Annotated in this window: 93 protein-coding genes, 1 tRNA gene and 1 pseudogene; 59 read left to right on the plus strand and 36 right to left on the minus strand. The window is 45.7% G+C overall.

What is annotated here, in order from left to right; translation table 11 throughout:
• The first annotated feature begins 45 nt into the window (after positions 1–45).
• A complete protein-coding gene (locus H6F56_RS12360) occupies positions 46–1,689 on the plus strand; it encodes an adenylate/guanylate cyclase domain-containing protein (protein WP_190668460.1) in 1,644 nt (547 codons plus the stop codon).
• Positions 1,690–1,915: 226 nt separating this feature from the next.
• Here the strand turns inward: H6F56_RS12360 and H6F56_RS12365 are convergent, their stop codons facing one another.
• Together H6F56_RS12365 and H6F56_RS12370 are read right to left on the minus strand one after the other, a co-directional pair.
• The gene (locus H6F56_RS12365) at positions 1,916–3,829 is read right to left on the minus strand and encodes an EAL domain-containing response regulator (RefSeq protein ID WP_190668463.1); all 1,914 of its coding nucleotides are present in this window, start codon (positions 3,827–3,829) and stop codon (positions 1,916–1,918) included.
• The gene (locus tag H6F56_RS12370; protein WP_190668465.1) at positions 3,822–6,626 is read right to left on the minus strand and encodes a hybrid sensor histidine kinase/response regulator; all 2,805 of its coding nucleotides are present in this window, start codon (positions 6,624–6,626) and stop codon (positions 3,822–3,824) included. Before H6F56_RS12370 ends, H6F56_RS12365 begins: the two co-directional genes overlap by 8 nt.
• Positions 6,627–7,151: 525 nt before the next feature.
• On the opposite strand from H6F56_RS12370, the gene H6F56_RS12375 reads away from it, so the two are divergent.
• Entirely contained in the window at positions 7,152–8,249 is a 1,098-nt protein-coding gene (locus H6F56_RS12375) for a sensor histidine kinase (protein ID WP_190668469.1), read from the plus strand.
• A 151-nt stretch (positions 8,250–8,400) separates the two neighbouring features.
• On the opposite strand, the gene H6F56_RS12380 is transcribed toward H6F56_RS12375, so the two are convergent.
• From H6F56_RS12380 to H6F56_RS12400, 5 genes are all read right to left on the minus strand, one after another.
• Positions 8,401–9,663, minus strand: a complete 1,263-nt coding sequence (locus tag H6F56_RS12380) for a SufS family cysteine desulfurase (protein ID WP_190668471.1) — start codon at positions 9,661–9,663, stop codon at positions 8,401–8,403.
• Between the two features lie 294 nt (positions 9,664–9,957).
• On the minus strand, positions 9,958–11,331 hold the full coding sequence (sufD, locus tag H6F56_RS12385; protein ID WP_190668474.1) for a Fe-S cluster assembly protein SufD: 1,374 nt from the start codon (positions 11,329–11,331) through the stop codon (positions 9,958–9,960).
• Complete coding sequence (gene sufC / locus H6F56_RS12390) at positions 11,328–12,119, minus strand: Fe-S cluster assembly ATPase SufC (protein WP_190668477.1); 792 nt, start codon at positions 12,117–12,119, stop codon at positions 11,328–11,330. The genes sufD and sufC overlap by 4 nt, the downstream gene beginning before the upstream one ends.
• Before the next feature lie 163 nt (positions 12,120–12,282).
• Positions 12,283–13,722, minus strand: coding sequence for a Fe-S cluster assembly protein SufB (gene sufB, locus H6F56_RS12395; RefSeq protein ID WP_190668480.1), 1,440 nt, complete (start codon positions 13,720–13,722; stop codon positions 12,283–12,285).
• Positions 13,723–13,840: 118 nt separating this feature from the next.
• The gene (locus H6F56_RS12400; RefSeq protein ID WP_190668483.1) at positions 13,841–14,203 is read right to left on the minus strand and encodes a ferredoxin thioredoxin reductase catalytic beta subunit; all 363 of its coding nucleotides are present in this window, start codon (positions 14,201–14,203) and stop codon (positions 13,841–13,843) included.
• Positions 14,204–14,365: 162 nt separating this feature from the next.
• Between H6F56_RS12400 and sufR the strand changes: the two genes are divergently transcribed.
• Positions 14,366–15,022 carry an iron-sulfur cluster biosynthesis transcriptional regulator SufR gene (gene sufR, locus H6F56_RS12405; protein ID WP_190668486.1) on the plus strand — a complete coding sequence of 219 codons (657 nt, stop codon included), beginning with the start codon at positions 14,366–14,368 and terminating at the stop codon, positions 15,020–15,022.
• Positions 15,023–15,234: 212 nt separating this feature from the next.
• The gene (locus tag H6F56_RS12410; RefSeq protein WP_190668488.1) at positions 15,235–15,636 is read left to right on the plus strand and encodes a hypothetical protein; all 402 of its coding nucleotides are present in this window, start codon (positions 15,235–15,237) and stop codon (positions 15,634–15,636) included.
• Between the two features lie 156 nt (positions 15,637–15,792).
• Here the strand turns inward: H6F56_RS12410 and H6F56_RS12415 are convergent.
• The 9 genes from H6F56_RS12415 to H6F56_RS12455 form a co-directional block, all read right to left on the minus strand.
• A tRNA-Glu gene (locus tag H6F56_RS12415) sits at positions 15,793–15,865 on the minus strand.
• An 86-nt stretch (positions 15,866–15,951) separates the two neighbouring features.
• Positions 15,952–17,004 carry a M42 family metallopeptidase gene (locus tag H6F56_RS12420; protein ID WP_190668491.1) on the minus strand — a complete coding sequence of 351 codons (1,053 nt, stop codon included), beginning with the start codon at positions 17,002–17,004 and terminating at the stop codon, positions 15,952–15,954.
• 38 nt (positions 17,005–17,042) lie between these two features.
• Complete coding sequence (locus H6F56_RS12425) at positions 17,043–17,567, minus strand: YdcF family protein (protein WP_242031971.1); 525 nt, start codon at positions 17,565–17,567, stop codon at positions 17,043–17,045.
• Between the two features lie 284 nt (positions 17,568–17,851).
• Entirely contained in the window at positions 17,852–18,679 is an 828-nt protein-coding gene (locus H6F56_RS12430; protein WP_206753400.1) for a M23 family metallopeptidase, read from the minus strand.
• Positions 18,680–18,757: 78 nt separating this feature from the next.
• Positions 18,758–19,447 carry an IS1 family transposase gene (locus H6F56_RS12435; protein WP_190668499.1) on the minus strand — a complete coding sequence of 230 codons (690 nt, stop codon included), beginning with the start codon at positions 19,445–19,447 and terminating at the stop codon, positions 18,758–18,760.
• A 90-nt stretch (positions 19,448–19,537) separates the two neighbouring features.
• Positions 19,538–20,704, minus strand: coding sequence for an urea transporter (locus tag H6F56_RS12440; RefSeq protein WP_190668503.1), 1,167 nt, complete (start codon positions 20,702–20,704; stop codon positions 19,538–19,540).
• A 4-nt stretch (positions 20,705–20,708) separates the two neighbouring features.
• Positions 20,709–22,097: an alanine racemase gene (locus H6F56_RS12445; protein ID WP_190668506.1), complete on the minus strand. Its 1,389-nt coding sequence runs from the start codon at positions 22,095–22,097 to the stop codon at positions 20,709–20,711.
• 1 nt (position 22,098) lies between these two features.
• Positions 22,099–23,217: a hypothetical protein gene (locus H6F56_RS12450; RefSeq protein ID WP_199312787.1), complete on the minus strand. Its 1,119-nt coding sequence runs from the start codon at positions 23,215–23,217 to the stop codon at positions 22,099–22,101.
• Positions 23,217–23,462, minus strand: a complete 246-nt coding sequence (locus tag H6F56_RS12455) for a PqqD family peptide modification chaperone (RefSeq protein WP_190668509.1) — start codon at positions 23,460–23,462, stop codon at positions 23,217–23,219. Before H6F56_RS12455 ends, H6F56_RS12450 begins: the two co-directional genes overlap by 1 nt.
• A gap of 123 nt (positions 23,463–23,585) precedes the next feature.
• Between H6F56_RS12455 and H6F56_RS12460 the strand changes: the two genes are divergently transcribed.
• Complete coding sequence (locus tag H6F56_RS12460) at positions 23,586–24,269, plus strand: response regulator transcription factor (RefSeq protein ID WP_190668512.1); 684 nt, start codon at positions 23,586–23,588, stop codon at positions 24,267–24,269.
• Positions 24,266–25,810, plus strand: coding sequence for an ATP-binding protein (locus H6F56_RS12465; protein ID WP_190668515.1), 1,545 nt, complete (start codon positions 24,266–24,268; stop codon positions 25,808–25,810). The genes H6F56_RS12460 and H6F56_RS12465 overlap by 4 nt, the downstream gene beginning before the upstream one ends.
• Positions 25,811–26,152: 342 nt before the next feature.
• Here H6F56_RS12465 and H6F56_RS12470 read toward each other — a convergent pair whose 3' ends face one another.
• The gene (locus H6F56_RS12470; protein WP_190668518.1) at positions 26,153–26,782 is read right to left on the minus strand and encodes a WD40 repeat domain-containing protein; all 630 of its coding nucleotides are present in this window, start codon (positions 26,780–26,782) and stop codon (positions 26,153–26,155) included.
• Positions 26,783–27,670: 888 nt separating this feature from the next.
• Between H6F56_RS12470 and H6F56_RS12475 the strand changes: the two genes are divergently transcribed.
• From H6F56_RS12475 to H6F56_RS12505, 7 genes are all read left to right on the plus strand, one after another.
• Complete coding sequence (locus H6F56_RS12475) at positions 27,671–28,546, plus strand: DUF4347 domain-containing protein (RefSeq protein ID WP_190668521.1); 876 nt, start codon at positions 27,671–27,673, stop codon at positions 28,544–28,546.
• Between the two features lie 181 nt (positions 28,547–28,727).
• Positions 28,728–29,078, plus strand: a complete 351-nt coding sequence (locus H6F56_RS12480) for a hypothetical protein (RefSeq protein ID WP_190668523.1) — start codon at positions 28,728–28,730, stop codon at positions 29,076–29,078.
• Positions 29,075–29,689, plus strand: coding sequence for a calcium-binding protein (locus H6F56_RS27040; protein ID WP_190668526.1), 615 nt, complete (start codon positions 29,075–29,077; stop codon positions 29,687–29,689). Before H6F56_RS12480 ends, H6F56_RS27040 begins: the two co-directional genes overlap by 4 nt.
• Positions 29,690–30,027: 338 nt before the next feature.
• Positions 30,028–30,288 carry a MoaD/ThiS family protein gene (locus H6F56_RS12490; RefSeq protein ID WP_190668528.1) on the plus strand — a complete coding sequence of 87 codons (261 nt, stop codon included), beginning with the start codon at positions 30,028–30,030 and terminating at the stop codon, positions 30,286–30,288.
• 186 nt (positions 30,289–30,474) lie between these two features.
• On the plus strand, positions 30,475–31,779 hold the full coding sequence (gene thrC / locus H6F56_RS12495; RefSeq protein WP_190668530.1) for a threonine synthase: 1,305 nt from the start codon (positions 30,475–30,477) through the stop codon (positions 31,777–31,779).
• An 87-nt stretch (positions 31,780–31,866) separates the two neighbouring features.
• Positions 31,867–32,142 (plus strand): MoaD/ThiS family protein, encoded by a 276-nt coding sequence (locus H6F56_RS12500; protein ID WP_190668533.1) that lies wholly within the window; start codon positions 31,867–31,869, stop codon positions 32,140–32,142.
• Between the two features lie 47 nt (positions 32,143–32,189).
• The gene (locus tag H6F56_RS12505) at positions 32,190–32,903 is read left to right on the plus strand and encodes a DUF2996 domain-containing protein (protein ID WP_190668536.1); all 714 of its coding nucleotides are present in this window, start codon (positions 32,190–32,192) and stop codon (positions 32,901–32,903) included.
• Positions 32,904–33,047: 144 nt separating this feature from the next.
• Here the strand turns inward: H6F56_RS12505 and H6F56_RS27100 are convergent, their stop codons facing one another.
• On the minus strand, positions 33,048–34,493 hold the full coding sequence (locus H6F56_RS27100) for a protein kinase domain-containing protein (RefSeq protein ID WP_190668539.1): 1,446 nt from the start codon (positions 34,491–34,493) through the stop codon (positions 33,048–33,050).
• A gap of 418 nt (positions 34,494–34,911) precedes the next feature.
• On the opposite strand from H6F56_RS27100, the gene acsF reads away from it, so the two are divergent.
• On the plus strand, positions 34,912–35,988 hold the full coding sequence (gene acsF, locus H6F56_RS12515) for a magnesium-protoporphyrin IX monomethyl ester (oxidative) cyclase (protein ID WP_190668543.1): 1,077 nt from the start codon (positions 34,912–34,914) through the stop codon (positions 35,986–35,988).
• Between the two features lie 267 nt (positions 35,989–36,255).
• Positions 36,256–37,014 (plus strand): hypothetical protein, encoded by a 759-nt coding sequence (locus H6F56_RS12520; RefSeq protein WP_309236512.1) that lies wholly within the window; start codon positions 36,256–36,258, stop codon positions 37,012–37,014.
• Positions 37,015–37,118: 104 nt separating this feature from the next.
• Here the strand turns inward: H6F56_RS12520 and H6F56_RS12525 are convergent, their stop codons facing one another.
• Positions 37,119–40,112 (minus strand): PAS domain-containing protein, encoded by a 2,994-nt coding sequence (locus H6F56_RS12525; RefSeq protein WP_190668548.1) that lies wholly within the window; start codon positions 40,110–40,112, stop codon positions 37,119–37,121.
• Between the two features lie 232 nt (positions 40,113–40,344).
• Here H6F56_RS12525 and H6F56_RS12530 point away from each other — a divergent pair, with 232 nt between their 5' ends.
• Together H6F56_RS12530 and H6F56_RS12535 are read left to right on the plus strand one after the other, a co-directional pair.
• Positions 40,345–41,067 carry a response regulator gene (locus tag H6F56_RS12530; protein WP_190668550.1) on the plus strand — a complete coding sequence of 241 codons (723 nt, stop codon included), beginning with the start codon at positions 40,345–40,347 and terminating at the stop codon, positions 41,065–41,067.
• Between the two features lie 447 nt (positions 41,068–41,514).
• On the plus strand, positions 41,515–43,167 hold the full coding sequence (locus H6F56_RS12535; protein WP_190668553.1) for an alpha-amylase family glycosyl hydrolase: 1,653 nt from the start codon (positions 41,515–41,517) through the stop codon (positions 43,165–43,167).
• 108 nt (positions 43,168–43,275) lie between these two features.
• Here the strand turns inward: H6F56_RS12535 and H6F56_RS12540 are convergent, their stop codons facing one another.
• Positions 43,276–45,186 (minus strand): cyanophycin synthetase, encoded by a 1,911-nt coding sequence (locus tag H6F56_RS12540; protein WP_190668556.1) that lies wholly within the window; start codon positions 45,184–45,186, stop codon positions 43,276–43,278.
• Positions 45,187–45,751: 565 nt separating this feature from the next.
• Here H6F56_RS12540 and H6F56_RS12545 point away from each other — a divergent pair.
• From H6F56_RS12545 to H6F56_RS12555, 3 genes are all read left to right on the plus strand, one after another.
• Positions 45,752–45,952 carry a hypothetical protein gene (locus H6F56_RS12545; protein ID WP_190668558.1) on the plus strand — a complete coding sequence of 67 codons (201 nt, stop codon included), beginning with the start codon at positions 45,752–45,754 and terminating at the stop codon, positions 45,950–45,952.
• Between the two features lie 509 nt (positions 45,953–46,461).
• Positions 46,462–46,680: a hypothetical protein gene (locus tag H6F56_RS12550; protein WP_190668561.1), complete on the plus strand. Its 219-nt coding sequence runs from the start codon at positions 46,462–46,464 to the stop codon at positions 46,678–46,680.
• Positions 46,681–47,960: 1,280 nt separating this feature from the next.
• Positions 47,961–48,788: a cyanophycinase gene (locus H6F56_RS12555; RefSeq protein ID WP_190668563.1), complete on the plus strand. Its 828-nt coding sequence runs from the start codon at positions 47,961–47,963 to the stop codon at positions 48,786–48,788.
• A gap of 177 nt (positions 48,789–48,965) precedes the next feature.
• Here H6F56_RS12555 and H6F56_RS12560 read toward each other — a convergent pair whose 3' ends face one another.
• On the minus strand, positions 48,966–49,217 hold the full coding sequence (locus H6F56_RS12560; protein ID WP_190668569.1) for a hypothetical protein: 252 nt from the start codon (positions 49,215–49,217) through the stop codon (positions 48,966–48,968).
• Between the two features lie 441 nt (positions 49,218–49,658).
• Here H6F56_RS12560 and H6F56_RS12565 point away from each other — a divergent pair, with 441 nt between their 5' ends.
• Positions 49,659–49,784: a glycogen-binding domain-containing protein gene (locus H6F56_RS12565; protein WP_199312789.1), complete on the plus strand. Its 126-nt coding sequence runs from the start codon at positions 49,659–49,661 to the stop codon at positions 49,782–49,784.
• Positions 49,785–50,152: 368 nt separating this feature from the next.
• On the opposite strand, the gene H6F56_RS12570 is transcribed toward H6F56_RS12565, so the two are convergent.
• On the minus strand, positions 50,153–50,935 hold the full coding sequence (locus H6F56_RS12570; RefSeq protein ID WP_190668573.1) for an SDR family oxidoreductase: 783 nt from the start codon (positions 50,933–50,935) through the stop codon (positions 50,153–50,155).
• Positions 50,936–51,014: 79 nt separating this feature from the next.
• On the opposite strand from H6F56_RS12570, the gene H6F56_RS12575 reads away from it, so the two are divergent.
• Positions 51,015–52,148 (plus strand): YihY/virulence factor BrkB family protein, encoded by a 1,134-nt coding sequence (locus H6F56_RS12575; protein ID WP_190668576.1) that lies wholly within the window; start codon positions 51,015–51,017, stop codon positions 52,146–52,148.
• A gap of 34 nt (positions 52,149–52,182) precedes the next feature.
• Here the strand turns inward: H6F56_RS12575 and H6F56_RS12580 are convergent, their stop codons facing one another.
• Complete coding sequence (locus H6F56_RS12580) at positions 52,183–56,316, minus strand: non-ribosomal peptide synthetase (protein ID WP_190668579.1); 4,134 nt, start codon at positions 56,314–56,316, stop codon at positions 52,183–52,185.
• Between the two features lie 734 nt (positions 56,317–57,050).
• On the opposite strand from H6F56_RS12580, the gene H6F56_RS12585 reads away from it, so the two are divergent.
• Together H6F56_RS12585 and H6F56_RS12590 are read left to right on the plus strand one after the other, a co-directional pair.
• Entirely contained in the window at positions 57,051–58,583 is a 1,533-nt protein-coding gene (locus H6F56_RS12585) for a hypothetical protein (RefSeq protein ID WP_190668582.1), read from the plus strand.
• A gap of 470 nt (positions 58,584–59,053) precedes the next feature.
• Positions 59,054–59,545, plus strand: coding sequence for a DUF4258 domain-containing protein (locus tag H6F56_RS12590; RefSeq protein ID WP_190668585.1), 492 nt, complete (start codon positions 59,054–59,056; stop codon positions 59,543–59,545).
• A gap of 482 nt (positions 59,546–60,027) precedes the next feature.
• Here H6F56_RS12590 and cax read toward each other — a convergent pair whose 3' ends face one another.
• Together cax and H6F56_RS12600 are read right to left on the minus strand one after the other, a co-directional pair.
• Positions 60,028–61,125: a calcium/proton exchanger gene (gene cax / locus H6F56_RS12595; protein WP_190668588.1), complete on the minus strand. Its 1,098-nt coding sequence runs from the start codon at positions 61,123–61,125 to the stop codon at positions 60,028–60,030.
• 83 nt (positions 61,126–61,208) lie between these two features.
• A complete protein-coding gene (locus H6F56_RS12600; protein ID WP_190668591.1) occupies positions 61,209–61,400 on the minus strand; it encodes a hypothetical protein in 192 nt (63 codons plus the stop codon).
• A 920-nt stretch (positions 61,401–62,320) separates the two neighbouring features.
• Between H6F56_RS12600 and H6F56_RS12605 the strand changes: the two genes are divergently transcribed.
• Positions 62,321–65,446, plus strand: a complete 3,126-nt coding sequence (locus H6F56_RS12605) for an MFS transporter (protein WP_190668593.1) — start codon at positions 62,321–62,323, stop codon at positions 65,444–65,446.
• Between the two features lie 213 nt (positions 65,447–65,659).
• Entirely contained in the window at positions 65,660–66,106 is a 447-nt protein-coding gene (locus H6F56_RS12610) for a DUF2294 domain-containing protein (protein ID WP_309236514.1), read from the plus strand.
• On the opposite strand, the gene H6F56_RS12615 is transcribed toward H6F56_RS12610, so the two are convergent.
• Complete coding sequence (locus tag H6F56_RS12615) at positions 66,103–66,528, minus strand: response regulator (RefSeq protein WP_190668596.1); 426 nt, start codon at positions 66,526–66,528, stop codon at positions 66,103–66,105. The two genes, H6F56_RS12610 and H6F56_RS12615, sit on opposite strands and share 4 nt — an antisense overlap.
• An 867-nt stretch (positions 66,529–67,395) precedes the next feature.
• On the opposite strand from H6F56_RS12615, the gene H6F56_RS12620 reads away from it, so the two are divergent.
• From H6F56_RS12620 to H6F56_RS12685, 14 genes are all read left to right on the plus strand, one after another.
• Positions 67,396–67,638, plus strand: coding sequence for a GlsB/YeaQ/YmgE family stress response membrane protein (locus tag H6F56_RS12620; protein WP_190668599.1), 243 nt, complete (start codon positions 67,396–67,398; stop codon positions 67,636–67,638).
• Positions 67,639–67,861: 223 nt separating this feature from the next.
• Positions 67,862–68,368, plus strand: coding sequence for a Dps family protein (locus H6F56_RS12625; RefSeq protein WP_190668602.1), 507 nt, complete (start codon positions 67,862–67,864; stop codon positions 68,366–68,368).
• A gap of 63 nt (positions 68,369–68,431) precedes the next feature.
• Positions 68,432–68,566 carry a YqaE/Pmp3 family membrane protein gene (locus H6F56_RS27320; RefSeq protein ID WP_309236516.1) on the plus strand — a complete coding sequence of 45 codons (135 nt, stop codon included), beginning with the start codon at positions 68,432–68,434 and terminating at the stop codon, positions 68,564–68,566.
• Between the two features lie 325 nt (positions 68,567–68,891).
• A complete protein-coding gene (locus H6F56_RS12635; protein WP_199312791.1) occupies positions 68,892–69,401 on the plus strand; it encodes a DUF2267 domain-containing protein in 510 nt (169 codons plus the stop codon).
• A 94-nt stretch (positions 69,402–69,495) separates the two neighbouring features.
• Positions 69,496–69,762, plus strand: a complete 267-nt coding sequence (locus tag H6F56_RS12640) for a hypothetical protein (protein WP_190668608.1) — start codon at positions 69,496–69,498, stop codon at positions 69,760–69,762.
• Positions 69,763–69,958: 196 nt separating this feature from the next.
• On the plus strand, positions 69,959–70,501 hold the full coding sequence (locus H6F56_RS12645; protein ID WP_190668612.1) for a DUF2231 domain-containing protein: 543 nt from the start codon (positions 69,959–69,961) through the stop codon (positions 70,499–70,501).
• Between the two features lie 502 nt (positions 70,502–71,003).
• Positions 71,004–71,732 carry a DUF3891 family protein gene (locus H6F56_RS12650; protein WP_190668614.1) on the plus strand — a complete coding sequence of 243 codons (729 nt, stop codon included), beginning with the start codon at positions 71,004–71,006 and terminating at the stop codon, positions 71,730–71,732.
• 90 nt (positions 71,733–71,822) lie between these two features.
• Complete coding sequence (locus H6F56_RS12655; RefSeq protein ID WP_190668618.1) at positions 71,823–72,935, plus strand: S-(hydroxymethyl)glutathione dehydrogenase/class III alcohol dehydrogenase; 1,113 nt, start codon at positions 71,823–71,825, stop codon at positions 72,933–72,935.
• 18 nt (positions 72,936–72,953) lie between these two features.
• Positions 72,954–73,820 carry an S-formylglutathione hydrolase gene (fghA, locus tag H6F56_RS12660; RefSeq protein WP_323798427.1) on the plus strand — a complete coding sequence of 289 codons (867 nt, stop codon included), beginning with the start codon at positions 72,954–72,956 and terminating at the stop codon, positions 73,818–73,820.
• A 101-nt stretch (positions 73,821–73,921) separates the two neighbouring features.
• Complete coding sequence (locus H6F56_RS12665; protein WP_190668621.1) at positions 73,922–74,341, plus strand: hypothetical protein; 420 nt, start codon at positions 73,922–73,924, stop codon at positions 74,339–74,341.
• 82 nt (positions 74,342–74,423) lie between these two features.
• Positions 74,424–74,804 carry a hypothetical protein gene (locus tag H6F56_RS12670; RefSeq protein ID WP_190668624.1) on the plus strand — a complete coding sequence of 127 codons (381 nt, stop codon included), beginning with the start codon at positions 74,424–74,426 and terminating at the stop codon, positions 74,802–74,804.
• Positions 74,805–74,906: 102 nt separating this feature from the next.
• Positions 74,907–75,968, plus strand: a complete 1,062-nt coding sequence (locus H6F56_RS12675; protein ID WP_190668627.1) for a saccharopine dehydrogenase family protein — start codon at positions 74,907–74,909, stop codon at positions 75,966–75,968.
• Between the two features lie 85 nt (positions 75,969–76,053).
• The gene (locus tag H6F56_RS12680; RefSeq protein ID WP_190668630.1) at positions 76,054–76,896 is read left to right on the plus strand and encodes a prohibitin family protein; all 843 of its coding nucleotides are present in this window, start codon (positions 76,054–76,056) and stop codon (positions 76,894–76,896) included.
• Between the two features lie 103 nt (positions 76,897–76,999).
• Positions 77,000–77,659 carry a 2OG-Fe(II) oxygenase gene (locus H6F56_RS12685; RefSeq protein ID WP_199312793.1) on the plus strand — a complete coding sequence of 220 codons (660 nt, stop codon included), beginning with the start codon at positions 77,000–77,002 and terminating at the stop codon, positions 77,657–77,659.
• Positions 77,660–77,691: 32 nt separating this feature from the next.
• Here H6F56_RS12685 and H6F56_RS12690 read toward each other — a convergent pair whose 3' ends face one another.
• Positions 77,692–77,862: a PCP reductase family protein gene (locus tag H6F56_RS12690; protein ID WP_190668633.1), complete on the minus strand. Its 171-nt coding sequence runs from the start codon at positions 77,860–77,862 to the stop codon at positions 77,692–77,694.
• 87 nt (positions 77,863–77,949) lie between these two features.
• On the opposite strand from H6F56_RS12690, the gene H6F56_RS26855 reads away from it, so the two are divergent.
• The 3 genes from H6F56_RS26855 (at position 77,950) to H6F56_RS12700 (ending at position 80,701) form a co-directional block, all read left to right on the plus strand.
• On the plus strand, positions 77,950–78,081 hold the full coding sequence (locus tag H6F56_RS26855) for a hypothetical protein (protein WP_255513713.1): 132 nt from the start codon (positions 77,950–77,952) through the stop codon (positions 78,079–78,081).
• 74 nt (positions 78,082–78,155) lie between these two features.
• Positions 78,156–80,087: an ABC-F family ATP-binding cassette domain-containing protein gene (locus H6F56_RS12695; protein WP_190668636.1), complete on the plus strand. Its 1,932-nt coding sequence runs from the start codon at positions 78,156–78,158 to the stop codon at positions 80,085–80,087.
• A 29-nt stretch (positions 80,088–80,116) separates the two neighbouring features.
• Positions 80,117–80,701, plus strand: a complete 585-nt coding sequence (locus tag H6F56_RS12700) for a Uma2 family endonuclease (RefSeq protein ID WP_190668640.1) — start codon at positions 80,117–80,119, stop codon at positions 80,699–80,701.
• 75 nt (positions 80,702–80,776) lie between these two features.
• Here the strand turns inward: H6F56_RS12700 and H6F56_RS12705 are convergent, their stop codons facing one another.
• Positions 80,777–81,901 carry a THUMP domain-containing class I SAM-dependent RNA methyltransferase gene (locus H6F56_RS12705; protein ID WP_190668643.1) on the minus strand — a complete coding sequence of 375 codons (1,125 nt, stop codon included), beginning with the start codon at positions 81,899–81,901 and terminating at the stop codon, positions 80,777–80,779.
• Positions 81,902–82,145: 244 nt separating this feature from the next.
• On the opposite strand from H6F56_RS12705, the gene H6F56_RS12710 reads away from it, so the two are divergent.
• The 3 genes from H6F56_RS12710 to H6F56_RS12720 all read left to right on the plus strand — a co-directional run bounded on the left by H6F56_RS12710 (position 82,146) and on the right by H6F56_RS12720 (position 84,088).
• Entirely contained in the window at positions 82,146–82,565 is a 420-nt protein-coding gene (locus H6F56_RS12710; protein ID WP_190668646.1) for a peptidylprolyl isomerase, read from the plus strand.
• 129 nt (positions 82,566–82,694) lie between these two features.
• Entirely contained in the window at positions 82,695–83,180 is a 486-nt protein-coding gene (locus tag H6F56_RS12715; protein ID WP_190668649.1) for a pentapeptide repeat-containing protein, read from the plus strand.
• Positions 83,181–83,206: 26 nt separating this feature from the next.
• Positions 83,207–84,088, plus strand: coding sequence for an ion channel (locus H6F56_RS12720; protein WP_190668652.1), 882 nt, complete (start codon positions 83,207–83,209; stop codon positions 84,086–84,088).
• An 18-nt stretch (positions 84,089–84,106) separates the two neighbouring features.
• Here the strand turns inward: H6F56_RS12720 and H6F56_RS12725 are convergent, their stop codons facing one another.
• Positions 84,107–84,760: a DUF6629 family protein gene (locus H6F56_RS12725; protein WP_190668655.1), complete on the minus strand. Its 654-nt coding sequence runs from the start codon at positions 84,758–84,760 to the stop codon at positions 84,107–84,109.
• Positions 84,761–84,906: 146 nt separating this feature from the next.
• Between H6F56_RS12725 and H6F56_RS12730 the strand changes: the two genes are divergently transcribed.
• The 3 genes from H6F56_RS12730 to H6F56_RS12740 all read left to right on the plus strand — a co-directional run bounded on the left by H6F56_RS12730 (position 84,907) and on the right by H6F56_RS12740 (position 88,089).
• Positions 84,907–85,566 carry a Uma2 family endonuclease gene (locus tag H6F56_RS12730; RefSeq protein WP_190668658.1) on the plus strand — a complete coding sequence of 220 codons (660 nt, stop codon included), beginning with the start codon at positions 84,907–84,909 and terminating at the stop codon, positions 85,564–85,566.
• Positions 85,567–85,838: 272 nt separating this feature from the next.
• Complete coding sequence (locus H6F56_RS12735; protein WP_190668661.1) at positions 85,839–87,632, plus strand: ABC transporter ATP-binding protein; 1,794 nt, start codon at positions 85,839–85,841, stop codon at positions 87,630–87,632.
• A 25-nt stretch (positions 87,633–87,657) separates the two neighbouring features.
• Positions 87,658–88,089 carry a hypothetical protein gene (locus H6F56_RS12740; protein ID WP_190668663.1) on the plus strand — a complete coding sequence of 144 codons (432 nt, stop codon included), beginning with the start codon at positions 87,658–87,660 and terminating at the stop codon, positions 88,087–88,089.
• A gap of 65 nt (positions 88,090–88,154) precedes the next feature.
• Here H6F56_RS12740 and H6F56_RS12745 read toward each other — a convergent pair whose 3' ends face one another.
• From H6F56_RS12745 to panB, 3 genes are all read right to left on the minus strand, one after another.
• Complete coding sequence (locus H6F56_RS12745; protein ID WP_190668666.1) at positions 88,155–89,045, minus strand: alpha/beta hydrolase; 891 nt, start codon at positions 89,043–89,045, stop codon at positions 88,155–88,157.
• A 54-nt stretch (positions 89,046–89,099) separates the two neighbouring features.
• Positions 89,100–90,626 (minus strand): hypothetical protein, encoded by a 1,527-nt coding sequence (locus H6F56_RS12750; RefSeq protein ID WP_190668670.1) that lies wholly within the window; start codon positions 90,624–90,626, stop codon positions 89,100–89,102.
• A 153-nt stretch (positions 90,627–90,779) separates the two neighbouring features.
• Positions 90,780–91,565, minus strand: a complete 786-nt coding sequence (panB, locus tag H6F56_RS12755) for a 3-methyl-2-oxobutanoate hydroxymethyltransferase (protein WP_190668673.1) — start codon at positions 91,563–91,565, stop codon at positions 90,780–90,782.
• Between the two features lie 65 nt (positions 91,566–91,630).
• Between panB and H6F56_RS12760 the strand changes: the two genes are divergently transcribed.
• The 4 genes from H6F56_RS12760 (at position 91,631) to H6F56_RS12775 (ending at position 95,533) form a co-directional block, all read left to right on the plus strand.
• Positions 91,631–92,362, plus strand: a complete 732-nt coding sequence (locus H6F56_RS12760) for a class I SAM-dependent methyltransferase (RefSeq protein WP_190668676.1) — start codon at positions 91,631–91,633, stop codon at positions 92,360–92,362.
• A gap of 107 nt (positions 92,363–92,469) precedes the next feature.
• Complete coding sequence (locus tag H6F56_RS12765) at positions 92,470–92,793, plus strand: XisI protein (RefSeq protein WP_190668679.1); 324 nt, start codon at positions 92,470–92,472, stop codon at positions 92,791–92,793.
• Positions 92,794–92,814: 21 nt separating this feature from the next.
• Complete coding sequence (locus H6F56_RS12770; protein WP_190668684.1) at positions 92,815–94,404, plus strand: AAA family ATPase; 1,590 nt, start codon at positions 92,815–92,817, stop codon at positions 94,402–94,404.
• A 10-nt stretch (positions 94,405–94,414) separates the two neighbouring features.
• The gene (locus tag H6F56_RS12775) at positions 94,415–95,533 is read left to right on the plus strand and encodes a hypothetical protein (RefSeq protein WP_190668689.1); all 1,119 of its coding nucleotides are present in this window, start codon (positions 94,415–94,417) and stop codon (positions 95,531–95,533) included.
• A gap of 211 nt (positions 95,534–95,744) precedes the next feature.
• On the opposite strand, the gene H6F56_RS12780 is transcribed toward H6F56_RS12775, so the two are convergent.
• Positions 95,745–96,365 carry a DNA-3-methyladenine glycosylase family protein gene (locus H6F56_RS12780; RefSeq protein ID WP_190668691.1) on the minus strand — a complete coding sequence of 207 codons (621 nt, stop codon included), beginning with the start codon at positions 96,363–96,365 and terminating at the stop codon, positions 95,745–95,747.
• A 44-nt stretch (positions 96,366–96,409) separates the two neighbouring features.
• Between H6F56_RS12780 and H6F56_RS26335 the strand changes: the two genes are divergently transcribed.
• Positions 96,410–96,763, plus strand: coding sequence for a hypothetical protein (locus tag H6F56_RS26335; protein ID WP_242031973.1), 354 nt, complete (start codon positions 96,410–96,412; stop codon positions 96,761–96,763).
• A 2-nt stretch (positions 96,764–96,765) separates the two neighbouring features.
• Positions 96,766–97,032 carry a type II toxin-antitoxin system RelE family toxin gene (locus H6F56_RS12790; protein ID WP_190668693.1) on the plus strand — a complete coding sequence of 89 codons (267 nt, stop codon included), beginning with the start codon at positions 96,766–96,768 and terminating at the stop codon, positions 97,030–97,032.
• Positions 97,033–97,072: 40 nt separating this feature from the next.
• Here H6F56_RS12790 and H6F56_RS12795 read toward each other — a convergent pair whose 3' ends face one another.
• From H6F56_RS12795 to H6F56_RS12805, 3 genes are all read right to left on the minus strand, one after another.
• The gene (locus H6F56_RS12795) at positions 97,073–97,723 is read right to left on the minus strand and encodes a Uma2 family endonuclease (protein WP_190668695.1); all 651 of its coding nucleotides are present in this window, start codon (positions 97,721–97,723) and stop codon (positions 97,073–97,075) included.
• A 92-nt stretch (positions 97,724–97,815) separates the two neighbouring features.
• Positions 97,816–98,865 carry a histidinol-phosphate transaminase gene (gene hisC / locus H6F56_RS12800; RefSeq protein ID WP_190668697.1) on the minus strand — a complete coding sequence of 350 codons (1,050 nt, stop codon included), beginning with the start codon at positions 98,863–98,865 and terminating at the stop codon, positions 97,816–97,818.
• A gap of 249 nt (positions 98,866–99,114) precedes the next feature.
• Positions 99,115–100,890, minus strand: coding sequence for a serine/threonine-protein kinase (locus tag H6F56_RS12805; protein WP_309236515.1), 1,776 nt, complete (start codon positions 100,888–100,890; stop codon positions 99,115–99,117).
• Between the two features lie 471 nt (positions 100,891–101,361).
• Between H6F56_RS12805 and H6F56_RS12810 the strand changes: the two genes are divergently transcribed.
• From H6F56_RS12810 to H6F56_RS12825, 4 genes and pseudogenes are all read left to right on the plus strand, one after another.
• Positions 101,362–102,792: a form I ribulose bisphosphate carboxylase large subunit gene (locus H6F56_RS12810; RefSeq protein WP_190668698.1), complete on the plus strand. Its 1,431-nt coding sequence runs from the start codon at positions 101,362–101,364 to the stop codon at positions 102,790–102,792.
• Positions 102,793–103,063: 271 nt separating this feature from the next.
• Entirely contained in the window at positions 103,064–103,474 is a 411-nt protein-coding gene (gene rcbX, locus H6F56_RS12815) for a RuBisCO chaperone RbcX (RefSeq protein ID WP_190668700.1), read from the plus strand.
• Between the two features lie 65 nt (positions 103,475–103,539).
• Positions 103,540–103,875 (plus strand): ribulose bisphosphate carboxylase small subunit, encoded by a 336-nt coding sequence (locus tag H6F56_RS12820; protein ID WP_190668731.1) that lies wholly within the window; start codon positions 103,540–103,542, stop codon positions 103,873–103,875.
• Positions 103,876–104,258: 383 nt separating this feature from the next.
• Positions 104,259–104,442: pseudogene (locus H6F56_RS12825) on the plus strand (IS630 family transposase); the annotation flags it as partial.

Below are 104,442 nucleotides of genomic sequence, written 5' to 3' on the forward strand. Positions count from 1 at the left end.
TTCTTGCACGCCTTATTCGCCAGCGTTTAATGAGGTTTGGAAGTCATGGCTGAGTTTAAGCTGCGCGTACAAATTGAGGGAAATCTTGAACAAACCATTACGGTGAATCAAGATGAATTTACAATGGGCCGCGCTCCAGAATGCAATTTACATTTACCTTCTAGCGCTATTTCTAGGTGCCACGCTCGCTTTATAAAAGCAGGTGAAGGTGTGTGGAAAATTGAAGATTTAGGGAGCAAAAACGGAACGCGCTTAAACGACAATTTGGTGATAGCTCCCGTCAAGGTTAAACACGGTGATACTGTACAGATCGGCCATGTTTGTCTGACACTACTTTTTAATGAGCCGGTTTTATCTCAACCGGCTGTGACCGCAAGCGTTCCCCCCAAAGTAAGCGTACCAAAAAATCCCATAACACAGGGGATGACTATTTTGCGTAACGTCACAGAGCTGCAACAACAATGGATACAAGTTGATAACCAAGGAGACGACAATACTAACAAAGAAAAAGCAATTGCTCGTTTAAAAGATTTAGTGGATATCGCTAAATGTCTGAATTATGCTGAATCTATAGAAGCAATTTTTTCACAGGTGCAGCGTGTTGTTTTTCGCGAACTTAGCAGTATTGACCGCTTAGCTTTATTGATAGATGTTAGTGGATTGGGAAAACTTGAATTATTAAATGCTGCCACTAGAAATGTTTCTCAACAGCAAAATCTAGCCTCAGATGGAAGTTGGATTAGCCGCAGTATTTGTCAAAGGGTGTTTGCTGATAAAGTTGCCATTCAAACGGCAGACGCCCAGATGGATGAACGGTTTGAGGATGAGTTCAGTATTATTGCTAACGATATTCGTAGCGCAATGGCTGTGCCTTTATGGGATGAAAATAAAGTGGTTGGGGTTCTTTATGCCGACGCTAATCTTTCCTTCAGTCATTGGACGAAGGGAGGAGAAGAAGACCTCAGCTTTTTTTCCACATTAGCCAATCTTGTTGCTTCCAGTGTGCAACGCTGGCTGCTGGCACGCAAATTGCGAAGTGAAGAAAAAATTCGGCACAGATTAGAACGCTATCATTCGCCGGCAGTGGTGCAACAAATGATGGTTGAAGGAGCATTAGAGGTTGGTCGTCTGATGCCGAAAGAGGACGATATTAGCATTCTTTTTGCCGATATTGTTGGCTTTACTGCACTTTCAGAACGGTTAAGTCCTGCACAAATTGCAGAATTGCTCAATGCATTTTTTGAGGAAATGTTGCAAGAAGTTTTTGCCGTTGGTGGAACTCTCGATAAATTTATCGGAGATTGCATTATGGCATTTTTTGGCGCTCCAGAAGTTCAGCCAGATCATGCCGAAAGAGCAGTAACGGCAGCGCAGGGGATGCTGGCTCGGCTGGAACGTTTGAATGCTAATCAAGCATTACGCGAACCTCTACAATTACGAATTGCGATTAACAGTGGCAAAGCGGTTGTTGGAGATGTGGGCAGTTCTCAAAGAGTGGATTATACAGTATTAGGCGCAACGATTAATTTAGCGTCTCGGATGGAAGGCATTTGTCCCCCTGGTGAATGCGTGATCAGTGAAGCAACCTATCAGTTACTGAAAGACCCGCAAGGTTTTAAGGTGATGGAAGAATTTCGGTTTAAGGGAATTGACCGGCCTGTGCAAGTTTACCAAACAAAACGGCATTAATGATGTCTTCTCAAGAGAAGCCGGTTTATAAGCCGGCTCCCCTGCGGATATATCTTGATTCCAGTAATTTCTTATTTAATTGAGTGCCGGTTTTAACTTTTACGATTGGGGAAATTTATGATGAAACTCGCTATCATTGGGTAAACTGATAAGAATCAGACATTTTTTCTAAAAATAGAAACGCACTAAATTTGATAATTTAAAAAAACGTGCGGACTTTATGTTTTTAGTTGGAATCTGGAGTCTGATTCCCAACCATTAACCCAATAAGTTCGGTTGCCTTATCGGTATTTACCGGCTTAGAAAATAAATACCCTTGCCCCAACTCGCACCCCAATTCTCGGAGTTTATCTAGCTGTGCCGGTGTTTCGATGCCTTCTGCAACAATATCCATGCTTCGGCTACGAGCTAGCGTTACAATCGTCTGAACAATTTCTACGCCGCTATTATCAGGCCCGATACGGCTGACAAAAGAGCGATCAATCTTTAAGGTATCAATTGGAAACTCGTGTAAGCGGCTTAAAGAAGAGTAGCCGGTGCCAAAGTCATCAATACACAACTGAACGCCTAGGGTTTTTAGCTGCTTTAACATCCTTTCTTCCCAAGATAGTGTTTCTAAAATGCAACTTTCAGTAATCTCTAGCTTGAGTGAATCTCTGGGAATACCAGTGTCCTGCAAGATTTCCTCGATTCGACTGAGCAAGTTTGGTTGTTTGAGCTGCACGGCTGAAAGATTGACACTAATTGTTAAGGGAAAAATTTGGGGAAACTGTTGCTGCCACAGACTTATTTGGTGACAAGCTTCCTGCAAAACCCACCACCCCAGATCGTTGATTAATCCAGTTTCTTCAGCCACAGGAATAAACTCAGCAGGCGGGTAGGTAACACCGGAAGAGTGATGCCAGCGCACCAAAGCTTCAAAGCCGCTCAATTTCCCCGTAGCAAGGGCAACAATTGGCTGGTAATCAAGGCAAAATTCTTGCAGGACAATTGCCCTTCTCAAGTCATTTTCCATCTGCAATCGTGCCATCGCCACCGTTTGCATGGCTGGATCAAAAACTTCGTAACGCCCTCTGCCTTGAGCTTTAGCATAATACATTGCCAGATCCGCATCCCTGAGGACATCTTCTGGGCGATCATAACCGATTGTGCCCTGGATAATGCCAATGCTGATCTCAGTAAACACTTCATAATTGCTCAAATTGAAGGGCAATCTTAATTGCTTTTGAATGCGTTCAGCAACCTTAATAGCCTCTTCTAAATCTTTAATGTCTTCCAGCAAAATAACAAATTCATCTCCTCCAAAACGTGCAACTGCATCTTTTTGGCGTAAAGAAGTTTGTAGCTGGGCGGCAACACTTTTTAGTAATTCATCGCCAACCAAGTGTCCGAGGCTATCATTAACCACTTTGAAGCGATCCAAGTCAATAAATAGCACCGCATATAAGTAATTTTGATGTGTATGCGCCTTATTGATCGCCTGTTGTAGCCGGTTCATAAACCAAGCTCGGTTAGGCAACTTGGTTAGGGCGTCATGAAAAGCATCATGTCCTAGCTGTTGTTCTCTCTGCAATAACTGAGTTTGAGTTTGTTGAAGCTCATGCAAAGCTTGTGTGAGTTCAGCCGTTTGAGAAGTTACCCGTTCTTCTAATTCAGTCGTAAGCTTCTGCAACGCCGCTTCTGCCTCTTTTCGCGCTTCAATTTCCTGCTTGAGAAGCACATTTTGGTCTTCTAACATCTTCGTCAAATTTCGCAGTCTCAGGTGTAGTTGCACACGGGCAAGGACTTCCTCTTGCTGAAAGGGTTTGGTAATATAATCCACCGCTCCCATCGAGAGTCCTTTAACCTTATCCACCCGCTCAGTTAGCGCTGTCATAAAAATTACAGGGATATCTTTTGTTGCCGGCGATGCTTTTAAGCGGTAGCAGGTTTCAAAACCATCTATCCCCGGCATCATTACATCCAACAATATGATATCTGGCGAAACTTCTTTTAGCTTCTCAAGAGCGCTTTCCCCATCTTTAGCCACAAGAACTTTGAATCCTGACTCTCTTAAAAAGCTGAACAGAACTTTAAGGTTAATAGAGTTATCGTCAACAATCAAAATGGTTAATTCGTTGGAATTGTGCATATTACTCATCCACAGAATAGGTTTTTAATAGCTTGATTATTTCTTTTTCTGCAAAATCTTCAGCTAACTTTAACAACTTATTTGCAAATGGAAGATAGCGACTGTCTATTTTTTTGAGTCGATTGGCTTCCCGTTCAACACCTTCAATGTCACCGATACGAGCGGCATGAAATAGCGCTACAAGTTCTGTATATGGCGGGATCGTTAGCTCATCACTTCCGACATTTGATATATTACTGAACTCTTCCTGCTGTTCCTTAAAAACTTCATCAGGCTGCTCGTAAATCCATTCTATTTGCAAGTAAATTTTTAAGAGTTCTAGCAACTCATCAATTTGGATAGGTTTTGGCAAAAAGTCGTTACAACCGGCTGCTTGACTATTTTGCCGGTCAAAGTTAAACACGCTGGCACTCGATGCGATTAATGTGACATCTTTAAACTCTGGTAACTGTCGCAAGCGTCGCGACAATTCCAATCCATCCATTACTGGCATCACTAAGTCTGTAATAATTAAATCTGGTTTAAAATCAGCAGCTTGATCCAACCCCTCTTGCCCATTACACGCTTCCATAATTTTAAAACCGAGTGGCTCTAGCATATTTCTAAGAACATTTCGATTTTCACGCCGATCATCTACGATCAAGATTTTATAAGATTTTTCTCTAAAGCCAGTTATATTCTTTGAAAGATTCATTAAATCTGAATCAATATCTTGAGATACTACAGGCAAATCCAAGTCGAAATTAAAAATGCTGCCTTCACCAGAAACACTCTCAACTCTTAATTCACCTCCCATCATCTGAACAATTTTATATGAAATGGCTAATCCTAAGCCGGTGCCTTCTGCCTTTTGCTTTCTATCTCCGACTTGCTCAAAGGGTAAAAATATTTTTCCTAACTCCTCTGGTGCCATGCCAACGCCAGTATCTTCAATTTGAAAACGAATTTTTGCAATTGTTGATTTACCAGAGTCTTCTCTCTGACTGATTACCGCTACCTTAAAAGTAACCCCTCCTTTTTCGGTAAATTTTATAGCATTGCCCAAAAGATTAATCAAAACTTGCCGCAGCCTTTTTTCATCAGCATAGACAGCCAGAGGAAGTTGATTTAATGCTTGATAATTAAACGTAATTTTCTTCTCTTCTGCTCGGTTGCGGCAGATTTCCACAACCCCATTTAAAAAGGAATTCAAATGAAAATTTGAATTTAAAATTTCCATTTTTCGCGCTTCTATTTTAGACAAATCTAAAATATCATTAATTAAAGTCAGTAAATGTGTTCCACATTGATAAATAATTTGAACGGCATCTTTTTGTTTTGAAGTGGCGCTTTTATCGCGTTCCATGATTTGAGCATATCCCAAAATCCCGTTAAGGGGGGTGCGAAGTTCGTGGCTCATATTGGCTAAGAATTCGCTTTTAGCTTGGTTGGCACTATCAGCGGCAACTTTTGCTTCCTTTAGCTCGCTTGTCCGTTCTTCTACTCGAATTTCTAATTCTGAGTTAGTCTTTTCGAGTGCGGCAAAGGATTCACGCAACTGCTGCGCCATTTGGTTAAAAGATTCGGCTAAAGATTCTAGTTCATCTATGCTATTCACCTCTACTTTTTGGTCTAGTTGACCACTGGCAATTGCTCGACTTGCCTGACTCAAACGGAAAATAGGATGGGTAATCCAGTGGGAAGCGAGGATTCCTAATAAGGTCGCTAGCACTAAGGCCAAAAGACACAATAAGATAGTGCTACGAGTGCCGGCATTGATTTGCTCCATGAAGTCGGCTTCGGGAACGACGACGACAATCAGCCAATCAAGACCTCGACCATCTTGAAATGGGGAGACTTGCACGAATTCGCGCTGATTATTCAGCATGAAGTCTAATTGCTGGTTGCTGTCAATTTTGTTGAAATCTCCAAAGCGTTCTATTAAATGCTTCGCTGTTCCTTTTATCAAGGGGACACTGCTTTCAATCGCTTTTAATCTCAGTGTTTCCTTGCCATCCTCACTTTTGATAAATGGGATCTCGGAAGTGGAAGAAGCCACTAGCAGCCCCGACCTTTCTATAATAAAGGTTTTTCCCGATTTTCCTATTTTTAAACTTTGTAGGAAGTCACCAATTTCTGACAAAAATAAATCAGTGCTGACGACTCCCCGGAACGTGCCATTCTTGTCGTAAAATGGCTGGCTAGCGGAGATTCCCAGACTGGGTTGTATATAATATTGATAAATTTTATTCCATTGAGATTGGCCGGCAACTTTTGCGGCCTTATACCAAGGTCGAATACGGGGATCGTAGGCTGGGTGTATTTCTTTAAACTGAGTCGGATTGCCCTTCTTATCTGCCTTGATTATTGTATTAATAAAATTCGTAGATTTATCTGTTATTTCAATAACAACTGTGCCATCATCCTTATAACCGGCACCCGCATATTCTTTACGTTCTCCTCCGAAACTAATGTAGTTCACGGTGGAAAATTGCTGTAGTTGCCAGAAAAAGTAACTTCTCATCGGAATCATGTTATTTGGATTCCATAGATCGAAGCGACGAATGGCATCAACACTGATGGCATTAACCAAATGAGGCGTTTCTAAATAAGTGTGAAGTTGCTGCTTGATGCGGCCAAGTACCTCCATTCGTAACTGGCTGGTGACATTGTTGACAGCAGTTGTTCCGTTTCGTAGTGAAAACCATCCAGTCAGGCCCACAGCAGCAAAAATTTGCAAGACGAAGGGAACGACTAAAACGAGGCGGAGGGGGATTTTTCGGGGGCTTTTTGCTGCAATTTGAGGCTCGGTTGTAATTCGCGTCATGGGGGAGTCGTTTGAGTGTTGGAATGGTTTCGATAACAACTGTGGCGAACTCTTGGCCATGCAAAGCCGGCTCTATCGTAGTGGTCTATGCCCTATATTTTGAGCGTCAATTTTGCTTAATATAATATCTTACTTAAGGAAGCGCTCGAAGGGACTGAGAAATGTCCAAATTAAAATCAATAGATGTGGTTTATTGACAATATTTTGGGAGTGAGCCATGTTGGGAAAATCGGCGCAACATCAAACAGGTGATGCCGGCATCAAAAAGCGATTCACTGACTAGGGGCAAAACCTCGCAATCTTTACTTACAGAACCTGTGACGCTGCTATTTACGGAAGTCGCTATAAAATAGCAGCTCGTGGGGTATCATTTCTCCCTAATAAATTCAGCGCAGTTGGTAAATTATACTATTAACTATTTTTCCAATGAGTGTTTACTTTTCCAACTGATTCAGCAAGCCCTAACTAAACCGTATTGAATTATAATACTCTCTCAACAGCGACTCATCCCGAAACTCAGAAACCATGTCTAACCAAGCGTCTGACCGTCTTAAACAAAATGCTGAAAAAATTATGCGGATGTGGGAGAAGCGGGCGCGTGATGAAGTGAGCGCATCAACGCATCAAAATTCTCTTGTCTTGCAAAATTCCCTACCTCTGTACTTAAACCAACTGGTAGATGAACTCTCAAACAGAATTGTCAGGACACCTGCCCGAATCACAGCCGATGAGCTAGAAAGTACGCGGATTGGCAAGCTGCATGGGCGTGAACGGGCGGGATATGCTGACTACTCTATGAGTGAACTCATTTTCGAGTATCAGCTCCTCCGTCAAGTAATCTTTCAAGTTTTAGAAGAAGAAGCACCTTTAGAAGTGCAGGATAGAGACATTATTATCGGCTCTATTGAGCAAGCCGTTAATGACGCTGCCACTCAATTCTCCGAAACGCTGCGAGATATTCAAGAACTATTTATGGTGACGCTAACTCACGATCTCAGAGGGCCTCTTAATGTTGTAAAAATGGGAACTCAACTAACTCTGCGGCGGCTTGAACGAGGAGACAGCCATGTGGATGTCGCCACGAAGATGATCAGTGCGGTCAATCGACTAGATTCGATGATTCAAAATCTGCTGGATGCGAGTCGGTTGCGGGCAGGACAGAGCTTAAAGATGGAATTTGAAGAATGCGATTTTGAAGGGCTTGTTCAGGATGTAGTGGAGGATTTGAGCTTCGCTTATGGAGAGCGGTTCGTTATCGTCTGTGATGCTAAGATCAGGACTTATTGCAGCCGTAAAGAACTACGGCGGGTGATTGAAAATTTAGCAATTAACGCAGTGAAATATGGTAGTGCTAATACGCCAATTACACTTACGCTTCAGCAAACTGAAACGCAGATCAGCCTCACTATCCATAATGAAGGCAATCCGATCGCCCTAGACGCTCAATCCATCCTATTTCAACAATTTCGTCGAACCACCTCTGCTGAAGAGCAAACCGGCTGGGGATTAGGATTATTTTTAGCAAAGAGTATTACTGAAGCACATCAAGGGACACTGGAAGTTGAAAGTGGAGAGGGCAAGGGGACAAGCTTTATTATCAAGTTACCAAAAGTTCTTCCTTAGTTTGAGACATTAAGACTAAGAAGAGAAATAGGGGATAAAGTAATGAATCCACTGTACCTCACCTGTGTTGGAACCGCTATATCTCCATGCGACGAAATAAAATTAGCTGTATTTAATAACAATTAGGGTGGGCAATTCCCACCCCAGCACCTTAACCAAAAATCCCACCAAAAAACTCAATCGCTTCTTTTAAAGAACCGACGAAAATATCAATTTCCTCACGAGTATTGTAGAAATACAAACTTGCCCGTGCGGTCGATTGAGCCTTTAAATAGCGGTGTAAAGGTTGCGTGCAATGATGGCCGGCACGAATCGCAACCCCAGCCTGATCTAAAATTGTAGAGAGATCGTGGGGGTGAACATCACCGGCAGTAAACGCAGCCAGTGCCGCCCTGCCACTGCCATCTGCTTTCGGCTTGGGGCCATAAAGGGTGAGTTCAGGAATTTGTCGCAATTGCTCAAACAAATAACCTGTCAATTCATGCTCATAAGCTTCAATATTGTGCATTCCTACACTTGTGAGGTAATCTACTGCCGCACCTAATGCAATCGCCTCGGCAATTGCCGGCGTTCCCGCTTCAAATTTTGCCGGCACATCTGCATAAGTCGAGTGATCTAGAAACACATCTGCAATCATTTCACCGCCGCCCAAAAACGGTGGCATCGAGCGCAAAACATCTAATTTCCCATACAGAAAACCAATGCCGGTGGGAGCGCACATTTTATGTCCAGAAGCCACTAACCAATCACAGTCAAGCACCTGAACATCAATCCCCATGTGAGGTGCACTCTGGCAAGCGTCAATTAACACTTTCGCGCCGTATTTGTGGGCAATCTCGGCAATTTCGCGCACCGGATTGATGCAGCCTAAAGTATTAGAAACATGAACCACAGACACTAATTTCGTTTTATCTGAAATCAGCTTTTTAAACTGTTCCATGTCAAACTCTTGGGTTTCAGTTAGCTCAACAAACTTCAGCACCGCGCCGGTTTTTTGAGCAACAATTTGCCAGGGAACTAAATTGCTGTGGTGTTCCATTACCGAGAGAATAATTTCATCTCCTCGCTGCAATGTACTCAAACCCCAAGCGTATGCAACCAAATTAATTGCCTCGCTGGCATTGCGAGTGTAAATAATTTCTTGATGTGATGCCGCATTCACAAACTTAGCGACTTTTTCCCGCGCCGCTTCATAGGCTTCTGTTGCCCTAGCGCTGAGGGTGTGAACGCCTCTATGAACATTAGAATTGTACTGATCGTAGTACATTTTTAAGGTTTCAATCACCTGCAAAGGCTTTTGAGAGGTTGCGGCATTATCCAGATAAACTAAACGATGTCCGTTGACTTCTTGCAGCAAAATAGTGAAGTCTGGGCGAACCCGATTAGCCAGCGTTTTTTCTTGAATGAGTGTCATAGGATTGAAGGGTAAAGAATGAAGTTTGAGATCGTATCTTGTCTGTAATCCAATACTTCTGAGGTTTAAATTTAACCTTAGAAAGGCTAGAAGATTAAAGTGAGAAGGATTGGTATTTAACCCACTCACCCGCCAGAAATTTAAATTCCTGGCTAATACTCAACTCAGATAAATTTAGCTCTGGAAGGGTGAGTGAAGCAGTATTGAATATGAATCTATAAGCTTGTTTTTAACAGTCCATTTTAACGGACTTTTGCGATGAGCCGAGGATTTAAATCCTCGGCTTGAGTGTAGTTAGGATCTACAAGCCACACACTGAGAAAGCATTTTTCGCAAAGAAACTACCGGCAGTTGCTGAATAATTTCGCCGGCAAACGCATCCATCAGCAAATTGCAACTGGCTTCTCTATCCAAGCCGCGACTTTGCAGATAAAACACTTCATCAGCCTCTAACTGGCTAACTGTCGCGCCGTGAGAACACTTGACATTATCAGCCGTAATTTCTAGCTGCGGCTTTGTATCCACACGCGCTTTCGGAGATAGCAGCAAATTACGATTCAACTGCGCTGCATTTGTCAACTGCGCCGGCTTGGGAACAAACACTTTCCCGTTAAACACTGCATGAGCGCGATCATCGACAATACATTTATGCAGTTGATTCGTCGTGCCGTGCGGGTGGTTGAGTGCGATTGTACTGTGAGTGTCGCCCAACTGCTCACCGGCAAGCATGGTTAAACCATAGAGTGAGGTATCCGTCGCCTCGCCGGTTTGGAAAACCTCTAGATTGTGCCGTGATAGCTTGCCACCCAAACTCACCGCATGACAGGCATAGCGACTATTTCGGGCTTGTGAAACCGCTGTTTTGCCAATGTGAAACGCATCAGCCCCATCTCGCTGAATGCGAAGATGGACAACCGAGGCATTTTCCTGTGCCCAAATTTCCGTTACCGCATTCGTAAAATAAGGGTGAGCCGTTGAGACATCGGGACATCCCTGCGCCGCAGTTGCGTAATGCTCAACCAGCGTCAGCGCACTTCCCGCCTCAGCCACCACCAGACAGCGCGGCTGCACAAACACCGGCACCTCACCCGTAACCGTGATAAACAGCAGGTGAACCAGCGTTTCAACGGCTTGATTTTTCGCCACCCACACCACTGCCGCATCTGTCAAACCGGCAGTATTCAGCGCAGTAAACACCTCCTGTGCACCCGGTTGCTTTGCCAGATACTCACCGATGCGTTGGCGCTCATTTGCGGGCAATTGGCCCAAATTTCCCACAAACACGCCTTCTGGCAAGCCAGTAAGGGAAGACAGGTTAGGGGCAAAAACGCCGTTGACAAAAATCAGCCGGCTATCAGAGGCTTCCGGCAACATCAGCAACTCAACGGCGGCATCTGCCGGTTCCGGGGGTTCAGGCAACGCGCCGGCAAAATTCACTTCTAACAGTTTGGAAAGATCCGTAAACCGCCATTCCTCATCCCGTTTTGTGGGAATTGCCAACTCACGCACCCAAGTCGCCGCATTATCCCGAACTTGCTGTAACCAAGCAGCCGTTTGAGCGTCTAGTGCGAACTCCGGAGGAACGATTCGCGAAGCGCTCCCACGCGCCTCATGCAACAACTGATCTAAATAAGTCACTTCTGGCTTAACCGCAACTTGATTGCTCATCGCGCCCCCACCTCAGCTTCCTCGTCTTCTGTCACCCAGTCATAACCGCGACTTTCTAATTCCAAAGCCAATTCTTTGGTGCCGGTGGTGACAATTTTTCCAGCTTCCATGACGTGAACAAAATCGGGCACAATGTAAGTCAGCAACCGCTGATAGTGCGTAATCACCAGCATGGTATTTTGAGCGTTGGCAATTGTATTTACGCCATTAGATACGATCTTCAGCGCATCAATATCTAGCCCTGAATCTGTCTCATCTAAAATGGCTAATTTCGGTTCTAGCAATGCCATTTGCAAAATTTCATTCCGCTTCTTTTCGCCGCCAGAAAAACCTTCATTGACGCTGCGGCTTAAGAAAGCTGGATTCATTTTGACAACTTCCAGTTTTTCTTGGATTAAGTCATCAAAATCAAATACGTCTAATTCTTCTAAACCCTTCTGTTTTTGGTGAGAGTTATAAGCGACGCGCAAAAAGTCAAGATTGCTGACACCAGGAATTTCCAGAGGGTATTGAAACGCTAAGAAAACACCGGCTCTTGCCCGATCTTCGGGTTCTAATTCTAGCAAGTTTTGTCCTAGAAAGATGACTTCGCCGCCTGTTACGGTGTAGTCAGGATGGCCGGCTAATACTTTAGAAAAGGTACTTTTTCCTGAGCCGTTTGGCCCCATGATGGCATGGATTTCTCCTGCCTTCATTTCTAAGTTCAAACCTTTTAAGATTTCGATGCCATCAACTTCAGCTTTTAAATCCCGAACTGATAGCAAAACTTCACTGTTGTCGATAATCATCTGTCTGTTTTTTTGCGTCCTCTACGCCGGCAATCTGATAATTTCTCTAACCGCAGATTCTACAGGTGAAACTTGAATGTGCTGCACTCGTCATTCAAGTTCCACCTGCGTCCACAGATAAACACAGATTTTTTCTACGTTTGTCTGTGGTTATCTGTGGTTTTTAACCAACGGTTCCTTCTAGTTTCAAGCTCAACAGTCTATCCGCTTCGACTGCAAATTCCATTGGCAGTTCATTAAACACTTGTTTGCAGAAACCGCTGATCATCATGGAAATGGCATCTTCAGAGGAAATGCCTCGTTGTGCAAAGAAGAACAGCTGATCTTCTCCAATTTTGGAGGTAGATGCTTCGTGCTCTACTTTGGCGGTGTTGTTTTGGACTTGGATATAGGGGAATGTATTGGCTTGGGCATTGTCGCCAATCAGCATGGAATCGCACTGGGAATAATTCCGTGCGCCGGTTGCTTTAGGCCCCATTTTCACTAAGCCACGATAGCTATTTTTGGAATTGCCGGCAGAAATTCCTTTGGAAATAATCGTGCTGCGGGTGTTTTTGCCGATATGCACCATTTTGGTGCCGGTGTCGGCTTGCTGTTTGTGATTTGTCAGGGCAACTGAGTAAAATTCACCAACAGAATTATCACCAACTAATACACAACTGGGATATTTCCAAGTAATTGCTGAGCCGGTTTCCACTTGTGTCCAAGAAATCTTAGAATTCACCCCTTGGCACAAACCCCGTTTGGTGACAAAGTTGTAAATTCCACCTTTGCCGTTTTCATCGCCGGCATACCAGTTTTGCACCGTGGAATATTTAATTTCTGCGTTATCCATTGTCACCAATTCCACGACGGCAGCGTGTAACTGGTTGGTGTCAAACATGGGGGCGGTGCAGCCTTCCAAATAGGTGACAGAACTGCCTTCTTCCGCAACAATTAAGGTGCGTTCAAACTGACCCGAATCACCGTTGTTAATCCGGAAGTAGGTAGACAGATCCATCGGGCATTTGACGCCTTTGGGTATATACACAAAGGAGCCATCGCTAAACACGGCTGAGTTAAGGGCGGCGAAGAAATTATCGCCCACCGGCACGACGCTGCCTAGGTATTTCTTGATCAATTCCGGATAGTCTTTAACAGCCTCAGAAATTGAGCAGAAAATCACGCCTTCTTTGGCAAGTTTTTCTCTAAATGTTGTGGCGATAGAAACACTGTCAAACACCGCATCGACGGCAACATTAGAAAGTCGCTTTTGTTCAGAAAGCGGAATTCCTAACTTTTCAAATGTTTCTAGCAAAGTCGGATCAACTTCTTCCAAACTATTAAGCTTCTTGGGCTGTTGTTTGGGCGCAGAGTAATAAATAATGTCTTGATAATTAATCTGCGGATAAGTCACATGAGGCCAGGTTGGCTCAGTCATTTTGAGCCACTGCCGGTAAGCTTTTAGGCGGAATTCCAGCATGAATTCCGGCTCGTTTTTCTTGGCCGAAATGAGGCGGACGACATCTTCACTCAACCCACGAGGGATAGTGTCGGATTCAATGTCGGTGACAAACCCGTATTTGTAGGGTTGGTTAACTAAGGTTTTGACTGTAGCACTCATCGTCAGTGTGTTCTCTCTAATCTCTCAGAATCGGAAGTTCGTTCGTCTGCAGGTGAGCGTTGCCCACCTATTCTCTCTCTCTTAGTGGGCGCTGCCCACCCCACTGTGCTGCAATTTTTTAGTATTGATTTGTTGTCGTGCGAATTTCTTCAAATGTTATTTCTTGTTTATCGCCGGCAAAATCATTGTCGGGCGTCAAGAAAAGCATACAGTGGCATTCTTTGCGTTCCCGCATCGGCACGCAGGGGCAGTTCCAGAAAGCTGCAGCGACTTCGGCTTGTTTGTCGTCGTAGTGCCGGCATGGACACAAAGGTGAACCGAGTTCTTCTTTATGCTTGGCTAGTCCTTCGATGACAACCGCTGTTATGCTCAGATCCGAGCAGAAGTAGGTGTCGGTGCGCTTCGCGTAGGTTTCCGAGAAGTGCCGCATAGCTTCGAGGTTTTTATCCGTTGCCTGGTTGGGGTTGTTTGCTGGATTCATTGCGTACCGATATATAGGAGCGAATTAAATTGCGTCTATAATGAATTAAACAACGGAGTTGTTGCTTAATTCTATTTTAGGGTACTTTAGCAACACTCATGTTGTCAAAGTCCACAAAGACTTTTTTCAGTGCGGTTTTAGGCGTAGAGTTCTCGGAAGACGATGGCCACCACTCACGAAACCACCACTAAACAAGACATCCTGCAATATTTACTCAAGCAAGGTCAAGCAACCGCTCATGAATTAGCAGAATCATTAGATATCAGTCCCCAAGCAATTCGCCGCCATCTCAAGGATTTAGAGGCGGAAGGGTTAATTCAATACCAGTCAGTTCACGCAGGAATGGGCCGGCCACAGCATTTATATGAGCTTACCCGTGAGGGGCGACATCGCTTTCCAGATCAATACGATAAATTTGCCATTTCGCTGCTGGATACACTGACGGAAACAGTTGGCCAAGAGCAAGTTAGTTCGATTTTACGCAAACAGTGGCAGCGCAAGGCAATTGTATACCGAAACAGTCTGGGCAAGGGTTCTCTGCAAGAACGGGTTGCTAAATTGGTGGAACTGCGCCGTGCTGAGGGTTACATGGCGGAGTGGCATTCTGTCGAGCCGGCACAGGGAACAGCCCAAACCGAGGGCGGGTTTATGATCAGTGAACATCACTGTGCGATTTCCCACATTGCGGAGTCTTTTCCCAATGTGTGCGATCACGAGTTAGAAATGTTTGCAACGGCGCTGGAAGATTGCACGGTGGAACGGACACACTGGATTATTGATGGTCAGCATCAATGCGGTTATTTAATTAAAAGCCGGTGATCGGGGACAAGGCAGGGGTAAGCCGGCACTCCACTTAATTTTTCTGCCTCTATGGCGAGAAAGAGGAAGGGGAAATTTAGCAGTCTGTCATACAATAACGAATTAAATGCGCTTTAGCTGAACAAGTAACGGATAATAATCAGCTAAGGGTAATTTTTAATTAAATACTATGTTTCCCAGTACATCGATTAGCCTGAAGGTGAGAGTTTGACATGGCTGAACAACAGCAATCTGATCTGCAATTTTTAACCTTAGAAGAGTGCGCTGAGGTAGACACGGCGCTGCTGTCTACGCGGGAGAAATTTTCGGCGCGGTTGGCAATTTATGCGCTGAGAGTGCTTAAGCAAATCGCTGGAGAGACAGCTTTAAAGGTTGAAGAAGTGACGCCTCAACAGGTGAAAAATTGGATAGAACAAGATGAGACAATTCGGCAACAAATTGAAATTGACACCGGCTTTGCCAGCTTCTTTACAAATTTAGTGATTTCTTCTTTGAAGCCATTAAAGCAAATTTATTTGGAAACTGGGGTGCCGGTTGAAGATTTAACCGTTCGCCAAGTGGTTGCTTGGTTTGAAAAGCAAGCAAAGATGCGGCTAGCCACACCTGAGTCCTGAGTTCTGAGGTGCTTATAAAATAAAGACGTTGCGGAAGATTTCTCTTCATGCAACGTCTTTATTAATTGTTTATTTGATGTAGTCAGCCTTCAAGTTTTGACCGCTTCGCCGGCTGCTTCTGTTGCCTAATTGGCTCATTGAGCCTTACATTTGCGATACCCCCAGGGGAATTCGAATCCCCGTCGCCTCCGTGAAAGGGAGGTGTCCTAGGCCTCTAGACGATGGGGGCGTGTTGTTTGCGCCTTTATCGTTCGCACCTTTATTACGATAACCAATCTGCCCCGATCTGTCAACACCTTTTTCAAAAAATTTTTTTCACTCATTTCCGGCCTGTTGGCAGTAGGCTTGCAGGATGCGAATGCAGTTGGCAATTGCCCCCAAATGGGCGATTTCAAAGCCGTGTGTGTTTTGGGTGGGGAATCCCAAACAAGCCGCGCGGGCCACATGGCCAAACTTCATGGCAATGGAGGCGTCGCTGCCAAACCCACTAATCGCGGCCCACTGCACCGGCACGCCGGCAACCTCAGCAGCCTTTCTTATTTCGGTGTTTAAAGCTTCATCGTAGATGCCATAGCCGTCTTGAGAGAGCAAAACCGGCACTTCACCCTCTTCTATCGGATATTCCGGCGCTAAGGGGCAAATTTCCAGGGCTATCAACGCCTCCAATTTCTGGCGCTGGCTGAAGTAAAGCGCCCCAATTGCCCCGACTTCTTCCTTTGCCGAAGCCACCAGGTAGATATCGACTGCCGGCTGCTTCACCATCTCTGCCAGCGCCAGTAAAATCGCCACGGACGCCTTATTATCGAGGGTGTAGCTGCCGATATAATCTTTAAGTCTAATTGGCTTCTTGCGATGCTTGCCCACGACGACTCGCGTTCCCGGACGAATGCCGGCAGCCTCTAGCTCATCCGCTGTGCATTTCGTTTCTACCCAAGCATTTTCCCAGGTTAAAGACTCTTTGTCCTGCTGGGCTTTTTGGGGCGATTCGTGGGAAACGTGGCGCGAACCAAAACTGAGAATGCCGGCAATTGTTTCCCGATCGCCCAACAAATCGACAACGCCTTCGCCATAAACCCAAGGAAAGGAACCCCCTAAGCGCCGGATCTCCACGCGTCCGTGAGATTTGACTGTTTTAACAATCGCACCAATTTCATCTTTATGGCCGGTGATGGCAATGGCGCGGTTAGGATCGCTGCCGGCAATTTTAGCGATCACATTGCCGGCGGCATCTTGCCAAACTTCCACTCCCGCTTCTGCAAATCGAGTTAGCAAAAGCCGGTCAATTTCTCCCTCAACACCACTGGGAGAATGATGCAGTACGAATTCTTCAATTGTTTCAAACAGCCGATCATAATCTAGCAAATCCATAAAATCACTCAATCAACTACTGATAATTCTCCCAGATTTTATGAGTGGAGGTTGGGATGTAAACTCGCGCCGGTGCGGCCAGTCACCAGCCAAAGTAAACAGCGAAAGCAGTCCCGTAAAATTCGCCAGATTGATTCCGGGTGTATATCCGTTGAAGGCACAGAAATGGGTGTCACAACAATCCCACGGCTTCCCAAAACTAGGGTAGCAATGGCACGCGACCGCGTCATGTGATAATCTGAGGTAACTAAATATAAATGCCAGATTTTCCGATCCACAAAATCTTGAACGCTGCCGGTGAAGTTTGTCACCGTATCCGTTGCCGAAGCATAATGAAATTGGTTTTCAGGAACGCCAACTTTTTGAAATATTTTTTTAAAAGGCTCATAATTAGGTCGCACATCAGAAATCCAAATATCTAAATTTGGTTGTGATTTCCAAAGTCGAGCTGAAACCTGTATCCGCTCAAAGGCACCTCCCAAGGCTAAAATAGCTTGAGGCTCTGGAACTTGATTGAGAGTAATCGCCAATCGAACGGGAATAAAACTAATGAGTGCGATCAAAAAACCTATTATTAAAAAGACTATAATCTTCTTAAACCTATTTTCCAAATAAGTTTTAGGCTTTTTTTTGTAACGACTCATTGGCTTCTTTGCTGTGATAAACCATAGATTGCCGGCATCTTACGCGCTGGAACGATGGTAACCAATTTAGACTAGCTAGCGTAAGTCAAGCATTCGTTAATATTTGTAGCACAGTAGGGATTGATCATCGGCACTCACGCTCAGAAATTGCCCATCACTCGTAAAAGAAGTAAGGGTTAATATTTGTTTAGGAGTTCTTGGGATTAAACTCTCAGCCTATCATGAGATTCCCACTGACCTGTATAGCCAGCCGATGCGAGTCGAGAGTAAAACGAACTGCCAAATTGGTACAGGAGCCGGCGCAGTCCTGTTGTTACGAGACTGATTGGCAAGTAGTCATTCCATTGCTGTCCAATTTCAGGAGTTGTCAAGGGAAGTTTAGGCATTGCCATAAATAGTAGTGCCAACGCCGGCTCGTTTCCCTCTAAACGGTGGAACATAAAGCAATCCTCATTCCGGCTAAAAAATAATTTCCCTTTGCCAGAGTCGAGATAAAAGGAACCATCCACAGCCATCCTGACTGTGGCAACAATCTGGCCGATCACTCGATTCTTTTCCATCATCGTAAAATGCAGTTGGGTTTCAAGGGGAAATGTGAACACCTGCACCAAGGAAGCAGCAGAAGCAACAGGTTCAAGTGCGTTTCCTTCCACCGGCACACTTTCAGCCTGAAATTCCCCATCCACATTGAGATTAGCAAAACTGAACGGAACCGTTGCTGCACCCAATTCAGGCGTGAGTTGTACCTGAACGTGAATGTGCGGTTGAGGAGAATAGCTAGAATTACCGCAACGTCCGAGTAAAGCACCGCGCTCGATGCGATCACCCAAATTCACTACAATGCTATTTTGAGCGAAATGGGAAATTTCGACATAAAAACCGCGCTCGTCGTAAAGCACAACGCAGTTGCCCCAGTTATTATCTTGATCGACGCTGCCGGTTGCACAGTCCGCTAAATCTTTCACCACTCGAACAACCCAGCCCCGAACCGGCGACAGAACCGGCTTTTGAAACGCATAATAATCTTTCAATTCCAAGCCACTGCCGCGATACGTGCAACCGTTCTCATCTTGAATTAAAAAATCAGGCGTTGCTGAAAGTGTAAGGAACTAAGCTGGCAGGGGAACCGTTCGGTACTTTAAGTAATGAAGCAGTAACCGAAGTGAACACTTCAGCATCTCGACAGACTTGGAATAGCACAGGGTCTTGCGGTGCAATCGTGCTAAGTAGTGCTGTAGACGGGTGTTCTCGCTTTCCACGCGGGTCATATAGGTTTTGCTGATCATCTGGTCACCCGCATCGAAGAACATTGGGTAAACCTTCCAGCCATCAGTGACATAGAAGAAACACTGCCAGCACTTGACAATCAACCACAACGACTCGAAGGTTGCCGCACTGCGATCACCGATTACCCATGCCAAAATACCTGCTTGAAAGTGATTGACTGCAGTCCAAATCCAAATCTTGTTGCGCTTGTTGCCCACAAAGGTTTGCAGTTCATCCAAGTCGCTTACTTCTGGGATTTCTTCAGCTTCGGGGGCATCACTGAGTTGGTGTCCTGCCTCTCGAATCCAGTGCATGACAGTGGTGTGATGAATCTCGGTGACTCGTTCGATGCCGCGCAACCCCATGCCATTGAGATACATTTTGATGCACAGTTGCTTGACATCGTCGGAGTAAGCCCACCGACGGTAGGACTCAAGGAATTGACGAGAACACTGCTTGCACTTGTAGCATTGTCTGCCACGACGATGCCCGTTTTTAGCGGTTTGAGTGGAGTGACATTGAGGACATTTCATGACTTTATTGTACTCAACCTAGCATTACTCTTTCAGCAACGCCAAAAATCATAGGCGTAGCGCCACAAACCCTGATGTGTCCATTGCCCGTCAAACCCCTGCCATACAGTCCAGCAGCCGGCAAACGTTCTGCCACTGCCCTGATACCGCAATCTTCGCCGTGAGTTCGGAGTCTAGGGTCATTTCTGGCGAAGACTGGGGAAATCTCGCCAACAAGCGATAGCCGGCCAACCCCAACACGTAAAGCAGCAACAAAGTCACCAAATTGTAAGGCAGCGCGTGCACCGGCAGCGCCACCGCCGCCCAGAATACACTCGCGGCTTCCCCCAAAACAGCCGCCAGCGCAACACCAAGGGCAGCTAATGCGTAACTGCTGGGAGAAGGCAGCAAATAAAATCCACCTAGTGCTAATACCACCAAAATAAAATTTAAGGCAGATGGATCGTAGTAAACATAGGCAAAGGTGCCGGTTAGTGTTGCCCGAATAAAGGTTCCTAACGCATAGCCAGAGACCGCCAGCAAAAACTGAATTCGCGAATTTCGTAACAGTAGCAACGCCACCGCCGTCCCCACCCAGACATTCGGCAAGAAAAAAATCAGCCCGAGTGTCCGCAGAAAGCCTTCAAAAGGCAACGGCAAGCCGACAGAATATGCGTAAGCTGGCACAATTGCCGGTTGTAAGCCGGCATAACGAAACGCCGCTAAATGCACAATCCAACTCACGGCAATAAACGGCAAACTTAACACCGGCAAAAACAAAAATGTATGCAAAATGTGTGACAGCGCCCACGTTAAAATAAACGCCATCACGCCGGCAGCCGCCGCCAGAAACAGGGATGCAACTGCCGGTTGAAATAGGTAACCAACGCTCAACCCTGCTAGAAACGGATTAAATAAAAAGGGTGCGCGGTCGAGATAACTTTGCTTTAGTTGCGCCATCTTTGCAAAGGCAACGGCTGCCAGCACCCCCATCAATCCCATCAGCAGCACACCAGGTTGCAGCAGCATCGCCGCTAGCAGCAGCGCCCCTGTTTGAACACCACGTAGGAAGAGGATTTCGGCAGTCGCAGCGCACACAGCAGCCGACAGGTGCCGGAGAAACTGCTGCCACGGGCGCGGCAATACCTGTAGAGGGGAGGTTCGCTGATTTTGGATTTTGGATTTTGAATTTTGGATTTTGCCGGCCTGAGAATTCGGTTGTTTTTGGGCTGGCAACTTTAGCCGGCCTAGAATGGAGCGAGAATGCAAACCTCCCATATTCTTAATCTCCCTGAGTGCTGCTAAAGGACTGCAAACCTGCATTCGGTGCCAGAAAGGGCGGCAAATATTCCCGGCGTTCCAAGTCGCTGAGGTCTTCCGCAGCACGAATCAGTTCAACGTTGCCGGCTTCTGTTACCAAAACCACATTGGGCCGGTATTCTATGAATTGCAGCCATTGCGTGTTGTTGTACGCGCCTACCGTGGAGATGACGAACCGCGTCCCGCGAGACAGAGGTGGCAAAGAAATCGCTTCATCCACCACATCAATGTTCATGCACATTGGCCCGTAAATCACTGATGGTTCGCAAACACCGGCAACATGGCGATCTAGGGCAATATCAAAGCGATACCAAAAGCTGGTAAAGAGCAAGTTGACGCCGGCATCCACCACATAAGCACGAGTGCCGTCAGGAAGCCGCTTCGTGCCGCAAACCGTCGTGATCAGCGTGCCGGCTTCATCAACCACCGCCCGTCCCGACTCGACAATTAATTTTGGAGTAAGTCCGGGTTTCAAGTTCGCCCACAGCGCATCGCACACCGCCTCTGCATATTCGTCAATGTGCGGCAATAACACCTCTGCTGCGTGGTAACTGCCTTTTAATCGGCTGCGGGAAGGCAAGCCGCCACCAATATCGATGTACTCCATTCGCCAGCCGCAAGCGGCTTCAATTTCGTAGCCAAACTTCACCATTTTCTCCACCTGCCGGCCATAAGCTGCCGGTTCGGTGATAAAGGTGCCGATGTGGCTGTGCAGTCCTCTGACGCGCAATTTGCCGCCATTTTGGATGCGCCGAATCACGTCCATTGCTTGACCCGATTCTAAATTAAAGCCAAAACGCGACCACCGGGGTTGAATTCCCACATCTAAATTGAGTCGAAGTCCAACCGAAATCACTTGTCCGAGGCGAGTAGAAATTGCCTCTAAATCTTCAATTTCATCTAAATGATCAATATTAATGATGACGCTATCTTTAACCGCCGCTTCCAGAGTTTCAAAAGGTTTGTGCGGCCCGTTAAAAATAATTTGATTTCCGGGAATTCCTAGGGCTTTGGCTTTGTCATATTCCATTTTTGACACCAGTTCCGCCATCGCGCCTTCCTGGTGCAAAATCGCGCAAATTGCTTTTAAGTAATTGGTTTTGTAAGACCAACCAAACGTGACATCAGGGTAACGGGTGGCAAACGCATTGCGAATGGTGCGGAACTGTCGGCGCAGGGTTCGTTCTGAATAAACAAACAGCGGTGAACCAAATTGGGTAACCAGATCATCGACAGAGATGCCGGCAACGGCTGTTTTTACACGACGCTGGGGAGGAATTGCGCCGGCAAACTTATTCATCAAGCCGCTGTGCAATTTTTGGATCGCCGGTTTTTGGTATTGAATCTGCATTTTATCCCTCTCCTGTTGTGACTAATGTTTGTAAAGGTGTGGTATCTGTAATGATTTCGTAGGTGTAGCGCATGAATAATTTGCCGGCAGCATAAGTAGGGAGTGCCGGCAGAGGTAAGCCCATCGCTGCACGCACCAAACGTGAGGGCAAATTAATTCCCACGCCCGTTGCAAAGTACGCCCATGCTGGAAAACGGGGGTTAATTTCAATCAGATAAATCGTGCCGTCGCGTGAGGCAATACATTCCAATTCAAACGGCCCTTTCCAGTTGGTATGCTGTAAAAATGCCTCGGCTGCTGCCAATAAATCTGGATGATGGATCGTGATCGCGCTCCAAACTTTTCCGAGTTCGGTCACGCTCATCTTTTTAATCGTCACCATGCCGAGATGCTTGCCTTTCCCATCTCCGACTCCCACCAAATTTAGCTCAATTCCGTTAACAATTTGCTGTAAAAGAATCGGATATCCCCATTCCGATGCTAACTGGTGAAACCGCTGCAATGCCTCGCCATTGGTCGCGACTCGATACGCTTTGTAATACGGGCCTTTAATCATCAACGGAAATCCTAATTCCGCTGTTGCTTCATCTAGTTCACGCGCCGAAGTTACTGAGATTGTTTTGGGAGTGCTGAGACCAAAAGCGCTAGCTGCTTCTACAAGATTTACTTTATTTCGTAAAGCAAATTGCACTTTAGTCGGCAAATAAACGCGAATACCCAACGCTTCTAGTTCTTGGGAATAGCGAATGTAAAGTGGCAACTCCACATCAAAATTGGGAATGATACAATCTAGCCCAATTTGCTCTTTAATCTGCCGCAACCGCTCTAAGAAAATCTCTGGTTCGGTGGAGGGATAGGGCATTATATAGCGGCGATCAAATAGCCAATCCATATAAAGCCCCGGTTCCATCGCATCGTAAGCCAGACCAATAATTTTGATCGATAATTCTTGATCTTCTCGCAAGCTTCTGGCAACGCCAGTACCAGGGCCAGGATTGTCTATCGCATTGATGCCGGTGACGGTAACAGTTAAAGTCTTTTGGATTTTGGAAGCTGCTGAAGTTGGGTACTGTTGGGCATCTGAATCGGATATATTTTCCAAGGATGTTAGGTGTGTCATCACTTCCCTCCTTCCAGTCCAAATAAATTGAGTTGCCCAAAAAAGTCTGCTACATCTCGTTGGGCAGCGCTTTGGGGAATTCCAAATTTTTCTGAGAGAAAATCGGCAACTTGGTTTTGGTTTTCACCGAGCTGCAAACGCTGCAACACTAGCCACTCACAAGGATTCAAGGTGTAACTTTCCCCGGTGCGCGGGTCAAAAGCAAATCCGTCTTCGGTAACATCAAGTAATTGAGTGTGCGTCATTTGCAGTTCCTCTGTAGGTGTCAACTGTTTTAATTCAGTTCGCCAAAAATTACAGATTGCCTTGCTTCTGGATTACACTTTTATAATTTTGCTCAAACTAGGGTGGCAGTAAAATAAAAGCCTATGAATATCCTGTATGTCGAAGACGAAGCGAAAATTGGCAACTTTGTCTGCGCCGGCTTGAAGGAACAAGGTTTTGTTGTGGATTATTGCGACTGCGGCAATGAGGGTTATATGCGCGCAATGGACAACGAATATGATGTGGTGGTACTCGACATTATGTTGCCTGGGAAGGATGGATTGGCTATCCTCAAAAGCCTGCGTCGGGCCGGTCGGAATGTACCAGTGATTTTGCTGACGGCTCGTAACGAACTTGATGACCGGCTCGAAGGTCTTAATCTGGGCGCAGACGACTATTTATCCAAACCGTTTTTTGTCCAAGAACTAATTGCCCGTATTCATGCAGTAGTGCGCCGTGTGTCTGGGGAACGCCAGAATGTGCTGCATGTTGGGACTCTGGCGCTGGATCGCATTAGCCGCGAAGTCACCTGCAATAACCAGTTGGTGGAACTGACTGCCCGCGAGTTTAATTTGCTGGAGTACCTCATGCGTTCGCCGGGACGGGTATTTACCCGCACACAAATTCTTGAACACGTCTGGGGTTACGATTTTGACACCAACACGAATTTGGTGGATGTCTGCATTCAGCGGTTGCGGAAAAAGCTGGAACGCGTAGGCGGGGATGACTGGCTCGAAAGCGTGCGCGGAGTTGGTTATCGGTTTCGTAAGCCGGAGTCCGGATCATGAAGTTGCATTCTTTTCGCCTGCGAATTGCGCTGCTATCTGCAATGTTGGCCGGCACTGCTTTGGCCGGTTTTGCAGGGGTATCTTTTATGCTGATTTATCAAGCAAAACTGACTCGCCTCGACAGCGACATTAGAAGCCAGTTGCTACAACAAGCTTTGCGCCGGCCTGAACATACCAACTGGTCGTTCTACGAGAAAGAGTTACCCTCTGTGTTGGGCACAGATTCTCAGACGCCCATCGGTGTGCTAGTGGCTGGCCGGCAAGGGGAAACCATCTATCAATCTAGCAACTGGCCGTCTTCTGTGGATCTCGCTACAACTTGGTTGCCCCCGTCTGGGCAATTACCGCCACAACCTAGACCGTTTCCGCAGCAGCCTGGAAACCACCCGCTTCCGCAACCTAGGCAAGAGGCAGCCAGTGGTTTTGGGGAACCGCCGTCACGTTTCCCAGAGGAACTGCCGGCTCAACTGAATGACCAGATGGCAAGACAGATTAAAGTGATGACGAAATCTAGTCACAATGCGGCTTGGCGTGTGGGTGTGCTGATACCACCGCTGCCTCGAATTGGGACTGCAATCAGTTTGGAGGGAATTGACCGAGAAATGAGTGCGATCCGCAACGGCTTTCTAATTTCAGTGCCGGTGGGGCTTGTGGCAGTGGCGTTTGGGGCGTGGGCGCTTTCAGGGACCGCCTTAAAGCCGCTGCGGGAAGTAAGTGCAAAGATCCAGCAGGTGAGTGCAACAGGGCTAGACCGGCGCATTTCAACCGGCACAGCAGATGTGGAGTTTCGCGAACTGCTACAAGTTTTCAACCAAATGATGGAACGTCTCGAACGTAGTTTCAAGCAGGCTTCTCGCTTTAGTGCTGATGCCGCCCACGAACTCAAAACTCCTCTATCAATTTTACAAGGGCAGTTGGAACGGACGCTGCAACAAGCTGAACCCGGTTCGGAATTACAGGAAAACTTGGGTCATTTGCTGGATGAAGTTTCTCACCTCCGAGAAATCGTTCGCAAACTCTTGTTGCTGTCGCTGGCAGATGCCGGTCAAATGCGTTTGCTCTTAGTTGAGGTAAATTTGTCGAAAATCTTGGCTGATTTAACTGAGGATGTGGAAATGCTCGCGCCTGATTTGCAGGTATTCTCAACGGTTGAGCCGGCATTATTGTTAAAGGGTGATCGTGATTTGCTGCTGCAGGTTTTGCACAATTTAACGAACAATGCGATTAAATACAATTTGCCCAAGGGTTGGCTGCGGATTGAGACACAACGCAAAAAAGGTACGATTTCTGTCAAAGTGAGCAATAGTTCACGAGATATTTCTGCGCGTGACCGGCAGCGACTTTTTGAGCGTTTCTATCGGGGAGATCCGAGTCGCACTCACCAAATTGAAGGACTGGGTTTAGGCTTAAGTTTGTCGAGAGAAATTGCTCGCGCTCACGGTGGCGACTTGAAGCTAGACTCCACGCCTGCCGGTCAAACGGCTTTTACTCTGACATTGCCGGCTATTCAATCAATTAAGTTCAAGCCAGAACACGCGTAAAATTAAATACGAAATCAATCATGGAGAATGTTATTGATTTTGATGCAAATTTCTCACTAAAAATTTTGTTTTTAGCAAAGTCAATATCTCCCATTAAATAACAATAGGAGGAGAATGAGTTTGCCCCCTTTCTAAAATTTAAAAGGATTCCAGCGCGATTATTTCATGTCTGCTGATTCGGGGACAAAGAATTCGGTATGACCAGAATATCTCTTAAAAAACTTCTCTGTACCGGCCTTCACAATCGCTCTTTTTGGTCTGAAGTGGAAAGAAATTTTCGCCGGCTAGAGAAGATTTATGGAAATTCTCTGCTAATTCAATAGCCTCCAGTGCTTTTAAAGTTCATATCACCGGCTCATTTAAATCCCTGAGGTCGGTAATCTGCATAGCCTCATAAGGTTGGGCAATTCTCAGGGTTTTTAAACAGTTGCCGATATTGACATCCCATAACTTGATCGTCTCATCAAAGCTGCCACTCACTAAAGTTTTACCGTCTGAACTGAAAGCAATCGAAGACACCACATCCGTATGACCCTGAAACGTGTTCAGGCAGCAATCTGTATTAACGTCCCAAAGCTTAATCGTTCCGTCTCCACTGCCACAGGCGATTTTCTGACTTTGAGGACACAAAGCAACTGAAGCAATCCGCGTGTGACTGTGATCGCGGATAGATTCTGACCCTGAAATAGATTCCAGAACGGTTTCCAGAACAGGTTTCCTTTGCGTTGTTCTGCCCCGTAAAACTGACTGAACGTTATTTTTAGTAACTTTTTCACCTAATGTTTGACTGAGCAATTGCCACAGCTTAGAGCCAGTATCGCGGATGTAATCAGCATCATAATCAGAAGTTTTTGCCATCTGCTGGTAAGTCAGCCCTTTCCAAGCATGGCGTAAAACTATCTCTTGAACCTTATTTAAGCGTTGGGGCCAGAGTACCTGATCTAAAATTGCTAAAGCTTCTTCAACTTTCATGGCAACAGCGTTTCATAGAAGGGATTATCTTTGTTTGACCAACAAACAAGGGTAGTACCTATTTTGCGGCTGTCCCGCTTGGTAATGCCCTATTAGTCCCCAAGTGAAATGCACCCGTTGTAACAAATTTGGCAGTTTTCGCTAGCTTCGGCTTGTTTTATCTGGATACCCAGTGTCATTCATCCCTGTAAGGCCACTGCCTCTGCGCCCTTACTCACGGATTGACCCCTCGACTTGGTCTAACTCGCTCACCCCAGTTTAAACCGTATTTCTACTGTCAGTACATTAGATATAACTCATCATTTCCTTAAAAACCATGATTTTTTATTATTTTTTCCCACAGACAGCCTGAAAAAGCATCAGCTATCTTTGTTTTAGTTTTGAGCTGAACCTCAACGGATCAGTAAAAACAAACATCTAGAGAAAAGCTTCCGTAAGCTCGTAAGTCTCTATGGGGTGCATTAATCTTCAGATTTTATCCGCTCTGCGTTTCAGCAAGTATGCTCTTGGGCTTTGAGGCTTCCCAAAAGAGCAGCGATAGCAGAATAGTAGGCGGCGATCTCCCGTTCTAAATAGAAAGTTACGGCTAGTGATTCAGCATCTAAGTTCTAAAGCCGAGACTCTTCCCCAAAGTAAATAGCCAATGTAACCGGCAATTGAAAATTTCTACGCAACGCGATGCCTAAGGCTATGCCCGTGGGGTATGTACCTTAACGCAGCTACACAAACCCAGTCTGTCGGCGTGGACTTTGATAACACGCGCCAGCGTGTTGAATCTGTGTCAATGCAAATTTTAGTTGCATTTTTTACAAAATTGAACTGCTCCCCATGAGGCGGGCTTCCACCGGCTACGCGATATCGATTTAATACCTAGAAACAATGACAGCAATGAACAGCACAATCAGTCTTATTTTTGTTGGCTCAACTGTTGAAAACTATCAAGATTTTATTCCCGTAACTGAAGCGGGAGCAGAAGTTTTTACCCTCGACCCCACAAAAGATGTAATCGCCCAAATTACAGAAGTTTTAGCAAATCGCACGAATGTTGCTAACCTTCACATTATTTTGGACGACAGTTTAGGCAGTTTACAGCTCGGTAATACCACTTTAGATGCCGGTGCCCTAGAAAGCCCGCAAGTCATGGCTTATTTGCAAAAGTGGGGCGCATCCCTGAGTGCAGATGCAAATATTCTTTTGTCTGGGCGAAATGTAGCAGTCAATGAGCTGGTTGTGCAAAAGCTAAGTTTATTGACAGGTGCTGATGTTGCTGTTTCCCCCGCCATCACAGGTAACGCGACAGATAACAGCATTGGTGGCTTTGATTTAAATAAGCGTTCTGGCTGGTTAGGAGAAGATCTCCTAGCCTCACAGAATGGGGAAACTCACTTGGCAACGTGTAACTGTGCCGGTTGCAGCTTGTTCATTAATAAAGAACGACTCGCACCGGCACCTGTACTTGGGCCAACCGTCCCTCTAGCCTCCCTGCCGTTACTCAGCAGCAATCCCGGTGCCACAGCAAAGATATTTCTTGACTTCGACGGGCACACCACTTCTGGAACAGCATGGAATACCAACTTCAACGGCAATGCGGATATTATCAGCCCTGCCTACAGTATCGATAGCGATCTGAATACTTTTTCGACCACAGAAGTCGCCAATATTGAAGAAATTTGGAAGCGAGTTGCAGAAGACTACGCACCTTTTGATGTAGATGTAACCACTGTTGACCTCGGAAATTTAAACGGGCCAAATAATATCGCGTAGTGATTGGCGGGGCTTGGGATGACTGGTTTGAAGAATCAGGGGTGCCGGCGGTGTTGCCTATCTGACTTCCTGGCGGTGGAACGGGGACACGCCGGTTTTCGTATTTGAGGAAAATTTAGCAAATGGCGTCGCTAAATACACGGCTGAAGCGACTTCTCACGAAGCGGGACACGCCCTCGGTTTGTACCATCAAAGTACCTACAATGCCGTCGGCACCAAAACCGCTGAATACAATCCAGGATCGGGCACCGGCGTAACCGGCTGGGCACCGATTAGGGGTGTCAGCTATAACAAAAATCTTACGAGTTGGCACAACGGACAAAACAGCCAAGGCTCGACCATTTACCAAGATGATATGGCAGTCGTTGCTTCACCCCTTAATGGCTTCGGCTACCGAACCGACGATCACGGAAATACGAATGCCTTCGCTTTGGTTTCAATGTTGGCAGCAGTGGCGTTTATAGTGTCAGTTCCTGGAATCTTGATGATGTCAAAATTGTTAGCGATACCTCGATTCCAAGTTCTGGTGTGAGCATTGATGATGTTTCACTTGTTGGTACAGATGGAGATAACACGCTGATCGGAAGTGATACCTCGATTCCAAGTTCTGGTGTGAGCATTAATGATGTTTCACTTGTCGGTACAGATCGAGATGACACGCTGATCGCAGGTGCCGGCAATGATCACATTGATGGATTAGCCGGCAATGACAACTTGAATGGGGACGCTGGTGATGATACCCTTGACGGCGGTGCGGGCAACGATATACTCACTGGAAGTGCCGGCCAAGATTGGTTTCTCTACAGCACCGGCAGTGCCTTTACTACAGCATCGGTAGGCGTTGATCAAATTGACGATTTTGCCACAGGCGCTGCCGGTGATCGCATCGTTTTAAGCAAGCAAACATTTGCTGCACTCACAAGTGAGGTGGCATCTGGGTTTAGCGTGATCTCTGAGTTTGCCACTGTTACGACAGATGCCGGCGCGGCAACCAGCGAAGGGTTGATTGTTTATAACAGCAGCAATGGCAAATTGTTCTATAACGAGAACGGCAGTGCAGCTAACTTTGGCACAGGTGAGCAATTTGCCACGCTAGCCGGCACTCCTACCTTAGCCCCAGAAGATTTCATGCTAATCGCTTAAGGATAGCGATCAAAATTCATCAATGCTGGACGTGTCCAGCGGCTAATCACAGTGGAGCCATCTTTTTTAGGTTGCTCCACTTTTTTAGTTTAGCTGTTTGTCTCACTTCCTCTGTTGCCATCCCTAATGCTTCTGCGACTTATTTGAGACTCAATTCCATTGCTAATGTCATAGCCTCAGAACTTTCACTTAACTAGGGCAAGCATGAATTTAACACGCCACTAAACCTTGAGAAATAAGGGGAGATGGGGAGATGAAAGAGGAATTAAGAATTTTTACTCCGTTTTTGGCAGTATAGGAATCTTAAAATGAGCTGAAATCAATACATTTGAGTCCTTATGCCTGAACATTCAATCACTGTCACCGTAAAACTATTTGCTGCCTATCAAGAAGCTTATGGAGTGACAGACTTGGTGCTGGACTTTCCCTCTGGCACCCCCGTCAGCGCCCTTCTTGATCGCGTCATCAGCGAGCAGCCACAACTCCAACAGTGGCGCAACATCACCCGCTTTGGCGTTAACCTGCAATTCGTCGAACCAGACACCATTCTGCAAAGTGGCGACGAAGTTGCACTTATTCCGCCTGTCAGCGGCGGGTAAATCACAGCTTAGTCCTTAAAAAGGCTTAATGCCCTTATCTTCCAATCCGGCTTCCCCTGCTTCCTATACCCGACAAAAATAGTCGGGTATATTTGACGGGTATTTTTCCCTGTGCTAGTATCGAGCGGTCAATCAAAAAAAGACTAACCAGCCCACAGCCGAGCGAGACACAGAGAGGTTTGACCGATGACCCTAGCGACTGAACAGCACACCCAATCAACTTCCGCCACTTTCAAGAACCTTCAATGTAAAGAATGTGGCGCAGAATATGAAGCCAAAGCGACACACGTCTGTGAAGTGTGTTTTGGCCCCTTGGAAGTGAGCTATGACTACGACGCGCTGCGCCGGCAGGTGACTCGCGAAAGTATCGCTGCTGGGCCGAATTCCATTTGGCGCTATCGTCCCTTTCTGCCGGTGATGACGGATAACCCCATCGATGTGGGAACCGGCATGACCCCTCTCGTCAAAGCAAATCGTTTGGCTCGCCGGCTGGGCATCAAAAATCTTTATATTAAAAACGATGCGGTGAATATGCCCACCCTTAGCTTCAAGGATCGGGTGGTTTCAGTCGCACTCACCCGCGCCAAAGAGTTGGGCTTCTCTACGGTGTCCTGCGCTAGCACCGGCAACTTAGCAAACTCTACCGCTGCAATTGCCGCTCATGCCGGTTTAGATTGCTGTGTGTTCATCCCCGCTGATCTCGAAGCCGGGAAAGTCTTGGGCACTTTGATTTACAGCCCAACCGTGATGGCGGTTCAGGGCAACTACGATCAAGTCAACAGGCTCTGCTGCGAAGTTGCAAATACGCATGGCTGGGGATTTGTCAATATTAATTTGCGTCCCTATTATTCCGAAGGCTCAAAAACCCTCGGCTTTGAAGTGGCTGAACAGCTAGGTTGGAAACTGCCCGACCACATCGTTGCCCCCCTGGCCTCTGGCTCACTGTTCACCAAAATTTATAAAGGCTTCCAAGAATTCATCAAAGTTGGACTGGTGGAAGACAAAACAGTCCGCTTCAGTGGGGCACAGGCAGACGGTTGCTCACCAATTGCCCAAGCTTTCCGGGAAGGACGCGACTTTGTGAAGCCGGTGAAGCCCAACACCATTGCCAAGTCAATTGCAATTGGCAACCCGGCTGATGGAATTTACGCAATCGAAGTGGCGAAGAAAACCGGCGGCAATATTGAATCCGTCAGCGACCCCGAAATTATTGAAGGCATCAAACTGCTGGCTGAAACTGAAGGCATTTTCACCGAAACTGCCGGCGGCACCACCGTCGCTGTACTGAAGAAATTGGTAGAAGCAGGCAAGATCGATCCCGATGAAACCACCGTAGTTTACATCACCGGTAACGGACTGAAAACTCAGGAAGCCATGCAGGGTTACATCGGCGAACCCTTCACCATTGAGCCAAAACTCGACAGCTTCGAGCGTGCCCTAGAGCGCTCTCACACTCTTGATCGCCTGGAATGGCAACAAGTGTTGGTTTAATTTTAGATTTTAGATTTTAGATCAGATATATAGGTCTAAAATCTAAAGTCGGCAGATAACAGACAATCAGAGAACAGACCAGAAATTATGTCCGTCAAAGTTTTAATTCCCACCCCGCTACAAAAGTTCACCAACGATAAATCCACCTTGGAATGCACCGGCACGACGGTTGCTGAACTGCTGGAATCTTTAGAGCAAAACTGTCCTGGGATCAAAGCGCGTCTGTGTGACGATAACGGGGAACCGCGTCGGTTTTTGAATTTTTACGTTAATAGTGAAGACATCCGCTTCTTGGAGGGCACGAGTACGCCGCTGCAAGATGGGGATGAAGTGAGCATTGTGCCAGCTGTCGCTGGCGGCTAATCCCTTGTTAGGATCGGCAAGATAGGATAAAAAACTCACTCAGAACAATGGCAGAAGAAACGAATTACAAAGAAGCCGGTGAGCAGCCGCCTAGCACCGTAGAACAGCAAGCTCCCAGCGTTTCTGAAGAACACGCTCCCAGCACTTCTGAAGAGCAGGCAACGGATCTTCCGAGTGCAAATATGCCGGATGCCAAAGCCGTGCAAACAGAGCAAAAACCGGCTGAGGCTGAAGTAGGAACAACTGAGCCGACTCCGAAAGGAGAACCCTCAGCAAAACCCCCCAAAGCCAACGCAGCAGACAAACCGGCAGCCGGAAAAAAAGCCGCTGAAAAAGCGGACGGAGAGGAAGCTCCAGCCAAGGCGGCTAAAAAGGAAAAGGCACCGGGAGTTGAAGACAAGCCCTTTGCTGATTTCATGCATCAAGACTGTTTGCCGGCGCTGAAAACCGCCCTGAACAAACAGGGGATATCAGATGTTGATATCAGTTTAGAAAAGCAAAAATACCCAGGTTCTGGCTTGGGATCAACTGAAGAGTGCTGGCAAGTTATTGGCCGGTGGAAAGGCGGAAAGCGTCAATTTAACGTTTATTTCCCCAAAGCGGATATTCAAGGCCCAAGAGCGTTCTCCTGTGCTGACAGTGGCGCAAAGGCAAGCACAATCGAGCCGTTCTTAATTGATGAGCGCAAGGTCACGCTGGATCTATTAGTGTTTGGCGTTGTCCAGCGCCTTAACGCTCAAAAGTGGCTGGCGCTGAATTAAGGGCATTGGGCATTGGGCATAGGGGATAGGGCATTGGGCATGAAGAGAGTGGGAGATTATTCCCGATTATTTATTAATCATTCTCTATTCTCGTCCCTTTAGGTTGGCGAAGCCTTGACCCATGCCCCATGCCCCATGCCCCTTCTACAGTTCGTCAAAACAATAAGTCACAACCCCTTTATCATTCGCAACCCTAACGTAGCCGTCTTTTGCCATCTCCTTTAAAACGGCTTCCACCTCGACGAAGTCAATGCCAGTGTCCATCACAGCTTGAGTAACGGAAAGTTTACCGCCCCTTGCTTGGGCAGCTTGCAGCAGTTTAACAAGCGTCTGGCTGCGTTTGCTAGAGAACATCATCCGCTCAATGGCGGCAGGTTGAGTCAGCGGCACACCGGCAGCAGAGACACCTAATTTTCCTCTCAGTTTTGCCTCTTGCTCGTCTACCATTCCCCGAATTAAGAATAAATCCAAGACTAGGCCCAGGCCAAATAGGTTGCCGGTGCCAAACCACAATAAACCCGTGACAATCTTGCCGTTGTAGAATCGGTGGAGTCCTCCCAGGCCACAAAACCCGGCTGCCCAAAGTGCATAGCTGATGCCGAGCCGTCTTTGAGTCGGGTCATCTTTGAGGGTTTGTAGCTTTTGAGTCCCCCAATTTTCGATAGATGGGATGGAGGGGGCTGCCGGCATTGATTTCGCATTCAAATCTTTCAACACCTCTGCTGCGGACTGATAGCGCCGGCTAATGGCATTTTCTAGCAGTTTGTCCAGCACTTGCCCTAATTGAGGGCTGACAGGATTATCGACTAAGTAATGCCGCCACACCCAACTACCCTCTCGGCTGTCAAATAAGTCGAAGGAAGGAATTTGAGTTAATAAATGAATACAGGTGACGCCCAAACTATATAAGTCACTGGCAAAAACCGCCCGTCCTAGGGCTTGTTCTGGGGCAGCGTAGCCGGCTGACCCAATCACTGTGCCGGCACGCCCTAGGGAAGTGCTGGTGGCGGATTTGGCTGCCCCAAAATCAACGAGTACCAGATCCCCCTTCGCCCCCTTCTGCTGGGAGGTTTGCCGGCGAATAATATTCTCAGGTTTGATATCGCGGTGAATCACCCGGTGTTCGTGGACAAATTGCAGCACCGGCAACAGATCGTTCAACAGTTGGCGGATCTGAGTTTCATTAAACGCACCTTCCTCGTTTAATTGCTGGGCTAAGTTCGGCCCGTCAATATATTCCTGCACTAAATACTGCCGGCCCTCTTGCTGAAAATCGGCCAGCAGTTCTGGAATTTGAGGGTGTTTGCCCAACTGATCTAGCTGAACTGCTTCTTGACGAAATAGTTCAGCAGCTTTCTCGGCATTGCGAGCGCTTTGATCTTGGGGGCGAAACTGCTTAATCACACAGCGGGGTTTGGACGGCTTGTACTCATCCACCCCTAAGAAAGTTCTGCCAAAGCCGCCGGTGTCAATCGGTTTAATTGCCCGGTAGCGATCTCCCAAAAGTAACTTTGACCCACAACTTTGGCAAAACGTCGCCAGAGCTGGATTCTTCGGCTGCTGGCAGTTGGGATTGAGGCAATAGCTCATACAAGCAAGGCGCGACTCGGATTCTCTCTTTCATAGTTGCACACGAAAGCCTTGAGCGTCGCTCTTGCTGAACCCTCTGAAGAGGACTAATTGCTCAGTTGTCTCGTTTTGAGGCGTGTGTCTGGGAAATCGCACGTCCAGAGTGAAAAAATTAATTTCTAGCTTTTTTTAGCCTTCTTGCTGAGGAAGGTTTTTTTGAAATCTTTTATTTTAGCACCCATTTTTCGAGCGGCCTAGAGCGTAATTTACAAAAGTTGATACGCCGTTGTAACTCTTAACCTGATTGCATTTTTGACCTCGCCATGCGGCTGCTAGACTGGAGTGCGTAGCAAATGCAACGATTATCGTAGAATTATTGGACGCCGCCGAATAGACCACTCCTAAGGCAAAAATCCTTAACAAGAGCGTAAACAGACTTATGGTAGACTCCCTCAAAAAACCAGCCTTTGAAGAACTCCGGCCTGGGGTGAAAGTGCCCTCCAAGGAAACAATCCTGACGCCCCGGTTCTACACCACAGACTTTGAAGAGATGGCCAAGATGGACATCTCACCCAATGAAGATGAACTTCTCGCGATCCTTGAAGAATTTCGCACCGATTACAATCGCCATCATTTTGTGCGGGATGCGGAGTTTGAACAGTCTTGGGATCACATTGATGGTGAGACTCGCCAATTATTTATCGAATTCTTAGAGCGTTCTTGCACGGCTGAATTTTCTGGGTTCCTCCTCTACAAGGAATTGGGACGCCGGTTAAAGGACAAAAACCCACTTTTGGCAGAGTGCTTTAATTTAATGTCGCGAGATGAGGCGCGTCACGCCGGCTTCCTCAACAAAGCGATGTCAGACTTTAACCTGTCGCTAGATTTAGGTTTCCTCACCAAAAATCACGCCTATACCTTCTTCAAACCAAAGTTCATCTTCTACGCCACCTATCTATCTGAGAAAATCGGTTACTGGCGCTACATCACCATTTTCCGTCATTTAGAAGCACATCCAGAACACCGGATTTACCCGATTTTCCGCTTCTTTGAAAACTGGTGCCAAGATGAAAACCGGCACGGAGATTTCTTTGATGCCATCATGCGCTCTCAACCCCATATTTTGAATGATTGGAAAGCCAAGCTATGGTGCCGGTTCTTCCTGCTGTCAGTGTTTGCAACGATGTATCTTAACGACATCCAGCGGAGTGACTTCTACGCTGCACTGGGTTTAGACGCTCGTGAGTATGACATTCTTGTCATCCAAAAGACCAACGAAACCTCAGCACGCGTATTTCCAGTGATTTTGGATGTAGATAATCCAGAATTTTACCAGCGTCTTGATATTTGCATACAGAATAATGCTAAACTGTCAGAAATTGCTAAATCGGACGCGCCTAAGATTGTCAAGTTTTGCCAAAAACTGCCTCACTACCTCTCCAATGCCTGGCAGTTGGTACGGCTTTACTTTATGAAGCCGATTGAGACTGCTCCCATGATGGAGGTAGTTCGTTAGGTTTCCGGTTTCGCTCCTCTGTTAGTTTGGTTAGCGGTTCTGCATTAAGTAGAGCCGTTTTTTTTTGGTGAGTGTTAGGACAATTAAATCAATTACTTTTATCTGTAAATGTCCTGGGTTTTTAACCCAATCGTGCAAAATTTAGCGCCAAGCCGGCTAAACAAGTTTGAAGATTTTTACATCTAGAAATCAAAGTTTTAGGGCTATCTGAGTAACAACTAATTTGACGCGAAAATATAAAATTGTGTGTTTGGGAGCCGGCTGATTGTGAGATTTAAATGGGATGAGTTACAAGAGCTAAAGCCAAGAAAATTAGCCTACTTGCTAGCGGGAGTTAGCGTATTTCTCACACCGGCATTCAGTTGCTTTGCCACGCCTTTAGAAAGCTTAAATCCCCCTGAGCTATCACAAACCCCAACCACTCAAACTAACGAGGTGGATTTAGATCCCCAAGTGATTGAAAACAGTCCTGTGCTGCAGCGTTGGTTGCGTGAGGTGCCTGATGTTTTAGAAGATATTCGGAACGATCCCAGCTTCAAGACACGAGTGCGGCTGGGTTATTCCCATTTTCCCTCTGATCAGGGTGCCGATGGGTGGAATGCCGGCGTGGAAGATGTGTTTATTGGGCGCACCGGCTTCACCGTTAGCGGAGATTATCAGGCGTCTTTCAACGGCGGTCGCACCGCAGCCGGCGTTAACGTGCGTTATTATGCGCTTCCTTTAGGCAGCTATGTCAATATTGCGCCGGTTGTCGGCTACCGGCACTTGGAAACAAAGGCTTACTCCACCAACGGCATCGAACTCGGTGCAAAGCTAATGTTGGCATTGTCACGGGGGGGTGCGGCAGATATCTCATTAACGCAAACTTGGGTTAAACCCGGAACGGGTGAAGATGTGGGTTTAACAACTTTTTCCGTGGGATATGCCGTCACTCGAAATTTACGTCTCTCCACCGACATTCAAAAGCAGAATGCAAGGGAAGATAAAGATAGTCGCGTCGGTGTGGTTTTAGAGTGGATGCCCTAAAAATCAACCTCTGAAATAACCTTCTTCGAGTTACTTAACTCAGCGGAAAAACGAATCTCTTATATTTTCACTCAGCGAATCCATTTCAAATCATGATTTTAAACTTATATTTTGCGAGGCAACTCAACTTGGAAAGTAGAACCCTCTCCTAACCGGCTTGTAACAGTAATCGTGCCGTTCATCAAGCGTACCAGCGAGTCAGTAATTGCTAAACCTAAACCCGTACCTGGATACCTGCGGGCAAGCGTCTGATCCACTTGGCGGAAGGCTTCAAAAATGTGATCAATCTCTGTCTCCGCAATACCGATGCCGGTATCTTCAACTGTAATGACTACCCGATCAGATGGCTGTTCGTATACCTCAACCCGTATACTTCCAGACTCGGTAAACTTAATTGCATTAGAGACAAGATTGATTAAAACCTGCCGTAGACACGCTCGATCAGTGCACAAATTACGATTTTGCACATCAATGTAAACATCCAACGTCAATTTTTTTTCAGCCGCCAGCTTATTAAATTGTTCGACGGTGGGTCTGACTAACTGGACGACATCAAACGTTTCCCGTTTGATACCTCGAAGGCCGGCCTCAATGTGCGAAAGGGCAAGAATATCATCAATCAGCATCAGCAAATTTTTGCCATTGTTGAGAATGCGATCTGCCATCTTTGTTTGGTTAGAAGTCAGCGGATCGGGGCGCTGGCGCAACAGCAGTTGAGCGAAACCGATAATTACATTAAGCGGAGTCCGCAGTTCATGAGACATGGTGGCTAAAAATTGCGATTTCAGCCGCGCTGCTTCAAGAAGCTGCAAGTTTTGCAATTGAATTTGTTCTCGCTGATTTGCGAGTTCCTGGTTTTGACGGGCCAAGATGTGATTTTGAACCGCCACGAGTTCTTCTCGCTCCTCCAAAATATTAATGAGCTGGGCGTTGTTAATTGCAATGGCCGCCTGTTCTCCCACGGCAACTAATAAGTGCTGCCACATTTCCAAATCAAACGCACCGCTATCGTCCCAACTGCCAGTTGCCAGCACACCTAGCCGGCCCGCTTGCGCTGATTCAATCGCCACTGCATAGACAGCAGCCGGTTTCCCGAGTGTTTGGTGGGATTTGGGTTTTTCCCAGCAAATAGCTGGGTGTTCTCGCCCGCCTGTTGGGGAGTGATTTTCTTGCCGGATTAATTGGCATTTGCCGGTGGAAAAGACTTGACTGAGCAAACCGTCCTCTGTCGCTAAGGCTTTTCCCATCGGCAGATTTTCCGTTCCCATGCCGGCTGTCGCAGTTAGTTCCAGTTGGCCGGTGCTAGGGTTATGCAACACAATCAGACAAAACTGTGCGCTGGGAATTGAGTCACAAACCGCATCCACCATGACTTGTAACAAACCTGGCAAATCTGCAAGACGCTGGTTAACTAAATTTGTTAGCCGTTGCAGCGTTCGCAACTGTTGTTGCTGTTCATCGAGAACTAAAACCACCTGAGACAGGTTTTTGCTGGTTTCCTGCGCCTGCCGGTAAAGCTGCGCCTTATCTAAAGCCAAAGCCGCGCGCCGGCCTAAATCTTCAGCTAAAGTCATATCCGCTTGCGTGTAGCGCCGCACCCTGTCGGAGAGAACCAGCAAAATCGAGCCGAAAGTTTGCTTGCCGAACCGGATAGGCAAGCACATATAGGATCTAAAATTCAACGCTTGTAACAGTTCCAAATGCTCCGCATCGTTGGCGATCGCCTCCATCTTGGCGTCACAAATATCAAACCCGACAGAAATTTGCCAAGGCTGATCTGTCTCACCGCAGCGCAACCGCTTGAGGTAGCTGTAAGTCCCATCCGCATCTGCCGGGTAACGGCGCTGCAACTCGCGTACTAGGGGTTCACGAGACGGATCTTTGTGAGCAACTGCCACACAGCGACAAGAGTCGTCGTCAGCATCAATAATATTAATAGCGCACCAGTCGCCCAGGTAAGGCACAACCAGTTCAGCTAAATTTTCTAAAGTTGTTTCATAATCAAGCGATGCCGCCAGCATGGTACTCGCTTCAATCAGGAAATACAGGGCCGATTCTGTCCGCTTTTGCTCAATGGCAAATCGCTCTTGGGCCGCAACCACCTGAGATCGGGCCACTTGTTCGCGACCGATCAGTTCCTCTTTCAATTGTTTGGCGGCATCGAGTTGCACGCTTTGTTTGCGAACCAGTTGATCGAGTTCTCGGTTGAGGGTGTGAATTTCTGCCTCGGCTTGTTTGCACTCGGTGACGTCTCGCGAAACGGATATAATTTCTTCGACGGTCCCCCGCTCTGGATGGCGAACACACCGGCTGCTCGTCTCAAACCAAATATAATTCCCATCCTTGCGACGGATGCGGTAGCATAAGGTGTAAGTAGAAGGCTGATTGAGAGTGTCTGTTTGGGTTCTTTTGAGCGCTGCCTTATCTTCCGGGTGGAAAAACTCATGAACGTCCCGTCCAAGCAGCTCATCCGGCTCATAACCAAGCAAGGTGCGGCTAGCTGGGGATGCGTAGAGGTAAACACCGGCTGGCGTATGCCTGGAGATCAGGTCAGTACAGTTCTCAGCCATTAACTGATAGCGCTTTTCACTTTCGCCCAGAGCCTCTTGTGAAAGCTTGCTACTGTCAATGTCTGTATAAGTGCCCACCCATTCTAAGATTTGGCTATTTTCCCCAAACACCGGCTCTGCTTTGGCGATAAACCAGTGATAGGTGCCATCCGCCCGCAATAGGCGCAGTTCCGTTTCATAAAAGCGGCTAGAGCAGTTGGCAGTTAAATGAGCTTTCGCTAAAACCTGCCGGTGGAATGAGAGGACGCGATCATGGTCTTCTGGATGAATTGCCCTGGTAAATCCCAAGCCCAAGGCCCGTCCTGGTTCCACGCCTGTATATTCCTGCCACCGGCGATTCCAATAGCTAACTAAGCCATCTGCTTTAGACCGCCAAGCAATCTGGGGGATGGCGTCTAAGAGCCGGTGTTGTCGGGATTCGCTACTGATAAGGCGCTGCTGTAAGCTTTCGACTTGAGCTTGAAGTTGTTCTAGGCTTTTAGGATGGCAGCTCGTTTCCGATGGCTGTTGAAGATTAATATTATTCATAGCGTTTTTTCATTTCATCCACTCGTCACTCAGCTAAAACTACTTCCTTGCGGGCCGGCACTAGAGTGAAAAATGGCCTGCTAAAGCGAGAGCGAAAGATTTTATAATCTAAATCTATCCCTTTCGCATAGCTACTCACAGCTACCGCTAGGTGTATTTCTTGCAAAAAAGTTGAGTGGTTGATAAATAATTTTTTTTACAGTAAAACCCTTGTACATTTGGCTAGGTGAATATGAGCGAAATTCGCGTTGTTCTGATTGAAGACCACGACCTGACTCGGATCGGTATCCGGACAGCTTTACAACAGCGTGAGGGTATTAAAGTCGTTGGAGATGCTGCCAATGCCATAGAAGGGCTAAAACTGCTGAAAGCGCATAAACCTGATATTGCAATTGTCGATATCGGCTTGCCAGATATGGACGGCATTGAGCTGACCCAGCGGTTTAAAGAGTCAATGGTAGCAGGGTCAGATCCCCAAACAAAGGTGCTGATCCTGACGTTTCAGGATAGCGAACAGGAAGTTCTGGCCGCTTTTGCTGCCGGTGCGGACTCCTACTGCATGAAGGATATCCGGTTTGAGCAGCTGCTCGAAGCCATCCGCTCAACCTATGAGGGTAACTCCTGGATCGATCCGGCGATTGCCGGCATCGTGCTGCGCCAAGCGCGAACCACGCCGTCGAATGGCGCTGAAGAGGTCAATGCCAATACCACCGTTTCGATTCACGCCGCCGATCCTGAATACAGCCAGCTGATAGAAGCTTATCCTTTGACTGAACGGGAGTTGGAAGTTTTGGAGCTGATCGTGCAGGGTTTCAGCAATGCCGCGATTGCCGAAAAGCTTTACATTACCGTCGGAACAGTTAAAACCCACGTCCGCAATATTTTGAACAAGCTGTCTGCCGATGATCGCACCCAAGCTGCCGTGTTGGCGCTGCGTTCTGGATTGGTGGGATAAACTGCTTTATCCTGAAATGCAGATGATGGAGTAACTGTTTTTTTTGTCAACGTATATTTGGATAGAGCTTGAATATCAGGTGTGGCAATAACTTGCAAACACTTGAGGACAAACAGAGACTCAAGAAATGTTACACACGCTACAAAAATAGCTCAGTAATTGCTCTGAGTTCGGCCGGCTCAGCAAAAAAAATGATTGACAAAAAAAGCCGACGCTCAATCGGACAACGCACAAACTAGATAAAGGTGTAAAAACAAGCTCAAGCTCAAGCGGGACAAAACAAAATACTGTTTAAAGCGGGTTTAGATTTAGTAACGATCTAAACCCGCTTGTTTTATGCCAGGGTTTTCTCAGACAAGTTTAAGCAAACGTTATATCTCCAGAATGATGCCAGAGCTTGGTTACATCTGAAAAACTAAAGATAACAATTTTTACGGGTCAATTTACATGGCAAGCCCCATTGAATTTAATTTATTTGCTCCTTATAACGAAGGAGCGGCCTTAATTGGGTCGTTTTCTAATTGGGAAGAGATCCCCATGAAAAAAGGCGAAGATGGTTATTTTCGCACCCAAGTTGACCTAGAAGATGGGGTTTATCAATATAAATTCCGCGTTCAATCTAAGTCATGGTTTTTTGAAGCGGATCAATGGGTAGAGGTCGTTGATCCTTACGCAACAGATATTGATAATCCCACCCAAAATGGCGTGGTGAGGATTAAAGAGGGTCAGCGAATCATTGATACTTACGTTTGGCAACACGATGACAAACCGTTGCCGGCAGACAGTGAATTAGTCATTTATGAAATGCACGTCGGGGATTTTTCCGGCGGGGAAGATGACCCTTATGCACGCGGGCAATATAAGCACGTTATTGAAAAATTAGATTACCTTTGTGAGCTGGGGATTAATGCGATTGAGCTGATGCCGGTGAAAGAATACCCGGGTGATTATAGCTGGGGTTATAACCCGCGACACTTCTTTGCAACCGAGTCCAGTTATGGCAGCACAGAAGATTTGAAACGCTTAATTGATGAGTGTCATGGGCGGGGTATTCGAGTGATTATGGACGGGATTTATAACCACTCAGAAGCCGAAAGTCCGCTGACACAAATAGACCACGATTACTGGTATCATCACTCGCCACGCGACCCCGATAATAACTGGGGACCAGAGTTTAATTACGAACATTATGACGAAAACTTAGATCTCAAGCCGGCTTGGAAATTTACGGGTGACACTGTTCGTTTTTGGGTTCAAGAATATCACATTGATGGCATTCGCTACGATGCCGCCAGACAAATTGCCAACTACGATTTCATGCACTGGATTGCTAAAGAAGCGAAGCAAGCTGCTGGGCCGAAGCCATTTTATAACATTGCCGAACACATTCCGGAAACGACTACCATCACGAACTTTGACGGGCCGATGGATGCCTGCTGGCACGACAGTTTCTATCACTGTGTTTTAGAACATATCTGCGGCGATACCTTTGATTTAGAGCGCCTCAAAGATGTGATTGATTGCAAACGTCAAGGCTTTATGGGAGCCACGAATGTTATCAATTACACAACCAACCACGACCACAATCATGTTTTAGCAGAATTAGGTGAGCGCGGCATTTTGGGTGAGGCGGCGTTTAAGCGGAGAAAGTTGGGCGGTGTGATTACAATGACCGCAGTTGGGGTTCCCTTGCTGTGGATGGGTGAAGAATTTGGGGAATACAAATACAAAACCCAAGAACAAGCCAAAATTGATTGGACGCTATTAGGACAAGACGACAATCGCGGTTTGTTTGAAGTTATGAAAGGCTTGATTCATCTGCGTAAAAGCACTCATGCTCTGTATACAGAAAATATTGAGTTTTTCCATGAAGATGCAGACTCAAAGGTGTTAGCCTACACGCGCTGGAACGATGAAGGTTCTCGTGTGGTTGTTGTGGCTAACTTTTCAGACAACTATCTCGGTGGTTACACGATTCCTAATTTCCCAGAAAACGGAACTTGGCACGAATGGATCGGCAATTATGACGTGGAAGCCGGCGATAACAGCATCATGGTTGACTTGCCAGAATACGAAGCGAAAGTCTTTGTCTGGCACTAATTAAATTGCCTTTAAATACAAGAGAACGCAGAGTGACATCACCCTGCGTTCTCTTGTATTTACCTTTGCGCCGTTAAAAACCTTTTGCACAGGCAAACAAATTTTAGCTCACAAAACTGTCCCGAGTTCTTTGAGGTAAACGCGCACTAGGGGTTCACCATCTCCCAGCCGGTACTGTTCGATCAAGCCTTGGCGTCGGATAGAAATGTTATCTGACTCATTGATAATGACCGTAGAATCCTCCGAAGCGTTGTGCATAAGCATCATTTCGGTTTCGGTGGGATTATCTAGAACCACCATATTACTGTACTGGTAAAACATTCCATCAGTTTCCAGGATGTTTTCGCAGTATTCTGCAATCAGCAGGTCAAGTCTGGGATGACGCACGAGGTTTTGAATGTTGGTGTTGTAATCTTTGTGCAGGTTCTTTTCTGAACGATTGATAAAGACGCCCTCACGGCAGACAGCGCCGATTATCCAGTCGGGGTGCTGCAAAAGAATATGGTCAATGATTTCTTGGAGTTCTTTAACTGAAATCCGGTTAAAGGTGATAATTGGGATTCTCGCATCTGCGTCGGTTTTAAAGAACGTTTCCAAAATAGATGAAGGCACATCAACGCTTTCACCAATCGCAGGATTCAGGTGCATGAAGATGCCCGGTGCTGAGTTAATTTCGAGGATGCCAAAGTTGCCATCTTTCCAAGAAGTCGAGAGATTTTTGGCAATGACATCAATCCCCAGACACGTGAGACGGAAGTGCTGTGCGATGTCTTGCGCGAGGATGATGTTGTCTGGGTGAACGGTGCGTGTGGCATCAATGCTGACTCCGCCGGCAGAGAGGTTGGCGACTTTACGAAGAAACACAGTGCGATCTTTATCAATGACGCTATCAATTGACAAGCGCTGTTCTTCCAAGTACATTTCCATCGACTCGTCGCACTTAATTTTGCTTAAGGGCGAAGTGGGTGTATCTAAACGGGTTGCCGTCCGGTTTTGCCGATCAATTAATTCGGCAATGGTTGATTTTCCGTCCCCAATCACAGATGCGGGCCGGCGTTCTGTGGCGGCAACAAATCTGCCGTTGACGCACAGCAAGCGAAAATCTGCCCCAGAAATGCTTTTTTCAACAATGATATCTGCCGATTGGCCCTCTGGGGTGGCATCCACCGCCCTGTTATAGGCAAAGATCAGTTCTTCTTTGTCTCGCACATCAGCCGTCACGCCGATGCCTTTATGCCCGATCACCGGCTTTACGGCAACTGGGTAGCCAATTTTTCTGGCTGTTGCAATGGCATCGTCACAGGAACCGACGATATCGCCGTTAGGAACCGGGAACCCCAAGGTTTGTAAAAATGCTTTACAGTCATCCTTGCGAGTGGTGAAATCTGAATCAATATGACTGTCGCAGTCAAAGGTGGTGGCGATGCCCCGAATCAGTTTTTTACCATAGCCGTATTGCACAAGTCCTTCATCCCACAAATAAAATGTGGGAATTCCTTTGTCGTTGGCGGTTCGCCAAAGCGTGTAAACTGTTGGCCCGCCATAAACGGAATGCCGGAAAAGATTTTGAAAGGTTTTGATTTGAGTGTCTAAGTCAAAACGATCACCTTGAGTGATGGCTTCAAACCAATCCCAAACGCAGTAAACAACGGCCCGATTGGTACGTGCGTGCAGTGCTTGCACCCCGATTCTCATAAAATGTGCGAAAGGTTTGAGACTCCAGTGATCAAGGTGTAAACCCATGTCTAGTTTGCCAACTTCTGAGACGGTTCGGGCAAACAGATGGCCATAGGATTCATAACTTTCATCGCGGATGTCGGGGTAGCGATCCCCAATGATCGAGACGTAATCATCGATGGCTAAGGGATGCAGATGGCCGGTGAGGGCAAAGTCGAAAACTAGCGCCGCCCTATCTAAGTAAGGATTCGGGCCGATGAAATATTTGAGGTTGAAAATGTCGAAGGCGTCGCTCTTTCTGGCATTGACGCGATATTTATCGATGAGAGTCTCTTGAATCATTGATTACCTCCGTTTGGCTAAACACCCGATAAAATCTAGAAACTTGATCGCCTCTACCCCAGTCCTTCTTGATATCTGAGGGGGGCTTTTGATTGCCGGTGACGGCACAACCGATGAATTAGTTAAGCGTGTTGGGCTTTCTCAGCCGGATGAAAGCCTGGGCTAGGCGAAACGCATTTTGCCATCTAGCTCAGCTAGAGCGTAACGTTATTTGTGTTGTATTTCAGCTACCCAAAGGCATACTCCAGCCAAGGTTGAGGTAACCTCTCTGGTTTTGCCACCCGCTGCCGGCTAGTCAGGAGTATTAATAAATTGCACACAGAGAATCCTTGAAACTTCTTAATAAGCGGTTTTTTTATTTATTTATATGCAATTTAAACATAATTTTAGAAAAATTGTCAGACAGCAAAAAAGGCTGTGGTGAAGCTTATGCCTGAGTAATTTTACTTAAGATTAACTAAGGGCGGATTCCATTGAGCTGAATATATAACTTTTGATAGGTGTAAGGACTCCCACAATGTTGATAAATAGAATGTATAAGAAAACACTAAGGAGACAGCAAGATATGAATGCTACACAGGCTGATCTCAGAGATGAAGTTCACAAACTAGCTGAGGAAGCTTTCCATCGCAAACTCATTTCTGGCTATGGCGATGGGGCAAACCGCAATGAATACCAAATCGTATACGAGGGCAAACCCAGACATTTCTCCCTTGAGCACGCTCGCTATTTATTACTCAATTTAACAAACCCGTCGCGTGTGTAAGTGGATAAACCGGCACAATATTTGTTCTCCCGGTGCTGTTGGTATAAAAGAGTAACCTAATTTCTCAGACAGCTCCCCCAAGCTTCCATCTGCTGTGACTTTAGCAATCCCCCAAAACCCCCTACATGGGGGTTCTTTTTGTTGGAGGGTCAATTTTATCTTCTGTAAAATATTAGTTGTGTTACTGAAAAATTAATCATCGCAGAAATATATTTATACTTTCTTATTTTAAATTAATATTTTAATTTCAATAATTATTTAAAGCGATAACACTTTCGGGCTATCTCTTGCTCTTTGCATAAGTCAAGAAAAAAACTTCCAAAGTTAGTGCCGCCCCTATCTGCCTTTTAGCTGGGCAAGAACTCTACCTTTGGTGGATGAGGCTGCGAGTGTAATTGATTAATATATAAAAAACTATAAAAACTTGTCAAACAGCTTAAAAACTCGTAACTCAGCGCTCACCAGGTAGTGAGCCATCCAAAAGCAGATTTAGAAAGTAATAAGAAGCTATGATCCTCTCTCCCGTCTGTTTAATTACTCTAGTGGCTGCTGGTGCAGCAGTTTGGACACTCCTGCACACAACGAATGCCCTATTCACGCTTGTTGCTTTAGGGGCAGTAATTGTTTGCTGCCTGTTGGGTTTTACTTTCGCTCCTTTGCCGTTGCGAGTCTTGATAGTCTTCACCGTTATTGGTGCAGATTGGCTGCAAGTTTCAAGTAGAAGCTAGCCAAGAATGAGGGAATTTTAGCTAATTGCATCAGCAGCAAAAACACGCGGCATTTTTGGGTTTTGTCTTAGAAATTTTTGAGGTTTGCTTACTCAAATTACCGGCTGAGGATAAATCGGTTAAGCGCCAGCCTCCGCCGCGCAGCAAATCTCGATGGCCGGCTGCAAAGACTTAACCTAATCAGTATAAAATTAAAAAAGTTAGGATTAAAAATTCCCTGTTTAGGATGGCTATTAGAGAGAAATACTCACTTCAGAGCTGGCAGGAGCTTGTTTATCTGCTGCGTGAGAGACAACTAAAAGGCGGCTTAAAAAGGTGAGCCACAGGAAGTTTGCTTTAGTCTGTATTACTGCTCACCCAACAACTTAACCTTAAAATACTCCTTAAGTTATATCGAAATACTCTGTGAGGATGAAGCTGTTCTGCTATCGCAGTTGTTAGACTAGAATTCGCCAGTCAAGCTTTTAAAATTGTCCAATTCAGGATGTTATTTGATTTGGAGAAGAGAGTTTGAAGCAGCTAAAAGGTTTTAAGCTAGATAATCTTTTTAAAAAATTGCATCAATATTTTGTTGAAATTTTCTGATATTTTGTCTGCCAAACTCATAATTGACTGAGTGAAGCGGCAGAACATAAGGCTTGTTTAGCAGACCCAAAAACCTTTAGTTGAAATAATCCTGAGTTGCTTTGATAAGTTTAGGGGCGTTAGAGGAGCCGGGGCGGTTACCCTACGGTAAATATCACCCATGCTACGCAATTAAGGAAAAAAAATATGATATCTCAAGATCTTATTTTTCTGTTTCGCGAAACAGCTTGCCGGTTTCTACTCAGGCAACCTTTAACATCTAAAGCACCTTCTGAATGCCTTTTAAATTTGCCCTGTGGCTGTTCTAATCCGGGGACAGCGATCAAATGTGAAGACTGTCCTTATCTAGAGAGCTGTTTATCGCGAGTGAAAAGCTTCGCGGCGCAAAACCAGCACACGAGTGTTTAAGGATTGCTTCCAAAGGTGGCCAGCTTGGTCTGTCCTCAAGCCCAACTTTTTTAGAGTGCCGACCCCGTGAGCGAGCTGAAATGCTCAGTTTTGCGGCATTTCTACCGGCTCAACGAACTTTAAAGATAAAGTTAATCATTGGTGCGGTTGGCAGCCTTCACGAAAGGAGTGACAAGCGTTACTAATTTCTGTTTAATTTTCTGTCTCAATCTATACCTAGAGGATGTGTTAACGAAATACATTGTCATGTTTTATTAATAGTTAACTTAATCAGCATTAGAGGCACTATGTCGGAAAATCAAAACCGTGGGCAATTAGTCATTATTGGTGGGGCGGAAGATAAGGAAGGAGACTGCAAAATCCTTCGTGAATTCGTGCGACGCGCCGGCGGCATTAAAGCTAGAATTGCCGTAATGACCGCTGCAACCAGCCTGCCTAGAGAAGTTGGAGATAACTATGTCAGAGTGTTTGAGCGGTTAGGTGCTGAAGATGTTCGAGTCGTTAACAGCGAACGTCGCGAAGATGCAAGTGACTCCAGCTACTTAGAAACCATAGAAAATTGCACCGCCGTGTTTTTCACCGGCGGCGATCAAGCCCGTATTATCGAGTTGTTAAAAGACACCGAACTCGATACAGCGATTCACAGACGCTACGCTGAAGGAATCGTGGTGGGGGGGACAAGTGCAGGTGCCGCGATGATGCCCGACGAAATGATTATTGAGGGAGACTCTGAGACAAATCCTCGTGTGGATGTGGTGGCAATGGGTCCTGGTATGGGCTTCCTGCCGGGGATCGTAGTGGATCAGCATTTCGCACAGCGTGGACGCTTGGGCCGCTTAATTTCAGCACTGGTACAGCAGCCGGCAGTTTTGGGATTAGGAATTGACGAGAACACAGCAATTATTGTCAACGGTGACGAGTTTGAAGTTGTGGGCGAAGGCGCGGTGACAGTCATCGATGAAACCGAAAAAACCCATGACAACATCGATGGACTTTTGAAAGATGAGGCTTTAGCCGTTTGCGGCGCTAAACTCCACATTCTGCCACATGGATATCGCTTTAACTTAAAAACCCGAAAGCCGGTTCTTGAAAGAGTTCCTGCGCCGATGGCATAAACCGCTCAGTAGGGCCTCAAAAGAGCAAGGGTCTAAAACTAAAAAAATGGGCAAGAGGCGGGACTAATTTGCCCGAATCTCTTGCCCATTCCCAAAAAACCAGCAGTTTAAAAGTTGTTAGTAGCTGCGCTCGTTAGGATTGTTTGATAGCGTTAAGAACGAGCGCATTTGATAAGTTTAAGCACTTTTTAGCTGTTCGTCGGCAGCAGACGACTGCGCCTGAGAGGTAGACACTAACTTCCAGCCGGCACTCATGAGTTTTTGATAGGTTGCCCAGCCCTTAGATCCTCCAGGAACTTGATAGTCTGGGACGGCAAATTGTGGAAAAGCCTTGTAGGGTCGCCAGGGATCACTGGCTGCGGTTCGCAGGTGCAAGATTTTCTCTTCACTCGATCCGAGCGTGGGTAACCAGCACATTTCTCTTAGCATGGGAAACTCCTCTATAAAAATAAGGTGAATTTTGGAGTCAGACAAGTTCCCTAGTCAATCGGCCCAGACTGCCATTGATAACAACTTATAAGTGATTATGAGCAACCCAAAGCTCTGGTAGAAACTAGAGAAAGGTTATCCATTCGGGTAATATAGAGATAGTTTTTTTTGTACCCGCTGGCTTTCTACCTATGACCCCATTCTCGTCATTAAAGTTTCCAATCACCTCTGTCTAAAGCTTTATCTATTTTTGGTAAAAAAATGTTTCTAAAGCTACAAAATTAGGTTTTTTTATAATCCACAAGCAGGAAAAACCCCGGTTCCGTAGCTAATATTACAAATTGTGAAGAGATTTTTATATTTCCGCAGAATGATGACCCGCCTCACTGAATCCCTCAAAATAGGTGGACTCATACCCTCAGAAACAAAGTTGAACGGTTGATGGCTTGCTCTATTGAATTTAAGTTATTCGCTCCCAACAATAAAGCAGCAGAGTTAATTGGGTCATTCTCCGACTGGAAAGAAATCCCGATGGAAAAAGATGAGGATGGCTACTTTCGGACATAGGTTGAGCTGGAAGATAGCATTTATCGCTATAAATTCCGGGTTCAGTTCGGTAAAAGTTTGGCCGGCTACTCAGTTCCTAACTTCCCGTTAGCGCGAATCTGGCGCGATTTAATCGACAATTGCGGTATAAACAGTTGTGGAGGGAACTATGATACTTGACTTGCCAGAAACGACAGCAAAACTGTTAATTTTGCAGTCGGCTAAGTGAATGATGAGGAAGATTATTTAAGCACAGATAAACGCAGATTAGCTAAGCGGATGTTTTAAAGGTTGAATCAGGCTTTGTGATTCTATTTAGGAGCCAAGCACTTGACGATGCTTTTCCCTTCTTTGGATATGAGAAGAAAAGATATTTTTAAAACGATCTCTTAGCCTAGTAGCAAAGATTGGCCGCCATCGATCCACATTTCAGTGCCAGTGATGTGGCTGGAAGCTTCGGAGGCTAGAAATAGCACTAATTGTGCGACTTGTTCCGAGGTTCCGGGTTTGCCATCAGTTAAAGGAATTTGACCTTCGGGAAACTCCACCGGCTCCTTTACAGAGTCAATATTACGCTGTTCTGTATTTTGATCGATATTGGTGCTAATTGCCCCCGGACAAATTACATTGACGCGAATTCGGGACTCAGCAAGTTCTAGTGCAACCATTTTTGCGAAAGCAACTTGACCGGCTTTGGTGGAAGAATAAGCGGTTGCGCCGGTGTTGCTAAAGACGCGAGTGCCATTAATTGAAGAGGTGATGATTACTGAACCGCCTTGTTTTTTCAAATAAGGCACCGCATATTTAACGGTAAAAAATGTGCCGGTGAGGTTAACTTTGATCGTTTTTTCCCACTCTTCAGGTTTTAATTCCTCAATGGGTGCCCAAACACCATTAATGCCGGCGTTGGCAAAAACAATATCGAGCCGGCCCCACTTATCCGAAACTTGTTGATAAGCTTGTTGCATCTGATCGGCTTCTGAAATATCAGCAATCACCGACATTGCTTCACCGCCGCTTTGCTGAATCTGCTCAACCACTTCTTTCAATTCATCCTCTGTGCGTCCCAGCGCTGCCACCTTCGTGCCTTCTTTGGCCAGCAATTTTGCAGCGGCTTTACCGATCCCAGAGCCTGCGCCGGTAATAAGCGCAACTTTATCTGTGAGTTGCATACAATTTTTCTTCCTTTAGTTAGAAGAAACCTAACTTGTCAAAACGATAAAATTCATCCATCTAAAGGAGCAAAATGCCGTGAAAATTGACATAATCGGGCTACTCAAACAAACCTTTGCAGAGTGGCAAGAAGATAAAGCGTCGCGGCTAGCAGCAGCGCTGTCTTATTACACCGCATTTTCCCTTGCGCCGCTATTGATTATCGTAATTGCGATTGTCGCATTGGTTTTTGGCCAAGATGCCGCGCAAGGCGAAATTGTCGGACAAATTCAAGGTTTGGTTGGCGAGGAGGGTGCAAAAGCAATCGAAACCATGATTCAAAATTCCCGCAAGCCGGCTGAAGGCACAATTGCCACGATTATCAGTGTGGCTATTCTTTTATTTGGTGCCACCAACGTCTTCAACCAACTACAGGAATCGCTCAACACGATTTGGGAAGTTGCACCGAAGCCAGGGCGAGGCATTAAAGGGGCGATAAAAGACCGCTTCCCCTCCTTCGCAATGGTTCTCGGAATTGGCTTTTTACTGCTGGTTTCACTGGTTGTCAGCGCCGGACTTACGGCAGTGAGTAATTATTTAGGTCATCTTTTACCCAACCTCAGTATTGTGTGGCGAGTGGTTAACTTTCTGTTTTCCTTCGGTGTTATCACACTGCTGTTTGCGATGATTTACAGAGTCTTGCCAGACGCTAAAATTGCCTGGGGTGATGTTTGGATTGGGGCAGCGATTACTTCTCTGCTATTTACGATAGGTAAATCTTTAATAGGGTTGTATTTAGGAAATAGCAGCGTCGGTTCAACTTATGGGGCTGCCGGCTCGTTTGTTGTGCTGCTGCTATGGGTGAATTATTCCGCGCAAATTCTGTTCTTTGGGGCTGAATTTACGCAGGTTTATGCAAATAAATACGGCTCCAGAATTGTGCCGAATAAAAATGCTTTGCCCCTCACGGAAAAGGCTAGAGCCGGCGAAGGAATGCCCCGCACAAGTTATATGGAGATAGCTAGCGCTCAAGACGATGAAAAGCAAGCTGCCCATGAAAAAAACCGAGTTGCCGGCGACAACCGAGTTTCTACACAAGAGGCTGATGAGACGCCTGAGTATCAGCCGGTGAAGAAAAAGCCCCCACACCCGGCAGCCATTGCCCTCAGTGTGATGATTGGTGCTTATCGCAGCGGGACGAAGCTGTTGGGAATCAACAAAAATCGCCGTTAAGCGAAATCTGACGAAGATAAAGGAAAGTTTTTAATTACTTATTAAAGTAACCCCCAATTTGTTCTGCTAGAACTTGAACATTGGGGGTTTTCATCATTTCTAGATGGTTGCCGGTAACTAAATGAACGTCTGTTCCCGACTCAGTCAGCTCACTCCATCCCATCGTTGGATCTTGACTGTCTGCACTTCCCTGTTCGCAACTTTTAAAAAGCGTAATTCGGTTAGGGTAAGTTTTGGGAGTATAGCTGAGAGTGGCTTGACTGTTAGCCTGAAAAACGCGAAACATTGACCGAATGGTGAGTTGATTTAGCCTTCTCAATTTAGCCTCTTGCGGCATTAAATTAACCATTACTGCCTTTTCTAAAATAAACTTCAATGACCTACGATTTTTGAGTTGAAAAACCTTACTTAAACGAAGAAGATTACTTGTGAATGATTGTGTTTTATGCTTCTCCGAAACGTTCGTCAAATACAAGTAATCCAGAAGAAATGGCCAAATAGAGCGCCTGACCGTGTTAAAGAGAAATTTGCAACCATTCCAGAAAGAAAATTTGTTACCGGCAACAGGTGCAGCCGTGTCTAGCAAAGCGAGTAACCCCACTTCCTCTCCTGCTTTTTGTAACTGTTGCGCCATCTCAAACGCAACCAACCCCCCAAAAGACCAACCGCCTAAAAAATAAGGCCCATTCGGCTGCACCGCCCGTAATGCTTTGATATAGTAAGCGGCCATTTCTTCAATGCGGGTTAAAGGAGATTGTTCGCCATCAATTCCGATGGGTTGCAATCCGTAAAATGGTTGATTTTCTCCTAAATAATAGGCTAATTCATAATAAGGAAACACCACGCCAAAGATGGGATGAACACAGAAAAAAGGCGGATTAGAGCCTTTGGGCTGAATCGGAACTAAGGGCGACCATTTGAGAGATTTTGTTTCCGCAAATAAAGTATTAGCTAAACTTTCTATGGTGGGAGATAAGAAAAGGGAAGATAAGGGCAATTCGCGAGAAAATTGTTTGTGAATTTGCTCCATGAGGCGAATCGCTAGGAGTGAATCTCCTCCCAAGTCGAAGAAGCTATCGCCAACACTCACCCGCTCAACATTAAGAACTTCAGCCCAAATTTTTGCTAATGCTGACTCGGTTGGCGTGCGAGGAGAAATAAAGGTTTTTTGTCGTTGAAGGCGAGTTAAAGCATTGGGTGCCGGCAAAGCACGACGATCCACTTTACCGCTGGGGGTTGCCGGCAGAGTATCTAGAATGACAAACTCTGAGGGCACCATATATTTTGGCAATTTATCTTTGAGAAATTGCCGTAGAGTATTGATCAGGGATGAGGGATCAGCAATCGAGTTAGCCGACACGAGATAAGCCACGATTCGCTGATTAACAGAAATATCCTCTAAAACGATTACAACTGCTTTTCTAATTGCTGGATATTGATTAATAACCGCTTCAATTTCTCCCAATTCTATGCGAAACCCACGTATTTTTACTTGCTGATCAATGCGACCTAAAAATTCAATCTTGCCATCGGGTAAATAACGCGCTAAATCCCCTGTTTTATACAGCCTAGAAGGTTGAAGGGATAAAATTCTTCCTTTCTCCCTAAAAGGGTTAGGAATAAACCTTTCTGCTGTCAATTCAGGCCGGCAAAGGTAGCCTCGCGCCAACCCATCACCGGCAATGTACAATTCGCCGGTAATGCCAATCGGTGCCGGCTGTAAATTTCGGTCTAATATATAAACTTGAGTATTCAGAATTGGACGACCAATTGACGGTTTTTTACTATCATCACTAATTTCTGCAAGGGTTGCCCAAACCGTGGTTTCAGTTGGCCCATAAGCGTTAAAAAATCGACGACCGGCAGCCCAACGCTTTACAATATTTTGAGAGCAAGATTCGCCGGCACAAATAATTGTTTGTAATGCCGGAAGTTTTTCTGCCGGCAACACGGCTAGCGCTGCCGGTGGTAGGGTAATGTGAGTTATTGCTTGTTTTTGTAATAGCTGAATTAAAGGTTGTCCCGGTAAAAGTGATTCTTTTTTTGCTAGGTATAAAGTTGCGCCGGCTTGCAGCGCCATCACAATTTCAAAAATTGAAGCATCAAAACTCAAAGAGGCAAATTGCAAAACGCGGTGACTTGGCTTTAAATTAAATGCATCAATTTGAGATTCTACCAGGTTGCACAGTCCCCGGTGTTCGACTAAAACACCTTTTGGCTGTCCCGTCGATCCAGAGGTATAAATTACATAAGCGAGGTTGCCGGTTGTGACGTTGCTTGATGGGTTTTCTTTGCTGTGTCGGGAAACATTATTTTTGTCTTTACCCAGATAAATAATAGAAAATTCATGCTGCCGGCTTTCTCTATTTTCCCAAAATAACGGGGTTGAAATTGAATCAGTTACCAAGATGGATACCTGAGCATCTTCTAACATGAAATTCAAGCGTTCTTGGGGATAGCTTGGATCTAAAGGTAGGTAAGCCCCACCGGCTTTGAAGATCCCCAGCAGCGCCACTATCATTTCAATAGAACGTTCTAGGCAAATCCCAACTAAAACCTCTGGCTTTACTCCCATTTTTTGCAAGTAATGGGCGAGTTGATTTGCGCGGTAGTTCAGTTCGCGATAAGTTAATCTTTCGTTTTCAAAAACAATTGCGGCTGCCTCCGGGTAGCGTTCTACTTGCGCTTCAAATAAGTGATGGAAACAGCGCCTATTTTGAGATACAGTTATATTAAATTTTCCTAATAATTTATGCCGCTCTGCCTCAGTTAAAATTTGCAAATAACCGATGTGCTGTTCGGGATCGATAATAATATTTTCTAAAAGAATTTGGAAATGTCCCAACATTCGGCTAATGGTTGCCGGCTCGAATAAATCCGTGCTGTAGACCACTTGGCCTTTCAACCCTTCTAAATCTTGCCACAGGTGGAATTCTAAATCTAATTTTGCGGTGCCTGGGTCAAATTCAAATAATTTTAGGGTTAATCCGGGTAATTCTAGGGTTTCTACCGGAGTATTTTGCAGGGAGAAAGCAATTTGAAATAAAGGATTTCGGCTTAAATCTCGCTCTGGATGCAGTTCTTCAACTAATTTTTCAAAGGGTAAATCTTGATGGGCATAAGCTCCGAGGGCAACCTCTTTAACCCGACTGAGTAATTCTAGAAACGTTGGATTTCCTGATAGGTTAGTTCGCAATACTAAACTATTGACAAAGAAACCGATGAGTGATTCAATTTCGCTGCGGTTGCGACCGGCAATCGGTGATCCAATCGCAATATCTTCAGCGCCGGTGTAGCGATACAGCAACGTCTGAAATGCGGCAAGCAAAGTGATGAATAACGTTACCCCTTGCCGGCTGCTCAATGCCTCCAGCGCCTCACTCAATGCCGGTGGCAACACCCACAATTGTTTTGCGCCTCGGTAGGTGGGAACTGCCGGCCTTGGTCGATCTGTGGGTAAATTTAGCATTTCTATCCCCTCTAGCTGCTGCCGCCAGTAAGCGAGCTGGGTTTCCTGCACAGAATCGCGCAACCATTCGCGCTGCCACTCCGCAAAATCGGCATACTGAATAGGAAGTTCTGGTAAAGCTGGGGAATTGCTCAATTTTGCATTTTTAGCCGCAAAAGCTGGGTAAAGCACCCCGATTTCTCGAATCAGCACCCCCATTGACCAACCATCGGCAACAATATGATGTAAATTCAGCAGCAGCAAGGATTCAGCGGCATCCATTTGTAGCAGCGTCACGCGGATTAAAGGGCCGGCTTTTAAATTGAACGGACGCTCAAACTCTGCTTTCACCCGTCGCCGCGCTGCTGTTGCCCGTTCAGCTGCCGGCAAGTGCTGCAAGTGTGCGATTGCTATCGACACTTTCAAGCAAGGGGCGATCGCTTGCATGGGTTGCCCCTCAATAGCGATAAACGTTGTGCGTAAAGTTTCATGCCGGCGCACAATTTCGTTAAAAGTCTCCTCTAACGCTGCTAAATTCAGAGTGCCGGTGAGACGAAGCGCACATCCCACATTATAAAAAGGGTTGCCGGGAACGAGCCGGTGCAGAAACCACAGCCGCTGCTGAGCGAACGATGCCGGAAAAACAAAGACTTCTTCTTGATCGGTATTGGCTTCTGTCTCATCAGCCGTGAAGTGGTTACCGGCAAGGTTTTGGCTCATCTTTGGGAATCTCTCAATCTTAGAAATAGTAAGGCGTATCAAACACTATTTAGTTTCGGCTATATACAAGTTTTATGTTCACCAGTCATGTAAAGTCCGCTTATCCCTTTCTCCAAATTTGCGGCTTGTACGGAAATTAACCACTTGACAATCTTTAACATTGACAATAGCGGAATAAATGTGACTTAGATTACATTGAAATTATTTAGCAAGCCTTCTCAAAAAAAAGGATCGGGGCAGAAATATTATAGGCCGGCTCTTAGCCTATCAGCTCACTCAACCTTAAGATTTACGACTAGAGACTAAGTGGATGGGGCGCGATCTCTCTCTATAGAGGAGTGCGCGTCTGCCCCGACAGTTGTTATCTTGAGAGAAGTGAACAAGCACCACCTAACGCTTGCTGGGTCGCTAAAAAATTATAGCGGGACATCACCGAAGATCGGCTTCAGATGTATAAATGGTGAAACAAAAATTGACAGGAGAGGATGAGGAGTTTTTGTTGCTTTCGTCACTTTGCTAGAGATGATTATCATCAGCAAACTACATTCCCTCAGCCCTCCTAGCAGTGGCATTTCGTACACCAAACTCTTTTAGTGACTGGCAGAGAGTACCCATTCTTAGAAGAGCCTGACTGAATAATTATTCTGAAGTCAGATAAATCGATCTCTTTAAAAAGGGATTTGACAGACAAGTTTCTAAAATCCACAAATCAAGTAAGACAGGAAAACATTGTTATGACTGACAACAAAAAGCCGTTTGATATCAAAGACGACCTTACTGACCCCGCGATCTTGAAACCTGAAGCTCAAAAAAGTGACGAAATCATTGTTTTGAGCGAAAGTAAAGAGATTTCTAACCTGCAGGACGAAAGCGCTCAGCCCCAGTCTGGCGGTGGGATTAATACAGTCGGCGCAACCATTGGCGCGACTGCCGGTGGCGTTGCCGGTGCAACCATTGGCCGTTTAGTCGGTGGTAGAGCCGGTGCTGCGCTTGGTGCAATTGCCGGCGCTGTTGCCGGTGGACTCGCAGGAAATGAAGCAGCCGAAGGTTTGAGCCACACCGTTGAAGAAGTCGTAGATGTCGTTAAAGACGTTGCTCAAGGTGTGAGCCACCAGGTTGAAGATATCGGGGGTGCCGCAAAAGGTGTGATTGAGGAAGTCAAGCCCTCTGTTAAAAACATTGCCGACTCCGTTCAGCATACCGTTGAAGATGTCAGACCGGCAGTAAAAGACATTGCACAATCCGTTCAGCATACCGTTGAGGATGTCGGGCCTTCTGTTAAAGGCATTGCCGACTCTGTTAAGGATACCGTTGACGATGTCAGACCCTCTGTTAAAGGCATTGCAGAATCCGTTAAGGATACCGTTAACGATGTCAGACCGGCTGTTGCAGACGCAGCAAACACCATGAAAGACGCGGTTGCAGAGGTTAAACCGTCTGTAATCAATGCCGCGCACTCTGTGAGCAATGCGGTAGATGAAGTTAAACCTTCTGTTGTCGATGCCGTTAAGGATAGCGCCAGCAGCGTCAAATCTTCGGTTCGCGGTGTGGCAAACTCTGTCAGCAATGCGGCTGAAGAAGTCAAACCCTCTGTCGTCGATGCCGTTAAAGGTAGCGCCCAAGAAATTAAGTCTTCGGTTCGCGGTGTGGCCAACTCCGTCTCAGATACGGCAGAACAAGTCAAACCCTCGGTTGTTGATGCCGTTAAAGGTAGCGCTGAAGAAGTGAAGTCTTCGGTTCGCGGTGTAGCGCATTCCGTCAGCGATACAGCAGAACAAGTTAAACCCTCAGTTGTCGATACCGTTAAAGGGACTGCTGAAGATGTGAAGTCTTCTGTCAAAGGCACAGGCAACGCCATTCAAGGTGCCGCGAAGGATGTTGAGTCCTCCACGCACCAAGCCGCTGAACGAATCAAACAGTCTGAGACTGACACTGTCAAGCTGCATGATGAGCGACGTGCGCCTGCCATTCCGCCCATCGTAACCAGTGAAGTGGGAATGGGATTGCCACCTGTTCAAGAGCAGGTAGTGGATCATCCGCCCTATATAGCGCCTCCAGTGCCCCCCATGCGTCCTAGCGACATCAAACTCTCTGCTAGTACGCCTGAAATTCCTGAGCCGATTGTCGGTCGTGATTCCCTAAATGTTCGCAAAGAAGTCGAAATCGACAACATTCTGGAAGCTGACGAACCGATTGGTCGGGAACGTTTAGCACGTGAGATTCCCCCCAAGAACATCAACGACAAGAAATCGAAAAAAGGCAAGTAAATTTTGCTTGAACTGACTGGGTTGCGTCTAGCTTCCAGTTAGCAACTAAGAAGGGTGGGTTAATGATTAACTCACCCTTTTTTTCATCTATTTAAAACATAAACAATCGGGCAGATCATAATAGCCTGTCCCAGAGGCAACTATCGCTGATGCAGGAAACGGGCAAAGTCCAAGAGTTCTTGCCGGCGTTCGCAGCAGTTTCAAACTTTCAGCACTAAAAATTACCAACCGCGTCTTCAACCCCTTGCCAAATAGTCTCCCGTGTCCCACTCCTAACGCCACCTGCCGCAAAACCCCTAACTTCTGACCATAAGTCAACAACGATGGCTTTTGCCCTTGACATTCCCAGATATACAGCTTATACTCAGAGAGTACCTCTAAGCTTTTTTTGGAAGGGAAAAGGTACAATATATACTAAATATATCACTTACGCTACTAAATACATCACTTACGTTAATATACAAAGTTCTATGCAAATTACCAATCATGCAGCTCAACGAATGAACCAGCGTGGCATCACGAAAGAGATGCTCGAACTCGTGATTCAATATGGACAATCTCAGGATGAGAAAACAACTTTGAGTCGAGATGCAGCGGCGCGTTTAGTCGCCGAACTTCAGTGCCAAGCTGAAGAGCGCGGAGGCGAACTGCGGAAGATCGAGCGCCAGATGAAAGCATTAGCGCGTTTAGTCGCCGAACTTCAGCGCCAAGCTGAAGAGCGCGGAGGCGAACTGCGGAAGATCGAGCGCCAGATGAAGACTGCCAAGAAAGTTCTCGACAAAGGTGGTATTACCATCGTCAGCGATCCCTCCGATGAGACCGTCATTTCTGACGAGACCAAAATCATTACCACCTATAACTGTAACCCTCAGAAGAAGAGAGTGAAGTGGCAAGGGAAGAGAAATCAATCTTGCCCGCGTAACGAGATCGAACGGGCGTTTGGATCTCATAATCAGATTTAGGCATTTTTCAGCCCCTAAAGGGGCTGAAAACTTCTCTGGGCCGGGGAGAGCGCTCTTTACCTATCTAGGTTTAAAGCTCTTTTCGGCTCAGTTTTTGTCTCAATCCCGATAAGTATTATGAAAAGCGAAGCAGCGCTCTCAAGATAGACGACTCTACTGAACTGATTCTTCAGATTTTGGCGTGGGCAAAGCTTTCGATAAATGAAAGCCTTCCCTGATAGCTTTAACAGGCTCAGGCAATACCAACAGCTTGGTGAGAATAAAGCGGCGTTTGAGAATATAGCTCCTTTATACAGGGGTGTTACTCAGAACGTGCCCGTCCTTGTAAATTAGTAGTGCGGCCATCTTGCCGGCTGAGTGTAATCTTAGGGAGCAAGATGCTCCCACTACTCATGTTTTTGCAAATTTGGGATGCACCCCTTTATTGATTCAGGGACAATAGCTTGATAAGCCGCTATTTTTACGATCTCACCGGCTCTCCATTAAGCGGGATGAAAATAGAACGCGGCACCTAAAACAATGTAGGTAGCCAGTAGCAGTGCTCCCTCCAACCAATTAGATCGTCCATCCAGACTAATTAAATTAGCAATGGCAACGGCAATCGCAACAGCTACAACCTCAAACGGATTGAAATTTAAATCCATTGGTTGACCAATCGCAATTCCAATTAACACTAAAAGCGGAGCCACAAATAAAGCAACCAGCAAACTTGATCCCATTGCCACAGTGACCGAGAGATCCATGTTATTTTTGATGGCAACGCTCACGGCTGTAACATATTCTGCCGCACCGCCAACGAGAGGCAAAAGAATCACGCCGGTGAAAAGAGGGGTTAATCCTAATCCTTTTGTGGCTTCTTCCACCACTCCAACAAAAATTTCTGACTCGAAAGCAACCGCCACGGTAGAAATTACTAAAACCCCGACCCAAAGCCACAAATTAGGCTTGTGAGGGACTGTCTTTCCTTCAGAATCGCTAGGCGTTTCTCCCTCCAATTCCGCGACTCCCACATCGTAAAGATAGCTGTGAGTTCCTAATGAAAATAACAACGTTAACGCGTAAACGGCTATCATCACGATCGCCACGGTAATTGAGAGATTGCGAATTGCCCCTTCCCCGACACCCGACGAAGTATAAATTACCGTTGTGGGCAATACAATTGCCGTGACAGCTAGCGTCATAGAAGAACCATTAACCCGCGCCACAATGGGTTGAAATTCCTGTTCCTTAAAGCGAAAACCACCCAATAGCATGGAAAGTCCCATGACTAAAAGCAAATTACTGACAATCGTTCCCGTAATGCTAGCTTTAACAATGTCAATCAAGCCGGCTTTAAGGGCAACTAAGGCAATAATTAGCTCAGTGGCGTTCCCAAAAACTGCATTTAACAAACCACCAATCGAAGGGCCGGTAACAACTGCGACTTCTTCAGTGGCTGTGCTTAGCCATATCGCTAGGGGAACGATTGCTATCCCTGAGGTGATGAAGATTGTGAGCGTTCCCCAGTGTAAATATTCCGCCGCAATTGAAACCGGCACGAAGATTAACAGGACGTAAGAAATAATTTTCTTGATTGACATAAAGCCTATCTGAAAAGTTGTCTAGTCAATCATATAAGACTTGATCCGATTTTGTGCTAGCATTCCCATCGGTTTAAAGCAATTCAATCTAAAATATAAAAGTTAAAACTCTCTATTTCCCACATCCCATATTGCTGAAGGGATCGCCCGGAACCTGCCGACCCCTCTAAATCGGCTTCTCCACACCGGCACACTCCTAAACCTCCAACCGTTGCCGCAAACCTTGGGGCGGCTGAAGTGCGATCGCACAATTGTTGTCCTGCGTCTGCCACCATCGACACAGCCGGCAGCCCAATTTACCTCAATTCCAGCCGGCTAAACGTCTACGCCGATCACAGGCTGTCAAGTTTCCCCTTCCAGATGTCACAGTCTCAGCCTCCTTGATGCCGGCTAAAAACCCTGATCACCTCGCCTCAGACCCTCTAGAGAGCAATCTGGTTGAATACTCCGCTTAATTTCTGCCCACAGGCAGATGTGCGGCCTCAGCACAAAACCTTTAATTAACCTAAGGCAAAGTGTAGGGGAGAAACCGATGGGTGGGTTAAAAAGATTATTTGGCAGCGATCAAAGGTTAAAGCAATCCCAACACATCCTTAACTGAACATTCAGTTTCTCTACAGCCGGTTTCAATTCAAGCCGCTTCACGTCCCACCATCGCAGCGATTCCTTAAAAAGAAAAAAATGTAAAAAACGCATCGCTGAGGAAAAGATTATGGAATAGTTAAACTTATATATTTTAGAAGATAACGCTTAAAAATAAAATCAGACTGGACTTGATCAGTCAGTTAATGAGAGATAAGCTGCCGCATATAAAATTTTTATTTTATCTAAAAATAAAGGCTAGCTTGTCGTAAGTATCATGATTATTTGGCAAAGCAAGAAGTGGAAAGTCGGCAATTTTTAAGGATAAGCCGGCTTCAAAAAATTAGCACCAAAAATACATAAAATTTTGGTAAAGTTAGAAGTGCTGAGCTTTATATTTATAATCAGCCAGCCAGATAAAGTCAGGCAGCTATCCAGAAATTTCTAGATGTTCAGCCAGTGGTTAAGGCATCTGCAAACACTGAAGAATGCAGGGACGTATAAGCCGGCAGCATCAGGGAAAGGAAGCGTCGCTTTCTGGCCCAATCCCGCAGTATAACGGGGGCGTTTATCAGAAGCGAGGAAGACAGGTTCTTGGAGCGAGGAAAAGATCATGTTTGAAAGTAAAGAAATAATGTTGGGGTTAGCCAAATGGCAATTTTGGCTAGCTCAAGTGCCGGTAGATCAGACAGTTGACACACCAGAAGAAGCATCACTTTTGTTTTCAGGGCCGCAATTTTTTGTGGCATTAGTTTCTGGAGTCGTGCTTGCCTTTGCGTTCCAATTACTGTTCACAAATTTAACAGTCGCCGCCGGCATCTCTTATTTAGGCCATCAATCCGACTCAGACGATTCTAATAACCGGGACTCTGACAGTCTGGGCGGCACCATTAACAAAATTGGCAAAACCCTAGGGATTGTTACCCTAGTCACAGTCACTATTGCTCTATTTTTTGCCTGCTTGCTGGCAGTCAAACTCAGCCTGATCAGTAGCGCCGGCTTAGGTGCGATCGTTGGCTTAGTCATCTGGGGCACCTACTTCTCCCTGCTTGTCTGGGTAAGTTCTACCACCGTCGGTTCTTTAATTGGCTCAATTGTTAATACCGCAACCTCTGGCTTTCAAGCCATTGTGGGAACCGCCGCCGCCGCCTTTGGTGCCAAAGCCACCAGCAATCAAATCGTCTCCACCGCCGAAGCTGCGGCTTCTGCCGTGCGTCGCGAGTTTGGTTCCGCCTTTGATCCCACCTCACTCCGAGAAACCGTAGAAGACTATCTCGGCGCACTGAAGCCACCGGATCTCGACATTGCATCAATGCGGCAGGAATTTGAAAAACTGCTCAACGATCCGCAACTCAGAGAACTCGCAAGCAGCAGTGGCGGAGTTCCCAACATTGACCGGCAGAAATTTGTCGATCTCGTTAGTTCTCGCAGTGACTTATCGAAACGCGATGTTAACCGCATCGTCGATCAGCTAGAGAACGCTTGGAAGCAAGTAGCCGGCCAAGTGCAACAACAACCGACAAACGGCATCGCCGATCTGGTTGACTACCTCAAATCTGCTAACCCAGCGGAGCTGATCTCCGATAAACTTGCTCAAAGACTTGATGGACTGCTCGGCGAACTTCGCAAGGGCCGGCAAGCCGAAAACCCCAGCATGGCCAATCAAGCACTCACCTTGGGCTTGAACAGTCTGATGGGAGTGATTTTAGGGCGGACAGACCTTTCCGATTTGGATGCTCAAAGCATCTTAAATAAACTCAAATCCGCCCAAGAAAAAGTCAGCGATCAAGCCGGTAAAGTTGCCACGCAGGTGAAAGAGCAAACCCCACTCGTCCCCTACAGCACCGTACGGGCAGATGTGGAAAACTACCTCCTCAACACCTACTCCTGGCAAATGAACCCGCAAACCATTCAGCGCGACTTCAGGGACGTGCTGTATGATCCAGACGCCGATCCGGCAACTGTTCGCCGGGAATTAGAACGCTTGAACCGGCCTTATTTTGTAGAAATTCTCTCCAACAGGGGCGTATTTACCCAAGGTAAAATCCAAGAACTGGCCAACGAACTCGAAGCCGTTCGGGTGAGCATTATCCACGAAGTCGCCACTTCTGAAGAGCGAGAAAAAACTGAACTGTTGGTGCAGCGAGTCGAAGATTACGTGCGCTTCACCACCAAGGAAAACTTAACGGCGGCTGGAATTGAGCGAGACTTCCCAGCAGTTCTCGAAGATTCGGATGCCTCTGTTGAACAGTTGAGCGAACGTTTCAAGCGCCTTGATCGCAAAGCCTATGTGCAAATGCTGATCAAACGTCAAGACCTCAACCGGGAAGAAGCCGAGCAAATTCTCCTACAACTGGAAGCCACCCGCGATCGTTCCCTCACCAACGCTCAAGAATTAGCTCAGCAAGCTAACGCTCAATTAGTGGAAGTGCGGCAAAACCTTGAGTCTTACCTGCGTTCCACCGGCAAGGCAGAACTCAACCCGGAAGGCATCAAGCGGGATCTGCAAACCCTGCTAGAGAACCCCCAGGCGGGATTGTGGGCGCTGCGTGCACGCCTATCTCACTTTGACCGCGACACCTTGGTGCAGTTGCTCTCCCAGCGCCAAGACCTCAACGAGGATGAAGTGAACCGCGTCATCGATCAAGTGGAATCGAATTGGAATAACGTCGTTTACGCACCCAAGGCGCTTGCCGGTAAAGCCAAGGAACAGTACGACCAAGCCACCAATGCGATTGCAGAGTACCTGCGTAGCACCGGCAAGTCAGAACTCAACCCGGAAGGCATTCAGCGGGATATCAATAAACTGCTCAACGATCCCAAAGCCGGTGCAACGGCCCTGCGTGAGCGCTTGGCCCAGATGGATCGCGACACCCTCGTCAAGCTACTGTCTCAGCGGCAAGACTTGAGCGAAGAGCAAGTCAATCAGGTGATTGACAGTGTTCAAAATACCGTTCGTAACGTTCTGCGTGCACCCCGCCGCGTGGCTACGCGAGTTCAGCAACAAGCACAAAATTTCCAGGGCACTCTCGAAGATTACCTGCGGAACACCGGCAAGGAAGAACTCAACCCGGACGCCATCAAGCGCGACCTCCAGCTGTTGCTGCACGACCCCAAAGTGGGTGCCTACAGTCTCGGCGAACGCCTCTCCCAGTTTGACCGTTCTACGATTGTGGCACTTCTGGCCCAGCGGCCCGATATTTCCGAGGCCGAAGCTAACCGCATCGTGGATCAAATCTTCTCGGTGCGCGAGCAGTTTATGCTGCAAATTCAGAAAATCCAAGATAGCATCCAAGGTGTTGTTGACAGCATCTTGAATCGAGTTCGGGATTATCTGAATTCTCTCAACCGGCCTGAACTCAACTATGAGGGCATCCGGCGGGACGTTCGCAAGTTGTTTTATGACCCGGAAGCTGGGTTTGATGCCTTGCGCGATCGCCTCGGCCACTTCAATCGGGATACCTTAGTGGCAATTCTCAGTTCCCGTGAGGATATTTCTGAAGCGGATGCCAACCGGCTGATCGATCAGATTGAAGGGGCGCGAAATAACGTGCTGCAACGGGCTGAAGGTATCCAGATGGAAACTCAGCGGCGCTTAGATGACGTGAAGCGTCAGGCGCAACGGCAAGCGGAAGAAACCCGCAAAGCTGCTGAAACAGCGTCTTGGTGGCTGTTTTTCACGGCCCTCATTTCTGCTGCAGCCTCGGCAGGTGCCGGCGCTTTAGCGGTTGCCGGTTAAAAATGTCAAGCGTAAAGGGAGTTTTGTGAATGAGGAGTCAAGGGCTGGAATGAGTACCGAACCCTTAATGCGGGCACCTGGGCCTTCACTCCTCGATTCCTAAATCATTCTCCCTTTGCGCCGGCAGCGTTTAACGTATTCATAAAAATCTTGCTGCTCTCGGTGGTATCACCTTGAGTGGCATTTTGTTGTAATCTGTATATCAGTATTGTCATGAAGTCAAAGTACAACAAGCACAGCTTCCGCCTTTGTGATCCAGCTATGTGTGAAGACACCCAACCGGCTACGCGAGGACAGTTAGAACGCCTTCTTTCACAGCGTATTCAAGCTCTGTATCGCACTCAATTGGAACATAAACCCAGTAAAATTGACTGTGAAATTTGTGATGATAAAATTATTATTGTTTTAGATGATTCTTTTACGAAAGCCGAAAAGCTGTTGGCTGAAAACGGTCAGGAAGGATTAGCGGAGCAGGTACATACGGAGTTAGATGAGGTAATTTTACCGCTGCTCAAAGCTTTAATTGAAGAAGTTTTACAAATTTCCGTACTCGACTTGCTGAGCAATGCAAAATTAGAAACAGGGCGCAGTGGAACCATTGCTTTACTGGCATCAGCGCCCCAATTTCGCTCTCCCGCATCTGCACGATCAGCCGATTAAGAAAGAACAACCATCGAGATGTGTCGGCACAACATTTCTTCTAAGGCATCCAGCATAAAAGGCTTGCTGAGATAGTCCGTGCAGCCGGCTGCTAAAAAACGCAGGCGATCTTCTTCTCTGGCTAACGCAGTAACGGCAATAATTGGAATATTTTTTGTGTGTTGATTGGCTTTAAGTTGAGAAACAAACTCGATGCCATCTGCATCTGGCAGTAGCATATCCAGTAAAATCATATCAGGAAGGTGAGTTGTCGCCAAAGCCATACCCGTGGAAGCGTTCTCTGCACCCAAGAAAGCGCAATTGAACAGCTCAATAATTTGGCTCATGAGCAGCAAGTTGTCTTCGTCGTCATCTACCGCCAAAACTAATGGGCGTGTGCCTAGTAGTTGTTGAGTATTTGTACCGGCAGATTCTAATACCATAGTCTTTTGCGGGAAAATCATAGACGAACCAGGCCATCCTTTCAAGATTTTCAGGACGAGGCAGTCCCCAAGCGGCTAAATGGCACTTGTTACAGATTGGCTCGTTTTCTACCTCACTAGGGTGATAGCCCTTTCTGACGTTGAAGTTGGAATCGAAGAAAGAAGCGTTCAAGCTAGTTAGAGGGTACTTTTAAATTTTACCTTAACTTTAGATTCTTGAAACAAGCGTCAAGTACGGCTTTCCCCTAAGGGGGGTTGCCCCCTTCTTTGGATAATTCACCTTACATTGTAACAACAAAATACCGGACTTTTCCTGATTTTAACTGAAAAAGTAAGCTCCTAGCATTACGGCACGCGCTCCCCCCGCAGGATGATAGACCTTTGAGAAGCCGTCTCCGTCACTTCCACCTCAAGACGGATTTCAATCACCATATTTTTTCACTCTAATAGTAGGTAACTGATTGGCTAAAAAAGTCTGGAGCTAAATTTTTTTGAGGGCCATCAAACTCCAGCAGAGCGCTGTTAAATTTTTTTTTTGCATATATTTTTTGTTTGTGCGCTGCCAATCAAACGTTTTTTAAATTACTTATAAAAATTTAATCGAAGTTAAACCGGCTCTAAACCAGTCAGAAAACGGACTAAGAGCCGGCTGAACGATAAAACTGGAGCTGCCAAACGCCAAAAGTATTCAATTTCAATGCGTCAGTAGAGCAAGGTGCAGATGCGCGTGTGGATCTTCCTCATCTTAAAAATTATTGATTCACCTGATAAGATAAACTGCAAATAATTTCAGTGAGGTGCCGGCTACTGCATTTAGCCAAACTTCACAGCGTTAATCCCCTAACACATTCACAGGTCATTAAACGTATGATGTTACTCTTATTACCGATCATTGGAATCGCTGCCGGCTGGCTCCCCAGCTATTTTACAAAAGCACACAAATTTGGTTTACCGGCCAACATCGCTTTAGGCGTTTGGGGGGCCGTTGTGGGCCGCCTAGTATTCGATTTACTAGGGTTATCGTCCTACAGCCTGATCGGTTCTATGGTGGTTGCTTTAGCCGGCGCAGTTGCCAGCCAATCCTTAGCAATCTTAATTGAAATCGCCTAAGATTTTAAGTTTTTTAAGGTTGCCGGTAAACCCCCTCAGATCTCCTCTTCTGTGAACGGATAACCGCGATTCGCTTGTTGATTTTCTCTCTTGAGTTATAAGCCAAAAGAAAGGTTTTATTCTCAGCTATTTTATTGCTTAATAGCTAAGAGATAATAGCTAACAGCAAGCTTATGTAATCTTTTCCGTTTCACAACAATAAAAGCTCACAGGAGGTTAACCTATGTTTTCTAAGCTGAGGAATACGCCCCAACCAAATCTTGATATTAACATCGGAATTGACCCTGAAAGTCGCCAAGAAATTGCCGCCGGCTTATCACGTGTTTTAGCAGATACCTACACCCTTTATCTAAAAACCCATAACTTTTACTGGAACGTCACAGGGCCGATGTTGCCGTCGCTGCTTCAGATGTTTGAGATGCAATATAGCGAACTCGCCACATCTGTCGATGAAATTGCAGGGCGAATTCGCGCCTTAGGGTTTCCTGTGCCCGGAACTTATCGGGAATTTGCTCGCCTCAGTATGATCCCAGCCACTGAAGGCGTCCCTTCTGCCGAACACATGATGCGCGAATTGCTAGAAGGCAATGAAGCCGTTGTGCGTACAGCCCGCTCGGCTCTAGCAATGGTAGAACGCGGCGATGATGAATCCACCCTTGACTTGCTAACGAAACGAATGCAAGTCCATGAAAAAAATGCTTGGATGCTGCGAAGTATGCTAACGGAGTAACCGGCATCGGGCTGATTTTGTGAAAAAAAGACTTGTATAACTGACATCGGCGCAATCGCTGCTATTTTTCTTCCCTCTCTTGGCGTGTTGTTGGAATTGAGGGTAGGTAGAAATTTTTGTTTGATAAATATCCTTTCAACTGTTTGCGGTTACTTCCCTGGATGGATTCATCATTTGGGAATCGTTGGTAAAAATTAAGTACAGGCGCAGCTAAAACGAAAACATCGCTTAGCTGTAGCAAGCTACACCCATATAGGGGAAAGACGGCGGCGATCGCGGCAATTCTGACGTATCTGCGGATTGAAAAGCTCCACTCAGGACATCTCTGTGAAGCCAGGAAATGCGCCAGCACGCTGCGGAGTTGGCTAGGAAGCCGCTCAGAAAGAAACGAGTCAGCTAACTTAGCTGAGCTTAATCAAAATATAAGATTGAGACTGAGTTAACAGATAAGCTTTACTCAAGTCTTGAACCGCTGCCGGCTTTGATGGCATTTAAAAACAAATTCACAGAAAAAGGAGAAGACATGAGCGACAAATTGACGACCGATCCGCAAAAAACGACGCGGCACGAGACAAAAGCCGATGTGCCAGAAGAACACAGATCGTTCCTGGAAAAAGTAATGGCTGGGGCTGGTCTTGAGGATATCTTCGATGCCAGAGACATTACAGAAATCGTGTTCCGAACCATGCGCGACATGATGACCAACGAAGTCTCAGACCGAGTCGCCAGTGAACTACACCAAGAGGCGGAGCCGACTGAAGATAGGGCGCTGCAAAACGAAGTCGCTGACCTCTGGAAAGACACTAACCCCATTGTCGCTTTTCTCAGCAGAGTTCGCCCTGCACTAGAAATTAAACCAGAGACTTTTATCCGTCGCATTCGTGAAGAAGGTGGCTTGCAAGGTGACGTAGCACCCGAAACCGCAATCAAGGCCGTCTTTTCCGCAACAAAAGACGAATTGTCACCCGAGAGAATTCAAGAAATTGCTAACGTTTTACCCGGTGAGATCCGGCAAATGTGGGATCAAGCTTAAATAACTCCAGAAGCTATTAGCTGTTAGTTGACTCACTAATGGCTAATTGCCCAGGATGGCGTAATTTTGAAATTAACAAGTTTAAGAGGTTCTTATGTCTGAACACAACAAACAAGATACTCACCGCAGTGCAAATCCAGGAGATCGCATTGATGAATCGAAGTCTCTTGAAGAAAAGAAACAGCAAGTAGCAGTGGATTCTCCCGATATTACCGGCGACCATATTGAAGTGCCCACTTATTTTATCGTCGAAGATTCGGAGGGAGAAGAAAAAGCACTTCATCATGTTAAAGATGCTGAAGAAATTTCTGATGTAATTCGGCAAGCTCGGGTTGATGAAAATGGCAATCGAGTTTGGTGATTAACCTCTGAGATCCCTTCCCTTCTAATAGAGATAGCTTAATGACTTATCTCTATTAGGGATGGAATACAGATAGATCTTTTTCTCTAAATTTATTAAGATTGTTTCCAACAATCTCCAGCCTAGCTCATTCAGTTTGCCTAAGCTTCTGAGTTTCGCTAGTTCACTTTTTGTTTGGCTTTTATTGGTAGAAATCATGGAAACTTCTGAGCGCAGTACAGCCCCTTATCCCAATATCCCACCCGTCATTGAAACGCATGATAGCGAATATAATGACACGGGCATTCCCAGTACGGTTGCGATTGTTGGCCATCCGCTTCACCCCGCTATTGTTCTCTTTCCCATCGCGTTTCTCGTTGGGGTGCTGGGAAGCGATCTGGGTTTCTGGTTAACAAATGACCCCTTCTGGGCAAGAGCTTCAGTTTGGCTACTTATTGTTGGCCTTGTCGGTGGTGTTGCAGCAGCAATCACCGGCTTTTTAGACTTCTTTAAAATTAAGAGAGTTCGTGATCGCAGCGCCGGCTGGATTCACATGGCCTGCAACGTGGTGGTTATGGTGTTATCGCTCGTTAGCTTGCTGCTGCGTAGGGGCGATCCAGTTGCTCCAATTATCCCTTGGGGTCTGGCGATTTCAGCGGTTGTTGCAACATTGTTGGGCATTAGCGGCTGGTTTGGCGGCGAACTGAGTTTCCGGCACAAAATTGGCGTGATTGGAAAGAGTCGGGAACATCACTCCTAATTGAAAAAAGGAGGGTCATCTGATTTTTATAGCTTTGTCAAGCGGGCAAGATGCCCGCTTGCCTTCATTCAGGGATCAAAATGCTCCCACTCCAATATTTTTACAAATCTAACTCGTTCTTCATTTTTTCTTATTTATCTTTCTGTGGGCTGATGCTTCTTAGTGTCCAAGAATTTAATAATTAAAGACCCTGGGGTGCTGGAAGTCACGCTAGATGCAACCACGAGTTTAGGGGTTGACAAAAACGCTTTAGTTGTGGAAAAATCGACCAGGTTTTTGTGAATTAAAAGTCGCAAATGAAAGATCAAGGGTGAAATTTTATCCTTCATTTAGCTCTTACAACACTGCCTCAAGCGGATGCCGGTGTTAGCTCAATTAGATCGCATTCCGGTTTATCATAATAAACGGACAAAAAACTCCGATCATCGTGTTGTTTTTTGTCCGTTTATCATGACTGCCTAAAAATCCAACAATAATCCTAAAACGGAGAGAAGAATTAGTCGTGATCCTTAATCTTGTTGAAAATGGTTGGGAAGTCATTTACCATCGCGCCCACGCCTTGCTAGCCGCTCAATTAGCGGGACAGTGGAAAAAATCCGAATCTCCTATTCGCTTGTATGAAACAATTGCCGCTATTTCCCATCATGACGATCTCGAACGGGAATGGGAAGGCAACCAGCTCACTGAAGCCGGTGCACCTTTAGATTTTACCCTTGATAAAAAAACCTCTCTTCCAAAACTGAGAGAACTCACAACAAATTCCCGATATCGGGGACGGTGGGTGGCAATGCTAATTTCCATGCACACAAGCTTTTTAAATGAAGGCAAACGTGGCGAATCAGAAGAACTCGATCAATTTCTTGACGAGCAACTTGACAACCAAAAGAAGTGGCGGAAAGAGTTAAAAATTAGCAAAAAAGAAGCTGAAGAAGCTTATGCCTTTTTTCAATGGTGTGATCGCCTTTCCCTAATTCTTTGTATGGGCAACTTACCAGCCGGGCAGCGATTTCTAGAAATTAGTAAAGGCCCGGACGGGACGCGTTACGATATTTTGGAAAGAAGTGATGGCCTCGTTACGGTCAAACCCTGGCCTTTTGACGCAGAGAAATTTACCGTCAATGTTGAAGCGTCTTCCCTGAATCAAATAAAATTCGACAGTAACGACGAACTGAAAGAAGCGTTGCAAACAGCCCCAATTAAAACTTTAGAATGGACATTTGTGAAGTCATAACCATTTAAAATTAACTTCAGTTTCCCTAATTCCATAACTTTATAATCCCAGCCTCCAGCCCACTCAGATCGATAGCCTCCGGAGTTAACTATGGATGTAAAAGCAGCAGTTGCCTTTGAAGCCGGCAAACCTTTAAGCTTGGAAACCGTTAAACTAGAACCTCCCAAAGCTGGGGAAGTGCTGGTAGAAATCAAAGCTAGCGGCATCTGCCACACCGACGCTTACACCCTCTCCGGTGCCGATCCTGAAGGGCTGTTTCCGGCAATTTTGGGGCATGAGGGGGCGGGAGTTGTGGTGGAAGTTGGGAAAGAAGTCACAAGTCTCAAACCGGGGGATCACGTCATTCTCCTCTATACCCCAGAGTGCCGGCAATGCGAATATTGTTTAAGTAGAAAAACAAATCTTTGTCAAGCGATTCGTTTAACCCAAGGCAAAGGGTTAATGCCGGATGGCAGCAGCCGGTTTTCTCTGGACGGACAAATGTTGCATCACTACATGGGAACATCAACCTTTGCCAACTATACCGTTTTGCCAGAAATTGCTGTTGCCAAAATTCGAGAAGACGCGCCTTTTGAGAAGGTTTGTTACATCGGATGCGGCGTCACAACCGGCATTGGTGCCGTTATTTATACAGCCAAAGTAGAACCGGGATCGAAGGTAATTATTTTCGGTTTGGGTGGCATTGGGTTAAATGTCATTCAAGGCGCAAAAATGGTGGGCGCGGATATGATTGTGGGGGTTGACCTCAATCCGGAAAAACGCGCCATTGCTGAAAAATTCGGCATGACGCACTTTGTCAATCCCAAAGAAGTTGAGGGGGATTTAGTTCCCTATTTAGTCGATTTAACCAAAGGCGGCGCGGATTACACGTTTGAGTGTATCGGCAATGTTAAAGTCATGCGTCAAGCTTTGGAATGCTGCCATAAAGGTTGGGGCGTGAGTGTAATTATTGGTGTTGCCGGTGCCGGCCAAGAAATTAGCACTCGTCCTTTTCAGTTAGTAACCGGACGTGTTTGGAAAGGTTCGGCTTTTGGCGGTGCCAGAGGTCGCACAGATGTGCCGAAAATTGTTGACTGGTACATGGAAGGCAAAATTAATATTGATGACTTAATTACCCATGTCATGCCGGTTGATAAAATTAATGAAGGCTTTGAATTGATGCACAAAGGTGAATCAATTCGTAGCGTTGTTACTTTCTCCTAATTAAGCAGAAAGGTGATCATGTCAAGCCAAAATCGAATGTATACATCTCTTAATCTGATCAGTGAGAATCTTTGCTTCGGCGGAACCGTTAACTTTTACAGCCACGAATCAGAAAGCTGTAAAGGTGAAATGCGATTCTCAATTTATTTGCCACCTCAAGCAAAATCTAAGCCGGTGCCGGCACTCTATTTCCTATCAGGTTTAACCTGCACGGAAGAAAATTTTATGGCAAAAGCCGGCGCACAAAAATACGCAGCCGAACATGGTTTAATGCTTATTGTCCCGGATACCAGCCCACGCAACACCGGCATTCCCGGAGAAGATGATCAATATGATTTAGGCAGCGGTGCTGGCTTTTATCTTGATGCCACCGCCGAACCCTGGCGAGAGCGTTACCAAATGTATAGTTATGTCGTTCAAGAATTGCCGGCAATCATAGCCAAAAATTTCCCAATAAAATCGGATAAACAAGGCATTTTTGGTCATTCAATGGGTGGACATGGGGCGTTAGTTTGTGCCTTAAGAAACCCAAATCTCTACAAATCAGTTTCAGCCTTTGCGCCGATTGCTGCACCCATAAACTCTGAGTGGGGGCAAAAAGTTTTTACCCATTACCTAGGCAGCGACAAGGAAAGCTGGCTTGCCTATGACGCCACTCAATTGGTAAAAAAAGCCGGTTTTCATAGCCCCATTCTTATTGATCAAGGCACCGCCGATCCGTATCTAGCGCAGCAGTTGCTACCACAAATATTTGAGCAAGCTTGCGAAGAAGCCGGCCAACCTGTGACGTTACGGATGCAAGAAGGCTACAATCACGGTTATTACTTTGTCGCTAGTTTTATTGAAGATCACATTCGCCATCACGCCGCCGCTTTATGCGGATAAGTTTACCAACTTCGGGGCATTTGAAAAGATTTGTAATAGCCATTTAGCATTCCAATTGCTAGTGCTAGAATAAACCTCAATTTCAGCCCGTGTAGGAAACGATGAAAAAGACCTTGGCAAGTTTGGGAGTGATGGCGCTGTGTTTAGCAAGCTTCGCAGGAGGAAAAGCTGCGAGTGCTTTCCCCTTACAAGATGGTATTTACAGAGTGGGATCTAAATATATTCAGATCGCCCAACAAAATGAGCGAATTTGCTTCAGAGGATTTTCAATGAGGGGGGCAACTATCGCTTCTGTTGAACCTGATCCTGAGCGTCCTGATTTTTATATTATTAACGGACTGGATAATACTGTTTTAACGCAGCAAGATATTGACACGTTACTCATTGGCCCTATCAATCGCTTGCTCAAGTATCCTGCGGATTACGAGTTTTCTAGAAGCTTAGGTGAGGATCTTCAAGAATGTTTGGATTCTACGGAACCATTCTACAAGCAAATCTCTGGCGGGCGGGGTGGCCGGTAGAAAATATTTAAACGTCTTATTTTGACACCGGCATCCCTATCAAAATCGCTATCATGGCAGTGTAGAGAAAAGTTCACTCGCCATGCTAAAAATTCCTGCGAGGCTCAAGAAATTTGTAGCGATGGGATTGGCGCTATTGTTGGGATTGGTTATCCTGCAAACATTTAAGCCCGCTCAAGCTCAATCTGGTGCCGATGCCCGCGTTTCTCGCCTAGAGTCTGAAGTTTATAACTTGAGAGCGCAAATTAGCCGGCTTGAATCGCAAGTTTATCGCCTAGATAACCGTGCCGGTTCCTCCGGATCGACCTCAACCACACGAGAGATTGAACCTGAACCTGAATATATTCCGCCCCGCGCCGTCCCAGATCCAATGTTTAGCCGGCTCGCAACTTTAGTCATTGAACTTAAAGAACGCATTGATGGAATTGACGCCAGACTTACCGATGTAGAAAACAATCAATAACATCAAATTTTTAATGACTTATCCATCACAATCATTTGTGTTTATCTGTGGTTAAAAAAACACCCAAAACCTTTTTAACCAACCCATTATCCCCTGGTATTCATGACAGATTCATCAAACTTTATCATCTACGGCGCAACCGGCTACACCGGCACCCTCATCGCTCAATTAGCAGTTGAGCGCGGACTGCGACCGATTTTAGCCTCACGCAGCAGCGAAAAAGTCAAGCAACTAGCCGCAGATTTAGGCTTAGAGCATCGCGCCTTTTCCCTAGAAGATGAAACCGCTATCGATACTGCTTTAACGGATAGGGTAGTCGTGCTGAACTGTGCCGGCCCCTTCTCTAAAACTTACCAGCCCATGAGCGCGAGTTGTCTCCGGACAAACACACATTACTTAGATATCACCGGCGAGATTGCAGTTTTCGAGGCGGCGGCGGCACAAGATGCAAGGGCGAAGGCAGCCGGTGTGATGCTGCTTCCCGGTGTTGGGTTCGATGTCGTCCCCTCCGACTGCCTCGCGGCGCACCTGAAGCAACGCCTGCCGGATGCAACCCATCTGGCGCTAGCGATACAACTGCTGAGCCGGCCTTCGCGGGGAACCGCAACCACAATGGTAGAAGGGCAGGCAAAAGGGGGATTTGTCAGACGTGCTGGGGCAATTTCCCCAGTTCCCGCCGGCTGGAAAACTCGCACCATCGACTTCGGACGGGGTGCGGCAGAAGCAACCACGATTCCTTGGGGAGACGTGTCCACCGCCTATTACAGCACCGACATCCCCAATATTGAAGTGTATGCGGCTTTAGGGGAATCGATGCGTTGGGCAGCAATTGCAACTCGTTACCTGGGATGGCTTCTAGGCTTGCCGGCAGTCCAAGATTTCCAAAAAAGCCTGATTCAGAAAATGCCAGCCGGTCCCAGCGAGGAAGAACGAAAACAAGGAATCAGCTTGCTGTGGGGAGAGGTGGAAAACAGTTCGGGCAACAAATGTGTCAGCCGGTTGCAGTGTCCTGAAGGCTATACCCTGACTGCATTAACCGCCTTGGCAGTCGTTGAAAAAGTGCTGGCGGGACAAGTGAAAGCCGGCTTCCAAACACCCTCTTTAGTCTATGGCGCAGATTTGATCATGGAAATTGAAGGAGTTCTGCGCGAAGATATAAAGTGAAAGTAGGGATTGTTCCCTTTTCAGCACAGCATACCCCTGTTGTTGTCAAAGTCCAGTCACTACTGCAAGCAAAGGAGATCAAGTTTTGAAAAGTGAATATTCTAACAATTGGCAAGCAATAGTGTTGGGAATCATAGCGGCAGTAGCCCTTCTGATCGGCATTAATTCTTTTGTCATTATCAACCCCGGTGAGGCCGGTGTGATTAGTATTTTAGGAAAAGCCAGAGATGGCGCGGTACTAGAAGGAATTCACCTCAAACCCCCTTTAATTTCTAAAGTTGATTTATACGATCTGACCGTGCAAAAATTTGAAGTGCCGGCGCAGAGTTCAACCAAGGATCTTCAGGATTTATCTGCCCGATTTGCTATTAACTTTCGCCTCGATCCTTTGCAAGTTGTTGAGGTGAGACGGAAACAAGGAACGTTAGAAAATATCGTCTCAAAAATTATTGCGCCCCAAACTCAAGAATCCTTTAAAATTGCAGCAGCAAAAAGAACCGTTGAAGAAGCGATTACGAAAAGAAATGAACTGAAGCAAGACTTTGATACTGCCTTGGGTGAGCGGTTAGATAAATACGGAATCATCGTGCTTGATACCAGTGTTGTTGACCTAAATTTCTCACCAGAATTTGCTAAGGCAGTTGAGGATAAACAAATCGCTGAACAGCGAGCGCAAAGAGCGGTTTATGTGGCGCAAGAAGCTGAACAAGACGCGCAAGCAGACATTAATCGCGCTCAAGGTAGAGCTGAAGCTCAAAGACTTTTGGCAGAAACGCTGAAAGCTCAAGGGGGTCAATTAGTGCTCCAGAAAGAAGCGATTGAAGCATGGCGAAGCGGCGGCGCTCAGATGCCCAGAGTTTTAGTGATGGATGGGAAATCGAATAGCAGTGTCCCCTTCCTGTTTAACCTGAGTAATCCTCAGGAATAGCCGACTATTTAGTCTGATTTTAGCGGCAGGTTTTGTTATCGCTCAATCTGCTCTTAATAGGATGCCGGTGTAAAAGTTATCGCCGGCATCCTATCTCTTCCCCATGCCCCATTCCCTCTTCAACGTGAGCTACTATCAACAACAGCAAAATGTCTTTGAGCTTGACTACCTCAGCAAATTGCAGGGAGAAATTTTAGCCAGTCCCTACTTTGCAGTCAACAATCTCAACCGCGACTTTATCGGGACTAAAGGATTTTCACTCGTTTTTCATGGCTCTGGATTAAGTGAAGTTGAACAAAAATTTCCTTTCTTTAAACCTTATTTAAAAATGGCATTGCAGCCAAATTGTAATGCCTTTTATCTCAATCCCTTACTGCTAAAAAATGGCTCCCGCGTTGATCCTCATATCGACCGCAGCCTGCGTTCCTATTGCAAAACAATTGAGCCGCCAGCCGTTGTCAGCGTCCTTTATGTGCAAGTCCCGTCGGCACTCGAAGGCGGAGAACTCGTGCTGCGTAACCACAAGCGCCAAGTCGGGCAAATTCGCCCTCAATTCAACACTTTGGTTTATTTTCAAGGCAATCTAACCCATTCAGTGAATGAAGTCAAAACTCCCGGAACTCGTCTCAGTCTTGTCTGTGAACAGTACAGCTTGAGTGAAACTGAACTGCGAGAAATTCCAGAGTTTACACTCGAATCTAGGGCAATTAAGTCAGAGAATAAAGCAGCAAAGCGGGGAGGGCGCACTTCCTCCCGCTATTAGGTAATAGAACACGGATTCTAAGAGAAGATAATTCACTTAGAGTTAAACTTCTGCTTCGCTTGTTCGTAAACTTCTACACTAATTTGCCCGATTCCCGCATCTTGAGCAAACTTCTCGATTTTTTTGCGGGCAGCAGGACGAACGAAAAAAGGAATTTCTTTGAGCCGGCTTTCAGCTTCAGGAGTCCATTCTGGGGTAGTCATAGTTTCAAGAAGGGCATTGGGGATGGGGCAAGGCTTCGCCAACCTAAAGGTATGGGCATTTAACTAGGATAGTCTGACACGTTCATTTTGCCGAGCCAAGCGGAAGTAGAATCTGTGTATGCCGGCGAGACGCTGCGCTATTATCTGCGTATGACTAGCGCCACGCTGCGCTATCATCTGCGGTTAAAAAAGCCAAGCCAAGCGCTGTGGGACTTTTAATTATATAATCGGCAATCCTTACCTGCCGGCACTGCGCGATAATACACTTAGAGTCTGTGGCGCAGAAAAACGGAATGAGTATCTTTACACTACAATCGGTTAAAAAAGATTTCGGGATTAAAGAAATCCTCAAGGATGCTAGCTTTAGTCTGGATGCCACGGATAAAGTGGGCTTAATTGGCACGAATGGTTCTGGCAAGTCAACGCTGTTGAAAATGATTGCCGGTTTAGAACCCATTGATGAGGGTCAAATTTTGGTCAATTCTGGCGTCAGAATTGTCTATTTGCCCCAGCAGCCAGACTTAGATGAAAATCACACTGTATTAGAGCAAGTCTTTGCCGATAGCGGTGAACAAATGGCGATGGTGCGCGAGTATGAGGAACTGTCAAAAAAACTCGCTCACGCGCCTGAAGATAGCCAATTAATGTCTCGTTTGTCTGCTGTGATGCAGAAGATGGAGACAGCCGGTGCTTGGGAATTAGAAACCAATGCAAAAATCATTCTTACCAAGTTAGGAATCGAAGATTTTGAGGCTCGGATCGGGTCTTTATCGGGCGGTTATCGCAAACGAATTGCCCTAGCTGCCGCGTTGCTCTCAGAACCTGATGTGTTGTTGATGGATGAACCAACAAACCATCTGGATGCGCTATCTGTTGAATGGTTGCAAAGTTATTTAAACCGCTTTCGCGGGGCAATTTTGCTAATTACTCACGACCGCTATTTTCTGGATCGGGTCACCAATCGGATTGTCGAAATTGACCGGGGCGATCTCTACAGTTATGCCGGCAACTATTCCTATTATCTGGAGAAAAAAGCCCTTTCCGAAGATTCAGCAGCCAGTTCTCAACGCAAACATCAAGGGGTATTGCGTCGCGAGTTGGAATGGCTAAAAAGAGGGCCAAAAGCTCGGAGTACGAAACAAAAAGCTCGGATTGATCGGATTCGGGATATGCAGGCAACTGAGTTTAAACAGGTTCAAGGGAAAGTTGATATTGCCACTCCCGGACGTCGGATTGGTAAGAAAGTGATTGAGCTGGAAAATGTTTGCAAAAGTTACGATGAGCGGACTTTAATCAGCAATTTCACTTACAAATTTAGTCCAGAAGATCGCATTGGAATTATCGGTGGAAACGGTGCCGGTAAATCAACATTGATGGATATGATTACGGGGCGCGTTCAGCCTGATTCCGGAAAAGTTGATATTGGTACAACCATTCACATCGGTTATTTTGACCAGCATTCTGAAGAATTGCTCGCCGCTTTGAATGAAGAGCAGCGTGTAATTGACTACATTAAGGAGGAGGGAGAGTTTGTCAAAATCGCCGACGGAACTCAGATAAGTGCCTCTCAAATGTTAGAGCGTTTCTTATTTCCCGGAAATCAGCAATACGCGCCCATTCATAAACTTTCCGGGGGTGAAAAACGTCGTCTGTTTTTGCTACGAGTTTTAATGGGTGCGCCCAATGTCTTGATTTTAGATGAACCGACGAATGACTTGGATGTGCAAACATTAGCGGTGCTAGAAGACTATCTCGAAGATTTCAACGGCTGTGTCATTGCAGTTTCCCACGATCGCTATTTCCTTGATCGCACCGTAGAAACAATTTTTGCCTTTGAAGAAGGAGGCACTCTTCGTCAGTATCCTGGCAATTATTCGGTTTACTTAGAATTCAAGCAGGTAGAAGAGGAAGAAGCGGCGCGTCAGAATACAAATTCTAAGGAGAAGAAGGAAGAAAAAACGAAATCTTGGAAAACAGATCGGCAATCTTATGATAGCAAAGGGCAACGCAAGCTTTCATCCAAAGAACGGCGCGAGTATGAGACGTTAGAAGGCAAAATTGCTCAATTAGAAGCGGAAAAAGCTGAAGTGGAGAAAGCCCTTTACAATGCACCTCCGGGTACGGTTTCTAAGGTGCAAGAATTGCATGAAAAGGTGGGAGCTTTAGCTGAGGCAATTGAAGCGGCAACTGAACGATGGATGGAGTTAGCTGAGATAGACTCTTGATGATAATTTCGCTGGAGTGAAAGAAAGATATGACTGCGATTACCCTGAATTTCCCCTCAATTTTGGCCTTAACGGATGAGCAATTTTATCAGCTGTGTCAGGCAAATGCTGATTTAAGATTGGAACGCACAAATGCAGGAGAATTAATTATTATGCCACCAACAGGAGGGGAAACGGGTCATCGTAATTCGAGAATCAATCAACAACTGCTAAATTGGTCAGATACGAATAATTTAGGAATTGCGTTCGATTCTTCCACCGGCTTCAAGTTACCCAACGGTGCAGAGCGTTCTCCCGATGCGAGTTGGGTGCGCCGCGAGCGCTGGGAAGCCTTGAGTGCAGAGCAAAAACGAAAATTTCTACCGTTGTCTCCTGATTTTGTGGTGGAGTTACGCTCTGAAAGTGATTCTCTAACAAAATTACAAGCAAAAATGCAAGAATATATCGATAATGGCACTCGATTAGGTTGGCTAATTGACCCCCAGACGCAGCAGGTAGAAATTTATCGTTCAGGACGGGAAGTGGAAATATTACAGAACCCAAATACGCTATCGGGAGAGGATGTTGTATTGGGGTTTGAATTGAATTTGCAGCCAATTTTTTCCAACGTTTAAAGTCTAATTGTAATTATTTATAAGATAGGTAGAGCGAGCGCAGATCCTTAACACCAGCCTGCTCAGAAATCGACTTTAATAAAGCTCATACTTTAATAAAGTACAGGCTAAGGAACCATTATAAACCGGCAGCCGGCGAGAGGTTTTCAAGCCAACTCTTTTTGCTAACTCTTTATTGCCGGTTAAGATATAAGCCGTCCAACCTTTGAAACGCTGCTTAAAAACATCACCCAGCAATTTATAAAAATTTCCTAATTCCTGAGCATCTCCTAACCTTTCTCCGTAAGGAGGGTTGCAAATTAAAATTCCACTATCTGCCGGCGCTTCCAGGAAATATAATTCTGTTTGGGCGAATTTTATATATTTTGTTAGCCCACATTCTGCGGCATTACTACGCGCTTGCTTAAGAATATCACCGTCCCGATCACTTCCATAAATCGGAGCCTTGAGTTCGTCTAACTGGCTGTTTTTTGCTTCCTCTAGCAATTCCTGCCATAGGGAATCATCATAATCGCGCCAGCTCATAAAACCAAAGTTTTCTCTAAACAATCCGGGTGCAATATTTAAAGCTTTTAAACCCGCCTCTAAAGGCAAAGTCCCAGAGCCACAAAGGGGATCTAAAAAAGGCAGATTGGGTGTGTATTCTGCCATGTCGAGAATTGCGGCGGCTAAAGTTTCTTTAAGAGGGGCTTTTCCCATTGCCGGTCTGTATCCGCGCCGGTGTAAACTTGAACCGGAACTATTTAAACTAAGGATGCAACGATCTTCATGAATGTGGACATCAATCTCTAAATCGGGATTGTGCGGATCGACATTAGACCTTTTACCAAAGTTGCTACGCTGTTGGTCTACAATTGCATTTTTAACTTGTAGTGCTGTGAAGTGAGTGTGGTTAAGTAATTGATTGCCGCCGGTGCAGTTCACCGCTAGAGTATTATCAGGATGGAGATAGTCATCCCAGGAGATTTTTTGCACTTCACGATAAAGCATATCGCCGTGAAGACAACGAAATTCTCGAATGGGTACTAACACTCGAAAAATTGTCCTCGCCCACAGATTCACTTTGTAAAGCAAAGCTTTATCTCCAGCAAAATGCACCCCTGTGAAGTCAGGGCGAACTTCTAAGGCACCCAAGCGTTCTAGTTCTTGGGCGGCAATGGGTTCTAGACCGCGAGCAACAGTAGCAAAGTAGTGATTCATGGTCTAGTTATTATCTCCGAAATCGGCGATGAATGTGGCGTTAATTGCAGAATTAATCGGGCTTTCTGGCGAGAAGACACATCTGTACAAGTCAAAAACACAATGGCATTGAGTAAATTTGAGAGCCTTTTGCCCAAAGTCGCTCAAGCGTGTTTTTGCTTTAATATAGTTTAGCAGTGGGTGAGGACTTACACGTTCTCTATACCACAAAAACTGTCAATCATCAAATGAGTAAGGAAAATTTATGACCCGCGCGATAATGGAAACCGACAAAGGCACGATCAACTTGGAATTATTTGATCAAGATGCCCCAAATACGGTCAAAAATTTTGTAGAACTCTCTGAAAAAGGTTTTTACGACGGCCTAATTTTCCACCGAGTCATCAATAATTTTATGGTTCAAGGTGGCTGTCCTCAAGGCACTGGCACAGGTGGCCCTGGCTATAAAATCAAGTGTGAAATTAACAAGAACAAGCATCTCGCCGGCACCCTATCAATGGCTCATGCCGGTCGTGATACAGGGGGCAGCCAATTCTTTATTTGTCATTCCCCTCAACCTCATTTAGATGGAATGCACACCACCTTTGGAAAAACCGAAGACATGGATGTTGTGAATGCCATTCGCAAGGGTGACAAAATTCTTTCCGTCAAAATTGAGAAATAGTTTAAAACTTGTGTAACTTCAGAGACGTGTTCGCTTTGCCGGCGAGCGCGTCTCTGAAACTAATTTATAAATAAATTACCGTTATCCAAATAATATTTAATTTCAAAGTAATCACTTCACTTTAAAGTAATGCTATATTCCCAAACCCAAGACCTTTACCGCACCTGTACCCATTTTTTAGAAAAAGACCCCAAGCAGCGTTTACAGGCACTTCAGGAAATGGGGCTAGCACGTTACGATTTTTTGACACAAATGCCACTGACTGAGGCTAATATAACTTGTGTGATGCGGTTTCTGGGTAATCGACATCGGGTTAAATTTCCGAATCTCCAAGGAGCAGATTTATCAGGATTAGTTCTCGATGGTGTAAACTTCATTCGAGGGGATTTAACTGGAGCAAATTTGCGAGGAAGCCGTTTAATCAATGCGGATCTTTTATTTGCAAATTTTACTCAAGCAGATTTGAGAAATGCTGATTTAAGCGGAGCCACGCTTAATGAAACAATTTGGTTAGATGCTTTAGTTGATGGATGCGAGTTTGAAGCCGGCATTGGATTGACAAATGAGCAGCGCATAAATTTAAAAATTCGCGGAGCAAAATTCAGCCGACATTAATATAAACCTCAAAAAAGCAACAATTTATGGTCAAAAGGCATCACCCAACCCCACCACTCCTTGGCAGCCGAAATAGCCGATTGAACGTTATCCGTCGGGGTGTCTTACGCTCCTATCGAAGCGATCTCTATCATTTTTTAGTCACCCTTTCTTGGCCGGGATTTTTAGCGCTAATTACTTTATCTTATGTGGCTGCCAACACTTTATTCGCTCTAGCTTACTTGGCGGGAGGTGATTGCATTGAGAATGCTCAACCAGGCTCTTTTCGAGACACTTTTGTCTTTAGTGTGCAGACAATGGCAACTATCGGCTACGGCTCAATGTACCCCCGCACCAACTACGCGCATGGGTTGGTCGCCCTCGAAGCGCTCGTGGGTTTGTTGGGGTTTGCAATGGGCACCGGCATCATGTTTGCGCGGTTCTCGCTGCCCACAGCGCGAGTGCTTTTTAGTCGTGTGGCGGTGATCGCACCTTATGATGGAGTGCCGACGCTGATGTTTCGCACAGCAAATCAGCGCGACAACTTTATTTTAGAAGCGCAAGTGCGGGTAACGTTGGTTCGCAATGAAGTGACCAAAGAGGGGCATTTCATGCGTCGGTTTTATGATTTACAACTGGTTCGCCGCGAGACACCTATTTTTGCATTAAGTTGGACAGTAATGCATCAAATTGATGAGACAAGTCCTCTCTATAATGCCACACCGGAATCGTTAGCTGAAGCGGAAACTGAACTCGTAATTACTCTCACCGGCACTGATGAATCAGTTTCCCAGACTCTCCACACGCGTCATGCGTTTCTCTCGTCAGAAATTTTGTGGAATATGCGTTTTGTAGACATTTTGTCGAGGATGCCAGACGGACGACGCCTCGTGGATTATACCCACTTCCACGATGTGATGCCGGTGTAGATTTTTAAATTAATACGCTCATAAATTTTCTGTCGTTTTAGGTTGAGCATCTTCCAAAATAAAATAAAGTGCGCCGCTGAGAACAGCGGCAAAAAAGCACCAAACTGAAACAAATGTCAGGTTATAAAATAGATTAGCTAAGCCAAAGGAAGCGATTGCTGCAAGACCAAAGAGCTTAACGGGATGACGCTCTGAAAGGATAAAGGGAAGACTTGTCACGAGTAAGTATAAGTATTTTAAGGGCGCGAATAAAGGGATAACTGTCAAATCATAAAGTAAGTTCCCTGAAAATTTTTCAAGATGCACGCCTTGGGTTATGACAAATCCAAATAGATAGATTCCCAAACCTGCTCCTACGATAACCAGTCCGAATATTACTTTTCTTTTTAAGCTGTTTTTCTCACCTAAATAAACGGCGAGAGGGCATAATATAGGCCAGATGCCGGTGGCAAACAATAAAAAACCATCCCTAACAACAAGATTGAGGGAAGAAAGCGAGGGATTTCCAAGGGTTAACCAAACAATCCCTCCAAGGAATTGCTGAGTTGCAAATAAGAAAGGAAAGAGGCCCAATAATCGATAGTCGCTCGATTGAATTTTCTGATAATTTGCAATGCCTAATGCAGAAAGGGTTACTCCTGCTGTAAAACTTGCGGTTGCAGAAAAGCACATAATCGCGTTCCTCGGAGTTGTTTTGAAATACTTGAAAGATAATAAAATTCTTTAGAGTCGGTTATAAAAAACTTTGTTAATATCGGATAGAATGAGCTGGAAATGAATGCTAAAATTGAAATTAGCCAAATATAAGCAAAATTTTTATGTCTCTAACACCTCAGCAATTAGAATTCTTGATGCCCGATGCTACTCAACTAGAGAGTGATGAACCAGAAATGGAAAGTACATTGCACTATGTTCAGCTAGCGCTGTTGGTTTCTTGTCTGGAATGGCTATGGCGAGACAGAAATGATTACTTTATCGGCGCAAATCTCACAATATATTTTAGCCGGCAACAATTAAAAAATCGAGACTTCAGAGGGCCAGATTTTTTCCTAGTCACCCCGACTCAGAAGCGTCCCCGTAAATCTTGGGTCGTTTGGGAAGAAAATGGTAAATACCCGAATTTGATCATAGAATTGCTTTCTGATTCTACTGCAACCGTTGACAGGGAATTCAAGAAAAACCTTTATCAAAACGAATTTCGCACCCCCGAATACTTTTGGTTTTCTCCAGAAAGTTTAGAGTTCGCAGGCTTCCGATTATTAGGCCAAAGATACCTGGAAATTACGTCTAATGAAGCAGGACTGCGTTGGAGCGAAAGTCTCAATCTTTATTTAGGCATTTTAGATGGAAAACTGCGCTACTTCACTGCTGAAAGAGAATTAGTACCCACCCCAGAAGAGGCGGCAATTCAAGCACAGCAACGTGCTGAACAATTGGCAGCACAATTACGGGCATTGGGAGTGGAACCTGACGCTTAAAGATCAATAGGGTTTAAATAATCGCCAGCTATATTTTTAGGGAAGATCTAGACCCCCAGTTACCTTAAATCACTTCTGAACACTAAGGAACCTAGCTTCTATAAAAAACTGAGTTCTTTACAGTCATGATTTTCAAAATAAGAGATAAATGCTATATATAAAACACGACCAGAAACCACAAAGGTTCCTCTCATAAAAAATACTGCCCTAAACCAGATAATTTTAAAATCAGCGTAAATAATTTGACATTTTATTAACATTGAAAGTAAAGAATGGCATCTAACTCAAGACGGAAACTTCCAAAAACGGTGCATCCCCTTAAGCGTTTGCTCAACTACGGACACCCACACCGGCAGCAAATTAGGCTGGCAACTCTTTGCTCAATTCTCAACAAAGTTTTTGACTTAGCGCCCCCCGTTTTAATCGGTGTAGCCGTCGATGTCGTTGTTAAAAAAGAGGATTCTCTGCTAGCTCAGTGGGGAATGAAAGATATCTTTGGGCAATTTTTAATTCTTTCAATTCTTACCGTCATCATTTGGATATTGGAATCAGTTTTTGAATACGCTTACGCTCGACTTTGGCGGAATTTAGGTCAGACAATTCAGCACGAATTGCGCCTTGATGCCTACAGCCATATTCAAGAATTGGATATCGCCTATTTTGAAGATCGCAGCACCGGCGGCTTGATGTCTATTTTAAGTGATGATATTAACCAGCTAGAGCGGTTTCTCGATTTTGGAGCCAATGAAATTCTCCAAGTCACCACAACGGTTGTTATCATTGGCAGTGCGTTCTTTTTCATCGCGCCGAGTGTCGCTTGGATGGCGATGCTGCCGATGCCATTTATCCTTTGGGGTTCCGTTGCGTTTCAACGCCTTCTCGCGCCTCGCTATGCCGAAGTGCGGGAAAAAGTGAGCTTGCTTAACGGACAACTCTCAAATAATTTATCCGGCATCACAACCATTAAAAGTTTTACTGCCGAACAATATGAAGCCAAGCGCATCGAACGAGAAAGTGAAGCTTATCGCCAAAGTAACCGCCGTGCTATCAAGCTTTCTGCGGCATTTGTTCCGTTAATTCGGATGATTATTTTGGTTGGATTTACGGCTTTACTCCTTTATGGCGGGATGGAAGCGGTTGCCGACAAAATGTCAGTGGGTTCTTACAGTGTGTTAGTGTTTCTTATCCAGCGATTATTGTGGCCGTTAACACGCTTGGGAGAGACGTTTGATCAATACCAAAGAGCAATGGCTTCAACCACACGAGTGCTTAATTTGCTCGACACTCCGATTGCAATTCATCCCGGTGACAAACCGTTGCCGGCTGCTTTAGTTCGGGGTGAAGTGGAGTTGCGAAATGTGACATTTGCTTACCGTGATCGTTCTCCGGTTATTAAAAATCTTTCCTTGCATATTCCTGCCGGCAAAACAATTGCCATTGTCGGTTCCACCGGCTCTGGGAAAAGCACTTTAGTAAAACTGCTGTTGCGGCTGTATGAAATTGAATCGGGAACAATTACCCTTGATGGCATTGAATTAAGCGAACTGAACTTAAAAGATTTGCGGCAAGCTATCGGGTTAGTCAGCCAGGATGTATTTTTATTTCACGGGACAGTTGCAGAAAATATTGCTTACGGCACCTTTGAAGCAATGCCGGCAGAAATCATAGAAGCTGCAAAAGTTGCAGAAGCCCATGAATTTATTACGCAACTTCCTCAAGGTTATGAAACAATTGTAGGGGAACGAGGCCAGAAATTATCTGGCGGCCAACGACAGCGACTTGCCATCGCCCGCGCCATTCTCAAAAACCCACCGATTCTCATTTTGGATGAAGCGACCTCGGCAGTGGATAATGAGACAGAAGCGGCAATTCAACGCTCACTCGAACGCATTACCCAGAACCGCACAACAATTGCGATCGCCCATCGCCTTTCCACCGTCCGCAATGCTGATTGCATTTATGTCATGGAGCATGGCAAATTAATAGAGTGGGGCCGGCATGAACAACTGCTCGATCAACAGGGAATTTATGCAAGTCTCTGGCGTGTGCAAATGGGTTTAAGATGATATTAGCAATATTGGAAAGCAGAGCATGATTCAACTCGGTAATAACCCACCCCAAGAGGAAAAAAATAGCTGGCGACGGCAACTCGCTGAATTTGTGAAAGCCAATCAGCATGAATTAGCAGCTTTGGCGTGGGGGCTATTTCTGGAAAAGGGAGAAAGTGACGATACGCTAGGGATTGATCTCAAGCCAGAACCGCATTTTGTCTACTGCCCCAGAGAAGCAATCGAAACGTTAAATCGCAACGTCGAGAATAACCTTCGAGAAGTTTTGGGAATTGTTGATAATCACAATCCTGAAAAAGAAGTGTTGATCATTGGAATTGGCAATGATCAAATCAAACTCATTCAGTTTGAAGTAGAACCGACACCGCCCGAATGTTTTGAGCAAGTTGCCACCGATGTTGATACATTAATCAAGCGGTTGGAGCAGCGCATGAGTGAGCAAATCAAGTACTAAAAGGGTATTAAAAGCTATTGGTAATTTTAGCTTAGTTAAATTCCCATCTGAAGCTTATGTCTTGATCACTCAGACTTTTCTGCGTATTCAAGAATGTGCTGAGCGGTGATTTGTGGCTGTTCGAGGTGAGGAACATGACCACAATTTTTAATCCAAATTAACTCACTATGGGGAATCGATTGCTTAAACTTTTCTGCATCAGTCGTGCCTAAAATTCGGTCATTTTCTCCCCACAAAATCAGCGTTTGCTGCCTAATGTGTTCGAGTTTATCCCGAAAAGAACTATAGCCTCCACTTTTTGTAAAAGCAATCAATCCTTGATTCCAACGGGGCATTTTCAGATGCAAAGCCGCACAAAGCGCTGCATCGACAGAAGCCAAGGTTTCATCAAAATAAGCCGTGCGACTAATACGCTGCCGCACTTTAGGATTTCTTAAAAATTCTGTGGCTAAATAACCCAAAGGCGGAATCAAATATTTCCCTCCTTTAGGCCCATTTGCAAAACCGGCACTGTCAATTAAAACTAACTTTTTAACCGCATCCGGATGAGAGAGAGTAAAATCAATGGCAGCCGCTCCTCCCATCGAAACTCCGACTAAAATAACGGGTTTCTCGATTAAGGTTTTCCAAAAATAATAGAGATGAGTCTTAATGGCTGTTGGAGAAACTGAAATTCCTGCTAATCGATCTGTAAAGCCAAAACCCAACAAATCAACCGCCCAGGTTTCGTGTTTTTCAGCCAGTAAAGGTAGCAGCCGGCGAAACTCAAAGACAGAGCTATCAAAGCCATGTAACAACAAAATAGGCGTACCACCGCCACCCTGACGGATAAAACTTGTGGGGATCGATTGCTCACTCAAGGGAGTGGAGATTTCCTGACGCTCAATGCTCTGCGCCAGAGCAATCGAGGCGGGTTCAGTTAAGTTTTTAAATTCAGGAGGTAAGAAGGTAGACATGAAATTTATTTTACCTTCTCCCTACTTATTTTAGAACAGAATTTTTGTGTTCAATTACTTCTCCTGCCTTTGTCCTGTGACTTCCCGTTCTGTATCTCCAAGCATACGATCTGCAGCCGCCACAGCCGGGTTTTCCCCCACAGCTTCCGCAGATTCTCCAGAACGATCTGCAACTTGGCTGAGAATTTCCATTTCTGCCAGCGTTTCCTCCGCTTCATTTTTGGTTGAGCGAACAACGTAATTTAACTTTAGTTCTTCCAACCAATCATTGAGTAGGGATTGCAATTCCGAAAGCGTTTCTTTATCTTTTAATTCTTGACGTAACGCTTCCTTAAAATCGGTAGTCAGCTTATCTAAAATTTGCCGACCTTTTGTATCGGAATATGAACTAGACACAACATCGACAGTCGCACCGGCTAGATAATTGGCTAGCTGATCGATTACCTCTGCCGGCAGCATACCGAGTGCGGGAATTCTCTTCAAGCCTTGATAAAAATCAGATTGCTTAAAAGAATTTTCAATGCTGTGACGCATTAAATTTTCCAACCCAGGTTGAACTTTTGGCAAAACCCGATTAACTGTCAAGTGAAGCAAGCGATCACTAATCGCTTCAACTTCATCAATATTATTAACTGTAATATAGGGTTGGGTATTCAGTAAAAAACCGGCAGCATCTCCATTTTTAATCGCATTTTGCGTTTGTGTAATAATCCGAACGATCACAAAATTTGTTACCTGATTGGCTAAATTTGCCATCGGTTCATAAGTAATCTGTACGATCGCCCGATCAAAATTTATCACGCCTGATTGATGCAGCCGCACCAATACCGGCATCGCGCGCAAAGGTCGAAACAATGGCAGAAAGAGAAAAACATCATACCAGCGCCTCACCATACAATCACCCCAGCTCAAGCGGGGAAACCGACGACTCAGCAAAAAAGTGCGAATCAGATACTCCGCCGCAAAAAAGGCGATAAAAACGAGGTCAATTCGCCAGAAATTATCGATAAATCGACCGTAGCTGTCTACCTGGCGAAAATAATTCGCTTCCATTAAAGGCCGAATTTGATTGTTGAAAAAACCAAGTTGTGCTTGGCTATCGGCCTGACTTAAATACTCAGAACTCCAAAACCTCTGAAATGCTCCTTTCGCAGAAGTCGTACCGAGATGTTCTGCCATCCGCCGTTTAATTTGGGCAAACGTCCCCACTTTAGCCGGCACTAAAAAAGGATTTTCATCAATAATCGTCGCGCTTTGATTGCGTAAATCTTCCAGCAATTGCTGAGTCTGAGCCTCTGGCTGGCTGGGTTGAGACAGTTGAGTGGATAATTGATCGACTGTATTAAGATATTTTACCGTAACCGGATGGGGTTCAATTCCTTTAACTGGATCGTATAAAGTAACGACACCCGGTAGTTGCCGCAAATAGAAATCCCGCAATGGAATATAGCTAATATTAAACAGCACTAAAGCGAGGTTAAAAAGTGCGATTAAAGCACTTAATTTTGCCCACCAGGGAATTGGGCGAGAAGTTTCCGAGGCTGTACCGTCAAGCTCTGATGTTAATAGTTGAGTCTGCATCTTTCAGATTTTTGCAACACCATCTTTGATTGATGAGTCGCTGGTTTTACGCACTCACTTTATCGATCTTGCCTGCTTTTACCAAAATTCGGCATAAGTCTAAGGGAAGAATCTGAAAGAGAAGATGAGGGGTTTGTCCTGAATTCTCTGTCTTTAGTGTCCCGATTCTGGAAATTGGTGCTCTCGGACTTCAATGGAAAAATCCCGCACAGCCTTGCCAATCGTCTGCCGGAGATTTGCGTAAGACTTGGCAAAGGGGGGTTGCCGGCTGGAAAGTCCCAACAAATCTGCTGTCACAAGAACTTGGCCATCACAATCTGGCCCTGCACCAATGCCAATCGTGGGAATCACCAGCCGTTTGGAGATTTGGGCCGCTAACTCGGCTGGGATATGCTCCAATACAATGGCAAAGGCACCGGCTTGTTCCAGTGCGATCGCTTCTGATAAAATCCGCTCACTGTCTTCTGGAGTCTTACCCTGCTGCCGATAACCGAGTTGGTGTACAGACTGCGGCGTTAACCCCACATGACCCATCACCGGGATCCCGGCTTGCACTAAGCGATAAACGGTTTGGGCGATCGCATCATACCCCCCCTCCAACTTCACCGCATTCGCCCCCGTTTCCTTGAGTATCCTGCCGGCAGAGTGCATCGCTTGCTGAGGGCTTTCTTGGTACGTCAAAAACGGCAAATCCACGACCACTAAGGCTTTTTCTACGCCCCGCCGTACAGCTTTGGCGTGGTGCATCATCTCTTCCAGCGTCACCGGCAGCGTCGTTTCGTAGCCTAGCGCAACCATCGCCAGAGAATCCCCCACCAAAATTAAATCAACACCGGCCTCATCCAGCAGTTGCGCCACAGGATAATCCCATGCCGTCAGCGCCACGATTGGACGCCCTTGTTGTTTCCATTGAATTAATTGCTGGATGGTGACGCTCATGTAAATTGAGGATAAAATTGCACTCTTGCAAGGATAGCAAAATCCCTTAGCCCAAAGGTTGGAATATGACAGAGTGGTACAAAGAAGACCTCGCATTTATTCATGACGTTGGTTTCAGTGACTACGCGCTTAAATCTGCTGCCGGCATCTTAGAAATTCTGCATCAGCGCAATATCCGAGAAGGTTTAGTCGTAGATTTGGGTTGCGGAACCGGCTTATGGACGCAAGAACTTGCAAAAGCTGACTATCAGGTTCTGGGAGTCGATATCTCCGAAGCCGCCATCGCCATTGCGCGAACAAGAGTCCCCAATGCGGAGTTTCGGGTTGAATCGTTATTCAAAACCGGCATCCCACCCTGCAATGCTGTCACCGCTATCAGTGAATGTCTTAACTATTTGTTCGATCCAGATAATCAGCGCGAAACTTTAAATCAACTCTTCCACCGCATTTATCACGCCTTAATTCCTGGGGGTGTTTTTGTCTTCGATATTATTGAATTGGCAGACGTGCCGGTGGAGGTAACAAAGGGATTTAAGGAAGGAAAAGATTGGATTGTGCTAGTAGAAAAAGAGGAAGATCACGATCTGGCAATTTTAACCCGCAAGATTATTACCTTTCGCAAAGTCGGAGAACTCTATAGACGGGATGACGAAGTTCACCGGCAGCGATTATATAAAGAGGAAGATATTGTAACAGAGCTTTCTCAAGCCGGTTTTCAGGTTCAGACAATGCGGAGTTATGGACAATATACTTTACCCCAAGGTCGTGTAGCGTTTGTTGCCGGTAAACCAGGGTGAAGACCCCACCTTTGACGTGATTTGCAGTGAACCAATTTTTGAGTTATGAGGGGTGAGTTACCGATAAAATTGCTTATTCTAGATGTGGAGCCGGTAGAGGTAATGTGATGGATACCACCACAACAGAGCGGGAGATTGTAAAGCAAGTCATTCAACGATATGCTGAGTTTAAGCCTTCTCACGGCGATATTCGGCTCGACACGGTATTTGACGACACGCAAAACCGCTATGCACTGATGCAGGTGGGTTGGGATAGAGGGCGACGGGTGAGGGGGAATTTAATTTATGTGACTTTGAGTGATGGTAAGATTTTGGTGGAATATGATGGGATGGAAGAAGGAATCACCAAAGACTTAATCGCGGCAGGCATCCCTCCAGAACGAATTATTCTTGCATTTCTCCCTGAAGAGCAAACTGCTGCAACAGCTTAAACTCCCTATTCAGAATTACTTATGGATGCAATTAGACTTAAGAATCTACGGAACTTGGAGGATACTGGTTTTGTTCAAATAAAGCCGATCACGTTTCTTTTAGGAAGTAACAGCTCAGGTAAAAGCACTTTTTTGAGATTTTTCCCGTTAATAAGACAGAGTGCCGCTGCTAGAACTATAGGCCCAATACTTTGGTATGGAAACCTTGTAGATTTCGGGAGTTTTAGTGAAGCACTGAATAATAAGAGTTCTGTGAACGAAATTTCTTTTATGTATAAATTTAGAATACCTAAATTTACGAATAAGGAGAGACATCCTGTTTGGAGTCGCTTATATCGAGCAGTCCCTGTAATAGAAGATTTAGATGTAATCCTTGATCTAAAAATGACAACAGATGAAAAGCGTCAAGGTGTTACAATCTGTAAAGAATGTTCTTTCCAGCTTGCAGATCATCGAATCACGATTGAGATGAATGCATCTGGAGATGTTGTTAAATTTAATGTAAACGAAAATAATTTTTTAGCTAAAGGATTAAAACTCAAAACTGAGCAAACTGGGAGTTTTCTACCCCAGGTTTTTAAAGTAATAGATAAGCGTGAGGATATAGATACTCTTTTTTTTTACTCCTCTTTTTACGCTAGAAGTAAAACGCCACTTCTTTTAGAAGAATTGGTTGAAACAGTTAGTGATCTAGTACATCATAAGACGAAAGGGGAAAGAGTAAGATTATTAGTATCGAGTTTCGGAATTGGCTCTTCAAAAGCTATGCTAGCCGATATGAAAAACGCGGACAACGGTGGCGAAACATGGAATAAAAAAACTGATAACTGGAACGAAAATGAGCATACATATAAATATATTAGAGATTTAGTAATTGCAAATTCATTAATTTTATTATTATCATGTTTTGATGATTATATAGCTAATTTTGCGCGTAAAATTAGCTATATAGGCCCTATACGCGCTACAGCAGAGCGTTATTATCGTTCCCAAGAGCTGGCTGTTGGTGAGGTTGATTCCCAAGGAAAAAATCTTGCCATGTTCATTAGAAACTTAACAAAGGAGGAGAAGAAGAATTTTGCAAAATGGACACAAGAATATTTCGGATTTTCACTACTTGTTCGTTCTTCAGGAGAACACATTTCTTTGAAAATCAGAGAAGAAAATTTACAAACTGAGATAAATTTAGCTGATACTGGCTTTGGATTCTCGCAAGTGCTTCCTATTTTGACGCAGTTATGGTGGCTAAGTAGGAAGTTAAATAGCTCTTATCGTTCTCCACATCTAATAACCTTTACAATAGAACAACCAGAATTACATCTGCATCCAAAATTGCAAGCACTTTTTGCAGACTCTCTTATTGCAGCTATCAAGGCTTCAAAACATTCAGGAATTGATTTGCGTTTGATAATTGAAACTCATAGTGAGACACTCATAAATAGATTTGGACATCGTATTGCCAATAAGGACTTTGATAGAGAGGATATCAATGTAGTGTTATTTGACAGGAAGAAAGCAAGCGATTCTGTGGGCATAAGGGTAGTTTCCTATGATGAAGAGGGCTTCTTAACTAATTGGCCTTTGGGTTTCTTTGAGCCAGATATGATTTAGTAGATAAACAATGTTATTAGTTCTGGATTCTTCTCTTATAGCTGAAATTGATCCCAGTTCAAATGTTATACATGCATTAGACTTAATAGCTCATTCTAGACGATTGGGTAAGCATATAGTATTTGGGCAAAGGGAAGTAATGAAGTTTCTGGCAACCTGGGAATTACTTTCTGTAACTTCTCGCGCTGTTTACAGGAAGCTTTATGAAGATTTGCCAACAAGTCTAGCATATCTTAATGAGATTAGTCTATCGGTGGAGATCGTTTTAGAAGATGTGCTTGAAATATTAGATAGAGGAAACTCTAGGGTGATTCGGGTTTCTGTTAATTATTTTACAGACTTCTCTATTCTTGATAAAACAGTTATTTTATCGGAAAATCATGATGATGTTTTATTTTATAAAAGATTAGCTAGGGTATATTTAACATGGAAAAATATTGGAAATCTTGACATTGCATACGAACCTAGAAGTGGTGGAGGCGGAACAACCGATAGAGAGTTTGATTCTTTACAAAAGTCTAAACAAAAATTTTGTTTATGTATACTTGATAGTGATAAAAAAACACCAAAGCTAAATGTAGGTAATACAGCAAAAGCTGTACTAAAAATAAACCAGCAGAATCAACCCTTATGTGATGCTCTTGTTCTCAGTGTTAGAGAAATTGAAAATCTCATTCCAACTGCGATTTATAGAGAAACTTTCATAAATGATGTCAATAAACAGAAAGCTATTCTTTTTCTTGAATCTTTAGATAATTCTTCACTTGCTAATGCAAGAAACTATCTAGATATGAAGGAAGGAATAAAATTAGGAAAAATTCTGGAAGAGGAACCCCAGACAGAGTTTCGGAAATACTGGCTTACCTTCGCAAAAAAATTTAGCAGCCATCTTTCCACTGAATGCTTAAGTAACGAAAAGTGTTCTCAAGAGTCCTCTAAGAAGTGCCAGTGTTTTGTCACTCTAGGGTTTGGCGATAACATTATGAAAAAGATTGAAAAGGTTTATTTAGATAAAGATATATCTCACATGATTTCTGAGGAATTAAAACCAGAGTGGGAAAGGATAGGGGCTATCATCACAGCTTGGTGTTGTGCTTCATCCCAGATATCTACAGTTAGCACATCATAATATTAATCTCTAAAAATCAAATTGGAGCAAAAACTATAAATCCATCTGCATCAGCAAACGAACATATTGTTTTGCCGACGGTTGCAAATTAAGGTGTTTTACTTAAAACAATAGTACACCTTGTTAAACTTGGACAGAACACGAGCAAGTTAGGATGATTGTTAGCGCGAATGAAGAAGCGATCTCATTTTCCCCTTTTTCGCAGCAGTCCTCAAACCGGCTTTATTTCTAAACTCCGCCACAAGTACCACGAGGCAATACTGCAATAAGGCTTCCATTTTTGTCCAAAACGTTCTGTAGTCTTGCGGTCAGGAAGTGCCTCAAGATTGTAGAGTTTCCGAATGCCGGCACGTACACCCAAGTCATCCACCGGCAAGACATCCCACCGCTTGAGACGGAAAATCAACAGCATCTGCACAGTCCAGCGTCCGACACCTTTCACCCGCGTCAGAGTCTTGATAATCGCCTCATCGTCCAAGACTTCCAACTCCTCAAGCGTAGGTAATCCCTCGATCACATGACGTGCCAAGTCTTTGAGGTAAGAGATTTTGGGGCGCGAAATTCCCACACTGCGGAGGACTTCATCCGGCGTGTCGAGGACATCTTGTGCCAAAGGGAACTGAGTGTCCGGGTAAAGCTGGAGAAACCTTTCGTGGATGACTTTAGCCACCTTGGTGGAAAGTTGTTGGTGGAGAATTGACCGGCATAGGCAAAAGAACAAGTCTCCCTCTAACTCGTCCTGATTCAGTTGACACGCACCAATTTGGTCAATGAGTTGTCCCAGGATAGGGTCGGAATCCTTAAGAAAGTCAATGGCAACTGAGTAATTCATCCCCAACACTCCAGTAATTATAAGTAACGTTCAATCCATCGTTAGTGATTCGCTGTCATTCTAGTTATTACAGTGTGTTAGGGCTACAACTTGCTAAAATAAGACTAGAAGGACTCTTTGAAAATGATGAAGCTAATACAAAAGCTTTGGGCGTTGAACTAACAGACGAAAACATAAGTACCCAGGTAATGATAATGACTGAAATTACGCTGAATTCAGACCGATTTAAGGAAGTTTTGAAAGCTACAATTCTTGAATTATTTCAAGAGAATCGAGAAGAGTTTTCTAACCTGCTATCAGAGATTGTCGAAGATATCGCTATGGAACGAGCAATTCAAGAAGGTGAAGAAACAGAAACTGTTAGCAGAGAAGCTATTTTCAAAATTCTGGAGCCGTAATTGTGGAGGTTGAATTTAGAAAAAGTTTTGAAAAAGATTTAAGCAAGCTTCGAGATGAGGCTCTCCTCACAAGAATTCAAGCGATAATCTTGGAAATTGAAGCTGCCGAAAGTTTAGAAGAGGTGAGCAATGTTAAAAAGCTTAAAGCAGAAGGAGATTACTACCGCATTCGAGTTGGAGACTACAGAATCGGCATTCTTATTAACGAGGATCTTGTCGTCTTTGTGAGAGTTTTGCATTGGAAAGAAGTCTATCGATACTTTCCTTAAGTCTCTATTACTTCAATGCTAGATAGATTGACTCCGCAGTTTAGCCTTCTGTTTGTTGAAACTGTGTCAACAACCAAGCTACTACCTGCGATTGATCAGTTTCTCGACTACGACGAAGCGCTTCTTCTAAAATTGCAATAGAAAGTGCCGGTAATACCTGAGATACCTGAATCCGGTTACTTCCCTGATCAGCCACCCTATAGGCAAGAATTTGAGTATTTTGCACATCCACTACCCAATATTCAGCGACGCCTAACTCTTCATAAAGTACCCGTTTTGTCCCCACATCATCCAGCAGCGAAGTCTTGGCAACCTCAATCACTAAATTCGGGGCTGGATACTGATCAAGATTCACAATTCCCGTACCTGATGGGATCGATTGAGCGCGATTGCCAATGTAATAAGACACATCCGGTTGACATTCCCGCACACCCGCTTTACGAAACGTTGTTGTGTCTAACCCTCTTAAAGGAATGTCTTTAATTGCAGCAAACAAATTAACTGCCAAGATAATCACCACATGGTCTTGCCCATGATCAAAACTAACAGGTGACATCTCAATCCTCATGTGTCCCTTGTAGTAGTAACTCTTTGCCTGTTCATAAATTGGATCTTCAATGATCTGAACATACTCGTCCCAAGGCGTAGGAAGCCAAGTATCTGTTTTTAGCTGGGTTTGTAAATCACTCATCGCCTAATTTTCCCGCCAAAAAGTTGCCATAAACGCAGAATTTTTAGAGCCGGCACTTAACCATTATCTAGCTAAAACCCGATACTGAATGATTAGACTAGATGAATCAACGCCTCAATTAGTATCTGATTTTGCTCATCAGTCCCCACCGTAATGCGAAGCTTATCCTCTAAACCGGCCTGTTTGAAATAGCGCACCAAAATTCCCCGTTCCTTCAGTGCCAAATAAATTTGCTCGGCATTGCCTTTAGGAGGTTGTGTCAAAAAGAAATTGGCTTGGGAATCCCACAGCCGGCAGCCTAATTGCTTCAGATCCACTGCTAATTTCGCCCGCGATACCTTCACCTTTTCCGCACACTCATTTTTATGCGCTTGATCGCGCATCGCCGCCGCCCCAACTAAACAAGCAATTGCGTCAATATTGTAACTATCTTTAACCTTAAATAATCCGCTCAAAAGCTTCGGATTAGCAATCCCAAACCCCAGCCGCAATCCTGCTAAAGAATAACCTTTAGATAAGGTGCGAATTATAATAACATTTTCAAATTCTTTGACTAAGGGCAACGCCGTTTCTTCCGCAAAGTCCACGTAAGCTTCATCAACGACTAAAACACCCGACAACCTCGCTGCCAATTGCCGAATCTCGTCAATGTTAACAGTATGTCCCGATGGACTATTGGGCGATGCAATAAACGTTACCGCACCATTTTCTGCCACCAATTCCTCAATGGGTAAGCGATAATCCTCGCTATAGGAAATTTCCACCCGATCCGCCGGCTGCATATCGGTTAGCGTGCGATACAGTACATACGTCGGCATTGGATAAACAACGTTGCGCCCCAATTCCGCGCAAGCACGCACAACAACATTGAGCAATTCATCGCTGCCATTGCTGACAATAATCCACTCAACCGGCACCTCCAATACCTCAGAAATCGCCTTGCGAAATTCGTTGGCATAAGGATCTGGGTAACGCCGCAACCATTCAATATCTAAATTCCGCAGAACTGAGATCGCTGCCGGTGAAGGAGGATAAGGGTTTTCGTTAGTGTTGAGCTTGATTATATTTGTACCCGGTTTAGGTTGTTCGCCGGGAGTATAGCCGGTCATCATCTCAACACTTGGGCGAAAGTAGCTAGGCATGACGTTGTTGCGTGTCAAACAATGACTTATTGGGCAAAGAAACCAGTGAACAGAAGCGGCAAAAGTATTAATGCAGAGACAATTAACAGAACCGTTGCCGCATCAATATTAATCTCGTTATTCTTAGGATCGCTCATTTTAAGCCCTCTCAGAAAATAAGTCTATCAACTTACCTTAACAGGGATATCCGCAACTTAGCTTTACAGTTGAAGGGTTTGAGTTGAGGAATTCTCAGGCTGACTATTCCTATCACCGGAAACCTAAGAAACGCAAGAAGGGAATGAGGATGTAGTAAATAGCGCCCAAACAAAGCGCACCGGCACTGCCTAAAAGCCCAAAAAAGCCGATACTCAGCCAAAATTCTGGCCAACCGATGCCGGTGGAGAGCTTGCTAGAAAGAAAAATGAAGTTGAAAGAATAAGGAGACAGGTAAATAAGATTTGCAATAATGGCGGCTGTTCCCATTGCGGCAAAGGAGGCGTGCAGCAGGTGATGTCTGGGTAAACCTAAACCAAGGGTGACGCAAGCAATGGCAATGGCACTAAATCCCATTAACCCATCTACCACTTTTGCCGGCGTTGAAACAATCGTATGTAAACCCCACCACCCCAAAAGATAGCCAAATATTCCCATCACGGCAGCCGGCCAAAACCGCCGCAATTGCCCAAAACTGCCGGCTTCTGTCAATCCCAGCGCAGTACCCAACCCCGCCCAGGCAAATAGTAAAATTATCGGCTCAATCGCTAACTGCGAGTCCGGACTCAACCAGCTCAGCTGTTCCGAAAGCATCTGAGCTATTTGATCACCCACCGGGGACCAATAAGCCAACCAAAACCCGATCCCCGCACCGATACTCCCCCCTATGCCGCCCAGTACCATTCCTAAAAAGGTGTCTGAACAAGCGCGGAAGAACCATCTGACAACCGCTACGCAGCTTTTCACTCCACCCATAACGAGCCGGTAGAGGAAAATAGCGACCGCTGCCACTGGGTTGCCCACAAGGCCAAAAATGCCTTCTACTATCGCTCTGAGGCGATCAAAACTGAACAGTGCCCTTGCTGCCCTTCTTCTGCGTCGGGAAATGCGGGCCAAGCGTGAGTGAATTTCTGCCGCGTTTGCCGGTCGTTGAGTTACCACTGGGCGCACCATCTCATCCAGCAGATCGGCTAAAGCGGGGCTAACTTTGGCATACTGACGCCACCGGCACTCGCCGGTTACGGGATCTTCTATATCTCCAGGATACCGACCTGTGAGTAAGTGAATAAAGGTTCGCCCCAGGGCGTAAAAATCGGCTGCCGGTCCCACCACTCCGCCGGCAATCTGTTCGGGCGGACTGTAACCCGGAGACACTAAGCGCGTAGAACTCACCTGAGGGGCGCTGCCGGCACGAATTTGCTTTGCCCCACCAAAATCAATCGCGACAAGTTGGTAAGTTTCCTGGCGCAACATTAAGTTGCTGGGTTTGATGTCGCGATGAACAATTTGACGCCGGTGTAATACCTGCAAAATATCGATTGCCTGAGAAAGCCAGTCTAAAACCAGGGCTTCTGGATACCCCTGCGGATACTGATCCAGAATCTCCTCTAAAGTTGGCCCATTAATTTTTTCCATCACCAGACAGGGCAGATGCCGGGGTTTCGGGTGGGCTAGACGCACCTCAAAATAGCTATCTGACTCGACTCTGGGGACTCCAGGATGGCGCAGGCGTGCTAAAACGGCGGCTTCTTGCTCAAAAAGTTCGAGTCCCTTGGGAGAAGTTACGACCAACACTTTCAGAACTCGTTCTCTCTGGGACTTGAGATCCCAGACCGTGTAAATAACGGCAAAGCCGCCGGTGCCAAGCTGCTGTAAGGGAATATAGCGCCCTTTAAATTCTAAGGGTGCCCCGCAACTCAGACAAAACTTGTTGCCCCAAGCCTGAGGGTAAGGGCCGGTGCAGTCTGGATTAATGCAGTGGGTATATAAAGACTGAGGCACAACCGTAATTTGGGGAATGGGGCATGGGGCAAGTCTGGGTTTATTCACCACAGACGAGGGATCGGGAGTCGGAAGTGGTTAATGGGAAATGGGGTATTGGGGATCGCGAGTCTTTGGTAATTCGTTATAGACGTAGTCTTGCTTGGTGCAAAGCGATGGGATTAGGCTGTTCTCCTTCTCTGCCCCTCTCCCCGTCTCTGTGTCTTCCCTCTAATTTTTATTGACGACTGCTCGCTTATTTTACATTTGCCGGTGAGACTAGACGGGATTTTCACGGCTTCCTTTCCCTAACTTCTTGAGTTCTGAGACTAGCAAACCATCGCCTGCCCTGGCTTGCTAGCGTACTTTAGAAATTGGCACAATGTTTGTAACAAAAAATTAATATTTTGTCATAAAATATAAACCGAGATTATAGCTTACTAAATAAGATTTGAAGTTTAACTTATTTGATCCCTGGTATATTGTTTAAGAGCTTACTAAAGCTGCCTGCTCATTCCATGATTCCTAGGAAGGGGGATTATGACTTACGCTTCAAGCCAAACACAAACAAAAACAGGCTACAAAGCCGGTGTAAAAGACTACAGACTGACTTATTACACCCCCGATTACACACCGAAAGACACTGATATCCTCGCGGCTTTCCGCGTTACCCCTCAGCCTGGAGTTCCCCCTGAAGAAGCGGGTGCTGCTGTGGCTGCAGAGTCTTCCACCGGAACTTGGACAACCGTGTGGACAGACTTGCTGACGGACCTGGATCGCTATAAAGGTCGTTGCTACGACATCACCCCAGTCCCCGGTGAAGATAACCAGTTTATTTGCTACGTTGCTTATCCACTGGATCTGTTTGAAGAAGGTTCTGTCACCAATATGTTGACCTCCATCGTGGGGAACGTATTTGGTTTCAAAGCCTTGCGGGCGCTGCGTCTGGAAGACCTGCGGATTCCCGTTGCCTACCTGAAGACTTTCCAAGGGCCTCCCCACGGTATCCAAGTAGAGCGCGACAAAATCAACAAGTACGGTCGTCCCCTACTCGGTTGCACCATTAAACCCAAATTGGGTTTGTCGGCTAAAAACTACGGTCGGGCGGTCTATGAGTGCCTACGCGGCGGTCTGGACTTCACAAAAGACGACGAAAACATCAACTCCGCCCCATTCCAGCGCTGGCGTGATCGCTTCCTGTTCGTAGCAGAAGCCATCCACAAAGCCCAGGCTGAAACAGGTGAAATCAAGGGTCACTACCTGAACGTCACCGCCCCTACCTGTGAACAAATGTTGGAGCGCGCCGAGTTCGCCAAAGAACTCAAAATGCCCATCATCATGCACGACTACCTGACTGCAGGGTTCACAGCTAACACCACCTTAGCTCACTGGTGCCGCGCCAACGGTATCTTGCTACACATTCACCGTGCTATGCACGCTGTGATTGACCGGCAAAAGAACCACGGGATTCACTTCCGTGTCTTGGCCAAGTGTCTGCGGATGTCTGGTGGTGACCACATCCACACCGGCACCGTCGTCGGCAAGTTGGAAGGCGAACGCGGAATCACGATGGGCTTCGTTGATTTGCTTCGTGAAAACTATGTCGAGCAAGACTTGTCTCGCGGTATTTACTTCACCCAAGACTGGGCATCTATGCCTGGTGTGATGGCAGTTGCTTCCGGTGGTATTCACGTATGGCACATGCCAGCACTCGTGGAAATCTTCGGCGATGACTCCGTCCTGCAATTCGGCGGCGGCACCTTGGGCCACCCCTGGGGTAATGCTCCAGGCGCAACAGCCAACCGCGTTGCCCTCGAAGCTTGCGTCCAGGCACGTAACGAAGGCCGGTCACTTGCCCGCGAAGGCAACGACGTGATCCGCGAAGCCTGTAAGTGGTCTCCTGAATTGGCCGCAGCTTGCGAACTCTGGAAAGAAATCAAGTTCGAGTTCGAGGCAATGGATACGGTCTGATGAAAAGTCCTGAGTGCGGGGTGAATAATCTCCACTCAGAACTTAGGATTCAGGACTGACTGGGCTGGAGTGGGGTATTAAAAAAGCGGTGGCTATCCACAAGATGGCAAGTTGAAAGCGAAATCCTGTGGATGTGAGTCTTAGGTATTTTCCAATGCTATTTTGGCAAGGGAGAGCGGGTATGGTGTTGTACCCAGTAAAGGTTGCAGCAATCAGCTTTTACTAAAGATTTTAGTAAAAGATAACTGACCCTCTCAAAATTCACATCAGTATGGATATAAAACAAATCGCCAAAGATACTGCGAAGGTGCTGACTAGCTACCTGACTTATCAAGCGATGCGAACTGTTTTTGCTCAGCTCAGTGAAACGAATCCTCCCTTGGCGCTCTGGTTGCAAAGCTTTTCCTCCACTGGCAAAATCCAAGATGGCGAAGCCTACCTGCGGGAATTACTTCAGGAAAAGCCAGAATTAGCCTTTCGACTGATGACAGTGCGAGAACATCTGGCCCAGGAAGTGTCAGAGTTTTTACCTGAGATGGTTTGCACTGGCATCAGTCAAACAAATATGGAACACCGCCGCCGGCATTTGGAGCGCATGACGCAACTAAGCGTACCTGACGCCGCCCCCCAGTCAGAAATGGAAACCTCTTCAGAGCCTAATTTGGATAATTTATCCAGTTAATGGCTAATCGCTTCATCGCAATTAGCCAAGAATTGCAGCTACACCAGAAAGACACTAAGGAAGACATGAAAACCCTACCTAAAGAGCGGCGTTACGAGACCCTTTCCTATCTGCCGCCACTCAGCGACGCGCAGATTGCCAAACAAATTCAGTACATCCTCGATCAAGGTTATATTCCTGCCATCGAGTTCAATGAAGTGTCTGAACCGACCACATTTTACTGGACACTGTGGAAGTTGCCTTTGTTCAACGCCAGAAGCGTCCAAGAAGTTCTCAGTGAAGTTCAAGGCTGCCGGTCTGAATACTCCAATTGCTTCGTGCGCGTTGTCGGCTTTGACAACATCAAGCAGTGCCAAGTGCTCAGCTTTATCGTACACAAGCCGAACACCAGAGGCTACTAGAACTTAGTTCTCAAATTTGACTCATTAGAGTAAAAATGTAGGGGCAATTCGTAAATTGTCTCTACTTTTTTTGATCTGTAAATTAGATGAATTACCCCTATAATGCAAAAGCCTTTATAACATTGTGTTAAATTTAAAACGCCATTTCAATTTTTATCTTTTGCTACATTCAACCCGTAGGGGCAAAGTATTCGGGCGATAATTCTTTATGTTGTTACGAAAAGATTTGTACCCGAATGCTTTGCCCTGCATTAATCCTAAGAAACCTAATTAGGAAGATAGCACAACGGCGCGTCAGCGATAGAATTCGGACAGCTAAGTTACAGCACTTTTGAGAGATATGAGGTACACTCAAGGGAACATTAAGGGTATTGAGGACCATAATGAAACCGTACTCAGTAGATTTGCGAGAAAAAATAGTCAATGCTTACGACAGAGGCAACACGTCGGTTAAAAAAGTAGCCGTTCAATTTGGTGTAGCGAAAAGCTATGTACAAAAGCTTCTCCAACTTAAGAAAACTCAAGGTCATCTAGAACCCAAAAAGCAAGGCGGTGGAATGAAGGGTA

Source organism: Microcoleus sp. FACHB-672, from assembly GCF_014695725.1.
Taxonomy (GTDB): domain Bacteria; phylum Cyanobacteriota; class Cyanobacteriia; order Cyanobacteriales; family Oscillatoriaceae; genus FACHB-68.

Excerpts from the sequence above, each read along its gene's own strand:
- H6F56_RS12655 (WP_190668618.1), top strand. The coding sequence starts at position 71,823 with ATGGATGTAAAAGCAGCAGTTGCCTTTGAAGCCGGCAAACCTTTAAGC.
- H6F56_RS12460 (WP_190668512.1), top strand. The coding sequence starts at position 23,586 with ATGAATATCCTGTATGTCGAAGACGAAGCGAAAATTGGCAACTTTGTC.
- sufD (WP_190668474.1), bottom strand. The coding sequence starts at position 11,331 with ATGAGCAATCAAGTTGCGGTTAAGCCAGAAGTGACTTATTTAGATCAG.
- H6F56_RS12440 (WP_190668503.1), bottom strand. The coding sequence starts at position 20,704 with ATGGGAGGTTTGCATTCTCGCTCCATTCTAGGCCGGCTAAAGTTGCCA.
- H6F56_RS12730 (WP_190668658.1), top strand. The coding sequence starts at position 84,907 with ATGTCTCTAACACCTCAGCAATTAGAATTCTTGATGCCCGATGCTACT.
- H6F56_RS12665 (WP_190668621.1), top strand. The coding sequence starts at position 73,922 with ATGAAAAAGACCTTGGCAAGTTTGGGAGTGATGGCGCTGTGTTTAGCA.
- H6F56_RS12750 (WP_190668670.1), bottom strand. The coding sequence starts at position 90,626 with ATGCAGACTCAACTATTAACATCAGAGCTTGACGGTACAGCCTCGGAA.
- H6F56_RS12710 (WP_190668646.1), top strand. The coding sequence starts at position 82,146 with ATGACCCGCGCGATAATGGAAACCGACAAAGGCACGATCAACTTGGAA.
- fghA (WP_323798427.1), top strand. The coding sequence starts at position 72,954 with ATGTCAAGCCAAAATCGAATGTATACATCTCTTAATCTGATCAGTGAG.
- H6F56_RS12435 (WP_190668499.1), bottom strand. The coding sequence starts at position 19,447 with ATGAAATGTCCTCAATGTCACTCCACTCAAACCGCTAAAAACGGGCAT.
- H6F56_RS12685 (WP_199312793.1), top strand. The coding sequence starts at position 77,000 with ATGCCCCATTCCCTCTTCAACGTGAGCTACTATCAACAACAGCAAAAT.
- cax (WP_190668588.1), bottom strand. The coding sequence starts at position 61,125 with ATGTCAATCAAGAAAATTATTTCTTACGTCCTGTTAATCTTCGTGCCG.
- H6F56_RS12375 (WP_190668469.1), top strand. The coding sequence starts at position 7,152 with ATGTCTAACCAAGCGTCTGACCGTCTTAAACAAAATGCTGAAAAAATT.
- H6F56_RS12615 (WP_190668596.1), bottom strand. The coding sequence starts at position 66,528 with ATGGTATTAGAATCTGCCGGTACAAATACTCAACAACTACTAGGCACA.
- sufC (WP_190668477.1), bottom strand. The coding sequence starts at position 12,119 with ATGATTATCGACAACAGTGAAGTTTTGCTATCAGTTCGGGATTTAAAA.
- H6F56_RS12720 (WP_190668652.1), top strand. The coding sequence starts at position 83,207 with ATGGTCAAAAGGCATCACCCAACCCCACCACTCCTTGGCAGCCGAAAT.
- H6F56_RS12585 (WP_190668582.1), top strand. The coding sequence starts at position 57,051 with ATGACTGACAACAAAAAGCCGTTTGATATCAAAGACGACCTTACTGAC.
- H6F56_RS12625 (WP_190668602.1), top strand. The coding sequence starts at position 67,862 with ATGTTTTCTAAGCTGAGGAATACGCCCCAACCAAATCTTGATATTAAC.
- H6F56_RS12695 (WP_190668636.1), top strand. The coding sequence starts at position 78,156 with ATGAGTATCTTTACACTACAATCGGTTAAAAAAGATTTCGGGATTAAA.
- sufB (WP_190668480.1), bottom strand. The coding sequence starts at position 13,722 with ATGAGTGCTACAGTCAAAACCTTAGTTAACCAACCCTACAAATACGGG.
- H6F56_RS12540 (WP_190668556.1), bottom strand. The coding sequence starts at position 45,186 with ATGATTCAAGAGACTCTCATCGATAAATATCGCGTCAATGCCAGAAAG.
- H6F56_RS12700 (WP_190668640.1), top strand. The coding sequence starts at position 80,117 with ATGACTGCGATTACCCTGAATTTCCCCTCAATTTTGGCCTTAACGGAT.
- H6F56_RS12545 (WP_190668558.1), top strand. The coding sequence starts at position 45,752 with ATGAATGCTACACAGGCTGATCTCAGAGATGAAGTTCACAAACTAGCT.
- H6F56_RS12670 (WP_190668624.1), top strand. The coding sequence starts at position 74,424 with ATGCTAAAAATTCCTGCGAGGCTCAAGAAATTTGTAGCGATGGGATTG.
- H6F56_RS12645 (WP_190668612.1), top strand. The coding sequence starts at position 69,959 with ATGGAAACTTCTGAGCGCAGTACAGCCCCTTATCCCAATATCCCACCC.
- H6F56_RS12475 (WP_190668521.1), top strand. The coding sequence starts at position 27,671 with ATGAACAGCACAATCAGTCTTATTTTTGTTGGCTCAACTGTTGAAAAC.
- H6F56_RS27100 (WP_190668539.1), bottom strand. The coding sequence starts at position 34,493 with ATGAGCTATTGCCTCAATCCCAACTGCCAGCAGCCGAAGAATCCAGCT.
- H6F56_RS12765 (WP_190668679.1), top strand. The coding sequence starts at position 92,470 with ATGGATACCACCACAACAGAGCGGGAGATTGTAAAGCAAGTCATTCAA.
- H6F56_RS12530 (WP_190668550.1), top strand. The coding sequence starts at position 40,345 with ATGAGCGAAATTCGCGTTGTTCTGATTGAAGACCACGACCTGACTCGG.
- H6F56_RS12565 (WP_199312789.1), top strand. The coding sequence starts at position 49,659 with ATGGCTTGCTCTATTGAATTTAAGTTATTCGCTCCCAACAATAAAGCA.
- H6F56_RS12525 (WP_190668548.1), bottom strand. The coding sequence starts at position 40,112 with ATGAATAATATTAATCTTCAACAGCCATCGGAAACGAGCTGCCATCCT.
- H6F56_RS12555 (WP_190668563.1), top strand. The coding sequence starts at position 47,961 with ATGTCGGAAAATCAAAACCGTGGGCAATTAGTCATTATTGGTGGGGCG.
- H6F56_RS12735 (WP_190668661.1), top strand. The coding sequence starts at position 85,839 with ATGGCATCTAACTCAAGACGGAAACTTCCAAAAACGGTGCATCCCCTT.
- H6F56_RS12810 (WP_190668698.1), top strand. The coding sequence starts at position 101,362 with ATGACTTACGCTTCAAGCCAAACACAAACAAAAACAGGCTACAAAGCC.
- H6F56_RS12550 (WP_190668561.1), top strand. The coding sequence starts at position 46,462 with ATGATCCTCTCTCCCGTCTGTTTAATTACTCTAGTGGCTGCTGGTGCA.
- H6F56_RS12450 (WP_199312787.1), bottom strand. The coding sequence starts at position 23,217 with ATGACACACCTAACATCCTTGGAAAATATATCCGATTCAGATGCCCAA.
- panB (WP_190668673.1), bottom strand. The coding sequence starts at position 91,565 with ATGAGCGTCACCATCCAGCAATTAATTCAATGGAAACAACAAGGGCGT.
- H6F56_RS12635 (WP_199312791.1), top strand. The coding sequence starts at position 68,892 with ATGAGCGACAAATTGACGACCGATCCGCAAAAAACGACGCGGCACGAG.
- H6F56_RS12465 (WP_190668515.1), top strand. The coding sequence starts at position 24,266 with ATGAAGTTGCATTCTTTTCGCCTGCGAATTGCGCTGCTATCTGCAATG.
- H6F56_RS12580 (WP_190668579.1), bottom strand. The coding sequence starts at position 56,316 with ATGAGCCAAAACCTTGCCGGTAACCACTTCACGGCTGATGAGACAGAA.
- H6F56_RS12775 (WP_190668689.1), top strand. The coding sequence starts at position 94,415 with ATGTTATTAGTTCTGGATTCTTCTCTTATAGCTGAAATTGATCCCAGT.
- H6F56_RS12715 (WP_190668649.1), top strand. The coding sequence starts at position 82,695 with ATGCTATATTCCCAAACCCAAGACCTTTACCGCACCTGTACCCATTTT.
- H6F56_RS12570 (WP_190668573.1), bottom strand. The coding sequence starts at position 50,935 with ATGCAACTCACAGATAAAGTTGCGCTTATTACCGGCGCAGGCTCTGGG.
- H6F56_RS12500 (WP_190668533.1), top strand. The coding sequence starts at position 31,867 with ATGTCCGTCAAAGTTTTAATTCCCACCCCGCTACAAAAGTTCACCAAC.
- H6F56_RS12820 (WP_190668731.1), top strand. The coding sequence starts at position 103,540 with ATGAAAACCCTACCTAAAGAGCGGCGTTACGAGACCCTTTCCTATCTG.
- H6F56_RS12380 (WP_190668471.1), bottom strand. The coding sequence starts at position 9,663 with ATGACACTCATTCAAGAAAAAACGCTGGCTAATCGGGTTCGCCCAGAC.
- H6F56_RS12505 (WP_190668536.1), top strand. The coding sequence starts at position 32,190 with ATGGCAGAAGAAACGAATTACAAAGAAGCCGGTGAGCAGCCGCCTAGC.
- H6F56_RS12640 (WP_190668608.1), top strand. The coding sequence starts at position 69,496 with ATGTCTGAACACAACAAACAAGATACTCACCGCAGTGCAAATCCAGGA.
- H6F56_RS12420 (WP_190668491.1), bottom strand. The coding sequence starts at position 17,004 with ATGGATTTGCTAGATTATGATCGGCTGTTTGAAACAATTGAAGAATTC.
- sufR (WP_190668486.1), top strand. The coding sequence starts at position 14,366 with ATGGCCACCACTCACGAAACCACCACTAAACAAGACATCCTGCAATAT.
- H6F56_RS12675 (WP_190668627.1), top strand. The coding sequence starts at position 74,907 with ATGACAGATTCATCAAACTTTATCATCTACGGCGCAACCGGCTACACC.
- hisC (WP_190668697.1), bottom strand. The coding sequence starts at position 98,865 with ATGCCTAGCTACTTTCGCCCAAGTGTTGAGATGATGACCGGCTATACT.
- thrC (WP_190668530.1), top strand. The coding sequence starts at position 30,475 with ATGACCCTAGCGACTGAACAGCACACCCAATCAACTTCCGCCACTTTC.
- H6F56_RS12780 (WP_190668691.1), bottom strand. The coding sequence starts at position 96,365 with ATGAATTACTCAGTTGCCATTGACTTTCTTAAGGATTCCGACCCTATC.
- H6F56_RS12605 (WP_190668593.1), top strand. The coding sequence starts at position 62,321 with ATGTTTGAAAGTAAAGAAATAATGTTGGGGTTAGCCAAATGGCAATTT.
- H6F56_RS12745 (WP_190668666.1), bottom strand. The coding sequence starts at position 89,045 with ATGTCTACCTTCTTACCTCCTGAATTTAAAAACTTAACTGAACCCGCC.
- H6F56_RS12590 (WP_190668585.1), top strand. The coding sequence starts at position 59,054 with ATGCAAATTACCAATCATGCAGCTCAACGAATGAACCAGCGTGGCATC.
- H6F56_RS12770 (WP_190668684.1), top strand. The coding sequence starts at position 92,815 with ATGGATGCAATTAGACTTAAGAATCTACGGAACTTGGAGGATACTGGT.
- acsF (WP_190668543.1), top strand. The coding sequence starts at position 34,912 with ATGGTAGACTCCCTCAAAAAACCAGCCTTTGAAGAACTCCGGCCTGGG.
- H6F56_RS12620 (WP_190668599.1), top strand. The coding sequence starts at position 67,396 with ATGATGTTACTCTTATTACCGATCATTGGAATCGCTGCCGGCTGGCTC.
- H6F56_RS12740 (WP_190668663.1), top strand. The coding sequence starts at position 87,658 with ATGATTCAACTCGGTAATAACCCACCCCAAGAGGAAAAAAATAGCTGG.
- H6F56_RS12560 (WP_190668569.1), bottom strand. The coding sequence starts at position 49,217 with ATGCTAAGAGAAATGTGCTGGTTACCCACGCTCGGATCGAGTGAAGAG.
- H6F56_RS12410 (WP_190668488.1), top strand. The coding sequence starts at position 15,235 with ATGGCTGAACAACAGCAATCTGATCTGCAATTTTTAACCTTAGAAGAG.
- H6F56_RS12455 (WP_190668509.1), bottom strand. The coding sequence starts at position 23,462 with ATGACGCACACTCAATTACTTGATGTTACCGAAGACGGATTTGCTTTT.
- rcbX (WP_190668700.1), top strand. The coding sequence starts at position 103,064 with ATGGATATAAAACAAATCGCCAAAGATACTGCGAAGGTGCTGACTAGC.
- H6F56_RS12490 (WP_190668528.1), top strand. The coding sequence starts at position 30,028 with ATGCCTGAACATTCAATCACTGTCACCGTAAAACTATTTGCTGCCTAT.
- H6F56_RS12535 (WP_190668553.1), top strand. The coding sequence starts at position 41,515 with ATGGCAAGCCCCATTGAATTTAATTTATTTGCTCCTTATAACGAAGGA.
- H6F56_RS12365 (WP_190668463.1), bottom strand. The coding sequence starts at position 3,829 with ATGAGTAATATGCACAATTCCAACGAATTAACCATTTTGATTGTTGAC.
- H6F56_RS12610 (WP_309236514.1), top strand. The coding sequence starts at position 65,660 with ATGAAGTCAAAGTACAACAAGCACAGCTTCCGCCTTTGTGATCCAGCT.
- H6F56_RS12360 (WP_190668460.1), top strand. The coding sequence starts at position 46 with ATGGCTGAGTTTAAGCTGCGCGTACAAATTGAGGGAAATCTTGAACAA.
- H6F56_RS12370 (WP_190668465.1), bottom strand. The coding sequence starts at position 6,626 with ATGACGCGAATTACAACCGAGCCTCAAATTGCAGCAAAAAGCCCCCGA.
- H6F56_RS12400 (WP_190668483.1), bottom strand. The coding sequence starts at position 14,203 with ATGAATCCAGCAAACAACCCCAACCAGGCAACGGATAAAAACCTCGAA.
- H6F56_RS12690 (WP_190668633.1), bottom strand. The coding sequence starts at position 77,862 with ATGACTACCCCAGAATGGACTCCTGAAGCTGAAAGCCGGCTCAAAGAA.
- H6F56_RS12705 (WP_190668643.1), bottom strand. The coding sequence starts at position 81,901 with ATGAATCACTACTTTGCTACTGTTGCTCGCGGTCTAGAACCCATTGCC.
- H6F56_RS12760 (WP_190668676.1), top strand. The coding sequence starts at position 91,631 with ATGACAGAGTGGTACAAAGAAGACCTCGCATTTATTCATGACGTTGGT.
- H6F56_RS12725 (WP_190668655.1), bottom strand. The coding sequence starts at position 84,760 with ATGTGCTTTTCTGCAACCGCAAGTTTTACAGCAGGAGTAACCCTTTCT.
- H6F56_RS12600 (WP_190668591.1), bottom strand. The coding sequence starts at position 61,400 with ATGGTGGCAGACGCAGGACAACAATTGTGCGATCGCACTTCAGCCGCC.
- H6F56_RS12445 (WP_190668506.1), bottom strand. The coding sequence starts at position 22,097 with ATGCAGATTCAATACCAAAAACCGGCGATCCAAAAATTGCACAGCGGC.
- H6F56_RS12470 (WP_190668518.1), bottom strand. The coding sequence starts at position 26,782 with ATGAAAGTTGAAGAAGCTTTAGCAATTTTAGATCAGGTACTCTGGCCC.
- H6F56_RS12795 (WP_190668695.1), bottom strand. The coding sequence starts at position 97,723 with ATGAGTGATTTACAAACCCAGCTAAAAACAGATACTTGGCTTCCTACG.